Here is a 111,073-nt window from a genome sequence, read left to right as displayed (position 1 = left end):
GCCGGGTCGCCGGTGAATTCGCGGTCGGTGGTGCCGATCAGGCTGAAACGCTCCAGCCAGGGGATGACGAAGACGATGCGCTGGTCCTCGTTCTGCAGGATGTAGGCCTTGTCCTGATCGTGCAGGCGCGGCACCACGATGTGGCTGCCTTGGATCAGGCGGATGCCGTAGGGCGCCTTCTGCTTCAGGTCCGCGTCGAGGAAGCGCGCCACCCAGGGGCCGGCGGCGTTGACCAGGGCGCGCGCGCGGATCGAGAACAGGCTGCCGTCGGCGCGCTCCAAGTGCAGGTGCCACAGGCCCTTGCTGCGCCGGGCACTGACGCAGCGGGTGCGGGTGTGGATGTGGGCGCGCCGTTCGCGGGCGGCCATGGCGTTGAGCACCACCAGGCGGGCATCGTCCACCCAGCAGTCGGAATATTCGAAACCGCGCACCATCTCCGCGCGCAGCGGGCTGCTGGCGCCGAAGCGCACGCCGTGGGAGCCCGCCAGCTTCTCGCGCTTGCCCAGGTGGTCGTAGAGGAACAGGCCGGCGCGAATCATCCAGGCGGGGCGCAGGTGCGGGCGGTGCGGCAGGATGAAGCGCATCGGTTTGACGATGTGCGGCGCCTTGGCCAGCAGTACCTCGCGCTCGGCCAGCGCCTCGCGTACCAGGCGGAATTCGTGGTGTTCCAGGTAGCGCAGGCCGCCGTGGATCAGTTTGCTGCTGGCCGACGAGGTGTGGCTGGCCAGGTCGTCGCGTTCGCAGAGGAACACCGACAGGCCGCGCCCGGCCGCGTCGGCGGCGATGCCGGCGCCGTTGATGCCGCCGCCGACCACGGCAAGGTCGTAGATTTCGGCGATGGGGGGCGTCTGGCTGTGCGGCATGGCGAGGCACCTGTGTTTGAATTCGAAATTGAATGTTCGTTTACGAAAATAGCCTAGCCGAACCAGCGTGCTTGCGCCAGCCCGGACGTCGGCAAGTGGGAGTAGGGCGGGTGCAACCCGCGTGTGCATCGGAGGCAGGGACCGCGCGGGTTACACCCGCCCTGCGTTCAGACGATATGCAGGCGGATCTGCTGCTCGGCCAGCAGTTGGGCGATGGCGGGGGCGGGCGGGGCGTCGGTGTAGAGGTGGTCGACCAGGGTGATGGCGCCCAGGCGCACCACCGCGTTGCGCCCGAACTTGCTGGAGTCGGCGGCCAGCAGCACCTGCCGGGCGTTGTCGATGATCGCCTGGGAGACGCGCACTTCCTGGTAGTCGAAGTCCAGCAGGCTGCCGTCCTCGTCGATGCCGCTGATGCCGACCACGGCGAAGTCGACCTTGAACTGCTGGATGAAGTCCACCGCCGTCTGGCCCACCACGCCGCCGTCGGCGCGTACGCTGCCGCCGGCCACCAGTACCTCGAAGTCGGCCTTGTCGGCCAGGGTGGCGGCCACGTGCAGGTTGTTGGTGATCACCTTGAGGTGCTTGTGCCCGAGCAGCGCGCGGGCGATGGCCTCGGTGGTGGTGCCGATGTTGATGAACAGCGAGGCGTGGTCGGGAATGGCTGCGGCGACGGCCTCGGCGATGCGCTGCTTTTCGTCGCGCATCTGCCCGGCGCGCATGGCGTAGGCGGTGTTCTGGATGCTCGACGCCTCGCTCGCTGCGCCGCCGTGGGTGCGGCGCAGCAGCCCCTGCTCGGCGAGCTGGTTGATGTCGCGGCGAATGGTCTGCGGGGTCACGGCGAAGGCCTGGGCCAGCTCGTCGATGCTGACGTAGCCGCGCTCGCGGGCGCGTTCGAGGATGCTCTGCTGGCGGGGCGGGAGGCTCATGGGCTGTCCTTCGGCGTGGGTCGGGCGATTATAGCGAGCTGCCGGCCGCAGGCGACCGTCATGCCAGCCATCCATGGCGGCCACTCTTGCGGGCCGTCGCAGGGCGAGGTTAAAAACTGCTCCCGGCGGTTTTTTTCCGCTAAGGTACACGAATTCCGACTGGGATTTTCACATTCGAACATGACGCCCGCCATCGATCTGCTGAAAAAGGCCAAGGCCGAGCACAAGGTGCACAGCTATCACCACGACCCCAAGTCCGCCTCCTATGGCCTGGAGGCCGCCGAGAAGCTCGGCCTGGACCCGGCGCAGGTGTTCAAGACGCTGCTCGCCGCCACCGAGAAGGGCGAGTTGCTGGTGGCGGTGGTGCCGGTGGCCGGCAGCCTCGACCTCAAGGCCCTGGCCCACGCCGCCGGCGCCAAGAAGGCCGACATGGCCGACCCGCAGCAGGCCCAGCGCAGCACCGGCTACCTGGTGGGCGGCATCAGTCCGCTGGGGCAGAAGAAGCGCCTGCGCACCTTCATCGACGAGAGCGCCCGGCGCTACCCGACCATCCACGTCAGCGCCGGCCGGCGCGGCCTGGAGGTGGAGCTGGCGGCCGAGGTGCTGGCCCAGCATACCCAGGCGAGCTTCGCCGACATCGGCCGGCCCTGAGCGGCCGATCACCACCAGGGAAGGAGGACAGCATGGCGTACGACAGGATCGACTGGCATTCCGGCGGCGACTACCCCGCGGGCCTGCCGGAGGAGAACGGCGGCATCCATATCGGCATGTTCCTGGCCTGGGCCTTTGGCCAGGGCATGGCGGGGGAGGTTCACCGCGAGGACTCGGCGGACCTGCTGGCTGCGCTGCAGCGGCGCGAGATCACCGGCCTGGAGTTCCTGTTGCGGGCCTGTGACAGCAAGTTCTGGGACGAGGACCTGAACGAGGAAGGCAACGCCTTCGCCATCGACTACTACAGCACGGGCGACGAGTCGCCGTTCGCCCGCCAGCACGGCGATTACCTGGGCGATTACTGCGACCTGTTCAACCGCCACGCCGAGGCGCACGGCTTCGAGTACGAGAGCACCTACCACGTCGAGAACACCTGGGAGAACTTCGAGCGGGTGCGGGCGATGCTCGACCAGCGCCTCGCCCAGTGGCGCGCCTGGCGCGAGGACGATGCCAATCGCACGCTCGACCCGAAGGCGCAGTTCCTGCGTGCCTGCGCCGAGGTCGGCGACGTGCTGGCGGCGCAGGGCTTCAAGCCCAACAAGCACGGCACGCTGTGGAAGAAGACGGCGGCCGACCGCGACAAGCTGTTCGAGGTCGAGTTCGAGGCGGAGCGCTACAACACCCGCGCCAACGTGCAGATGACGGTGAACGTGCGCATCTCCAGCAAGCGGCTCAAGCCGTGGCTGCAGGAGATCACCGGCAACAGTCACTGCGACGGCTACCTGCTGTTCGGCTCGCTGCGCCGGCCGGAGAAGGCCGCCAGGGTCATCGTCTGGCAGATCTCCGGCGTCTCTCTGGCGCAATCGGTGCGGGAGATGCGCGAGGCAATCACGCAATACCTGCTGCCGCTGTTCGAGCTGCTCGGTGACCGAGAGCGTGCACTGGAGCATCTGGCCGCCCATGGTGCCGGTTTCACCGGCGTCTGCCAGCCCGAGGCCACGCCGATGGCCTTCATGTTGTGCTTCGGCACCCGGGAGCAGGCCCAGCGTTTCTTCGAGGGTTACTACGCGAGCCGTCCCGGGCCGTGGCGCGGCAACATCGCCAAGACCTTCGCCCGGCTCCAGGCGGGCGAGGAAATCCTCTGGAACATGTCCGCCTATTCCGACGAGCACCGCATCAAGCTGGCCTTCGCCCAGGGGCTGGCGCTGCCTGCCCGGACAGGCGAGAGCTGAGGCGGCCCGCCGTGCCGACAACCCGATTACAAGTAGAACAAGGAAGCAAGACGCCATGACCCAGTACCTCCTGGCCATCGACCAGGGCACCACCAGCTCCCGCGCCATCGTCTTCAGCGCCCAGGGCCTGCCGCTGGCCAGCGCGCAGCGCGAGTTCAAGCAGTACTTCCCGCAGGATGGCTGGGTCGAGCACGACGCCGAGGAAATCTGGCTGAGCACCCTGGAAGTGTGCCGCGAGGCGCTGGCCAGCAAGGGCCTGAAGGCCGAGGAGGTGCTGGCCATCGGCATCACCAACCAGCGCGAGACCACCCTGGTGTGGGACGCGGCCACCGGCACGCCGATCCACCCGGCCATCGTCTGGCAGGACCGGCGTACCGCCGACTACTGCGCCGGGCTCAAGGCGGCTGGCCACGAGGCGCGGGTGACGGACAAGACCGGCCTGCTGATCGACCCTTATTTTTCCGCCACCAAGCTGCGCTGGATTCTCGACCAGGTACCCGGTGCCCGCGAGCGCGCAGCGCGCGGCGAACTGCGCTTCGGTACCGTGGACAGCTTCCTGCTGTGGCGCCTGACCGGCGGCAAGGCGCACCGCACCGACGCCAGCAACGCCTCGCGTACCCTGCTGTTCAACATCCACGAGCAGCGCTGGGACGACGAGCTGCTGGCGCTGTTCGACATCCCGCGCAGCCTGCTGCCGGAGGTGCTCGACTGCGCCGCCGAATTCGGCACCACCGAGGCGGGCCTGCTCGGCGCCGCCATCCCGGTGCTGGGCATGGCCGGCGACCAGCAGGCGGCGCTGATCGGCCAGGCCTGCTTCCGCCCCGGCATGGTCAAGAGCACCTATGGCACCGGCTGCTTCATGATCCAGAATACCGGCGACACCCCGGTGCGCTCGCGCAACCGCCTGCTGACCACCGTCGGCTACCGGCTGAACGGCAAGGTCACCTACGCGGTGGAGGGCAGCATCTTCGTCGCTGGCGCCGCCGTGCAGTGGCTGCGCGACGGCATCAAGCTGATCGGCCACGCCCGCGACAGCGAGGCGCTGGCCGAGCAGACCGGCGACGCCTGCGGGGTGTACCTGGTGCCGGCCTTCACCGGCCTCGGCGCGCCGTACTGGGACCCCAAGGCACGCGGCGCCATCTTCGGCCTGACCCGCGACACCGGGATCAAGGAGATCGTCACCGCCGGCCTGCAGTCGGTGTGCTACCAGACCCGCGACCTGCTCGAGGCGATGCGCCAGGACGGCGCTGCCGAGCCCAGCGCGCTGCGCGTGGACGGCGGCATGGTGGTCAACAACTGGGTCATGCAGTTCCTCGCCGACATCCTCGGCGTGCCGGTGGAGCGCCCGGTGGTCACCGAGACCACCGCCCTCGGCGTGGCCTACCTGGCCGGCCTGCAGGCCGGGCTGTACCGCGACCTGGACGAGATCGCCGGCCACTGGCACCGCGAGCAGCCGTTCGCCCCGCGCATGGCCGGCGCCCACCGCGACCGCCTCTACGCCGGCTGGCTGGACGCGGTGAAGCGGGTGCGCAGCGAAGCCTGAGGGTGATACAAGTGCATCGGTTCCCTGCGCGAGGTCGTCGCATGCCTGGAAGTCGCCTGCCTGCCCTGATCGCCCTGCTGGCCAGCCTGAGCGCGCCCCTGGCGGCGCGCGGCGAGACGCTGGTGATCGCCGCCGATCCCTGGTGCCCGATCAACTGCGCGGCCGACGCCGAGCGGCCGGGCATCTTCGTCGAGCTGGCGCGGGACATCTTCGCCGAGGCCGGCATCGAGGTGCGCTACGAGACGCGCAACTGGGCGCGGGTGCTGCAACAGGTGCGCCGCGGCGAGATCAACGCCGCGGTCGGCGCCGGCCGCGAGGACGCCCCCGACTTCCTGTTCACCGACACGCCGGTGGCGCTGTCGCGCAACTGCTTCTATACGCTGCCGGCGTCGACCTGGCGCTACACCGGGGTCGATTCGCTGCCGGGCGTCCGCCTCGGCGTGATCAACGACTACAGCTACGGCGAGCTGATCAACGCCTACGTCGAAGCCCATCGCCGCGACGACCAGCACGTGCAGGTGGCCGCTGGCGACCGCGCGCTGGAGATCAACCTGAACAAGCTGCGCCTCGGCCGCCTCGATGTCGTGCTGGAGAACAGCTGGGTGCTGCAGGCGCACCTGGCCGCGCGGGGCCGCCCGGTCGAGGTGCGCGAGGCTGGCTGCCGTGAGCCGGACGTGCCGATCTACCTGGCCTTCTCCCCGGCGCGGGAGGACAGTGCGCGCTACGTCGAGCTGTTCGAGCAGGGCCTGCGGCGCTACCGCGCCGACGGCCGCCTGGAGGCCCTGCTGCGGGCCTACGGCGTGGACCTGTAACGGCGCAATCGTCGGCGACTGTATCGGGCGATACCGGCCCGTGCCCGGCATGCTGGAGGTTCACGCACAAGGAGCCTCGCATGTCCCTCGAATTCCACCAGATCGACGCCTTCACCGACCGGCCCTTCCAGGGCAACCCGGCCGTGGTCTACCGCTTGGATGCCTGGCTGGACGAGGCGCTGATGCAGCGCATCGCCGCCGAGCACAACCAGGCCGAGACCGCCTTCGTGGTGCGCGAGGGCGCCGCCTGGCGAATCCGCTGGTTCACCCCGGCCTGCGAGGTGCCACTGTGCGGCCACGCCACCCTGGCCAGCGCCCATGCGCTGTTCGCTCTGTATGGCGAGCCGGGCGAGCGGCTGGATTTCGTCTGCCAGTCCGGCGCGCTGGCGGTGACCCGCGAGGCCGGCCGGCTGGTGCTGGACTTCCCGGCCATGACGATGGAGCCGGCGGCCATGGAGAGCGAGCTGGCGACGATCCTCGGCCAGCCGGTGCAGGCCGTGCGCCTGGGCAAGGAGCTGCTGGCGGTGCTGGAGTCGGAGGCGGCGGTGCGCGCCTGCACCCCGGACCTGACGGCGCTGGCGCGATTGCCGGGGCTGGGCGTGATCGTCACCGCGCCGGGCGAGCGGCACGATTTCGTCTCGCGCTACTTCGCGCCGGGCATCGGCATCGACGAGGACCCGGTCACCGGCTCCACCCACTGCGGCCTCGCGCCCTACTGGGCCGGACGGCTCGGCAAGACGGAGCTGAGCGCCTTCCAGTGCTCGGCGCGGGGTGGCGAACTGCACTGCACATTGCAGGGCGAGCGGGTGAAGATTGCCGGCCACGCGGTGCTGGTCGCCAGCGGCAAGTTGTTCCTGTAGGGCGGGTGCAACCCGCGTGCACGATCTGCGCGGGTTGCACCCGCCCTACGGTCCTCAGTTGCCGCTGTAGCGGCGCACGCCGGATTCCGCCAGGTTGACCTGGGCCGCCACGCTGCCCTGGGCGGCGAACACCACCAGATGCTCGGCGGCGATGCGGATGCCCACCTGCTGGCCTGGCAGATGGTCGGCGTGGCTGGGGAAGATGGCTTCGAGCTGGGTGCCGGTGGGCAGCTGCAGGCGGTACAGGGTGGCGGCGCCGAGGAAGGTCTTGCCGACCACCTGGGCGTGCAGGCCGCTGTCCGCCGCCGGCACGATGTCGTCCGGGCGCAGCAGCACGTCCACCGCGCTGCCTTCCGGCCACTGGTAGGCGCGGTTGCCGCGGATCACGCCGAGTTCGGTCTGTACCGTGTCAGGGCTCTGCAACTGGCCGCGGATGAAGTAGCCCTGGCCGACGAAGCTGGCGACGAAGGGCGTGGCCGGCTCGTGGTAGAGGTTGAAGGGGGTGTCCCACTGCTCCAGGCGGCCCTTGTTGAACACGCCGACCTGGTCGCTGACGGCGAAGGCCTCTTCCTGGTCGTGGGTGACCAGGATGGCGCTGGTGCCGCGCGCCTTGAGGATGTCGCGCACCTCGTGACTGAGGCGCCGGCGCAGCTCGCCGTCGAGGTTGGAGAAGGGCTCGTCGAGCAGCAGCAGCTGCGGTTCCGGCGCCAGGGCGCGGGCCAGGGAGACGCGCTGCTGCTGGCCGCCGGACAGCTCGTGCGGGTAGCGCTTGCCCAGGGCGGTAAGCTTGACCAGCTCCAGCAGCTCGGCCACCACCGCCTCGCGCTGCGGGTGCTTGCGGATGCCGAAGGCCACGTTCTCCGCCACGGTCAGGTGGGGGAACAGGGCGTAGTCCTGGAACACCATGCCGATGCGGCGTTTCTCGGGGGCGAGGGTGAAGCCGGGGCGGGAGATCACCTCGCCGGCCAGCTCGATCTCGCCTTCCTGCACCGGCTCGAAGCCGGCGATGGCGCGCAGGGTGGTGGTCTTGCCGCAGCCCGAAGGGCCGAGCAGGCAGCCGATGTCGCCGGCGTTGAGGTGCAGGTTGAGGGTCTGCACCACGCGGTGGTCCTGATAGCCGCAGGCGAGGCCGCGCAGCGACAGCAGCACCTGGCTCATGGGCGGTATCCCGGGGCGACCAGCAGCTCCAGCAGCGCCTTCTGCGCGTGCAGGCGGTTCTCGGCCTGCTGCCAGGCCAGCGAGCGCGGGTCGTCCAGCAGGTCCTCGCTGATCTCCTCGCCGCGGTGGGCCGGCAGGCAGTGGAGGAAGATCACGTCGTCCGCTGCGGCGTCGAGCAGCGCGCGGTTGACCTGGTAGGGGGCGAACAGGCGCAGGCGCTTGGCGCTTTCCTCTTCCTGGCCCATGGAGGTCCACACGTCGGTGCTTACCAGATGGGCGCCGGCCACCGCCTCGCGCGGGTCACGCACGATGCTCGCGCGGTCGCCGGCCAGGGCGAGGAACTCGGCCTTGGGCTCGTAGCCCTCGGGGCAGGCGATGCGCAGCTGGAAGTCGAAGCGCACGGCCGCCTCCAGGTAGGTGTTGCACATGTTGTTGCCGTCGCCGACCCAGGCCACGGTCTTGCCGGCGATGGCGCCGCGCGCCTCCTCGAAGGTCTGCATATCGGCCAGCAACTGGCAGGGATGCAGGTCGTCGGACAGGCCGTTGATCACCGGCACCGTGCTGTGGGCGGCGAACTCGGTGAGGTTGCTGTGGGCGTAGGTACGGATCATCACCGCGTCGAGCATGCTCGACATGACGATGGCGGTGTCGCCGATCGGCTCGCCGCGACCGAGCTGGGTGTCGCGCGGGGACAGGAAGATGGCCTGGCCGCCGAGCTGGATCATGCCGGCCTCGAAGGACAGGCGGGTACGGGTGGAAGCCTTCTCGAAGATCATGCCCAGGATGCGGCCTTTCAGCGGCTCGTGGGCCACGCCTCGGCGGCGCAGGTCCTTCAGCTCGATGGCTCGACGGATCAGGCCGCTCAGTTCCTGCGGGCTGTAATCCATCAACGAGAGAAAGTGCCTGGCGCTCATCTGTTTCACTACCTTGGTTTCGAACAACGGTCGCGGCCCCGAATTTTCCGGGGAAAAACCATCCACACGGCGGCTGTAACCGCCCGGGCGCGACGAATGGGGGAGGCGGGATCTTATAAGGAAAGGACGCATTGGAGCAAATGAGCCCCGGCCGAGGGCTTTTCGCTGCGCTTGCGTGTGGCATCCGCTGGCCTGATGGCCGCCGATTCACGAAATCGAGTGCGCTGGTCAAGGCACGGCCCAGCGGCCATAGTCAGCGGGTGACGACTAGACCGGTCGTCTCGAACAGAACAATAGAGGCTAGGCCATGACCAAGACCCTCCATCACCGTGCCTGTCACCTGTGCGAGGCCATCTGCGGCCTGACCATCGAAACCGAAGACCAGGAAGACGGCAGCCGCCGGATTCTCTCCATCAAGGGCGATGCCCAGGATGCTTTCAGCCGTGGCCACATCTGCCCGAAGGCGGTGGCGCTGCAGGACATCCAGAACGACCCGGACCGGGTGCGCCAGCCGCTGCGCAAGGTCGACGGCCAGTGGCAGCCGGTCGGCTGGGACGAGGCCTTCGAGCTGGTCGCCGAGCGTCTGTTGGCGATCCAGACCGAGCACGGCAAGAACGCCGTGGCCGTGTACCAAGGCAACCCCAGCGTGCACAACTATGGGCTGATGACCCACAGCAACTACTTCCTCGGCCAGCTGAAGACGCGCAACCGCTTCTCCGCCACCTCAGTGGACCAGCTGCCGCACCACCTGACCAGCTACCTGATGTATGGCCACGGCCTGTTGCTGCCGATCCCGGACGTCGACCATACGCAGTTCATGCTGATCCTCGGCGGCAACCCGCTGGCCTCCAACGGCAGCATCATGACCGTGCCGGACGTAGAGAAGCGCCTCAAGGCGCTCAAGGCGCGTGGCGGCACGCTGGTGGTGGTCGACCCGCGGCGCAGCGAGACGGCGGCCATGGCCGACCGGCATATCTTCGTGCGCCCGGGCAACGACGCGGCGCTGCTGCTCGGCCTGCTCAACACCCTGTTCGAGGAGGGTCTGACCCGTGAGGGCGGGCTGCCGGTGAACGGCCTGGCGCAGGTGCGCGAGGCTGTGGCGCCGTTCAGCGCCGAGGCCATGAGCGCGCGCTGCGGCGTGCCGGCGCAGGACATCCGCCAACTGGCCCGCGACTTCGCCGCCGCCGAGTCGGCCGTGTGCTACGGGCGCATGGGCGTCTCCACCCAGGCCTTCGGCAGCCTCTGTCACTGGCTGATCCAGTTGATCAATCTGGTCACCGGCAACCTCGACCGGGTCGGCGGCGCGCTGTGCACCAGCCCCGCGCTGGACCTGGTGGCGACCACCTCGGGCGGCCACTTCGACCGCTGGAAGAGCCGCGTCTCCGGCCTGCCGGAATACGGCGGCGAGCTGCCGGTGGCGGCGCTGGCCGAGGAGATGCTCACCCCCGGCGATGGCCAGGTGCGCGCGCTGGTCACCGTGGCCGGCAACCCGGTGCTGTCCACGCCCAACGGCCGCCAGCTGGAGCAGGCGCTGGATGGGCTCGACTTCATGGTTTCGGTGGACCTCTACATCAACGAAACCACCCGCCACGCCGACCTGATCCTGCCGCCCACCGCGCCGCTGGAACACGACCACTACGACACCACCTTCAACGTATTCGCCGTGCGCAACGTCACTCGCTTCAACGAACCGGTGCTGGAGAAGCCCGCCGGCGCGCTGGACGACTGGGAAATCTTCGTCGGCCTGGCCCGGGCCTTCGCCGCCAGGCAGGGCACCGAACTCAAGCCGACCATGCCGCCGGCGCAGATGATCGACATGGGTCTGCGCTTCGGCCCCTACGGCGACAAGTCCGAACACCGGCTGAGCCTGGCGACGCTGCGCACAGCCCCCCACGGTATCGACCTGGGGCCGCTGCGGCCGAACCTGGCGGCGCGCCTGAAGACCGGTTCCGGTGCCGTCGAGGCCGCGCCGGAACTGCTGGTGGCGGACCTGGCGCGCTTCGCCGCCCAGCCCCTGCCGGCCGCGGGCGAACTGGTGCTGATCGGCCGCCGCCACGTGCGCAGCAACAACTCGTGGATGCACAACTACCAGCGCCTGGTGAAGGGCAAGCCGCGTCACCAGTTGCTGATGCATCCGCAGGACATGGCCGGGCGCGGCCTGGCCGACGGCCAGCGGGTACGGGTGCAATCGAGGGTCGGGACGATCGAGGTGGAGGCGGTGGCCAGCGAGGAGATGATGCCCGGCGTGGTCAGCCTGCCCCACGGCTGGGGCCATGCGCGCCCCGGCGTGCGCATGGAGATCGCCAGCGCCCAGCCGGGGGCCAGCGCCAACGACCTGACCGACGAGCGCCAGCTCGACGCGGTGTCCGGCAATGCCGCACTGAACGGCGTGCCGGTGCGGGTCGAGGCGGCGTAGTCGGAATCTGCTGGCCCGGATTGCATCCGGGCCGTGCCGAGTGCATCTCCGAGCCCGCCGCTGGGGCTTTCGTGTACAATCGGCCCACCGTGCCCGGCACAGGTCCGGGAAAGTTCAGACGAGGTGAGTCGTGGATATTATCGATACCATCAAAGAGCAGATCGCCAACAACACCATCCTGCTGTACATGAAGGGTTCGCCGAATGCGCCGCAGTGCGGCTTCTCCTCGCGCGCCGCGCAGGTGGTGATGGCCTGTGGCGAGAAGTTCGCCTACGTGGACATCCTGCAGAACCCGGAAATCCGCGCCAACCTGCCGAAGTACGCCAACTGGCCGACCTTCCCCCAGCTGTGGGTCGGCGGCGAACTGGTCGGCGGCAGCGACATCATGACCGAGATGTTCGAGAAGGGTGAGCTGCAGACCCTGATCAAGGACGCCGCCGAGAAGGCCAAGGCCGAGTAAGTCCCGGTGGTGTCCACGAAGAAGCCGATGCGATTGCATCGGCTTTTTTATGGCCGGTGCTTTCTGCCGGCCAGCGCGAGCCAGCCATGAGCAAGCCGGCAGAGCGCCTGGCGCACAGCTGGCAGCTCAACGCCGAGGGCTGGACCCGTGCGGTGCGCGAGGGGCGGATCGAGAGCCGACGCTTGGTCACGGACGCGGCGATCATCGAGGCCGCCCTGGCCCTGAAGCCGCGCCGGGCGCTGGACATCGGCTGTGGCGAGGGCTGGCTGTGCCGCGCCCTGGCCGAGCGGGGCGTGGCAATGTGTGGTGTGGACGCTTCGCCGGCGCTTATCGCCACGGCCCATGCGGCGGGCGGGGCGGGCTACCGTGTGTGCAGCCATGCCGATCTGTCCGGCGTGGAGCTGGGCCGCTTCGACCTGCTGCTGTGCAATTTCGCCCTGCTGGACGAGCACCTGCCGCTGCGCGACTGGCGCGAGCTGCTCGAACCCAGTGGCCGGCTGCTGATCCAGACCCTGCACCCGCGGATGGCCGGCGAACCCTACGCGGACGGCTGGCGCCTGGAGCGTTTCGAGGGCTTTGGCGAGGGCTTCGTCGAGCCGATGCCCTGGTACTTCCGCACCCTGGAGTCCTGGCTGGACCTGCTGGCCGATGCCGGCTGGACGCTGGAAAAACAGGTGGAGCCGCCGCATCCCCAGACCGGCAAGCCCGCGTCCCTGCTGTTGCAGGCGGTTTGAGCTTCATCGGTGCGCATGGCGCACCCTACGGTGTGGCACCGTCCCGTAGGGTGCGCCATGCGCACCATTGCCCCGCTGGTATGGGTTAACGGGCGCCGTAGACCAGCTGCGGCGGCGGGTCGAGCGGTGCCGGCTGGGTGCGGCGCTGGCCGACGTTCTTGATGAAGTCCAGCCAGACCGCCAGCGCCATCATCAGGCAGAGGCCGGCCATGGCCGTGGCGAAGCGCACCAGCCAGTGTTCGCCGAGCAGGTTGTTGGCAGCGTCGGCCAGTGGCGCCAGTACCACGCCGAGGCAGAACACTTCCAGCGAATACTGGCCCATGCGGCACATCTCCCGCGCCGGCCAGCGTCTGAGCCAGTCGCCGCTCGGCAGCACCACCGCGACGCAATAGGCCAGGGCGAGGAAGTGCAGCAGGCGCAGCGGCGACAGGTCGGTCTTGTCGATGGGGTAGATCAGGTCCGCCAGCGCCTGGGGCATCCACTGCGCGTGCAGCGGCGGGAATTTCCACGACAGCGCCAGCACGGCGCATAGCACCAGGTACGTCGCGCAGGCGACGAACAACGGATGGCCGACCCCGGGGCGCGGCGCGTCCGCCGGGCGACGCTGGGCGTACAGCGCCGCGCCGCCGCCGAGGAAGAACAGGAACTGCCAGGCCAGGGGGTTGAAGAACCACTCGCCACCCTGCGGCCCGGCCAGGTTCATGTCCGGCAGCGGCGCCAGCAGGTAGAGCACGAACGACGCCCCGAGCAGCGCCACCGGCCAGCGCAGCAGCAGCGGCAGGCATACCGGCAGGGCGGCCAGCAGCACGATATACAGCGGCAGCGGGTCCATCAGGTTGGGCTTGAAGCGCAGCAGCAGCTCGTCGGTAACGGCCTGCTGCGGGTGGCTGAGAAAATAGTCCAGCCCCATCGCCCCGACGAAGTCCTTCTGCTCCACATGATTGTTGGTGAAGAACACGATGCCCATCAGCACCGCCAGCAGGAAGATGTGCGCCACGTACAGCACCCATACCCGGCGCAGGATGCGCAGGCAGGCGACCAGGTAGCCGTCGCGCTGCAGCAGCTTGCCGTAGGCCAGCACGGCGGCGTAGCCGGCGAGGAACACGAAGATTTCCGCCGCGTCGCTGAGGCCGACGTTGCGCGGCGTGACCTGGGCCAGCGGGTTGCCCGGGATGTGGTCCCAGAAGATGAAGACCAGCGCCAACCCGCGGAACAGGTCGATGCGCAGGTCACGGCCGCTGTGCGTCATGATGCGTCCTCGCGTGGCACGGACGGACCCGTTCCGCCCGTAGGTCGATAACGCTGTGACTGCGGCCGGTGGCCGGTTGATGCGCCGGCATGACCAGCGGTCATGCCCGGCGATGCTCCTCAGCGGCGCGCGCGGTCCTCGGCGTAGCGGCGCAGCACCCACTGGCCGGCGGGGCGCGCGGCCAGTTCGTCGAGGAATGCCTGGATGCTGCTGTCGTGCCCGGCGATGTGTTCCCAGGGTGTGCCGGGTGGCGTGAACAGCGGGCCGTAGAGCGCGGCGGCGCTGACGTCGGCCAGGCTCAGCCGGTCGCCGACCAGGTAGCGCGCGGGATCGCCGCCGGTGAGCTGTTCGATCAGGTCGAGGCCGGCCAGCAGCTCGTCGCGGGACTTGGCCACCCGGTCCGGGCGGATGCCGTAGAGCTTCTTCACACCGTCGACCAGCAGCGGCTTCATCAGGTCGCGCAGGCCGAACCAGGGGCGGTAGACCTTGAGCATGGCGTGCATCACGCTGCTCCAGTCCTCGATCTGGCCGTACAGCCAGCGCCGCACGTGAACGCCGAGGCGGTCGAAGCGTTCCTCCAGCTCCAGGATGCGGGCGCGCTGCTCGGCGTCATCGGGCAGCAGGGGACGCTCGGGGTAGCGCTGTTCAAGATGCAGGGCGATGGCGGTGGAGTCGCCCACCACCTGCTCGCCGTCGCGCAGGATCGGCAGGGTGACGATACCGGCCAGGCGCCTGCTCTTCAGGCGATGGAAGCCGGGGAAGAGGTTGTCCACCCGGTAGTCGAGCCCCTTGTGGTCCAGATGCCAGCGGGTCTTCTCGCAATAGTGGGAGATCGGGAACTGGTAGAGGGTGCGCATCGGGCGGGCCTTCAACGGAGGGAAGGGCGGAGTGTACGGGCTGATGCAGCGACCAAGAAGTCGCGTCAGCCGCGCGCCGCGCTGACTCCCGACAGGGTGGCGAAGGAGGTGTCCTTGGCGGTGAGCAGGAAGTCGCGCATGAACGGCGCGTCGAGCATGTCGCTGCGGATGCCGGCCTGCAGGGTGGCGAACAGGCCGCGCTCGCCCAGGCGCTTGGCGGTCACGTAGCCGCGCGAGCTGTACTCATGCAGCGCCCAGTTGGGCAGGCTGCACACGCCGCGGCCGCTGGCCACCAGCTGCATCATCATCACCGTCAGCTCGGAGGTGCGCACCTGGGCCGGCTCCACGTCGGCCGGTTCGAGGAAGCGGGTGAAGATGTCCAGGCGGTCGCGTTCGATCGGGTAGGTGATCAGGGTCTCCCGCTCCAGGTCCTCCGGGGTCACGTAGGGGCGGCCGGCCAGCGGGTGCTGGTTGGCCACCGCCAGCAGCGCCTCGTAGGTGAACAGCGGCACGTAGGTGATGCCGGGCAGTTCGATCGGATCGGAGGTCACCACCAGGTCAAGGTCGCCGCGGGTCAGCGCCGGCAGCGGGGCGAAGGAGAAGCCCGAGGCCAGGTCCAGCTCCACTTCCGGCCAGGCGTCGCGGAACTGGTCGATGGTCGGCATCAGCCACTGGAAGCAGCTGTGGCACTCGATGGCCATGTGCAGCCGCCCGGCGGTGCCGCCGGCCAGGCGCGCCATGTCGCGCTCCGCCGCGCGCAGCTGCGGCAGCAGGCTGTCGGCCAGCTGCAGCAGGCGCAGGCCGGCGCTGGTGAAGCGCACCGGCTTGGTCTTGCGCACGAACAGCTGCATGCCCAGGCGTTCCTCCAGCTCCTTGAACTGGTGGGACAGGGCCGACTGGGTCAGGTGCAGGCGCTCGGCGGCTTCCACCAGGCTGTCGGTTTCGCGCAGGGCGTGCAGGGTCTTGAGGTGGCGCAGTTCCAACATGAGCGAATCTCAATGAATAAAACTTGTGATCATCACGAATATGTTGAGTTTGTCTCATGAGGTTCCGGGTGTCGAGAATGTGCGCCATTCACGAACACTGGAGACAGACAGATGGCATTGGCACACAACCTCGGCTTTCCCCGCATCGGCCGTGATCGCGAGCTGAAGAAGGCGCTGGAAGCCTACTGGAAGGGCGAACTGGACGAAGCCGGCCTGCGCGCCGTCGGCCGCGAGCTGCGCGCCGCCCACTGGCAGGTGCAGAAGGACGCCGGCATCGAGCTGCTGCCGGTCGGCGACTTCGCCTGGTACGACCAGGTGCTGACCCATTCGCTGACCTTCGGCGTGATTCCCGAGCGCTTCCACGCCCACGGCGGCAAACCGACCCTGGACACCCTGTTCGGCATGGCGCGGGGTGTTTCTGGAAGCAGCCAGAACACCTGCTGCGGCGGTGCCCACGCCCAGGAAATGACCAAGTGGTTCGATACCAACTACCACTACCTAGTCCCCGAATTCAGCGCCGACCAGCAGTTCGCCCTGAGCTGGGAGCAGCTGTTCGAGGAAGTCGACGAAGCCAAGGCCCTGGGCCACAACGTCAAGCCGGTCATCATCGGCCCGCTGACCTACCTCTGGCTGGGCAAGGAGAAGGGCAGAGACTTCGACCGCCTCGACCTGCTCGAACGCCTGCTGCCGGTCTACGGGGAAATCCTCCAGCGTCTCGCCGCTCAGGGCGCCGAGTGGGTGCAGATCGATGAGCCGATCCTCGCCCTCGACCTGCCGCAGGACTGGAAGAACGCCTTCGAGCGCGCCTACAACCTGCTGCAGAAGGAGCCGGGCAAGAAGCTGATCGCCACCTACTTCGCCGGCCTGGAAGACAACCTCGGCCTGGCCGCCGGCCTGCCGGTGGATGGCCTGCACATCGACCTGGTGCGCGCCCCGGAGCAGTTCCCCGGCATCCTCGACCGCCTGCCGGCCTACAAGGTGCTGTCGCTCGGCGTGGTCAACGGCCGCAACGTCTGGCGCGCCGACCTGGAGAAGGCTCTGGACATCCTGCGCGTGGCCCACGAGCGCCTGGGCGAGCGTCTGTGGGTGGCGCCGAGCTGCTCGCTGCTGCACAGCCCGGTCGACCTGGCCCGCGAAGACAAGCTGGACGCCGAGCTGAAGAGCTGGCTGGCCTTCGCCGTGCAGAAGTGCCGCGAAGTCGCCGTGCTGGCCCAGGCCCTGCGCGACCCGCAGAACGCCGACGTGCAGGCCGCCCTGGCCGAGAGCGGCAAGGTGCAGGCCAGCCGTGCCGCTTCGCCGCGCATCCACAAGCCGGCCGTGCAGGCCCGCCTGGCGGCCATCACCGCGCGTGACAGCCAGCGCCAGTCGCCGTTCGCCACCCGCATCGAGCTGCAGCGCGCCCGCCTGGACCTGCCGGCGTTCCCGACCACCACCATCGGCTCGTTCCCGCAGACCTCGGCGATCCGCCTGGCACGCCAGTCGTTCAAGGCCGGCAAGCTGTCCGCCGCCGAATACACCGAGGCCATGCACAGCGAGATCCGCCACGCGGTGGAAGTGCAGGAGCAGCTCGGCCTGGACGTGCTGGTGCACGGCGAGGCGGAGCGCAACGACATGGTCGAGTACTTCGCCGAACAGCTCGACGGCTACGCCTTCACCCGCTTCGGCTGGGTGCAGAGCTATGGTTCGCGCTGTGTGAAGCCGGCGGTGATCTACGGCGACCTGAGCCGTCCGCGGCCGATGACCGTGGAGTGGATCCAGTACGCCCAGAGCTGCACCGACAAGGTGATGAAGGGCATGCTGACCGGTCCGGTGACCATGCTGATGTGGTCCTTCCCGCGTGACGACATCTCCCGCGAGCAGCAGGCGCGCCAGCTGGCGCTGGCCATCCGCGATGAGGTGGTGGACCTGGAGGCCGCCGGCATCAAGGTCATCCAGATCGACGAGGCCGCGTTCCGCGAGGGCCTGCCGCTGCGCAAGGCGCAATGGCAGGCGTACCTGGACTGGGCGACCGAATCGTTCCGCCTGACCGCCTCCGGCGTGCGCGACGAGACCCAGATCCACACCCACATGTGCTACAGCGAGTTCAACGACGTGATCGAGTCCATCGCCGCCATGGATGCGGACGTGATCACCATCGAGACCTCGCGCTCGGACATGGAGCTGCTGGACGCCTTCGAGCGCTTCGAGTACCCCAACGAGATCGGCCCGGGCGTGTACGACATCCACTCGCCGCGCGTGCCGGACAGCGCCGAGATGGTCCGCCTGATGAAGAAGGCCGCCCAGCGGGTGCCGGCCGAGCGTCTGTGGGTCAACCCGGACTGCGGCCTGAAAACCCGCGGCTGGCCGGAGACCGAGGCGGCGCTGGTCAACATGGTGGCCGCGGCCAGGCAGCTGCGCGCCGAACTGGCCTGAGCCGGGCGCGTGTCACGGACGGAACGGAGCCTCGCGCTCCGTTTTTTCATTGCTGGAGAATGTCCATGTCCGAGTTCGTGAGACCCCGGCTGACCCTGCCGGGCGGCGCCGACAGGCTGCTGCTGCATTCCTGCTGCGCGCCCTGTTCCGGCGAGGTGATGGAAGCGATAGCCGCCTCCGGCATCGACTACACCATCTTCTTCTACAACCCCAACATCCACCCGACCCGCGAGTACCTGCTGCGCAAGGAAGAGAACATCCGCTTCGCCGAGCAGCAGGGCGTGCCCTTCATCGACGCGGATTACGACACCGACGACTGGTTCGCCCGGGCCAGGGGCATGGAGCATGAGCCGGAGCGCGGCATCCGCTGCACCATGTGCTTCGACATGCGCTTCGAGCGCACCGCGCTGTACGCCCATGAGCACGGCTTCCCGGTGATCTCCAGTTCGCTGGGCATCTCGCGCTGGAAGGACATGCAGCAGATCACCGCGAGCGGCGCGCGCTCGGCCGCCCGGTACCCCGGCATCACCTACTGGGACTACAACTGGCGCAAGGGCGGTGGCTCGGCGCGGATGATCGAGATCAGCAAGCGCGAGCGCTTCTACCAGCAGGAATACTGCGGCTGCATCTACTCGCTGCGCGACACCAACCACCAGCGCAAGGCGCAGGGGCGCGACATCATCCGCATCGGCGTGCAGTACTACGGCGACGACTGACGGCCGCGCCGGTCACGCGACCTGAACCGCAACGCCGCCAGCGCAGTCCGAACCCCTGAGGGGCATCGGCCCGGCCGACACGGGCGGGCCGCCCACCTGCAGGAGATTCGCGATGGTGATGCACTACAAGGTCTCCGGCCACCTCGCCTGTGGCTCCCACGGAGAAAAGCTGCCTTCCACGACCGAACTGGCTAGGGTGAAGTGCCGCAACTGCCGCAAGACCGAAGCCTTCACCGAGGCCCGGCGCAGCGCGCGCAACGCCGCGCGGCGGGCGTCGCGGCAGGAGAAGATCGCGCGGGCGGCCAGCGACTGGCGCGCTTCCTGGGAGACCCGTCTCAGCGGCCTGCCGGGCCGCCAGCGCCTGCCCCGGGGCTTCGGCCGGCAGGCGTTCGTCTAGCGCGGGGCAATGGCGACGACGCTGAGCAGGTAGTCGTCGTACTCGCGGTACTGCCCGCTCAGCCGGGTGCCTGGGCGCCACTCGGTGCCCAGGTCGATCAGCAGAACCAGCTCGGCATGGCCGTCCTCGTTCAGTTCGAGCAGTTCGGCGTCGTGGAAATAGAAGCGCTGCAGCACCAGCGGGTAGAGGGCCTTGAACAGGCTCTCCTTGAGCGAGAAGGTCAGCGTCACATGGCGGGCGAAGGCCTCGGGCGACAGCCCGGCGGCGCGCTCCATCTCGGCAGGCGTGAGGATTTCCCCCGCCAGCCTGGCTGCCCGCTCGGCGCCCAGGCGTTTCTCCAGGTCCAGCCCCAGCCCGCGCCAGCGCCTGCCGAAGGCGACCAGCGCCGCGGCTTGACCGGCGCCATGGGTAATGGAGCCGACCATGCCGGCCGGCCAGATCGGCACGCCTTCCTCGTCGCGTCCCGGCACCAGCGCCTGGCCGCACAGCCGGCGCAGCGCCTCGCGGGCACACAGCCGGCCGGCCAGGTACTCGCCCTGGCGCTTGGCCACTCCTCGTACCGGTTCGATGGCGCAGCGGCGGAAGTCGTCCGCCGCCAGCCGCGCGGGGTCGAAACTGGCGCACACCAGCTGGGTGTCGGGCAACGCGAACAGAGGCGGGGTGGCCAGCAACTGGCAGAAGGGCGGGATATGGGCGGTCATGGCCGCATTCTGCCGTGGCCGCCCGGAGCGGGCCAGCCGTTTACATTTCTTTGCAGGCTGGCTACGAAGTGATACGGAGCAAACGCTTGTTTTGTGCCAGATTGCAACCTGCGCCCCCAATGGGCGCTGGTGAGGTTGTAGCCGCGACAGGCGATGCCGTCGTGGTTTTACTCTACTGATCGAGTGCGGGAGCCCTTTGCGGCTCCCGTTTTTTTTGCCCCTTCCGTTGCATCTTTCGCCCAGGCCATCGACGAAAAAACCGGCCAGGTGGCCGGTTCTTCGCGTCTCGGAACAGCGATGAGGCTACTTCGCGCTGTCGCAGGCGCTCATGGCCGACAGGCGCAGCTGCTGGTCGGAGATCCTGAGCACGCGCCTGATGCAGTCGTCGTACTGGATACCTGGCTTCGCGGATGCGGTCGCCGGAGCCAGCGCTGTCGGCGCTGGTGCTGGAGAGACGAGCGGGGTTGGTGTGCTGCCCAGTGCCTTGACGATCTCATGATCCCCTAGCGCCTTATTGAGGACATCGGCGCCGGCGTTGAGGAAGTGGGTGATCGCGCCGCGACCTTTTGCAGTCTTGGTCGCCAGCACCAGGCCATGCTCGTCCTTGATCTCTGCCGTCACGTCGTAGTCGAACCGCACTCGCATGTAGGCGTCGGACTTCCATTCGCGCACGGTCAGCACCAGCAGGCGGGCGCCGGGAGCCGAGGCGTGATCCCGGTTCTGGGTTGCCCTCGCTTGCACCGAAGGGTCGCGGGCCAGCGCGGTGATCATCGCGCTCTGCAGGTCGGTGACCAGACCGAGCCCGCTCGCCGTGTTGATGTTGTAGGGGTTGTAGTACAACGCCCGCGATACACCCACGAACTGCGGCCGCTTATTACCGCTGAGGATATAAGGCCGCTGATCCACGGTTGCCACCTCGATGACACGCTTCTCGGTCGATGGCTCCAGCTGGACGTACGGCAACGCCATCCGATAGTCGACCTTGATTCCGAAGGCGCAGCCTGTGAGCAGTGCCAGGGTGGCGATTACAGCTATGCGCAGAAACTTCATGGGGAGTAGCTCCTTTACTTCACGCCATCACATAGCGACATGGATTCGAGTCTCAGCTGCGCATCCTGAATTCGAAGCACTCGCTCCATGCATTGGTCGTACGAGACCTGCGCGGGTTTGGCTTGGATGGAGGCGGGCGCAGCAACGGCGGCGGGCTGGGCCTTTGACACCGGTACTGACTCCAGGCGTTTGGGAGGAGAGCCGGTACCTTCATAGAGAAGGCCGCCATTGGCTACACAGTCGAAGGAGTCATGGTCCTTGAGCTGATAGGCGATTCCCTCACCAATCGGGCGAATGAAGAAAATGCCACGAAAGGCCAGGTCTTGACGCATTACCGTGTCTTCCAGCAGGTCTGCGCCTATGTTCCGTGCTTCCTCTACCATGACTCGTCGCACGGGTTCGAAAGCGCCGGGCGCCCCTCTGCGGCCTTTGAGTACGCCGATGTAGGTCTTCTCCACAGATGCTGGAGCTTTCCCCGGAAGCAGACAGACCGACCCTGAATGGCTACCAAGGCCCATCGCATAGCCTCTTCCCCCTTCGTTGAAGGTTCTGGCCTTCAGTCCGCATCCGGTCAGAAAAGCCAGCGCGAGCACCGCGACAACGGCCCTGGTAACGATCATGACAGCTCCTTTGATGTTAGCTGGCCATCATACCTAGCTGCTGTGCTTGCCACACCTCTCTTATGTGGTGCCCTGCCGCTAAGGGGACGGCAGAGAGTGCTTGGGGTGGGCGCGTAAGAGGCGCCAGAGTCTTGGCTAGGGGTAGTTTTGTTGGTGGAGAGAGAAAGCGAAAAGCCCGGTGAACTGCCGGGCTTTTCTGTTACTGCGCGAGAATTGCAGCGCGTCGCTTCATGTACTCCTCATAGCCGAGGCTGGAGTCCTGCATGAGATTCTGTAATTGCTGCTGCTTCCATTGCTCCTTGGTTGGTTCTATAGAGGAGGTATCAGATGGTATCACCGATGTTTTGGCCGGAGTCAGGGTGTAGGAAGAAGAGTTATTTGTCCCCTCACCGAGGCATTGATATTGAATCACTACTTGACCAGCGACACAGTTACCCCATCCATCTACTCGTGAACACTTAGTCGTCTGTCCACCAAATGGCTCTGCTCCTGAATAGCCCCACACCGCACATTTTGTCTTTGCTACAGCCTGGGCCTGCTGATGATTGATTATCGGCTGCTCGAATTGCTGAAAGTCATAGGCCATGTCTACCGTACCATCGGCGCGGCTGCCTCCCATGGCATAGAAATCCTTTTTGACGGCACATCCAGATAGAGCTGCTAAGGTACCGAGTGATAAGGCTATTAGGGTGGTGCGCATGGCAGCCTCCTTGCTAAATGATTTATGCCTCGATGTGTGGGCAATGCTAGCCATGCGTTTAAACCTTTCCTCTGCTAACCAATAATGAATGCAATGGAGTCGTTATTGGTTCTTAAAGGCTGCACCTGTCTGGCTAATACTTTTATTGAAAATGTTGAGCGCAGAGGTAATCTGATCATTACAAGTATTGGTGCAGGAGAACTCGGCTTGGGTGGCGGTTGCGCCATCGGGAGCAGGAATTTTTTGGATGGAGGCACCCATGCGCCCTGAAGTAGTGGGGTTGTAGGTCTGGGCAAAGTTTTCAGTTGCGATCTTAATACGCATTTGACTCAAAGCTTGTATTTGGATCATGGCTTCAGCCCACATGGCATCACACTGGTCATTTGAATAACACATAGGTGTTGAGGGCATGATTCTCTTTGTTTCTGGCTGCCTCTCGACCGGTATCTTTGCTGGCGATTGATGAAGAGCTGAAGGGGGGACAGCTTGCTTGACTTTGGACGCGGGAGGAGTACTGCCTTGACGGTTGTAGCTACTGACAGTGCCATCTGGGCCGAGGAATACGGCCATGCCCTGTTTATCAGTGGTTATTAGGAAGTCGACGCGAGCATAGCCCCACGCAAGAATTTTATTTCCATCGGCACCGACAGTTTCGCTGGTGGGAGGGCCGAAAATAGAAATCATCTCATCACGAGTTGTTTGCCCAGCGACGATTTTGTCCATCTGAGCTTGGCTAATCTTCAAGCCGCTGGTAGCACAACCAGTAGTAAGCAGTGCTGTCAAAAGTACTGTGACTATGCGCATACAAAATCCCTTGCTGAGTGGCCAGCATACATGCTGGCACACATGATGTGCAGAGCAGAAGGGAGTAGCAAGGTGGGCTGAAACGAAAAAACCGGCCATAGGGCCGGTTTTTCAAGATCTCCAAAATACCTTGAGTATTCTGGAGTCGGGAAGTGGTCGGAGCGACTGGATTCGAACCAGCGACCTTCTCGTCCCGAACGAGACGCGCTACCAAGCTGCGCTACGCTCCGAAGATGGCGCGCATTCTACCGAAAAAGTTTTATTGCACAAGGCGTTAGCTGAATTTTTTTGCGTGGCGCATTGTCGCGAGGTGGCGAGGGCCGGGTTGGCGGCCACGAGCCGCTTCCTCAGGAGGGAGCGCCAGGCGGGGTCTCGGCCAGCAGTTCCGGCGTGTTCAGGTTCGCCAGTCGCGGGTCGTGTTCCACGCAGGGCAGGGCGAGGATGCTCAGTGACAGCAGCGCGCGACGCGGGCTGCGTTCGCCGTCCTGCCAGGCTTGTTGCAGGGGGGGCAGGAATGTCTTGGGCAGCAGGCAGAAGAGGGGTTCCCACTGTTCTCCGCGGCGGATGAGCACCGCCTTGTCCGGCTCGTGCCGGGCGAGGGTGCGCATGTCTTCGATCAGGGCGAGGTCCGCTTGGGGCGCATCGCAGGGCAGCACGAGCAGGTGCGGATGGCGGGCGGCCGCCAGGCCGGCGAGGATGCCAGCGAGGGGGCCGGGGAAGTGTTCCTCGGCGTCTGCCACCAGTCGGTCGGCGTAGGGGGCGTAATGCTCGGCGTTGCGGTTGCAGGAGATGATCAGGTCGTCGGTCAGCGGTCGCGTCAGCGCGTGCAGGTGGGCGATCAGCGGCCGGCCCTGCCACTCCAGCAGGCCCTTGTCCCGCCCGCCCATGCGCTGGCCCCGGCCGCCGGCCAGGAGGAGGATGGAGCAGGGCAAGGGCTCGTCGACGGTCATCGGGGAATTCCAAGGAAGGCGCGTGATATAACACCGGCCTGACTTCATCACAACCGGATCACGCCATGAGCCACAAGGCCGAGGCGGCTTTCGTGCCGCTGAACATCGCCGTTCTCACCGTCAGCGATACCCGCTCCCTGGAGACCGATACGTCCGGCCAGCTGTTCGTCGACCGGCTCACCGAGGCCGGGCACCGGCTGGCCGCCCGGGTGCTGTTGAAGGACGATCTGTACCGCATCCGCGCCCAGGTGGCGCATTGGATCGCCGAGGATGAGGTGCAGGTGGTCTTGATTACCGGCGGCACCGGCTTCACCGGTCGCGACAGCACGCCCGAGGCGGTCGCCTGCCTGCTGGACAAGCATGTCGACGGCTTCGGCGAGCTGTTCCGGCACATTTCCCTGGCGGACATCGGCACGTCCACCATCCAGTCGCGGGCGCTGGCGGGGCTGGCCAACGGCACGCTGGTGTGCTGCCTGCCCGGCTCGACCAACGCCTGCCGCACCGCCTGGGACGGCATCCTCCGCGAGCAGCTGGACAGCCGCCACCGGCCGTGCAATTTCGTCCCCCATCTGAAGCAGGCGGACGCCTGCGAGAGCCGCGGATGAGCCTGATTCCGCTGGAAGAAGCCCTGCAGCGCCTGCTGGCGCTGGCGGAGCAGGCCGAGGCGCTGCCCTGTGAGGAGGTCCCGCTGGAGCAGGCCGACTGCCGGGTGCTGGCCGTGGACCTGGTGGCGTCCCTGGACCTGCCGCCCTGGCCCAACAGCGCGATGGACGGCTATGCGCTGCGCCATGCCGACTGGCGTGGAGAACCGCTGCCGGTCAGCCAGCGCATCCTCGCCGGCCAGGCGCCGGAGCCGCTGCAGCCCGGCACCTGCGCGCGCATCTTCACCGGTGCGCCGATGCCGGAGGGCGCCGACACCGTCGAGATGCAGGAGAACGCCGAGGAGGCGGAGGGTCGTGTGCGTTTCACCCAGCCGCTCCGGCCGGGCCAGCATGTGCGCCCGCAGGGGCAGGAGACGCGCTCCGGTGAGCGGGTGTTGCAGGCCGGGACCCGCCTGGGACCGGTGGAGCTGGGCCTGGCCGCCTCGCTCGGCCAGGCGCTGCTGACGGTGCGGCGCAAGGCGCGGGTGGCCGTCGTGTCCACCGGGGACGAACTGGTGGAGCCAGGCCGGCCGCTTGCCCCAGGGCAGATCTACAACAGCAATCGCAGCCTGCTGATCGCCTGGTTGCGGCGCCTGGGCTGCGAGGTGCGCGACGCCGGCATCCTGCCCGACGATCCCCGGCGGACCCGGGAAGTGCTGGCTGGGCAGGCGGACATGGACCTGATCCTGTCGACCGGCGGCGTCTCGGTGGGGGAGGCCGACTGCCTCGGCCAGGTGCTGCGTGAGGACGGCGAACTGACGCTGTGGAAGCTGGCGATCAAGCCCGGCAAGCCGCTGACCTGCGGCCACTTCCGCGGCGTGCCGGTGCTCGGCCTGCCGGGCAATCCGGCGTCGACGCTGGTCACCTTCGCGCTGCTGGCGCGCCCCTACCTGCTGCGGCGGATGGGCGTTCAGACGGTGGAGCCGCTCAGCGTCGAGGTGCCCGCCGGCTTCGCCTGGCCCAGGGCGGGCAACCGCCGCGAGTACCTGCGCGCCCGGCTGGAGGCGGGGCGGGCGGTGCTCTATGCGAACCAGAGTTCGGGGGTGCTGCGCAGCGCGGTGTGGGCCGACGGGCTGGTGGAGGTGCGCGAGGGACGCTGCCTGGAGGAGGGCGAGCCGGTGCGCTTCATCCCCCTGAGCGAGCTGCTGGGCTGAGCCGGCCGCTCAGCGACCTTCCTTGCTGTAGTGGGCGCCCCGGTCGTACAGCTCCAGGACCTTGCATTCGACCTTCGAGCTGAACTGCAGCTTGTTGTCGTCCGAATAGGGGATGTAGAACAGGATGGCGTTCTCGCTGTAGGCCGGCTCCAGGCACTGGTGGGTGCGGATGTAGAGCAGGTCGTCCATGGTCGAGTACAGGTCCCGGTCGTACTGCTTGATGATCATCCGTATCGGGTCGTCGTCGGCGGCCTGGGCCAGCGGGGCGACCGTCGCCGAACACAGCAGCAGGGACAGGGCGATGTTCCGGGTTGCAACTTGATGAGTCATGTGTGACTCCGCTTCTCCAACGGGTTCTTTCGGGGACGACAAAGGGTGGAAGAGTCAGGATTCCGCCGCCTCGGTCGAGGGGCGTCCATCGCGACAGCCGTGCCTTGCCAGGCTCCCGGGCATGATGGCATCCTGCCGCAAATTACGCACGTACGGCCTCCAGGCCCCTTCCTTTTCTCTTTCTGCCAGTTTATTGGCGCTATTTTCTGGCGCATTCCTGCGTTGCCGCGGGAGGCGTTGCAGTTCCGGAGCACGGCATGTCGAAGTTGAACAGCCTCCAGGCGTTTCGTTGTCTGGGCCTGACCGGGGTGGTCATCGGTCACATGACGTTCGCCGAGGAAAAGTATGCCGGGCTGTCGCTGCTGCCGGCCGCGATCAAGGACTTCAATCAGCTGTTCATCGACTGGTTCTTCGTGGTCAGCGGTTTCATCATGGTGATGGTGTCCCGCGGCCGCTTCCAGGTGCCGCGGGAGATCGTCAAGTTCGCTTACGCCCGCGTGGCGAGGATCTACCCGCCGTACTGGGTGTACTTCTTCATCACCCTGGCGGTGTTCCTGATCATGCCGGCCTGGGTCAACAGCGGGCATGACCAGCCGAACCTGTGGAAGTCGTTCTTCCTGATCCCGGACGAGAACCTGCCGCTGGTGATGGTCGCCTGGTCGCTGATCTTCGAGATGTGGTTCTACCTGGTCTTCACCTCCCTCATGCTCTGCCGCGAGCGCTACCTACCCTGGATTCTCGCCGGCTGGGCCGGCCTGATCATCTGCGCCAACCTGGTGCTCGACACCGCCAGCCTGAATCCCTTCCTGCGGCTGATCCTGCATCCCTACGCCGTCGAGTTCGTGCTCGGCAGCATGATCGCCCTGTTCTATTTCAGTCCGGCCAGCGAGCGGGTCTCCAGTCGCCTGGCCCTGGGCATGCTGCTGTTCGTTCCGCTGGTCGGAGTGCCTGTCGGCTACACCTACGGACTGTTCCGCGGCGAGGGGCTGGTCCGGGTGTTCAGCCTGGGCTGCCTGTTCGGGCTGCTGACCATGGGCGCTACCCTGCTCGAGCGTCGCGGCCTGCTGCGGGTGCCCGGCTTCATGGTGGCCATCGGCGACAGCTCCTACACCACCTACCTGTCGCACTTGCTGGTGCTGGGCGTGGTTGGCAAGTGCTGGGTGCTGTTCGGGCCGTCCTCGCCGAGCGTGCTCGGCAACGTCGTGTTGCTGGTGCTGATGTTCACGGCGGTGATGGTCTATGGTCTGGTCGGCTTCCGACTGATCGAGGAACCGTTGATGAACGGCGCCAATCGCCTGGGCAAGCGCTTGTTCAGCAGGAAGCCGGCCCAGGAGGACACCGCCAAGCTGTCGGTGAAGCCCGCCAAGTGACCGGGAAGGCCATGCGTATCGACAGCCCGCGCCTGCGGCAGAACAACTTCGACCTGATCCGCCTGCTGCTGGCGCTGGCGGTGTGCCTGCTGCACGCCCACGAGCTGTCGGCGGCGGGCGAGCTGTCGATCATCGACACGCTGCTCTCCGGCAAGATCGCCATCGAGTCGTTCTTCGTGATCAGCGGTTTCCTGATCTTCATGAGCTACGAGAAGTCCCGCTCGCTGGCCGACTACTTCGAGAAGCGCGGCCGGCGCATCTACCCGGCCTATTTCGTCTCGGTGACCCTGGCGGCGGTCCTGCTCTGCGGGGTCAGCGAGCTGCCGCTGGCGGACTACTTCCTGTCCAGCGGCTTCTTCCGCTACCTGGCCTTCAACCTGGGCTTCCTGAACTTCGTCCAGCCCGACCTGCCCGGGGTGTTCACCGACAACCGGCTGGCCTCGGTGAACGGCGCGCTGTGGACCATCAAGATCGAGGTGATGTTCTACCTGAGCGTACCGGCCATCGTCTGGCTATGCCGGCGCGCCGGTTACCTGCGGGTGATGCTGGCGCTGTTCGTGGCCTCGACGGTCTATTCGTTGGTCATGCTGCACCTGCTCGAAAGCACCGGGCGCGGCCTGTACGAGCTGCTGGAGAAGCAGCTGCCGGGGCAGTTGCGCTTCTTCATCGCCGGCGCGCTGCTCTATTACCTGCTGCCGCGTTTCGAGCAGCACCTGAAGTGGCTGGTGCTGGCCGCCGTGGCCTACTTCCTGCTGCGCCCCGTGGTCGAGATCGAGGCCCTGAGGCCCCTGGCGCTGGGCGTGCTGGTGATCTTCTTCGCGCTGTACAACTACGTCGGCAACTTCTGCAAGTTCGGCGACTTTTCCTATGGCGTGTACATCCTGCACTTTCCCATCGTGCAGACGCTGGTGCATTTCGGTGCCTTCGACGCCAACCCCTGGCTGGCCCTGGGTGTCGCGGTGGGCCTGACCCTATGCGGGGCGGCGTTGATGTGGCACGGCATCGAGAAGCGCTGGCTGCTGAAGAACAGCCACTACGTGCGGGCGGGGCAGGAAGGCGAGGCCCAGCAGGCGAGCGGGGAGAAGGCGCCGCGCTAGCGGACAGGCCTTTGGTTATGTCCGCGTTTGTGGGAGCGGCTGGGTGGCATTCCGAGTGGCCGCGACATTCGCGGATAAATCCGCTCCCACAAGGGTGCAGCAACTAATGGGGGCATAACCAGGCCTTACCCGTTGCGCGCGGCGCACCCTACTTCCAGGGTTTGAGCAGGACTGCCAGGGCGCCGAGCAGGGCCAGGCCGGCCAGGGTGGCGGCGCCGAGCTGCCACCAGCCGTGGGGCAGGGCCAGCGGGATGAGCAGGGCCAGGGCCGGCAGGGCCAGCGCCAGCGCCCACTGCCGTCGCCAGTCCAGCCGAGCCAGCAGGTGCTGCCTGCGCATCAGCAGCAGGCCGGTCAGCACCACGCCCAGCAACGCGGCCAGGGCGATGCCCTTCAAGCCCAGCCACCAGGGCAGGCTCAGCAACAGCACGGCATTCAGGGCGTTGCCGGCGAGTTCGCAGGACAGCGGCAGGCGGGTGTCGCCGACCGAGTAGGCGTAGCGCGCCAGCAGGGCGTTCCAGGCCGCGAACAGCAGCGTCAGGCTCAGCCAGCCGAGCAGGGCGGCCAGCACGCCGCCGCTGGCCTGGGCAGGCAGCAGCAGTTCGATCAGCGGCTCGGCTGCGCCGACCACGCCCACCGCGACCGGCAGGGTCAGCAGCGTCGCCAGGGCCGTGCCGCGGCGCAGCAGGGCCAGGCGCTCCTGCTCCGACTTGCCGCCCATCAGGCCGAGCAAGACCTGGTTCAGGCTCATCAGCGCGACCATCGGCAGGTTGATCAGCTTGCGGGCGAAGTTCAGCCAGGTGACCGCGCCTTCGCCCAGCAGCGAGGCGACCATCCGTTCCAGCAGCGCCAGCCCCTGGCTCGCCAGGGTGCTGGCCAGCAGCGGGCCGAGCCGGCCCAGTAGCTGCCGGCCGCAGTCGTCGTCCGCGCGGACGCGCCAGGGCCGCCAGCCCATGCCGCGCATCGCCGGCAGCAGCGCCAGGGGCATCAGCAGGCTGCCCACCACGCAGCTGGCGGCGAGCCCGGCCGGCTCGGCCTGCCCGCCCTGCAGCGCCAGGTAGACCACCGGCGGCAGGTTGAACAGCAGCGAGCCCATGCCCGCCAGGACGAAGCGGGCGTGGGCCTGTAGCGGAATGCACAGCAGGGCGTGGAGGAGGAAGCCGGGCACGCACCATGCCAGCAGTTGCAGGCTCTGCCCGGCCAAGGCCCGTCCGGTGTCGGACAGACCCGGGCCGATGAGCCAGACCCACAGGGGCGCGGCCAGGTAGAAGAGCCCGGCGATGGCGAAGCCGGTGCCGAGCACCCGCGCGGTCAGGGCCGACAGCCAGGCCGCCCGCCGTGCGGCGTCGCGCTCCTGATAGAGGGGCAGGGCGGCGGAGCTGAACAGGCCGGTGGCCATCGCCATGCGCACCGCCTCGGGCAGGAACAGCGCGACCAGGAAGGCGTCGCTGCGCAGGCTGGCGCCCCAGGCGTCGACCAGCAGCCACTCGCGGGCGAAGCCGGCCGCCAGGCCGACCAGGGTGGCTAGCGTCAGCCACAGCGTGGAGCCGAACATGCGGTCAGGCGCCGGCGGACGGAGTGGGATCGCCCGTGACGACCCGCTCCTCGGCCGCGCGCAGCCGGCGTGCCTCCTGCAGGCTCAGCCCGATCATCAGCCAGAACAGCCCGACCAGCACCGGCTGGAAGCCGAAGTAGTGGTCGAACAGGCCGCTGAACAGCGCCGCCAGCAGGCCGGCGGTGGTGCCCAGCCAGATGGCGTTGTTCGGGGTCAGGTCGATCCGCGCGGTGCGCGGGCGCGCTTCCTTCCACCAGCACCAGGTCGCGGCGATGAACAGCAGCATGCCGGGCAGGCCGAGCCGGTAGATGAAGTTCAGCCAGAGGTTGGAGATGCCCAGCAGGTCCGTGCCCGGCACCGGCGGCTCGACCTTGAAGCCGATGCCGAAGGGGTAGGCCGCCATCGCCCGGGGGAAGTTGGCGTACTCGTCGAAGCGCACTGAGGTACTGGCGTCGCCGCTGAACTCGAACATGGTCGAGATGCGTTCCTGCAGCGGTGGGTAGGACAGCACCAGCAGCAGGCCGAGGGCCGAGCCGGTGAGCAGCAGGCGCCCGGTGAAGGGCACCCGGCGGACCGCCATCCACACCAGCACCACCGCCAGGCTCAGCAGGGCGCCGCGCGAGCCGCTGAGCAGCAGGGCGACCACGCCCAGGCCGCCGACCGCGATGCCCAGGGCGCGGCGCCAGCCGTGGCGGGTGATGCCGTAGCAGAGGGCCAGCGGCAGCACCAGGGCCATGGCGCCGCCGAGGGTGTTGGGGTGGACCCAGGGCGAGCCCATGCGCAGGAACACGGCGCCGGAGGTGTCGCGGATCACCTCGTCCAGCATGGCGTAGCCGAGTTTGGTGAGCAGTGGGTTGATGGCCGCCGCCGAGCGCTCGACCAGGAAGATCGGCAGCGACAGCAGCAGCATCGCCAGGGTGCCGAACAGCAGTGCCTGGACTATCCGCTCGCGGGTCGGCTCGTTCTGCACCAGGCGCGCGACCAGGAACAGCAACGATACGTTGGCCAGCCAGCGTATCCAGTTGGCCACGCCGCCGCCCTCGGCGTTGACCGTGAGCTGGCCGACCACGAAGGGAAACGCGCTGAACAGGATCAGCGCCAGCACGTAGCGCTCGGTGCGGCCCTTGACCAGCGTGGGGCGCGAGTCCTCGAAGATGTTCTGGAACAGGATGCAGGCCCAGACCACCAGGATCAGCAGTTCGGACACCGTGGTACGGATGCCGACGTTGATAGTCGAGTAGGGCAGGAAGGTGGCGATGGCGGCGAACAGCAGCAGGCCGAGGAGGGGGCGGCGCAGCAGGTTGAGGCCGATCACCATGGCGACGATCAGCACCGCCACCTTCAGCGGCGAGAGGAACCACAGCAGGATGCCGAACACCAGGCCGACGGCGGCGGCGATGGGCATGCCGAAGGACGAGGTCATGCCTGCAGCTCCTGTAGCAGTTCGCTGACCCGGGCCCGGTAGGGCTGCTCGGCGTAGCGGCCGGCCCAGTCGCGCAGGGCCTGGCGATCCGGGGCCGCGGGGCGCGCCAGCTCGCGCATCAGGGCGCTTACTGCGGCGCCGTCGTGGGGGCTGAAGCGGGGCGTGCCCGGCGGCACGATCTCGTCGAGCGAGGTGCCGCTGGCCACGGCCACCGGCGTGCCCATGGCCATCGCCTCGATCACCGGCAGGCCGAAGCCCTCGGCGTAGGACGGCTGCCAGAGCCGCTCGGCGGCCTGGTAGAGCCATTGCAGTTCCGCGTCGCCGAGCGGCGGCATCAGGTGCAGGCCGGGCAGTGCGTGTTGCTGCGCCGGTACGAATTCGGCGCCGCCGACCAGCACCAGGTCCGGCACCGCCGGGTCGGCGACGCGGGCCTGGGCCCAGTGCTCGACGAACCAGGGAATGTTCTTGCGCGGCTCGCGGGTGCCGACCGCCAGCCAGAAGCGCTCCGGCAGGGCGATGGCCGGGCGCATCGGCGCCGGGGTGTGGGTGGGTACCAGGTTGGGCAGCACGCGGACCTTGCCGGCGGCCTTCGGGAAGGTGCGGGCGACCTCGTCCGCGCTGAATTGCGACGGCGTCCAGATACGGTCGGCGACGGCCACCGAGTAGCGGATCGAGAGGTTGTCGCTGATCCGGTACACCGTCTCGCGCAGCCAGGAGCTGTGGCGGTTCTTCAGGTGCAGCTGGAACAGGTCGTGCAGTTGCAGGACGTAGCGCAGGCCCGGCGGCCTGGGCGGCAGCGGCAGGCCCATGTTGAAGGTGCTGATGTGCACGTCGATGCCGGCGCGGCGCAGGGCGCCGGGCAGGTAGCCCAGCTCGAAGCTCAGGCGGCGCGGCAGGCGGTGCTGGCCGTCGACGCTGCTGTCCCAGGCCGGGCAGTGGGCCCGGGCCCTGAGCGGATGGTCCAGGGGCGCCGGGGTGAACAGGTGCAGCTCGACGCCGGGCAGCTCACCCAGCACCGAGGCCAGCGCCACGTTCTGGCGGCCTATGCCGTTGTTGGGGTTGCTGATCCCCGGGCGGTAATCCAGCCCTACGCGCATGGCTGAGCCTCCCGGCCACGGTGGGCGAGGCAGTCGGCGTAGACGGCATTCAGTTGTCCGGCCGCCGCCGCCCAGTCGTGGGCCCGGCGCACGTAGGCTCGGCCCGCCGCGCCGATGGCGGATGCGCCCGCCGGGTCCGCCAGCTGGCGCAACAGCGCGCCGGCCAGGGCCTCCGCGTCGTCGCCGCCGTCGTATTCCGCGCCGGCCGTGACGGCCAGGCCCGAGACGCCTTGCGAGGTGGTCACCACCGGTAACCCGGCGGCCATCGCTTCGAGCACCTTGAGCTTGGAGCCACCGCCCTGGCGCAGTGGGGCGAAGAACAGCGCGGCCCGTGACTGCAGCACGGTCAGGTCCGGCACGAAGCCGTGCCACTCGATGCGAGCGTCGGGCCAGCGCTGCGGCCAGTCCTGCGGCAGGGCGTGGCCGGCGATGGTGATGGTGGCCTCCGGGCATTGCCGCCAGACCTTCGGCATCACCTCGTCCAGCGCCCATTCCACCGCGTCGACGTTGGGCGGGTACTCGTAGTTGCCGATGAACAGCAGCCGGCGGCTGTCATGGGCCGGCGTCACCGAGGCGTAGCGCGCGCAGTCGACCCCGTTGACCACCACGGGCACCGGTCCGCCGACGATGCGGCCGAGCGCCACGGCGTCGCTCTCGGTCACCGCCACCACCCGCTCGGCCTGGCGCATGACGCGCCGTTCCCAGCGCCGGTAGCGCCACTGGTCGAGCAGCACCAGGGGCTTCAGCCAGGCGGGGAAACGGTCGTAGGTAGCGCCGCCGAGGGCGGACTCGACGTTGTGCTCGGTCAGGATGAATGGCTGGGCGGCCTGCCGCAGCGCCTGTTCGAACGGCTGGAAGCTGTAGCTGTGCTCGATCTGCACGATGTCCCAGGGCTCGTCCAGCAGTTCGGCGAAGCGTTTGCCCAGCGCCGGCGCGTAGCCGTTGATGCTGGCCAGCATCGGCAGCGGCGAGGCGGCCAGTGCCAGCAGGGTGGTGGCGCTGCGCAGCGGCCTGCGTGGCAGCACGATCAGGCGTTCCAGCAGGGGTTCGAGCGCCTGGCGGGCGTCCTCGTCCAGCGCGGTCTTGCTCTGCACCAGCAGAGTGATGCGGTGGCCGGCCCCGGCCAGCGTGCGCAGCAGGTGGTACTGGCGGGTCTTGCCGCCGCTGCTGGTCGGCCAGGGCAGGTAGGGGAGCACCCAGAGTATTTTCAGTGGCATCTATCAGTCCAGAACCAGTAACTGCAGGCTAGGCTTGAGCGAGACCGTGAGGGTGCCGCTGTCCGCCGCGAGGCTCTGCTCCTTGCCGCTCAGCGGGTCGTGCAGGGTCGCCTGGCGCACGCCGCGCAGGCCCAGCTTGCCCGCCGAGGCGCTCCACACCATCAGCAGGCGGCGGCCGTCGTTGCGCTTCCAGGCCACGCTGTAGAGGTCCCGCGGGGCATTGGCGAAGGCAGGCGGGTCGGCCGGCGCCAGCTTCGGCCCAGTGACCCGGAGGAAGTTCTTCAGGGCGGTGTACACGGGCTTAGGGTTGCCGTCGAGGTCGAGCAGGCCGTAGGACTGGTCGCGGACGCTGGCGCGAGCGTCCAGGTCGCTCAGGTTGAACAGGAAGATGCGGTCGAAGTCCAGCGCGCTCATCAGGGCGAGCCGGCGCAGGGTGTAGTCGGCCTGGCCGGAGACGCCGATGATGGCCTGCGCCTCTTCCGGCCCGGCGTAGCTGGACCAGCCCCACTCGGTGGCCCAGACCTGCTTGACGCCCGCGCCGCGCAGCCCGCCGTTGATGTAGCGCACGGTGTCCAGCAGCTCGTTCTTGCCGGCCGAGTTGCCTTCCGGGTATTCGGTGTAGGGGTGGTAGGAGACGATCAGGTTCTTGCTCGCCAGGCCCCGCTCCAGCAGCACCTTGAGCATCAGCTCCATGTTGCGCGACGGCATCTGGCTGAAATAGGCCATGCCGGCGGTGCCCAGGGGCGTGTCCGGGAAGCGCCGGCGCACGGTGTCGACCGCGTCCACCAGCAGCGCGGCGTAGGCGTCCGGGTCTTCCCGGGGGCGCCAGAAGGACGGCAGGTTCGGCTCGTTCCAGATCTGCCAGGCCTTGAAGCTCGGGTAGCGCTCGATGAAGCGCGTCAGGCTGTCGCTGTACAGGCGGTTGTTGGTCGGCGGGTAGGAGTCCTGGTAGGGCGAGTTGGCCGGCGCGCTGGTGGCGAACGGCGCGGAGCCGGCGAGGAAGCCGACGGGCTTCAGCTGGTTCTCGGCCATCGCCTGGGCGGCTTCGTCGAACGGCCGGTAGTACTGGCCGCGCTCGGGCTCCAGCACGGCCCAGTGCATGGCGATGCGCACCCATTCCAGGTCCAGCTCGCGCAGGCGGGTCATCTGCTTGCGGTAGGTGGCCTCCGGGAAGAAGTGGAACTGGGCGTTGACCCCCAGGTAGTCCTTCCACACCACGGTTCGGCTCGGTTTCAGGCTGGTCACCGCCTCGGCGTCGCGCACGCTGAACATGGCCACGCCGACGATCAGGCAGACGATGGGGATCATCAGCCAGAGAACGCGTCTATTCCACATGATGGTTTCCTCCGCTCAAGTCGGCGAACAGCGCCTTGAAACGCGTCGCGGTCAGCGGCCAGAGCCGCTCCCGTCCGATTTCGGCGGCCCGTTCGGCCCACTGCCGGCAACGCTCCGGTTGCTCCAACAGGTCTTGCAGGCGGGCGGCCAGTGCCTGGACGTCGCCCTGAGGAAAGGTAGTGCCATTGCCCGTCGAGACTTCCTCGGCGAAGGCCCGCGCGTCGGACGTGATCACGCCGCGCCCGCAGGCCGCCGCCCAGGACAGCGCGCCGCTGGTGCCTCGCTGGGCGCCCAGCAGCGCGAGCTTCTTCGACTCCCGATAAGGTAGCACCATCACGTGATGGGCCTGGATTTCACCCGCGATTTCCTGCGCGGGAATGTCCAGGCGCCACTCGATTTGCGACGCCAGTCCCTTTTCGACAATCCGCCGGCGCAACTGGTCGAGATAACTTTCGCCCGGCTCGAAGGCCGTTTCCGGGGCGCTGCCGCCGGCCAGGGTCAGGCGCAGGCGCTTGCCGGCATCCGGCTGGCGGGCGATGACCAGCGCCAGGGCGTCGACCAGGTCCTCGATGCCCTTGCCCCGGTAAATGAAGCCGAAGTAGAGCAGGCGCAGCGGCTCCAGGGGCGGCAGCGGCGCGGAAGCGATGGCCTGGTTGCCGTGGTGGATGACGTGGACCTTGCCCGGGGCGAGGCGCATGCGCCGGGCCAGGCAGTCGCGGCCGGTGGCGGTGAGAGTGATCAGGGCGTCCAGGCTGTGCGCCAGGCGCCGCTCCTCGTGCAGGCACAGCGGGTCGGCCAGCACCGTGGCGGCCTGGGGCCAGGGCGAGGGCAGGGTGCTGGCCAGCGACAGCGGCCAGGGCAGGCTGGCGCGGCGCCAGACCAGGCGCTCGGGGTCGTGCACCGTCGCGGTCAGCGGCAGGCGCGGGAAGCGCGCGCGCAGAGCGCGCAGCGCATGGAACTCGGCCAGGCGGCCGCCGCCCAGTTCGGCATGGACCAGGTCCACGCCGCTCCAGTCGAAGGCCGCCACCCTGGCCAGCGCGCGCTCTGGGTCGTTGCCGCAGCCCTCCAGGGGCGTGAGCACCTCGACGCCGACCGACTGCAGGGCGGCGCGCAACAGCGCCGCGTAGTCGGCGATGCCGGTCTGCTCGGGCGGCAACGGCGCCAGCAGCGCGATCCGCATCAGACCGCGCCCCGGGCCTTGGCCATCACCCGCAGCACGCGATCGGGCACCTCGAAGCGGCGCCGGTTGATGATCACCCCGTCGACCTTGTCGAAGGCGGTGTTGAGCACGTCGATGGCATGGGCCACGGTGGGCACGTTGCTCTGCTGGGCCTCGACCACCAGCGCGACCAGGTCGGCGCCGCGCAGGCTGACGATGGCCTGCGGGTTCGACAGCAGGGCGGAGGCGTCCACCAGCACGATTTCACCCGGCTGGGCCGGGCCTTCGCCGACGCGCACCCAGTGGCCGCGCTCGGTCAGCAGGCGCTGCAGGTGGTCGATGATGAAGCTGACGCCCTCGCCACGGCGCGCCGCGGTCAGGCCGAGCACCAGGCCGCGCTCCGCGATGCGCTCGAACGGCAGCAGCCCGTAGAGCCGGTACAGCGCGGCGACGAAACCGCTGTTGCGGTTCGGGTCGCCGGCCACTTCCGGCAGGGTGGTCCACAGCGGGATGCCGAACTTGCTGGCGAAGCGGCCGCCGTCGTGGATGCGCTGGTCCAGCAGGTAGCACAGGTACACCACCAGGAAGCCCACCAGCACGCTCAGCGGCACGGCCAGGAGGATCATCAGCAGGCTCTTGGGGAAGACCCGGCTGGGGTTGTAGGTGGCCTGCTCGATGATGGCGATGTTGCTGATGCGGCTGTTGTCCAGCTCGCGGTCGATGCGGGCCTTCTCCAGGCTCTCGTTGTACAGCGCGAAGTTCTTCTCGGCCGCGCTCAGCTCGCGCTGCATGCGCGCCAGCTCGGGCTCGATGGAGAGGGCCTTGGCGCGCTGTTCCTCGAGGGTCTTCAGCTCCTCGTCCTGGCGGATCAGCTGGGCCTTCAGGCGGGCGAGGTCGGACTGCTGGTCCATGAAGTTGCTGCGCAGGCGCTCCGCGATAGGGTTCGGCGCCTGGTTCTGCGACACCTGCACGGTGGCCTCGGCGGCCTTGGCCCGCTTCTCCAGGTTGGCGATGGTCTCGTCGATGCTCTTCACCGGCGGGGCGTTCTCGGTGAAGGTGCGCAGCAGGTCCTCGCGCTCGGCCAGCTTGGCGTTGAGGGTGCGCAGCAGGTCCTGGTGGATCGGGTTGAGGGCCATCTCGCGGACGGTGCGGACCTCGGACGGCAGGCTCTTGATCTGCCGGTCGAGGGTGGCCAGGCTGCCCTCGGTCGAGGAGATCAGGCGCCAGGTGTTGAAGCGGTCGCTGCGCAGCTGGTTGATGCGCTCGGAGAGGTTCTGCAGGTGCGCCTCGATGCCCACCGCGCCCAGATCGTTGAGGCGTTTGGCCAGCTCCTGCTTGTGCTGCAGGATGCTGGCGGTGCTGGCCTCGCTCTGGGCCAGGTAGAAGTCGTACAGGCTGCGCCGGCCGAGGGCGCGGGTGCGCTCTTCCATGTACAGGTCGACCCAGCTCTGCACCACCGACTGCGCCACCGCCGGGTCGCTCCAGCGGAAGCTGATCTCCATCACCGAGGAGCCCGGGGCGTGGGTGACGCTGAAGTTCTTCTTCAGCTTAGTGGCCAGGCGGTCGACGGGGGTCTGGTCCTCGGACAGGCCGAGCAGCTGGACGAAGTCGCGGGCCAGCTCGACCGTGCCGCTGACGGCCTTGCCGACGTAGTACTTGACGGTGGCGAAGAAGCCCTCGGGGCGCGGCGCGTTGGCCAGTTCCTCCAGATAGCGCTCGGCCACCTGGCGGCTGATCGGGCGGCCGGTGAGCATGCGCTCCTCGTCGAGGATCGGGTCGCGCTGGGTGGCCGGCATGACGATGGACGGGCGGTCCGCGACCTCGATGGGCAGGGTGTTGGTGTCGCGCCCCGGCTTCACCAGCAGGCGGGCGCTGGATTCGTAGGAAGTCGGCAACAGGAAGGCGCCAAGCATCACCACGGCGAAGGTGGCGATGACCGCCAGCCTGAACTCCCGGAAGAAGATGAAGAACAGGCGCAGCAGATCACGGAAAGTGCGGATTTCGATCATGAGCTGGTCCCTTAATTGTTGTTGCCGCGGAGGTCATAGTTGGCCCCGATGCCGATTGACTTGGTGAAGGGGATCAGCTGGTTGAGGTACAGGTCGACGCCGTCGATGCGGTCGCCCACGCCGGACTTGGGCACGAACACCACGTCGCCGCGCTGCAGGGCGGTGGACTGGCGGCCTTCGTCGCCGCCGTGGAGCAGCTGGCTGAAGTCGACGAAGTAGGTCTTGTAGCGTCCCTTGTCGTCCGAGCGCAGCAGCGCCACGTGGCGGCTGTCGGCGTTCGGCATCACCCCGCCGGCGGCCATGATGGCCCGCTCCAGGGTGTTGGCGACGCTGGTCGAGTAGGGCTGCGGGTTGCGCACCGAGCCACCGACGAAGACGGTGTTGCCCGGCGCCTGGTTGATGTTCACGGTGACCCCGGGCTCCCGGTAGTAGGGCGCCATGCGCTCGCGCAGCTCGGCGCTGAGCTGCTCGGGGGTCTTGCCCGCCGTTTCCACCCGGCCGATGAAGGGGTAGGCGAAGCTGCCGTCGTTCATCACCGTGTACAGCGTCAGCTCGTAGATCGAGTTGGCGGTGAAGGCGGAGATGGTGGGCGTCTCGCCGCTCTCGCGGACGATGCGCAGCACGTCACCGGGATAGATGCGCTCCTGTACGGGTGGCAGGTCGGCGAGAGTCAGCACGGCGGCCTGGCCGGCCTCGACGGTATCCGAGTCGGGCAGGCCGACCCGGGCCGGGGTGGTGCAGGCGGCCAGGCCCAACGTCAGAACAAGCAGCAGAAACGCTCTCATGATGGTGACTTTCCTTTGAAAACCCATATTCACTTCCAGTAACCCGGGAACATGCTGAGGCGGCGCTTCAGCCCGACGCCGAGCAGGTGTTCGCGCTGGCCGAGGTGGTAGCCCAGCAGTTTCATGGCGGTACGCAGCAGCACTTCCGGCGCCCGCCACAGGGCGCCGGCGGCGCGCAGCGCTTGCAACTCCGCCTTCACGTAGCGCAGGCCCTCGCCGCCGGCGGAGCCGAACGCCTGGCGAATCCACTCCTCGCGCCCGTAGAACACACCGATGTCGAAGTAGCGGCGAAACTCCTCCAGCACCCGGTAGTCGTGCGAGTGGTAGACCTCGGCGTCGGCGGCGTAGCGCACCGCGAAGCCGGCCAGCAGCATGCGCGCGGCGACGTAGGCGTCCTCGCTGCCGATCACGTCTTCGGGGAAGCCGTCCACGGCCTCCAGCGCGTCGCGCCGGTAGGCGGAGAAGGAGTCCGAGCTGAAGCAGGTCTTGATGCCCAGTTCGGCGGCGTCGCGCTGGCGCTTGGTGCGACTGCGCTCGGGGTAGTTGAAGCGCCGCGACTGGGCGCCGAGCAGGCCGGCGCCCGGGTGCGGGAGCTGGCGCCCGTAGGCGACGCCGATGTCGTGTTCGCTGCCCAGGCCGGCGACCAGGCGGGCGAAGCTGTGCCGGTTGGCCGGGATGGCGTCCTGGGTCAGGTAGATCAGCACGTCGGCGTCGACCATCTGGCTGGCCAGGCGCCGGGTGCCGCCGTGGTTGAAGTGCTCGGGCGCGATTGTCTCGACCCGGGCGCCGGCCGCGCGCAGGCGCGCCGCCGTGTCGTCGCGGGAGGCGCTGTCGACCACCAGGAACTCGTCGGGCCGCAGCGTCTGCGCGGCGAGGGCCGGCAGCAGGCGGTCGAGGTGGGCGCCCGCGTTGCGGGTCGGGATGATCAGGGCGGTGCGCATCAGGCTTTGTTCTCGGTACTCGCGATGCGGCCGTAGACGTCCTCGAAGCGCACGATGTCGTCTTCGCCCAGGTATTCGCCGCTCTGCACCTCGATCATCACCAGGTCGATGATGCCCGGGTTGCTCAGGCGGTGGCTGTGGCCCGCCGGGATGAAGGTGGACTGGTTGGTGTCGAGCAGGAAGTCGCGTTCGCCGTTGACCACCCGGGCCATGCCGCTGACCACGATCCAGTGCTCGCTGCGGTGGTGGTGCATCTGCAGCGACAGGGCGGCGCCGGGGCGCACCACGATGCGCTTGATCTTGAAGTTCGAACCTTCCTCGATGACGCTGTAGGTGCCCCAGGGCCGGTTCACCGTGCGGTGCAGGCGGTAGGCCTCGTGGCCGCGCCGCTTGAGTTCCTGGGCGACGTACTTGACGTCCTGGCTGCGTCGGGCATCGGCGATCAGCAGCGCGTCGGGGGTGTCGACCACGATCAGGTCGTGCACGCCCACCGCGCCGACCAGCCGGTCGGGGCTGTCGATGAAGCAGTTGCTGACCTCGTGCAGGATCGCCTCGCCGTTGACCTGGTTGCCCGCCTCGTCGCTTGGCGACAGGTCGCGCATGGCGTGCCACGAGCCAATGTCGCTCCAGCCCAGGTCGCACGGCACCACGGCGACCTTGTCGGAGCGCTCCATCAGGGCGTAATCGATGGAGATGTCGGGGGTCAGGGCGAAGGCTTCCTGCGGCAGTTCGCACTGCACGCAGCCGTCGCCGCGCAGCGGCGTGGCGGCATCCAGGCTGGCGCGGGCGGTTTCCAGCACGTCCGGGGCGCAGCGCTGCAGCTCGCCCAGCAGGCTGTCCACCTGCAGGCAGAACATGCCGGCGTTCCACAGGTGGCGGCCGCCGTCGACGTAGGCCTGGGCGGTGGTGGCGTCGGGCTTCTCGACGAAGCGCTGGGCGCGGCGCCCGCCCTCGGCCAGCGCCTCGCCCGCCTCGATGTAGCCGTAGCCGGTCTCCGCCTGGGTCGGGCGGATGCCGAAGGTCGCCAGGTAGCCGGCTGCGGCCAGGGCGCGGGCCTGCTCCACGGCGGCGGCGAAGGCGGCTTCGTCGCCGATCAGGTGGTCGGCCGGCAGGATCAGCAGCTGGGCGTCGTCGCCGTACTCGCGCTGCGCGTGCAGGGCGGCGACGGCGATGGCCGGCGCGGTGTTGCGGCCGCAGGGTTCGAGCAGGAAGTCCAGCGGCAGGTGGCGCGGGTTGACTTCCCGGTAGTCGTCCCGGGTGCCGAACACCAGTTCGCGGTTGGTCACCGTCAGCACCCGCTCCACGCCGGGCAGGCGGCTGGCGCGCAGGAAGGTCTTCTGCAGCAGGCTCTCGCCGTCGGGCAGGCGCATGAACGGCTTCGGCCGCGCCTCCCGCGACACCGGCCAGAGGCGCGTTCCGGAGCCGCCGGCGACGATGCAGGGAATCAGGGCGCTCATCAGTAGGCCTCCTTGGTGATGACGATGGCCGGCAGGGTGCGGAACAGGATGTAGAGGTCGAACCACACCGACCAGTGCTCGATGTATTCGAGGTCGAACTCGACCCGCTTCTCGATCTTCTCGAGGGTGTCCGTCTCGCCGCGATAGCCGTTGATCTGCGCCCAGCCGGTGATGCCCGGCTTGACCCGGTGACGGGCGCTGTAGGTCTCCACCGCGTCCTCGAAGAGGATACCGGCGGCCTTGGTGGCCGTGGCGTGGGGGCGCGGGCCGACCATCGACATGCTGCCGAGCAGGACGTTGAACAGCTGCGGCAGCTCGTCCAGGCTGGTGCGCCGGATGAAGGCGCCGACCCGGGTCACGCGGGCGTCGCCGCGGGTGGTCTGGCGCTCGGCGTTGGCGTCGGCCATCTGGTGGTACATGGAGCGGAACTTGTAGACCTCGATCAGCCGGTTGTTGTAGCCGTAGCGCTTCTGGCGGAACAGCACGGGGCCGGGCGAGTCGAGCTTGATAGCGATGGCCAGCAGCGCCATCAGCGGGGAGATCAGGATCAGCGCCAGGCTGGCCAGCAGCAGGTCCTCGATCCGCTTGATCAGCGGCGACCAGCCGCGCAGCGGCAGCTCGGAGGCGTTGAACATCGGCAGCCCGGACACTTCCGTGATGCGGTTGTGGGCGTGCCGCAGGGCCAGCATGTCCGGCGCCAGCAGCACCGTGACCGGCAGCTTGCGCAGGCGGGCGACGATGTGGCCGATGCGGGTCTCGGCGCTCCAGGGCAGGGCTACCAGTACCTGCTGGACGCGGTCCTCGCGAATCATCTGTTCGAGCAGCTTGGTGTCGCCGAGCACCGGCAGGTCGGCGAGGGTGTCCTCGATGCGGGTGTTGCGGTCGTCGATGAAGCCGATCACGCCGAGGCGGATGTCGCCGTTGCGCTGCATGTACTCGGCGATGCGCACGCCGTTGTCGGTGCCGCCGAGGATCACCGCGTTCTGCAGGTGCCGGCCGTGGCGCATCAGCCGGTGCAGCACGCCCAGCAGGAGCAGGCGTTCCGCCCCGAGCAAAAGGAGCACGGCGACGAACCAGACGAGCAGCTGTTGCAGGGGGATCAGCGGGAAGAGGCCCAGCGCCTGATGCATGAACGCCAGCAGGGAGAAGGCCGCCAGCCAGCTGAGGAACATCAGGCGGAAGCGCAGCATGTTGCTGAACAGCTCGTCGTCGTAGACGCCGGTGGCCTGGAAGATGAGCACGGTGATCAGACCGAAGAACATCAGCAGGGCGGCGTAGTGCTGGTTCAGCGCACTTTCGCCGTTCAGCGCCCAGAGCAGCAGCAGGCCGGGCAGCACGGCGGTGAACCCGTGCAGCAGCCGCGTGAAGGCAACGAAGTACTGAACGAAGCCCACCTTCGAGATGGGCTGCTTTTCAATCGACTGCGGGCGCAAAAAAACTCCCTCCCGGGAAGGCCTTGGTGTCCTTTGGGGGCCAGCGAAACTGGGTGCAATTGACAGGCTTGGTCAATTAATTGGCGGGCGTATTTTTGACTTTCTTATGGGTGCCGGCTTTCTGTCGATTTGATCACAGAGTATCCCGTATAGGCAAACTGCTAGTAATGGCCTTTTGATGTTGCTCACGGTACATCCCTGGGGTCAGGCCGGTCCATGTCTTGAAGCTGCGGTGGAAGGAGCGCGACTCCGTAAAACCAAGGTAGCTGGCGATGTCCTGGATCGCCAGATCGCTGCGCAGCAGGTAGTGCTCGGCCAGTTCCTGGCGCAGCTGGTCGAGGATTTCCTGGTAGCTGGTGCCGGACTGCTGCAGGTGGCGCTGCAGGGTGCGTACGGTCATGTGGAATTTCTCGGCGACCTTCTCCTTGCGCGGCAGGCCGTCCTTGAGCAGCAGGCGCAGGGCGTTCTTGACCCGTTGCGGCAGCGGCTCGTTGTCGTCCAGGCCGGCCATCATGGTCAGCGCGTGTTCCTCCAGGGTGCGCAGCAGGTTGGCGTCGGCCTGGCGCAGCGGGATGCCCAGGTAGTCCAGCGGCACCAGCAGGGCGTTGCACGGCTGGCCGAACAGCACCGGGCAGCCGAACACCTCCTCGTAGTCCGCCTGGGGCGCGTCGGCCGGGCGGTCGTGCTCGAACCACACCTCACGCGGCGAGCGGTCCATGTCGGCGATCCAGCGCGCGTAGAGCAGCCAGGAGGCGAGGACGTTCTCGATCATGTGGCGGCGGATCTGCGGGTGTTCGTGGCGGCAGTTCCAGATCAGCCGCACGTGGTCGCCGGCCATCTCCACGCTGCTGGTGCCCATGTCGCCGACCAGCTTCTCGTACGGCACGATGCGGCCCATGGCCTCGCCGAGGGTGGCGCAGTTCATGGTGATGTAGCCGAGCACGCTCCACGAGCCGGGCTGCACGTAGCGCGCCGAGCGCAGCCCGAACAGCGGGTCGCCGGAGACGCGCAGCAGGTGTTCCAGCAGGCGTTCGTGGACTTCGCTGGGCAGGCGCCTGCCGTTGTCAGCCAGGTCGTCGGGGCTGATGCCGGCGGCGTCGCGGGCGGCTTCCACGTCCAGGCCGAGCTGTTCGGCGTGGCGCAGATACTTGATCAGGGCGGGGACCGAGGTATAGCCGAGGGTGAGCATGGTTTTCTTGTTGTTCTGCTTGGCTTGATTGGCGACAGCCGCTGGCCCGATTCGACAGTGACCGGGCCGGGCGGCTGGCTAGTATAGGCAGCCATCGGACAACAGCGGAACAGGTGGGAGAGGGCGGATGCGACGTTGGAACGGATGGGGCGACGAAGCCACTGTGGTGGAGCTGCCGGCGCACGGCGCGGCCTTTCTCGAAGGGCTGGTCGGCGCGGGCCGCCGCCTGCCGGACGCGAGCCTGGAGCAGGTGCTGGCGCGGGTGCCGGCGTCGCGCCTGGGCAGCCGCCACCCGCTGGTCAGCCTGGATGCCGAAGTGCGCGTGCGCCACGCCCGCGGCCAGAGCCTGCCGGACTGGCTGGCCATGCGCTCCGGCGAGTTCGGCGCCTTCCCCGACGGCGTGGCCCTGCCGGAGACCGCCGCGCAGATCCGCGAGCTGCTCGCCTGGGCGCGGCAGCAGGACGCCATCGTCATTCCCTACGGCGGCGGCACCTCGGTGGCTGGCCACATCAACCCGGCGGCCGGCGACAGGCCGGTGCTGACCCTGTCGCTGGAGCGCATGACCCAGCTGCTCGACCTCGACGAGCAGAGCCAGGTCGCCACCTTCGGTCCCGGCGCCACCGGCCCGCAGGTGGAGGCCCAGCTACGGGCGCGCGGCTACACCCTCGGCCATTTCCCGCAGTCCTGGGAGCTGTCCACCCTCGGCGGCTGGGTGGCCAGCCGCTCCAGCGGCCAGCAGTCGCTGCGCTACGGGCGCATCGAGCAACTGTTCGCCGGCGGCAAGGTGGAAACCTTCGCCGGCACCCTGGACATCCCGACCTTCCCGGCCTCGGCCGCCGGCCCGGACCTGCGCGAGCTGATCCTCGGCAGCGAAGGCCGTTTCGGGGTGATCTCCGAGGTGCGCGTGCGGGTCACCCGGCTGGCCGAGCAGGAGAAGTTCTTCGCCGTGTTCCTGCCCAGCTGGCAGCAGGCCCTGGCCGGCATCCGCGCCCTGGCCCAGGCGCGGGTGCCGCTGTCCATGCTGCGCCTGTCCAACGCCGTCGAGACCGAGACTCAGCTGGCCCTGGCCGGCCACCCGGAGCAGATCGCCCTGCTCGAACGCTACCTGGCCCTGCGTGGCGCGCGGGCCGGCAAGTGCATGCTGACCTTCGGCGTCACCGGCAACCGGGCGCAGAACGCCCTGTCGGTGAAGCAGGCCAAGCGCCTGCTCAAGGGCTTCGGCGGGGTGTTCACCGGCACCCTGCTGGGCAAGAAGTGGGCGGAGAACCGCTTCCGCTTCCCCTACCTGCGCCACGGCCTGTGGGAGGCCGGCTACGCGGTGGATACCCTGGAGACCGCCACCGACTGGAGCAACGTCGACACCCTGCTGAACCGGGTCGAGGACAGCCTGCGCCAGGGCCTGGCGGACGAGGGCGAGCGGGTGCACGTGTTCACCCACCTGTCCCACGTCTATGGCGAGGGCTCGAGCATCTACACCACCTACGTGTTCCGCCCGGGCGACAGCTACGAGGCGACCCAGGCACGCTGGGCGAAACTCAAGCACGCCGCCAGCCGGACCATCGCCGACAACCGCGGCACCATCAGCCACCAGCACGGCGTCGGCCGCGACCACGCGCCGTACCTGGCGGTGGAGAAGGGCGAGCTGGGCATGGCGGCGCTGCAGGCCATGGCCCGGCATTTCGACCCGGAGCAGCGGCTGGCCCCCGGCGTCCTGTTGGAAGACTGAGATGAGCTGGAACGCCACCTGGCGTGAAGCCGCGCTGCCCGAACTGGCGGCGCGCGACTGGGACCTGATCGTGGTCGGCGGCGGCATCAGCGGTGCCGGCATCCTGCGCGAGGCGGCCCGGCGCGGCTGGCGCTGCCTGCTGCTGGAGCAGCGCGACTTCGCCTGGGGCACCTCCAGCCGCTCGTCGAAGATGGTCCACGGCGGCCTGCGCTACATCGCCAAGGGCCAGCTGGGCCTGACCCGCGACTCGGTGCGCGAGCGCCAGCGTCTGCTCGGCGAGGCGCCCGGGCTGGTCGATCCGCTGGGCTTCCTGTTTCCCCATTATCGCGGCCGGTTCCCCAGCCCGCGGGTGTTCGGCGGCCTGCTCAAGGTATACGACGCCCTGGCCGGCCAGCGCCTGCACCGCTACTACCCGGTTGGCGAGCTGCGCTACCTGGCGCCCGGGATGCGCGAGCAGGCGCTGCTCGGCGCCACCCGCTTCAGCGACGCGGTGACCGACGACGCCCGCCTGGTCATGCGCGTGCTGGACGAGGCGCGGGCGGACGGCGGCGAGGCGCTCAACGGCCTGCGCGTGGTCGAGCTGAGCCGCGACGGTGGGCGGGTGGTCGGGCTGGTCGCCGAGGACGCCGACAGCGGCCGCCGCTTCGCCTTTCGCGCCCGCGTCGTGGCCCAGGCCACCGGCGCCTGGGCCGACGAACTACGGCAGAAGAGCGGCCTGGAGCACATCCGCCCGTTGCGCGGCAGCCATCTGCTGCTGCCGGCCTGGCGCCTGCCGGTGGCCCAGGCGATCAGCTTCATGCACGCCGAGGACCAGCGCCCGGTATTCGTCTTCCCCTGGGAGGGCGCCACGGTGGTCGGCACCACCGACCTGGACCATGACGAGCCGCTGAGCCGCGATGCGCGGATCACGGCGCAGGAGGTGGACTACCTGCTGGCGGCCTGCGCCCAGGTCTTCCCTGGCGCCGGCATCGGCCGGGCCGACGTGCTGTCCACCTGGGCGGGTGTGCGTCCGGTGGTCAGCGAAGAGGAGAGCGCCGCTCGCAGACCGTCCGACGAGAAGCGCGAACACGCGCTGTGGACCGAGACCGGCTGCGTGACCCTGGCCGGCGGCAAGCTCACCACCTTCCGCCTGCTGGCCCTGGAAGTGCTGCGGGCCTGTGCGCCAATGCTCGGCCGGGAGGTGGCGGATGCCGGCCAGCCGGTGTTCCGGGCGGCCGATCCGACGCTGCTGGCGAACCTGGGCACGGCCCAGCGGCGGCGCCTGGCCGGCCGCCACGGCGCCGCGCTGCCGCGCCTGGCCCGGCTGGTCGAAACCCTCGGCGACGGCTGCGTCGGCGCCAGCAATACCCTGTGGGCCGAACTGGCGCTGGCCTGCGACGATGAGCTGGTGCTGCACCTGGACGACCTGCTGCTGCGACGCACGCGCATCGGCCTGCTGCTGGCGGGTGGCGCCGTGGCCGAGCTGCCGCGCATCCGCGAGCTGTGTCAGCTACGCCTGGGCTGGAGCGACGCGCGCTGGGAACAAGAACAACAACGCTATCTGGCGCTGTGGCGCCAGTGCTACAGCCTGCCGGAGTAGGAGCGGGCTCCGCCTCGCGAACCGGAATCCATTCGCGAGCAGAGCTCGCTCCTACGGGATCAGAAAGGTCATCTTCGTGAACGACAAGAACTACCTGCTGGCCATCGACAACGGCACCCAGAGCGTGCGCGCGCTGCTCTTCGATCTGGCCGGCAACCTGGTCGGCAAGGGCAAGGTGGAACTGGAGCCCTATTACTCCGAGCACCCCGGCTGGGCCGAGCAGGACCCGGAATACTACTGGGCCAGCCTCGGAGAGGCCTGTCGCCGACTGTGGGCCAGCGTCGACGTCGACAAGCGCCTGATCGCCGGCGTCTCGGTCACCACCCAGCGCGGCACCCTGATCAACGTGGACCAGACCGGCAAGCCGCTGCGCCCGGCCATCCTCTGGCTGGACCAGCGCCGGGCCGAGGTTCACGGGCGGATCAAGGGCCCCTGGGGCTGGCTGTTCCGCCTGCTGCGCGAAGAGGCGACGGTGGACTACTTCCGCACCCAGGCCGAGGCCAGCTGGATCGCCCAGCAGCAGCCGGAGGTCTGGGCGCGCACCCACAAGTTCCTGCTGCTGTCCGGTTTCCTCACCCACCGCCTGACCGGCCGCTTCGTCGACTCGGTGGGCAGCTGCGTGGCCTACCTGCCGTTCGACTACAAGCGCCTGCGCTGGGCCAAGCCAGGCGACTGGAAGTGGCAGGCCCTGCCGGTACGCCCGGAGATGCTGCCGGAGCTGGTCAAGCCGGGCGAGCGCATCGGCGCCATCACCGCCGAGGCCAGCGCCCACACCGGCATCCCCGAGGGCCTGCCGGTGATCGCCGCGGCCTCGGACAAGGCCTGCGAGGTGATCGGCGCCGGCGGCGTGGAGCCGAGCACGGCGTGCCTGTCCTACGGCACCACGGCGACCATCAACACCACCCGCGCCAAGTACCTGGAAACCATCCCGCTGATCCCGCCCTATCCGGCGGCGATTCCCGACCACTTCAACACCGAGGTGATGATCTTCCGCGGCTTCTGGATGGTCAGCTGGTTCAAGGAGCAGTTCGGCCACGCCGAACGCCAGCGCGGCCTGGAGCTGGGGGTGGAGGCCGAGACTCTGTTCGACGAGCTGGTCGACAAGGTGCCGCCGGGCTCCATGGGCCTGATGCTGCAGCCGTTCTGGTCGCCGGGCATCCGCGAGCCGGGGCTGGAGGCCAAGGGCTCGATCATCGGCTTCGGCGACGTGCACACCCGCGCCCACCTGTACCGGGCCATCCTCGAGGGCCTGGCCTACGCCCTGCGCCAGGGCCGGGAGCGCATCGAGAAGCGCTCGGGCACCCCGATCGAGCGCTTGCGCATTTCCGGCGGCGGCTCGCAGAGCGACGCGGCGATGCAGCTGACCGCCGACATCTTCAACCTGCCGGCCGAGCGCCCGCACCTGTACGAGACCTCCGGCCTCGGCGCGGCCATCGACTGCGCTGTCGGCCTCGGCCTGCACCCGGACTTCCCCACCGCCATCGCCGCCATGACCCGGGTCGGCAAGGTGTTCCAGCCCAATCCCCAGGCGGTGGCGGTGTACGAGCGGCTTTACCGCGAGGTCTACCTGCGCATGTACAAGCAGCTGCGGCCGTTGTACGGCAGCATCCGCGAGATCACCGGGTACCCGGCGTAGCCATTGCCTAACCTGGGCCCGGCGATGGAAACTGCCGCAGCATTGTAACGACAGGGATGTTCATGAAGATCGCATGGGGAATGGTGATCGGGATTTCGATCCTGCATTACTCGGTGATGGGGTATTGGGGGGATTACCCTTCGCGCGAAGCGGAAACACTGATGAGCTGGGCCTTTGCGCTGATGCTGGCCTGCTGGTGCCTGGCTGATGCGAAACGGCGTGGCTACCACCGCCCCTACGAATTCGGCGCCTTCCTGTTCTTTCTCTGGCCGGTAGTTCTGCCTGCTTACCTGGTGCATACCCGTGGCTGGCGAGGCCTGCTGCTATGTGCCGGACTGTTCTTGCTGGCTCTCGTTCCCTGGCTGAGCGGTACCGTCGCGTACTACGTCAGTTGATCTCCGCTGGGCTGCTCTAACGAGGGCACTTTCAGCCATCGGCGGCGGTCTGCTGTACTCGGTCGGTCGATGGGCGAGGGTTTGGCATGAGCGAACGCAAGGCACTGCTGATCCTGCATGGCAAGCAGGCGCAGAACGAAGAGGTGCGCGCCGCCGTGATGGCGCTGCGTGAGAACGGCTGGGAGCTGGCCGTGCGCCTCACCTGGGAGGGCGGCGACGCCGCGCGGCTGGTGGACGAGGCGCTGGCCGCCGGTTACCCCACGCTGATCGCCGGGGGCGGCGACGGCACCCTGCGCGAGGTGGCCGAGGCCATGGCCCTGGCCAACGCCGAGGCGTCCCTGGCGCTGCTGCCGCTGGGCACGGCCAACGACTTTTCCCGCGCCGCCGGCATCCCGCTGCTCCCGGCCGAGGCGCTGTCCCTGCTGGAGTTCGAGCCCCACGCGATCGACCTGGGCGAGGTGGACGGCCAGCTGTTCCTCAACATGGCCACCGGCGGCTTCGGCTCCAAGGTCACCGCCAACACCTCGGAAGACCTGAAGAAGCTGCTCGGCGGCGCCGCCTACCTGCTCACCGGGCTGAGCCGCTTCACCGAGGTGCGCTCGGCGTTCGGTCGCTTCCACGGCCCGGACTTCGCCTGGGAGGGCGACTTCCTCGCCCTCGGCATCGGCAACGGCCGCCAGGCCGGCGGCGGCCACGTGCTGTGCCCGCAGGCGAGCGTCGACGATGGCCTGCTGGACATCTGCATCGTGCCGGCCGCCCAGGACGTGGTCGGCACCCTGGGCACGCTGCTCTCCGGCGGCATCCTCGGCCTGGAGGCGGTGTCGGTGACGGCGCGCCTGCCGTGGCTGGAAGTGGAGGCGCCGGAAGGGCTGGACATCAACCTCGACGGCGAGCCGCTGACCGGCAACCGCCTGCGCTTCGCCGCACGGCCCGGGGCGCTGCGCCTGCACCTGCCGGATATCTCGCCGCTGCTGTCCACGTCCTAGTCGTCGGCGTGGATGATTCCCTCGCGCAGGGCGTAGAGCACCAGGCCAGGCACGTCGTGGATGTCCAGCCGCTTCATGATCTGCGCGCGGTGCGCCTCGACCGTCTTCACGCTGAGGCCGAGGCCCTCGGCGATGGCCCGGGTGGGCGTGCCACGGGTGATCAGCCGGAGAATCTCGATCTGCCGCTGGGTCAGCCCGTGGTCGGCGGGCGGCGGCTCGCGGGCTAGCGCCTGCTCGATCACCGGCTGGGCGATGGCCGAGCTGAGGTAGCGCTCGCCACGGCCGATGGCGCGTAGCGCCAGGTGCAGCTCGGCCATGGCGGCGTCCTTCAGCAGATAGCCGTGGGCACCCCGGCGCAGGGCGTCGAGGACCACGCCCGCCTCGCTGTGCATGGACAGCATCAGCACCTTGCTGGCCGGGGCCACCTGGGCCAGCGGCTGCAGGGCCTCGAGGCCGCTGACGTCCTTCATGGAAATGTCGAGCAGGATGATGTCGGGCTTGAGCTGGCGAGCCTGCTCGACCACTTCCTGGCCGTCCTCCGCCTCGCCGACGATCTCGAAGCCCGGCAGTTCGTCGACCATGGCGCGCACACCGACCCGGATCAGAGCGTGGTCGTCCGCTAGCAGGAGACGGCAGTTCATCGCCGCCCTCCGGTGCCTGCTCTATGGCAGGTTGCGCAAGGCGCAACAGGGGAAAGCATCGTCCGGTTCCCTCCCGTTCTGCCCCGTATCCGACAGGGCGTCGACCGGCGGTCGACGTCGGGGCCAGGTGGTATCACTCTAGCTAAGGATTCGTCCGAGCGGTCAAGGTTCGCCCGAAAGGACCTGCGGTCGTATGCGACCGTACTGGACGATCAGCTGGGGCAGGCTCTGCAGCGCTTCGCTGCTCTGCGCCGCGCCCAGGCGCAGGGCTTCCTTGGGCATGCCGAAGACCACGCAGCTGGCCTCGTCCTGGGCCACGGTGCGGGCGCCGGCCTCGCGCATGGCCAGCAGGCCGCGGGCGCCGTCGTCGCCCATGCCGGTCATGATCACGCCCAGGGCGTTGGGCCCGGCGTGGCGGGCCACCGAGCGGAACAGCACGTCCACCGAGGGCTTGTGGCGGTTGACCGGCGGGCCGTCGAGCACCTCGACGAAATACTGCGCGCCGCTGCGCTTGAGCTGCATGTGCCGGCCGCCGGGGGCGACCAGGGCCAGGCCGCTGCGCACCCGGTCCATGTGCCTGGCCTCGCGCACCTCGATGCGGCACAGGCCGTCCAGGCGCTGGGCGAAGGCGGCGGTGAACTTCTCCGGCATGTGCTGGACGATGACGATGCCCGGGCAGTCCACCGGCAACTGGCGCAGTAGCACTTCGAGGGCCTGGGTACCTCCGGTGGAGGTACCCAGGGCCACCACCCGGTCGGTGGTGGCGAAGCCGACCGCGCCGTTCCGCTCGACGCGGTGCGGAACGGGAGCGGCCGGCGCCGGCGGGGTGCGCGGCATGGCGTGCGGCTGGCTGCGGGCGGCGGTCTCGATCTGCCGGATCAGGTCGCCGGCGATCTGCTGCAGGCTGTCCTTCAGGCCCAGGCGGGCCTTGGTGAACACTCCCACCGCGCCGGCGGCCAGGGCTTCCAGGGTGATGTCGGCGCCGGCCTCGGTGAGGGTCGAGCAGATGATCGCCGGAGTGGGGCGCTCGGCCATGATCTTGCGCAGGAAGGTGATGCCGTCCATGCGCGGCATCTCCACGTCCAGCACCAGCACGTCGGGCCATTGCCGGTGCATCTTCTCCAGGGCGAACAGCGGGTCGGCGGCCTGGCCGATCACCTGGATGCCGGGGTGGTTGTCCAGGCAGGCGGTCAGCACCTGGCGGACCAGGGCCGAGTCGTCGACGATGAAGACCTTGATCATGGCGGCCTCAGATTCGCTCGAACACGGAAGGGCGCAACGTGCGCAGTGGCAGCGCGAAGCCGTGCAGGCTCTCGGCGTGGCCGATGAACAGCAGTCCGCCGGGGCGCAGCCGCTCCACCAGGCGCTCGACGATGGCGCGCTTGTCCGGGTTGCTGAAGTAGATCAGCACGTTGCGCAGGAAGATCACGTTGAACGGCCCGACCTCCGCCGGCAGTTCGCGCATCAGGTTGAGTTCGGCGAAGGCCACCCGATGGCGCAACTGCTGGCCGATGCGGAAGCTGCCCTCGTGGTCATTGACCCCGCGCAGGCAGTGGCGCTGCAGCCAGCCGGCGGGGAACTGTGCGGCCTGTTCCAGCGGGTAGATGCCCTGGCGCGCGCGCTCCAGCACGCGCAGGCTGAGGTCGCTGGCGAACACCGACCAATGTGGTGTGCGGGCGTGCTCGGCGAGGGTCATGGCGATGCTGTAGGCCTCCTCGCCGGAGGAACTGGCGGCGCTCCACAGGTGCAGCGGGCCGCGTTGGGCGGCAGCCCACTGGCCGAGGAACTCGAAGTGCCGGGGCTCGCGGAAGAAGTAGGTCTCGTTGGTGGTCAGCAGGTCGATCACCAGGCGCCGCTCGTCCTGGTTGGCCGGCTGGCGCAGGAAGTCGACGTACTGGCGGAAGTCACCTTGCTCCAGCGCCCGCAGCCGCGACATCAGCCGGCCGGCCACCAGCATGCGCTTGCTGTCGGCCATGTGGATGCCGGACACCTCCGCCATCATCTGCTGCAGGTAGCGGAACTCGCCGTCGGACAGCTTGGGCAGGTGCCGGTGGGCCATCACACCGCCTGTTGCGCCAGGCTCAGCTGGCGTATGTCGTCCAGCGACAGCACCCGTCGCACGTCCAGGATGATGGTGAAACCGCGTTCGTCGCGGGCCATGCCGGCGATGAAGTCGGTGCGGATGCCGGTGCCGAACGGCGGCGCCTGCTCCACGTCGCGCGGGTCGATGTCGAGCACCGCGTCCACCGCGTCGACCACCAGGCCGATGCGCTGGGCCTGGCCGTTGCCGTCCAGCTCCAGTTCGATGATGACGATGCAGGTGCGCTTGCCTGGCTCGGTCAGCTCGAAGCCGAAGCGCGCCGCCAGGTCGAGCACCGGCACCACGTTGCCGCGCAGGTTGATCACGCCGTGGATGAAGGTGGGCATCATCGGCACGGCGGTGACCTGGCCGTACTCGATGATCTCGCGCACCAGCTCGATCGGCAGGGCGTAGCGCGCCTGGCGCACGCGAAAGGACAGGTGCTGCACGCTGTCGTCCAGCGCCTCGCTGTTGTGGGGGGCGGTGATGGCGTTCATGCGGCCCCCTCAGTTGAAGCTGACGAACTGGCCTTCGTCGGACAGCGGCTGCGGCCGCCGTTCCGGGCGGCGCAGCTCGCGCAGGTTGCTCGGCCGCGGCGGCTCGGGGCGGCGCTGGGCGCTGCCGGCGTGCTGGCTGTCGAGGCGGAAGTAGCCGATCAGCTCCAGCAGCTGGCCGGCCTGGGCGTTCATCTCCTCGGCAGTGGCCGCCAGCTCCTCGGAGGCCGAGGCGTTCTGCTGGGTGATCTGGTTCATCTGGCCCATGGCGATGTTGATCTGCGCCGCACCGCTGCTCTGCTCCTGGGAGGCGGCGGTGATTTCCTGGACCAAGTCCGAGGTCTTCTGGATGTTCGGCACGATCTCGTCGAGCAGATGCCCGGCCTGCTCGGCCAGGTGCACGCTGCTGCCGGCCACGCCGCCGATTTCCTGGGCGGCGACCTGGCTACGCTCGGCCAGCTTGCGCACCTCGGCGGCGACCACCGCGAAGCCCTTGCCGTGGTCGCCGGCGCGGGCGGCCTCGATGGCGGCGTTGAGCGCCAGCAGGTTGGTCTGGTAGGCGATGTCGTCGATGATGCCGATCTTGTCGGCGATCTGCTTCATCGCCTGGACCATCTCGCGCACGGCGCGGCCGCCGTCCACGGCGTCGTTGGCCGCCTTGCCGGCGATGCCGTCGGTGACCCGCGCGCTGTCGGTGTTCTGGGCGATGGAGGCGGACATCTGCTCGACCGAGGCGGTGGTCTCCTCGACGCTGGCGGCCTGCTCGGTGGCTGCCTGGCTCAGCGACTGGGAGGTGGCGCTGACTTCCTCGGAGGCCGAAGACAGCGAGTCGGCGGCGCTGCGCACGTCGGCCATGACGCTGCGCAGGCGCTCGGTCATGTGCTTCATCGAGGCCAGCAGGCGGCCGGTCTCGTCGCGGCTGTCGGCCTCCACGGTCACGCTCAGGTCGCCCTCGGCCAGGCTATCGGCCACGCCCACCGCGCGGTTCAGCGGGCGGGTGATGGAGCGGGTGACGAAGATGCCGATGGCGAAGCCGATCAGCGCGGCGACCACCACCAGCACCAGCATCTGCGCGCGGGCGCCGGTGTAGATCTCGGTGATGCCGTCGTTGGCTTCCTTGGCGCGGGTCTTCTTCTGCGCCACCAGCTCGGAGATGGTGGCGTCGGCGCCATTGCCATGGGCGCGCAGCTGGGGCATCAGCGCGCTGAGTTCGCTGGTCTGGGCCAGGTCGCTGTTCCTGCTGGTCTCGAGCATCTGCAGGGCGGTCTTCTCGTACTCGGCGAGCTGCGCGTCGAGTTCCGCCAGGCGGGCGATCGACTGCTCACTGTCGAAGCTGGCGCGGGCCTTGTCGAGGTTCTGGTGCAGCGCCTTGATCGCCTCGTGCACCTGGGCGGCGGTGCTCTCGCGCTCCGCCAGCGAGGTGGCGAGCATGTTGCTGCGCAGGTGGCGGCCCAGGTAGATGAGGTCCATGTTGGCGTTCATCATGTTTTCCAGGGCCTGCATCTCGCGGTTGTACATCTGGTCCGACAGGTCGTTGACCCGGGCCAGGTTGGCGATGCCCAGGGCGCCGACCAGGGCGGTGAGGAGCACCACCAGGGTGAACCCGGCGATCAGGCGCACGCCGATCTTCATGTTGCGGATGAATTGCATGGTGGACTCCTACGACCCGGTCAGGTCGGGTCGCGGTTGGGGGGAACGGAATTCGCTTTCGATGTGCTGCTGCAGCTGGCGCAGCAGGGCGGCGATGTCGAGGATCAGGGCGATCTGCCCGGAGCCGAGGATGGTCGAGCCGCTGATGCCCTGCAGGTGCTGGAACAGCAGGCCGAGCGGCTTGATCACGGTCTGCAGCTCGCCGTGCAGGCGGTCGACGATCAGCCCCGCCTGCTGGCGGCCCAGGCTCACTACCAGGATGTTGCGCCGGCCGCGCGGGCGCGACGGCAGCTCGAAGTGGGCGGCCAGGTCGATGCACGGCAGCGGCTTGCCGCGCAGGTTGAGGTAGCCGTAGCGGCCGTCCAGGCCGGCGTCCAGCTCCAGGCATTCGGTGACCAGCTCCAGCGGGATGACGAAGTGCTCGTCGCCGATGCCGACCAGGAAGCCGTCGATGATTGCCAGGGTCAGTGGCAGGCGGATGCGGAAGGTGCAGCCCAGGCCGGGGCGCGACTCGATCTCGATGCTGCCGCGCAGGGCGTCGATGGCGCTGCGCACCACGTCCATGCCGACGCCGCGGCCGGACAGGTCGGACACCGCGTCGGCGGTGGAGAAGCCGGCGGCGAAGATCAGCATGTGGGTGTCCGCCTCGGCCAGGCTGGCCTGCGGGTCGAGCAGGCCGCGCTCGATGGCCTTCTCGCGGATGCGCGCGGTGTTCAGGCCGCGGCCGTCGTCCTCCACCTCGATCACGATCATGCCGGAGTCGTGGTAGGCGTTCAGGCTCAGGCGGCCCTCGGCCGGCTTGCCGGCGGCCAGGCGCTGCTCGGCGGACTCGATGCCATGGTCGATGGCGTTGCGCACCAGGTGGGTGAGCGGGTCGGCCAGCTTGTCGATCACCGAGCGGTCCAGTTCGGTGTCGGCGCCGTGGATGTCCAGGCGGATCTGCTTGCCGAGCTGCTGGCTGACGTCGCGCACCACCCGGTGGAAGCGGTTGAAGGTGTCCCCGATCTCGATCATGCGCAGCTTCAGCGCGGCCTCGCGGATGGCCTCCACGTGCTTGTTGACCGTCTGGCTGCTTTCCACGCAATCGGCGCTGCCCTGCAGCTGTGCCTGGAGCTGGGCACCGGCGGCGCTGATCACCAGTTCGCCGACCAGGTTGATCAGCTCGTCCAGCTTGTTGGCCGCGACGCGGATGTGGCTGCTCTCGCGCGGCGCCCGCTCGCGGGCCGACTGCTGCTTGGCCAGGGCGGCGTTGACCGCCTGCGGCGGTACCATGCCGGCCTCGACCAGCACCGAGCCGAGCGGCGCCTTGAGGCCGTCGCTCCCGGCCTGCAGGGCGAGGCCCTGGTTCAGCTCGTGCTCGGTGAGCAGGCCGCTGGCGATGAGAATGCGGCCGATGCGTTCGTCGGTCTCGGGCAGGTCCTGGATCAGCCGCAGGTAGTCGTCCAGCTCGCTGTCCGGCGGCAGGATGCGCAGGGTGCAGAAGTCGTGGATGAACTCGAAGACGTCCTCGATCTCGGCCTTGCCGGCCGAGCTGCAGAGGGCGATCTCCAGGCCCAGGTAGCAGCTTTCCGGGTCCATCTCGGCGAGGTCGGGCATCTGCTCGGCGAGAGTCTCCAAGTGCAGGATCTGGCCCAGGCGGCCCAGGTAGCGGACGAAGGAGGCCGGGTCGAAGCCGTTGCGCAGCAGGTCCGGGTGGAAGCGCAGGGAGATGTGCCAGGCGCCGGCCGCATCGCAGCTGGTGCAGCGCTCCAGGGCGCCGCGGCGGGCGCAGTCGTCGCCGTCCTGGCTGGCGATCAGGCGCGGCGCGCCGCTCTGCTCGGCCAGGGCGTCCAGCAGCTGGGCCTGGTGCGCCTCGTCCACCGGCAGCTCGCCGCTGTCCGGGTCGATCAGTTCGAGCATCGAGGCGATCTCGTCGAGGCAGCGCAGCATCAGCGAGACCAGCGTCGGTGTCAGCTGGCGCTCGCCGTCGCGCACTGCCATCAGCAGGTTTTCCAGGTGGTGGGTGAAGTTCACCAGCGGGGTGAGGGTGAACAGCCCGGCCGAGCCCTTGAGGGTGTGCATGGCGCGGAACAGGCCGTTGACCGCCTGCGGGTCGTCCGGCGCCTGGTCGAGCGCCAGCAGGTATTCCTCGGCCTGCTTGGCGAGGTCGCGGCCTTCCTCGATGAAGCCGCGCAGCAGCTGGCTCCACTGGTCTTCATCGAGCATGGTCGTCTCCGTGCAGCAGCGCATCCAGGCGCAGCAGTTCGAGCAGTTCGCGCACGGCCTCGCCGGGCGCGACCAGCCGCAGCCCGCCGCCGGCGCCGTCGAGATGGCGCCGGGCCGCCAGCAGCAGCTGGGCGCCGGCGCTGTCGAGTTCCTCCAGGGCGGCCAGGTCCAGCTCCCAGACGGCCTCGCGCCCGGCGGCGAAGGCGGCGAGCAGGGCGTCGCGCGCTTCGGCCACCTCGTAGATGGTCAGGCTGCCGCCGAGGCTCAGGCGGGCGGGGGCGGGCTGGGCGAGCGCGAACATCTCAGCTGGCCAGCTTGTCGACCGCCGACAGCAGCTGCTGGGGCTGGAACGGCTTGACGATCCAGGCCTTGGCGCCGGCCGCCTGGCCTTCGGCCTTCTTGCCCTGTTCGCTCTCGGTGGTGAGCATGACGATGGGGGTGAAGCGGTACTCGTTGCGCGCCTTGATCTCCTTGACCAGGCCGATGCCGTCGAGGTTGGGCATGTTCACGTCGCTGATGATCAGGTTGATCTTCTGGCCGTTGAGCTTGCTCAGGGCGTCGCGGCCGTCCACCGCCTCGATGACCTGGTGGCCCGCACCGGTGAGGGTCATCTTCACCAGCTGGCGCATGGAGAGGGAGTCGTCGACGATCAGGATGGTCTTGCTCATGGCGTGCTCTCAGAAAAAGGTGATGTCGTCTTGCCGGGGCGCTGCCGCCGGGGCGCGGCGCCCATGGCGTTCCTCGGCGGTGGTGAACTGGCGGCGCAGGTCGGCCAGCCAGCGCTCCGGCTGCAGGTCCGGCTGCGTCTCGTGGGCGGTGCGCTGCAGGCGGTCGAGATCGGCCTGCAGGTGGTCGAGCATCTGGTCGGCGCGGTCCTGGAACTGCAGGCTGACGACGATTTCCTGGATGTCGGCCTGGGTCACCCGCACGTCGTGCTGCAGCTGGCGGGTGGTCTCGGTGAGTTCGTCGAGGCTGCCGGTCAGCCCCTGCATCAGTTCGCCGGTGACCTGGTCGAGGTAGCGCAGGTTGCTTTCCTCGCTGCCGGACATCTCCTCGGCGGCGGTGACGGTGCCGCGGATGGCGCCGTTGATCTCGCCGACCTTCTCGACCATGCGCTGGCCGGTCTCGGCCGACAGGCTGGACAGCTTGCGCACTTCGTCGGCCACCACCGAGAAGCCGCGGCCGTACTCGCCGGCGCGGGCCGCCTCGATGGCCGCGTTGAGCGCCAGCAGGTTGGTCTGGCTGGCGATGTCCTGCACGTGCTTGGACATGCCCTGCAGCTCGCTGGCGTACTGGTTGAGGCTGCCGATGGTGCCGAGCAGCTGGCGCTTGCGTTCGCCGGCGGCGTGGAAGGCGGCGGACACCTCGTCGAGCCGCTGGTTGGCGTGGCGCAGCCCTTCGGTGACGCCGCCGCCACCGATCACGCTCTCGGAGTGGCCGAGGGTCTGTTCCAGGCGCTGGGCCAGGCTGGAGAAGCGCTCGAACAGCCGGCCGATGTTGTCCTGCAGCACATGGCGGATCTGGCCGAGGTTCTCGCCCCAGGCCGGCAGCACCGTCTGCAGCAGCGGTGCGTAGGCCGGCGGCGCCGGCTCGGTGGGCGGGGCCTCGGCTGTGGCGGCGGGTGTCGGGGCGGCGGGTCGCAGCGGCAGCGCAGCACCGGCGCCGAGCAGCAATCCGGCGCCGGCCAGCCATGGCTGGAACAGCAGGGTGCCGGCGGCGGCGAGCGCCAGGCCGAGCCAGAGAAGGCAGTAGGCGAGCACGGGGCGGGGCCTCGGAGGGTCGGATGGATGTTGCGAACGGTAGGCCCGCATGCCCGGCGGCGAAATCGGGGAGACCCCTAGGGCCCCTAGGGGCGCCACCGATGCCTGCCGGTGGCGTGGCTGGTCGGGCGCTGGCATGATGGCATTCGGCCGCCTTCAGTCCCGGGGCGGCTGGCCGATATCTGGCACAGGCTCTGCGCGGGGCTCGGCTAGACTGATGGGACACGAAAGGAGTAGGCGATGGCCGGCATTCTCGATACGGTTGATCAACGCACCCAGCTGGTGGGCGAGAACCGCCTGGAAATCCTCATGTTCCGGCTGGCGGGGCGACAGCTGTTCGCCATCAACGTGTTCAAGGTGCAGGAGGTCCTGCAACTGCCCAAGCTGACGCTGATGCCGCACCGCCATCCCTACGTCTGCGGCGTGGTCAACCTGCGCGGCCAGACCCTGCCGGTGATCGACCTGTCCCAGGCCATCGGCATGCGCCCGCTGACCCCCAACGAGAACAGCACCATCATCGTCACCGAGTACAACCGTTCGGTGCAGGCCTTTCTGGTCGGCGGGGTGGACCGCATCCTCAACCTCAACTGGGAATCGATCCTGCCGCCGCCGGGCGGGGCGGGGCGCCAGCACTACCTGACCGCCATCACCAAGGTGGACGACCAGATCGTCGAGGTGATCGACGTGGAGAAGGTGCTGGCCGAGATCGCGCCGATGAGCACCAAGGTCTCCGACGAGAAGCTGGCCGAACCGCTGCTTGCCAAGGCGGTGGGCCGCGAGGTGCTGCTGGTGGACGACTCCGGCGTGGCCCTCACCCAGCTGCGCGGCACCCTCGGCCAGCTCGGCCTGCGCACCCATTCCGCCAGCGACGGCCTCAAGGGCCTGCAACTGCTGAAGAAGTGGGCCGACAGCGGCGAGGTGATGACCGACAAGTTGCTGATGGTGATCACCGACGCCGAGATGCCGGAGATGGACGGCTACCGCCTGACCACCGAGATCCGCAACGACCCACGCCTGCGCGACCTCTACGTGGTGCTGCACACCTCGCTGTCCGGCAGTTTCAACGAGGCGATGGTGAAGAAGGTCGGCTGCGACAGCTTCCTCTCCAAGTTCCAGCCGGACAAGCTGGTCGACGTCATCGTCGACCGTCTGCGCCGCGATACTTGACCGCCGGGCTTGAGCGCCTGGCATGCTCCCCGTATAACCGCCGTCTAATTTCGCAGGGCCGCCGGCGTCTTCCATGTCGGCGGCCCGGCCAGGCCCAATCGCCCAGGATGTCGGTTCATGCAGCTTTCCGCCCTCTATCGCTACCCCCTCAAGTCCGCCCGGGGCGAAAGCCTCGCCAGTTCGCCGCTGGAGGCGCTGGGCCTGCAGGGCGACCGCCGCTGGATGCTGGTGGAGCCGGAGAGCGGCCGCTTCCTGACCCAGCGCCTGCTGCCGCAGATGAGCCAGCTCACCGCCCTGTACAACGCCGATGGCGGCCTGAGCCTCAGCGCGCCGGGGTTCGGCAGCCTGGAGGTGGCGCTGCCGCACCCCGACGAGGGGTTGCGCGGGGTCACCATCTGGCGCGACAGCCTGCGCGTGCCGGATGCCGGCGACGCTGCGGCGGAGTGGCTGAGCGCCTTCATCGGTCGGCCCTGCCGCCTGGTGCAGGCGCCCGAGTCGCGTACCCGCCAGGTCGACACCGCCTACGCCCAGCCGGGCGACCGGGTGGCCTTTCCCGACGGCTTTCCGCTGCTGCTGATCGGCCAGGCGTCGCTGGACGACCTGTCCGCCCGGGTCGGCCGCCCGCTGGAGATGCTGCGCTTCCGTCCCAACCTGGTGGTGGAGGGCAGTGCGCCCTATGCCGAAGACGAGTGGAAGCGCATCCGCATCGGCGATCTGGAGTTCGAGGTGGCCAAGGGCTGCAGCCGCTGCATCCTCACCACCATCGATCCCGGCACCGGCGTGCGCAACGCCGACCGCGAGCCGCTGACCACCCTCAAGACCTACCGTGAACGCAATGGCGAGGTCTATTTCGGCCAGAACCTGCTGCCGCGCGGCACCGGCGAGCTGCGCGTGGGGATGTCGGTAAAAGTGCTGGAGTGACCCCGTAGCCCGGATTGCATTCGGGTTATAGGGCTTGGCTTGGTAGGGTGCGCCGTGCGCACCTCAATGGGCACGGCGTCCGCATCCGGTGCGCACGTCGCACCCTACCTAAAGGCGCCCGTCGTGCTCACTGGTCGTCGAAGAAGCGTTCGTGCCAGTCCACCAGCGGCTGCGGCACGCCGAGCTTCTGGCCGTAGATCACCGAGTAGGACAGCACGTTCTGCACGTACTGGCGGGTCTCGTCGAATGGGATGTTCTCCACCCACACGTCGAAGGCCAGGTGGTCTGCGCCCCTCAGCCACTGGCGCACGCGGCCCGGGCCGGCGTTGTAGGCGGCGGAGGCGAGCACCCGGTTGCCGTTGAACTGGCCGTGCACCTGGCTCAGGTAGGCGGCGCCGAGCTGGATGTTCTTCTCCGGCACCAGCGCCTGCTGCGGATCGGCCAGCGGGATGCCGAACTTGCGCGCGGTCTCCTTGGCGGTGCCTGGCATCAGCTGCATCAGGCCCATGGCGCCGACCGGCGAGCGGGCGTCGGCCATGAACGCGCTTTCCTGGCGGGTGATGGCGAACACCCAGCTGGAGTTCAGGCCGCGCAGCTTGGCCTGCTGGGTGAGGCTGGACTTGTGCGCCATGGGGAAGCGGATATCCAGGTCATCCCAGTACTGGGCCTGGCTGATGGTGCGGATCGCCGGGAAGTACCACTCCTTGTCGTAGGCCAGCCTGGCCTGGGCCACCAGTTCCTCGCGGCTGAAGAGGCGGCTGACGTGATACCACTCGCGGCGGCCGTCGACGATCTGGCCGCGGTCGTGGAATTCCAGGGCGCGGCGGATGCCGGCGGTGCTGCGCACCTTCTGCATCAGTTGCGGGTCGATGGCCATCGGCCGGTTGTTCAGGCTGTAGGGCGCCTGGATGCGGTCGGCGGCGAGGAAACCGTAGAAGTCGCGCTCCTTGGCCAACTGGCCGTACAGGGCCATCGCCTGCTGGTCCTGGGGCTTGGCCAGTTGCAGGCTGCGCGCATGCCAGTAGCGCCAGCGGCTGGTGGTGGCCAGGTCCGCCGGCAGGCGGCTGGTCAACTGGTAGGCGTCTTCCCACTGGCCATGACGCAGCAGCAGGCGGGCACGCCATTCGGACACGGTGTTGTCGCGCAGTTCCGGGTCGTACTGGGCCATGACCCGCAGGGCGCGGATGTCGAAGCGCTTGGCCAGGGTCAGGCCGATCTCGCGGGCGATGGCGACCTTCTCGTCGCTGGAGAACGGCAGCTTGCCCGCATAGACCTCGAGCAGGCTCAGGGCCTTTTCCGGGTCCTGGCGGGCCAGGCGGCGCAGGCCGAGGCCGGCGGCGTCGGCCATGTAGTGGTCGGCGGGGGCGAAGCGGGCGGTCTGGCTCATGATCTGCGGCTTCTGCGCCGCCTCGATCATCAGCTCGCCCTGCTTGCCTTGGCTCGGCAGGCCTTTCACCAGGTAGCTGGCGAGGCCGTAGTTGCGCGCCTCGGCCGCCAGCTTGGCGCGCTTCCAGCGCCGTTCCTCGGTGAGCTGGCCGTCGGCGCGCCAGGTGCCGAACAGGGTGTCGCAGGCCTCGGGCTGGGACTTGCCGACCAGCCACAGCTTCTCCGCCGCGGCGCGCGCTTCGGCTTGCATGCCGTGCTTGTACAGGTACTGGCCGTAGAGGCAGTCCAGTTCGGTGAAGTTGAGCTTGGGGTCGTAATGGTTGGCGAAGATCTGCCATTCGCCGCGCTCGGCCAGCCAGCGCAGCCAGCGCAGCTTCATCCAGCCCGCCTGGGGCAGGTCGCCGTGCTCGGTGAGGAAGGCCTCGATCTCGTCGTTGCTCGCCCACTTCAGGCGCGCGGTCAGCTCGTCATAGGCGAGGTAGGGCTCCAGCGGGTAGTCGCGCAGGGCGCTGGCGTAGCGCTGGTAGGGGCCCTTGTCGCCCTTGGCCAGGGCGCGCTTGGCCTCGTCGTACATCTGCCGCTGCTGGGACAGGCTGGCGGCCTGCACGGCGGACAGGCCGAGGGTGCAGGAGAGGAAGGTGGAAAGCAGACAGAATAGAGGGCGGCGCATGACACATCCGGGCAGATAAAGGCGAAACGAAGCGGCGAGCTTCCTGAAATGCGCCTAGCTTAGCCTGTTGCTCCCTGCGCGAGAATGCCGCAGGACGCTCCAGCAAAGGCGCCAGCATTGGGCCAGCCTAACTGGGCTAGAATGCGCGCCTGTTTTTTTAGGTGGCCCGATATGACCCTGCTCAAGTTCTCCGACGTTTCCCTGGCCTATGGCGCCATGCCCCTGCTGGACCAGGTGTCCTGGCAGATCGCCCGGGGCGAGCGGGTGTGCATCATCGGCCGCAACGGTACCGGTAAGTCGAGCATGCTGCGCCTGGTCAAGGGCGGCCAGATGCCCGACGACGGCGAAATCTGGCGCGCGCCGGCCCTGAAGATCGGCGAGCTGCCGCAGGAACTGCCACGGGCCGACGAACGGACCGTATTCGACGTGGTGGCCGAGGGCCTGGCCGGTGTCGGCGAGCTGCTTGCCCGCTATCACCACCTCAGCCAGAACATCCACGGCGAGGAAGACCTCAACCAGCTGATGCACGTGCAGCAGGAGCTGGAGGCGAAGGACGGCTGGCGCCTGCAGCAGCTGGTCGACAGCACCCTGAGCCGCCTCCAGTTGCCGGCGGACAAGACCCTGGCCGAACTGTCCGGCGGCTGGCGTCGCCGCGTGCTGCTGGCCCAGGCGCTGGTCTCCGAGCCGGACCTGCTGCTGCTGGACGAGCCGACCAACCACCTGGACATCGGCGCCATCGCCTGGCTGGAAGAGGCGCTGAAGGACTTCGGTGGCGCCGTGCTGTTCATCACCCACGACCGTTCCTTCCTGCAGAACCTGGCCACCCGCATCCTCGAACTGGATCGCGGCGGGCTGATCGACTGGAACGGCGACTACGCCAGCTTCCTCGTGCACAAGGAGCAGCAACTGGCCGCCGAGGAAACCGCCAACGCGCTGTTCGACAAGCGCCTGGCCCAGGAGGAGGTGTGGATTCGCCAGGGCATCAAGGCCCGCCGTACCCGTAACGAGGGCCGCGTGCGCGCGCTCAAGGCCATGCGCCAGGAGCGCAGCGAGCGCCGCGAACGCCAGGGCAAGGCGAACATCCAGCTGGAGTCGGGGGAAAAATCCGGCAAGCAGGTGATAGTGGCGGAAAATGTCAGTTTTGCGCACGCAGGGGGAGCACCGCTGGTGAGCGATTTCTCCCTGGTGCTGCAGCGCGGCGACCGCATCGGCCTGCTCGGGGCCAACGGAACCGGGAAGACCACCCTGCTGAAACTGCTGCTCGGCGACCTGCAGCCAAATGCTGGCACGATAGTGGCAGGTACCCGGCTGGAAGTGGCGTACTTCGACCAGTTGCGCCATCAGCTGGAGCCGGAAAAGACGGTGATCGACAACGTCGCGGAGGGGCGCGACTTCATCAGCATCGACGGCCAGAACCGTCACGTGCTGAGTTATCTGGGGGATTTCCTGTTCAGTCCGCAGCGTGCGCGCACGCCGGTCAAGGCGTTGTCCGGGGGCGAGCGCGCGCGCCTTTTGCTGGCCAAACTGTTCAGCAAGCCCGCCAACCTGCTGGTGCTGGACGAGCCGACCAACGACCTGGACGTGGAAACCCTCGAACTGCTCGAAGAAGTCCTGCTGAATTTCCCCGGCACCGTGCTGATGGTCAGCCACGACCGGGCCTTCCTCGACAACGTCGTGACCAGCACCCTGGTCTTCGAAGGCGAGGGCAGGGTGCGCGAATACGTCGGCGGCTACCAGGACTGGCTGCGCCAGGGCGGTTCGCCCCGGTTGCTGGGTGTCGGCGAATCCAGGCCGGCCAAGGCCGAAACCGCCCGCGTTCCGGAACCGGAGCCGGCGGCAGTTGCCACAAGTGTTAGCGCGGCTCCGGCCGTGAAGAAGCTCAGCTACAAGCTGCAGCGAGAGCTGGAGGCCATCCCCGGGCAGATCGACGCCCTGGAGGCCCAGCTCGCGGAACTGCAAGGGCAGATCGCCGATCCGGCCTTCTACCAGCAGGCCCCGGCCATCACCGGGCCCGCGCTGGAGCGCCTGCAGCGCCTACAAGAAGAACTGGACCAGCTACTGGAGCGTTGGGCCGAACTGGAAGACTGAAGCCTGCTGGAGACCTGCATGGCGATCGAGTACCGCATCACCCTGGACGACAACCATCAGTTCAGCTACAGGATCGAGCTGGACCGTCAGTATGATGCCCAGCATGCCGAGACGACCCCGAAGTGGACGCGTCTGGAACACAATCAGTGCAGCAACTGCCCGCTGAGGAAAGAAGAATTCAGCCGCTGCCCGGCGGCGGTCGACCTGCACCGGGTGATCGAGGATTTCCACGGCCTGCCGGCCGTCAAGCGGGCGCATGTCTGGGTGCGAACCCCGGAGCGCGAATACACCAAGCAGGTCGGGCTGGAAGAGGGGCTGCGCTCGCTGCTCGGGGTGATCATGGCCACCAGCGCCTGCCCGGTGCTGGGCAAGCTGCGGCCGATGGCGCACAACCACCTGCCGTTCGCCAGCAGCCAGGAATTCATCCTGCGCACCATCTCGCAGTACCTGACCCGGCAGTACTTCAACTTCCGCGAGGGGCGTCGTCCGGACTGGGAGCTGAAGGGCCTGGTCAAGCAGTTCCAGCAGCTGCAGCTGGTCAACCAGGCCTTCTGGCAGCGCATTCTCGACGTGTGCGAGGGCGACTCCAACCTGAAGGCGTTCCTCACCTTCTTCTCCATGTCGTCGAGCCTCACGGTGTCCATGGAGACGCAGCTGCTGAAGATCCGCCCACTGGTTATGAGCGCCGGCGACGGCGGCGAATAGCCGGGCGCGCCCGCGACCCGGAGCGGGCCGCGGGCAAACGTTTCTATTCCTTGGGCTTCTTCAGGCGTACCGCCAGCACGTCGCACGGCGCGCTGTGCAGCACGTCGTTGGCGGTGGAGCCGAGCAGCAGGGCCAGGCCGTGGCGGCCGTGGCTGCCCACCACGATCAGATCGCAGCCTTGTTCCTCGGCCAATCGGTGGATTTCCTGGCGCGGCTGGCCATAGGCCAGGTGGCGCTGGTCCGCGCCCAGCTGCGGATAGCGGCCGGCGAAGGTCTCCAGGTGTTCGCGGGCCTGGTCGAACTGCTGTTGCTGCAGCATCGACAGGTCCATCGGTACGTCGCCGCCGAAGGCCATGGCCATCGGTTCGACGATGTGGACCAGCGAGACCTTGGCGCCGTTGCTGGCGGCGATGGCCAGCGCGCGCTCGGCCACCGGATGGCATTCGTCGGTGAGGTCCACGGCAATCAGGATGTGCTGATAGGGCATCTGGGTTCTCCTCCACTGAGTGGGCATGCTTGCAGTATGGTGCTGCTCCCTTCATAACACAGGCTTTTGCTTCTCGTGACAGATATGACCTGGTGGATCGTGCTTTTGCTGGTGGGTGCGGCGCTCAGCCCGCTGGTCTGGCTGCGCCCCTCGCCGCGCCAGCGCGGGCAGATGGCGCTGCGCCTGGCCGCGCGGCGCCTGGGGCTGGGCATGCAGCTGAGCCAGCAGGAATGGCCGCACTGGCTGGCTGGCTCGCCGCCGGCCAGCTGCGCCCAGTACCATCGGGGGCGCCGCCCGGGCAGGTCCGACAGCTGGACCTACTGGCAGGTCGCTCCGGGCCAGTGGTGCAACCAGTGGCGCGAGCCCTGCGCCGATGCGCCGATGCTGGAGCGCCTGCTGGGCCTGCCCGCCGACGTCTACAAGGTCGAGGCCGGGCCGCAGATGGTGGCGCTCTACTGGGGCGAGCGGGGCGGGGAGGACGAACTGCGCAGGATCGCCGAGCTGCTGGCCGCCGTCGCCTGAAAGTTCGTGCGGCGTCGAGGGCGAGCCTTTCCGCGCAAGTCGTGGCTTTGCGACGGTATTCGGTCATTCTGTGACGCCTGGCTCATTCGGGGCACCTGCGACGGGCAATTGACAATTGCCTGGTTTTCACTGAATGTACCTCCACCCAAATCAAACGGGCGTATGAATCGAGCGTTGGGCCGCATCAGGCCGCGCCGTTCCAGCCCGATTATCGCGTCGGCGGGTGTGTCGGATCGATTGGGACTATGCTCGACGGCCTATGCCTAGAGCGGCCCCGGCCGGTTGGCTCCGATGTGTACAGTTCAGCTTCCATACCGTGGAGATCAGTTGATGATTTACGAAGGTAAAGCCATCACGGTTAAGGCTCTTGAGGGCGGCATCGTCGAATTGAATTTCGACCTCAAGGGTGAGTCCGTTAACAAGTTCAACCGTCTCACCCTGACTGACCTGCGTCAGGCCGTGGATGCCATCAAGGCAGACGGTTCGATCAAGGGCGTCATCGTCACCAGCGGCAAAGACGTGTTCATCGTCGGCGCGGACATCACCGAGTTCGTCGACAACTTCAAGCTGCCCGACGAAGAACTGGTGGCCGGCAACCTCGAAGCCAACAAGATCTTCAGCGATTTCGAAGACCTGCCGGTTCCGACCGTGGTCGCCATCAACGGCATCGCCCTGGGCGGTGGTTTCGAGATGTGCCTGGCCGGTGACTACCGCGTCGCCTCCGACGCCGCCAAGATCGGTCTGCCGGAAGTCAAGCTGGGCATCTACCCGGGCTTCGGCGGCACCGTGCGCCTGCCGCGCGTGATCGGTACCGACAACGCCATCGAGTGGATCGCCTCCGGCAAGGAGAACCGGGCCGCAGACGCGCTGAAAGTGGGCGCCGTCGACGCCGTGGTCACCGCGGACAAGCTCAAGGATGCCGCCCTGGACCTGGTCAAGCGCGCCATCTCCGGCGAGCTGGACTACAAGGCCAAGCGTCAGCCCAAGCTGGAAAAGATCAAGCTCAACGCCATCGAGCAGATGATGGCCTTCGAGACCGCCAAGGGCTTCGTCGCCGGCCAGGCCGGTCCGAACTACCCGGCTCCGGTCGAAGCCATCAAGACCATCCAGAAAGCCGCCAACTTCGGTCGTGACAAGGCCCTGGAAGTCGAGGCCGCCGGCTTCGTCAAGCTGGCCAAGACCTCGGTCGCCGAAAGCCTGATCGGTCTGTTCCTGAATGACCAGGAACTGAAGAAGAAGGCCAAGAAGCACGACGAGATCGCCCGCGACGTGAAACTGGCCGCTGTGCTCGGCGCCGGCATCATGGGTGGCGGTATCGCCTACCAGTCCGCGTCCAAGGGCACTCCGATCCTGATGAAGGATATCCGCGAAGAGGGTATCCAGATGGGTCTGGACGAGGCCTCCAAGCTGCTCGGCAAGCGCGTCGAGAAGGGCCGCATGACCCCGGCCAAGATGGCCGAGGCGCTCAACGCCATCCGTCCGACCATGTCCTATGGCGACTTCAAGGAAGTCGACATCGTGGTCGAGGCCGTGGTCGAGAACCCGAAGGTCAAGCACGCCGTGCTGGCCGAGGTGGAAGGCCAGGTGAAGGAAGACGCGATCATCGCCTCCAACACCTCGACCATCTCCATCAGCTTCCTGGCCCAGGCCCTGAAGCGTCCGGAGAACTTCGTCGGCATGCACTTCTTCAACCCGGTGCACATGATGCCGCTGGTGGAAGTGATCCGTGGCGAGAAGTCCAGCGAAGTGGCCGTGGCCACCACCGTGGCCTACGCCAAGAAGATGGGCAAGAACCCGATCGTGGTCAACGACTGCCCCGGCTTCCTGGTCAACCGCGTGCTGTTCCCGTACTTCGGCGGCTTCGCCAAGCTGCTGGAATTCGGCGTCGACTTCGTGCGCATCGATAAGATCATGGAGAAGTTCGGCTGGCCCATGGGCCCGGCCTACCTGTCCGACGTGGTCGGCATCGATACCGGTCACCACGGCCGTGACGTGATGGCCGAAGGCTTCCCGGACCGCATGGCCGTGGAAGGCAAGACCGCCGTCGACGTGATGTACGACGCCAACCGCTTGGGCCAGAAGAACGGCAAGGGTTTCTACTCCTACGAAATGGACAAGCGCGGCAAGCCGAAGAAAGTCCAGGACCCGGAGGCCTACGAGATCCTCAAGCCGATCGTCAAGGAGCAGCGCGAGCTGACCGACGAGGACATCATCAACTTCATGATGATCCCGCTGTGCCTGGAAACCGTTCGTTGCCTGGAAGACGGCATCGTCGAGACCGCAGCCGAGGCCGACATGGGCCTGATCTACGGCATCGGCTTCCCGCCCTTCCGTGGTGGTGCCCTGCGTTACATCGATTCCATCGGTGTAGCCGAGTTCGTCGCCCTGGCCGACAAGTACGCCGACCTGGGCGCCCTGTACCACCCGACCGCCAAGCTTCGTGAAATGGCCGCCAAGGGCCAGAAGTTCTTCGGTTAATCGCGCAGCGAACAGAGCGAGAGAGAAATATGAGCCTGAATCCGAGAGACGCGGTCATTGTCGACTTCGGCCGCACCCCGATGGGTCGTTCCAAGGGTGGCATGCACCGCAACACCCGTGCCGAGGACATGTCGGCCCATCTGATCAGCAAGGTCCTGGAGCGCAACACCAAGGTCGATCCGGCCGAAGTGGAAGACGTGATCTGGGGCTGCGTCAACCAGACCCTGGAGCAGGGCTGGAACATCGCGCGCATGGCGTCGCTGATGACCCAGATCCCGCACACCAGCGCCGGCCAGACCGTCAGCCGCCTGTGTGGTTCCTCCATGAGCGCCCTGCACACTGCCGTGCAGGCCATCCAGACCGGCAACGGTGACGTATTTGTCGTCGGCGGCGTGGAGCACATGGGCCACGTCGGCATGATGCACGGTGTCGACCCGAACCCGCACATGTCCCTGTACGCCGCCAAGGCGTCCGGCATGATGGGCCTGACCGCCGAAATGCTGGGCAAGATGCACGGCATCAGCCGTGAAGCCCAGGACCAGTTCGGTGAGCGTTCCCACCGCCTGGCCCACAAGGCCACCGTCGAAGGCAAGTTCAAGGATGAAATCATCCCGATGCAAGGCTACGACGAGAACGGCTTCCTGAAGGTGTTCGACTTCGACGAAACCATTCGTCCGGAGACCACCGTCGAGAGCCTGGCCGCGCTGAAGCCGGCGTTCAACCCGAAAGGTGGCACCGTGACCGCGGGTACTTCCTCGCAGATCACCGACGGCGCCTCCTGCATGATCGTCATGAGCGCCCAGCGCGCCCAGGACCTGGGCATCCAGCCGCTGGCCGTGGTTCGCGCCATGGCCGTGGCCGGTGTCGATCCGGCGATCATGGGCTACGGTCCCGTTCCGTCGACCAACAAGGCGCTCAAGCGTGCCGGTCTGACCATCGACGACATCGACTTCGTCGAGCTGAACGAAGCCTTCGCCGCCCAGGCCCTGCCGGTGCTGAAAGACCTGAAACTCCTCGACAAGATGGAGCAGAAGGTCAACCTGCACGGCGGCGCCATCGCCCTGGGTCACCCGTTCGGTTGCTCCGGTGCGCGTATCTCCGGCACCCTGCTGAACGTGATGAAGCAGAACGGCGGTACTCTGGGCGTGTCCACCATGTGCGTGGGCCTCGGCCAGGGCATCACCACCATCTTCGAACGCGTCTAAGCACGTTCGCAGATGCGAAGACCGGGGCCTCGTGCCCCGGTTTTTGCTTTTTCGGGGAGAATCTCATGCAACTGCAACCCGGTCTTTACCGTCACTACAAGGGGCCGCACTATCGCGTGTTCGGCACCGCTCGGCATTCCGAGACCGAGGAGTGGCTGGTGGTCTACCAGGCGCTCTACGGCGAGTTCGGGATGTGGGTGCGGCCGCTGGAAATGTTCCGCGGCACGGTGGAACTGGACGGCGAGACGGTCCCGCGTTTCGCCTTGGTGGAAGCCGAAGCGGGCCTGCTCGAGCAGGTGGCGGCAGGCAATCGTCCTTGACCTCGGCTCGACGGCCACTATATATAGCGGTGCCTTTATAGGCTCCTGCCGCTTATTTCTTCTTTTTCGTATTCAGGAATTCTCCAGTCCATGGGCAAATCGCTGGTCATCGTGGAATCCCCGGCCAAGGCCAAGACCATCAACAAGTACCTGGGCAACCAGTTTGTGGTGAAGTCGAGCATCGGCCATATTCGTGACCTGCCCACCAGCGGTTCCGCCAGTGCCAGCAAGGAGCCGGTCAAGCGCGGCAAGGCCGCGGCCGCCGAGGCGCCTGCGCTGTCGCCCAAGGAGAAGGCCAAGCGTCAGCTGTTCACCCGCATGGGTGTCGATCCCGAGCACGGCTGGAAGGCCAAGTACGAGATTCTGCCCGGCAAGGAAAAGGTGATCGAGGAACTGCGCCGCCTGGCCAAGGATGCCGACACCATCTACCTCGCAACCGACTTGGACCGCGAAGGGGAGGCCATCGCCTGGCACCTGCGCGAGGCCATCGGCGGCGACGACAGCCGCTACAAGCGGGTGGTGTTCAACGAGATCACCAAGAAGGCCATCCAGGAGGCCTTCTCCCAGCCCGGCGAGCTGGACATCAACCGGGTCAACGCCCAGCAGGCGCGCCGCTTCCTCGATCGCGTGGTGGGCTACATGGTCTCGCCGCTGCTGTGGGCCAAGATCGCCCGTGGCCTGTCCGCCGGCCGCGTGCAGTCGGTGGCGGTGAAGCTGGTGGTGGAGCGCGAGAAGGAAATCCGCGCCTTCGTGCCGGAAGAATACTGGGAAGTGCACGCCGACCTCGGCACCGGCAAGGGTGACAAGGTGCGCTTCGAGGTCACTCGCGAGAACGGCGAGGCCTTCAAGCCGCTCAACGAGGCCCAGGCCATGGCGGCCCTGGACAAGCTCAAGGCCTCCGCCTACAGCGTGGTCAAGCGCGAGGACAAGCCGACCTCGAGCAAGCCCTCCGCCCCGTTCATCACCTCCACCCTGCAGCAGGCGGCAAGCAACCGCCTCGGTTTCGGCGTGAAGAAGACCATGATGATGGCGCAGCGTCTCTACGAGGCGGGCTACATCACCTATATGCGTACCGACTCGACCAACCTGTCCGCCGATGCCATCGACATGGTGCGCGGCTTCATCGATGACGAGTTCGGCAAGAAATACCTGCCGGCCAAGCCGAATTTCTATTCGAGTAAGGAGGGCGCCCAGGAGGCGCACGAGGCCATTCGTCCGTCCGACGTCAACCTGCGCCCGACCCAGCTGTCCGGCATGGAGCGCGATGCCGAGCGCCTGTACGAGCTGATCTGGCGCCAGTTCGTGGCTTGCCAGATGCCGCCGGCAGAATACCTGTCCACCAGCGTCAGCGTGGGCGCCGGCACCTTCGAGCTGCGTGCCCGGGGCCGCATCCTCAAGTTCGACGGCTACACCCGCGTGCTGCCCCAGCAGGGCAAGCCGGGCGACGACGACGTGTTGCCGGAGATGAAAGAAGGCGATGCGCTCAAGCTGATCAAGCTCGACCCCAGCCAGCACTTCACCAAGCCGCCGGCACGCTATTCCGAGGCCAGCCTGGTCAAGGAGCTGGAGAAGCGCGGTATCGGCCGCCCGTCCACCTACGCGGCGATCATCTCCACCATCCAGGAGCGCGGCTACGTCACCACGCACAACCGCCGCTTCTACGCCGAGAAAATGGGTGACATCGTCACCGAGCGTCTCAACGAGAGCTTCGCCAACCTCATGGACTACGGCTTCACTGCCGGCATGGAGGAGCATCTCGACGACGTGGCCCAGGGCGAGCGCGACTGGAAACATCTGCTCGACGAGTTCTACGGCGACTTCAAGAAGAAGCTGGAAGTGGCCGGAGAAGCCGACAAGGGCATGCGTGCCAACCAGCCGACCCTGACCGACATCCCGTGCCGCGAGTGCGGCCGACCGATGATGATCCGTACCGCGTCCACCGGCGTGTTCCTCGGCTGTTCCGGCTACGCGCTGCCGCCGAAGGAACGCTGCAAGGCCACCATCAACCTGATCCCGGGCGACGAGATCGCCGCGGACGACGAGGGCGAGTCCGAGTCCCGCGTGCTGCGTAGCAAGCACCGCTGCCCGATCTGCAGCACGGCGATGGACGCCTACCTGCTGGACGAGACGCGCAAGCTGCACATCTGTGGCAACAACCCGGACTGCGCCGGCTACGAGATCGAGCAGGGCCAGTACCGCATCAAGGGCTACGAGGGGCCGAGCCTGGAATGCGACAAGTGCGGCAGCGAGATGCAGCTCAAGACCGGCCGTTTCGGCAAGTTCTTCGGCTGCACCAACCCGGCCTGCAAGAACACCCGCAAGCTGCTCAAGAACGGCGAGGCGGCGCCGCCGAAGATGGACGCGGTGAAGATGCCCGAGCTGAAGTGCGAGAAGGTCGACGACACCTACGTCCTGCGCGATGGCGCCTCCGGACTGTTCCTCGCCGCCAGCGGCTTCCCGAGGAACCGCGAGACGCGTGCGCCGCTGGTCCTGGAACTGGTGCCGCACAAGCAGGAGATCGATCCGAAGTACCACTTCCTGCTCGACGCGCCGCAGAAGGACCCGGAAGGCCGTCCGGCGGTGATCCGTTTCAGCCGCAAGACCAAGGAGCAGTATGTGCAGAGCGAGGTGGACGGCAAGCCCACCGGCTGGCGCGCCTTCTTCGACGGCGGCAAGTGGAAGGTGGAAGACAAGCGCTGAGCGTCCGCGCCTCGCCCGCGGCCGGGTGGGGCGCCTCCCTGATCATCCGCACGGCGGCTAGCGAGGCAGTCCATGGCCCACGAACTCTATACCCGCACCAACCAGAAGATCTTCTTCTCCGGGCTGGCCCTGGAAAGCCTGCGCAAGGCCGAGGCCGGCGAGGCGGTAAACGCCCAGGCGCTGGTACAGGCCGAGCGCGAAGCCGCGCTGTTCCACCTGTACGGTGCGGTGCTCGGTCTCTGCCACGAGATCGCCGGCTACTACAAGACTGCCGAGGCCAACGCTCCACGGGTCGAGCTGCTGCTCAACCCTGAGACGCTGCAGGCCTCGCCGAGCCCCGAGCTGTCCGAATTGCTGGAGATCGCCCAGCAGCCGGAAAGCTGGCTGGCCCGCCTGCTGGCCGCCCACGCCGAACTGTTCCAGCCACCCCAGGCGCCGAAGACCGCAAAGGTCGATCCGACCCTGCCGCTGATCACTGCGGTCAGCGTCCAGGAAGAGCCGCAACCGTTGAGTCGCGAAGAACTGGAAAGCTGGCGCCAGCAGTTGAAGCAACTGGTGCTGCGTTACCGTGGCTCGCTGAGCGAGTGCTGAGCGGGGCCGCCCATCGCCTGCCGACAGGCGCTTTCTGTGATGCGCATCCATGATGCCCTACCGCTGGACTAGGGCGTTCGCGTGGGGACTGTTACACTGGCGGCCTATCAGGAGACCCCGACATGTCCACTTCCTTTCTCGAAATCGTCGAACTGCCCGACGGCCGCATCATTCTGCGCCGCGCCGAGGATGAGGAAGTGCTGGTGACCCTGGACTTCTCGGCGGACGCCAAGGCCTTCCTCCAGGGGCATCACGTCGAGGTGGCCAAGGCCATGCTCAACGTCGGCGTGCAGATGGCCGGCCGGCTGGCCGAAGGCGAGATCGAGCAGGAAGAGCAGCCGCGCGTGCTGCACTGAGTCCTCAAGCGGGCTCTTATCGAAGCATCACCCCATCAATCCAGACGAATATTCAGACTCTGCGCACTGCCCAGGCGCGCGGCGCTGGTCAGGCTCGCCCGCTGGCCAGGCTGCAGGTCGATCCAGCTCACCACGGTATGGCTACGGCCGAGGCGCAATGCCTCGCGCGTGAGATCGAGCACGTCCTGGCCGGCACGTGGTTGCAGTACCAGCAGGCGACCCAGGTCGAGGCCGGCACCACGTAGCCAGGCATTGGTGATGGAGGAGGGTGGGGCGACCAGGGTGAGCCAGCGTTCGTCCTGATTGCGGCTGAGCTCGCGCAGTACCGGCCCCAGCAGGTGCCGGCAATGACCGAGGGAGCCTGACAGGCGCAGTTCGCTGAAAGGCTCCGGCTCGTCGAGCCAGGGCGCCTCCACGGGCTCTTCGAGCAGCGGCAGGGTGTTGCCGATGAAGGCCTGGAACAGCGGGAGTTGCGAAGTATTCAGCGACTGCGGGAACTGCATGAAGCTCTCCTTGGTTCTCAGCGGCGGATCACGCCTACGCTCAGGCCTTCGATCACCAGGTCCTGTTCTTCGAGATTGACTTCGATGGGGGCGAACTCGGGGTTCTCGGCGATCAGCAGGACCTTGTTGCCGGTGCGCTGGAAGCGCTTGACCGTGACCTCGTCGTCGATGCGCGCCACCACGACCTGGCCGTTGCGGGCCTCGCGGGTGGTGTGCACGGCCAGCAGGTCGCCGTCGAGGATGCCGATGTCCTTCATGCTCATGCCACGCACGCGCAACAGGTAGTCGGCCTTGGGATGGAAGAACTCCGGATTGATCTTGCAGGAATCTTCCACGTTCTGCTGGGCGAGGATGGGGGCGCCGGCTGCGACCCGGCCGATCACCGGCAGGCCTTCCTCTTCCGCGGCGGCCGGCTCGAAGCCGGGGATGCGGATGCCGCGCGAGGCGCCGGGCGTCATCTCGATCGCGCCCTTGCGGGCCAGCGCCTTGAGGTGCTCCTCGGCGGCGTTGGGGGACTTGAAGCCCAGTTCCTGCGCGATCTCGGCCCGGGTCGGCGGGTAGCCGTTGTCTTCCAGGCAGCGCTTGATGAAGGCGAGGATTTCGGATTGTCGCGGCGTCAGTTTGAGCATGCGGGCGGTCTGTCTGTTTATACAGTTGCTGTGATTATATACAGTGATTCGGCGCTGGCAATCTTTCTTTGCGTTGCGGTTGGAGGGTCATTCATGCCGCCTGGCGGAGCGCGCCGACATTTACCTTCATTCGGCTATGGTTAAATGCCTGACCGATCAGCCATGAAAGTCACCGTCCCGCTTGACAGGCCCACAAGCTGAAACGTATGTTTCAAACAAGTGTTTGTCAGGTGTATATCTCATGGCTCAATCGGAAACTGTCGAGCGCATACTGGATGCCGCGGAACAGCTGTTCGCGGAGAAGGGCTTCGCCGAGACCTCGCTACGTCTGATCACCAGCAAGGCCGGAGTCAACCTGGCTGCTGTGAACTATCACTTCGGCTCCAAGAAGGCGCTGATCCAGGCGGTGTTCTCCCGCTTCCTCGGGCCGTTCTGCATCAGCCTGGAGCGCGAACTGGACCGCCGCCTCGCCAAGCCGGACGCCAAGGCCAGTCTCGAAGATCTGCTGGAAATGCTCGTGGAGCAGGCCCTGGCGGTGAAGCCGCGCAGCGGTAACGACCTCTCCATCTTCATGCGTCTGCTCGGCCTGGCCTTCAGCCAGAGCCAGGGTCATCTGCGCAAGTATCTGGAGGAGGTGTACGGCAAGGTGTTTCGCCGCTACATGCTGCTGCTCAACGAGGCCGCGCCCAGGCTGCCGCCGCTGGAAATCTTCTGGCGCGTGCACTTCATGCTGGGTGCCGCGGCGTTCAGCATGTCCGGGATCAAGGCGCTGCGCGCCATCGCCGAGAACGATTTTGGCGTGGATACCTCCATCGAGCAGGTGATGCGCCTGATGGTCCCGTTCCTCGCCGCCGGCATGCGTGCCGAGAGTGGGGTCAGCGACGACGTGCTCGCCACCGCCCAGTTCAAGCCGCGGACCAAGTCGCAGGTCGCCGCCAAGGCGCTCTGACGCTGTGCCCGAGCGGAGCGATGGGCTAAGCTAGCGGCCCATGCGCCCGCTCGACTTCCTGCATATCTCCATCGCCGACCAGCGCCTGTACGGCTTTGCCGACGGGCAACTGGTCGTGCGCCTGCCCGTCTCCACCGCCCTCAACGGGCCCGGCGAACTCGGCGGTTCCAACTGCACGCCCCGTGGCCGGCATCAGGTGCGGGCGAAGATCGGCGACGGCCTGCCCCTGGGCGCGGTGCTGCGCGGGCGGCGCTGGACCGGCGAAGTCTGGTCCGAGGCATTGGATGTGCAATTCCCCGGCCGCGACTGGATTCTCACCCGCATCCTCTGGCTCAGCGGCTGCGAGCGCGGTATCAACCGCCTGGGCCAGGTCGACACCTTCCGCCGCTACATTTACCTGCACGGCACGCCGGACACCCAGCCCATGGGCGTGCCGCTCTCCCACGGCTGTGTGCGCCTGCGCAACGCCGACCTGCTGGACCTATACCTCCACGTACCGCCGCATTGCGCGGTGATGATCGACGAGGCGCCGTGCCCGCAGTGGGCGACGACCGATCTCGCTTGAGGATTCCCTTGTGACGACCCTGTTTGGTTCCCTGATGCTGGACATCCAAGGCACCTGGCTGACCGCCGAGGACCGCCGGATTCTGCGCCAGCCCGAGGTGGGCGGCCTGATCCTGTTCGCCCGCAACATCGAAGACCCGCGCCAGGTACGCGAGCTGTGCGCTTCCATCCGCGCCGTGCGCCCGGACCTGCTGCTGGCGGTGGACCAGGAAGGCGGCCGCGTGCAGCGCCTGCGCAACGGTTTCGTGCGCCTGCCGGCCATGCGTGCCCTGGCCGACAACGACAATGCCGAGCAACTGGCCGAGCACTGCGGCTGGCTGATGGCGACCGAAGTGCTGGCCGTGGGCCTGGACCTGAGCTTCGCCCCGGTGCTGGACCTGGACCATCAGCGCAGCGCGGTGGTCGGCAGCCGCAGCTTCGAGGGCGATGCCGAGCTGGCGACCCGTCTGGCCGGTGCCTTCATCCGCGGGATGGACGCCGCGGGCATGTCTGCCACCGGCAAGCATTTCCCCGGCCACGGCTGGGCCGAGGCCGACTCCCACGTGGCCATCCCGGTGGATGAGCGCAGCCTGGAAGAAATCCGCGCCAAGGATCTGATCCCGTTCCAGCGCCTGGGCCGACAGCTGGCGGCAGTGATGCCGGCCCATGTCATCTACCCGCAGGTGGACGCCGGCCCGGCCGGTTTCTCGAGGCGCTGGCTGCAGGACATCCTGCGCGGCGAGCTGGGCTTCGACGGGGTGATCTTCAGCGACGACCTGTCCATGGCCGGCGCCCATGTGGTGGGTGACGCCGCCAGCCGTATCGAGGCGGCGCTGAGCGCCGGCTGCGACATGGGTCTGGTGTGCAACGACCGCGCCTCCGCCGAGCTGGCCCTGGGCGCTTTGCAGCGGCTCAAGGTACAGCCGCCGAAGGGGCTGGCGCGCATGCGTGGTCGTGGTTTCGCCCGCACTGACTATCGCGAGCAGCCGCGCTGGCTGCAGGCCATCGCGGCCCTGCGCGCGGCGCAGCTGATCGATTGATGGAGCAGGCCACATGACCACCTACGCCATCATCGGCGGCACCGGCCTGACCCAGCTGGAAGGCCTGGTTCTCAGACAGGTGCAGAACTTCGACACGCCTTATGGCGCGCCCTCCGCTCCGGTGCTGTGCGGCGAGTACGCTGGTCGCGAGGTGCTGTTCCTTGCCCGCCATGGCCACCCGCACCGCATTCCGCCGCACCAGGTGAACTACCGCGCCAACCTCTGGGCGCTCAAGCAGGCCGGCGCCGAGGTCATTCTCGCGGTGAACGCGGTGGGCGGCATCCACGCGGCCATGGGCAGCGGCCACCTGTGCGTGGCTCATCAGGTGATCGATTACACATGGGGCAGGGCGCACACCTTCTTCGAGGGCGACATCGAGCATGTCACCCATATCGATTTCAGCCACCCCTACGACGAGGCGCTGCGTGGCCGCTTGATCGCCGCGCTGCAGGCGCTCGGCTACCCGCACAGCAGCTACGGTGTGTATGGTGCCACCCAGGGGCCGCGCCTGGAGACGGCGGCGGAGATCGCCCGCATGGAGCGCGACGGCTGCGACATCGTTGGTATGACCGGCATGCCCGAGGCGGCGCTGGCACGGGAACTGGAGCTGCCCTACGCCTGCCTGGCGCTGGTGGTCAACCCGGCGGCCGGCAAGTCCAGCGGCGTCATCACCATGGCCAGGATCGAGGCGGAGCTGGCACGCGGTATCGACAAGGTGCGCGCGGTGTTGGGCAGGGTCCTCGGCGCCTGATTCCCCTCAGTGCGCGGCCTTCCTGGCCGCCATGTGCGACAGGTAGCTGATCAGCGCCTGCAGCTGCGCGTCGCTCAGGGCGTCTTCGCCGAACCCCGGCATCCGTCCCTGGGGCCAATGCCTCAGGCTCTGGGGATCGCGGATGTAGCGCCGCAGGAAGTCCCCGCTGAAATATTCGGTCGGGTTGTGCGGCAGGTTCAGGTCGGGCCCGAACTGAGAGTCCCCGGCGCCGTTCAGGCGATGGCAGGCCAGGCAGTTCTTCTGGAACTGGGCGAAGCCCTCCCGCACCTCGGCGCTGGCATCGGCGGCCGGCAGCAGGGCGGGGAAGCGCTGCGCCACCGGCGCCAGCAGGCGCAGGCGGACGACCTGGAAGGGCCACTGCTCGGGGCCGATCTGTGCCGCTTCCGGTTGCTGCCACACCAGATAGAAGGGACCGGCGCTGGGCTTGTTTCGGGACAGCCCAGGCCAGGGACGGGTCGGGTCTTCCACGGCCAGCCAGGCGCGGGCGCCCTGGCGCGACAGCAGCGGGGCGGCGGGTAGTTCGGCGGCGAAGCCGTCCAGGGCCACGGCCTGCAGGTGGTCGCCGGGTTGCACGCCCTGCAGCAGTTCGGCCAAGGGAACCGCGCGGTAGCGCATGGTGCGCTTGTAGGCCACGTCGGCCTCGATCTCGATGTCCTGTGCTTCGGGATGGGCGAGCAGCTGTTCGCTGTTCCAGCTACGGCTGCCCTGGGGCAATTCCAGGGTGAGTTCGGCGGCGCCTGCGGTACCGGTCAGCAATGCGGCGAGCAGGGCGGCGATGTGGCGCATCGCCTCAATCCCCGCCGAGCGCGGGTTGCAGCGAGTCGTAGCCGCCGGCGTTGATCACCTGGCGATAGCCGAGCGCCTGCAGCTGGTCCTGGGCGATGCCGGAACGGCGGCCGCTGCGGCAGTAGAGCACCACGGGGGTGTCCTTGTCTGGCACGAGCTGGGCGATGCGCGCGCCGATCTGGTCATGGGGGATCAGGGTGGCTCCGGGCAGCGCGCCAGTGGCGAATTCTTCCTGGGTACGCACATCGATCAGCACGGCATCGGGCCGCTCCAGGGCCTGCAGGGCGGCGGCCCGGTCGATCTCGCCGGCCTGGGCGGCGAGCGGAAGGCAAAGGCTCAATACGAGCAGCAGGTGGCGCATGGCGTGGCCTCGATAGTACGGGCCTCCACGCTAGCACAGCACGGCGGGAGAGGGTTGTTCCACGCCCCGGGCGCTACGGCACCGGGGCGCGGCGTGGAAGAGACGATCAACTGACCAGGCGGGTAACGTTGGGCAGGATCAGGATGACGGTAGTGGCCAGGACGATGAGGCTCGCCTGCCGGTACTTGGCGTGTTTGAACATGACGCGACTGCCTTTCTTCTTGTTGGCGTCGTGGCCGGTCAGCTTTCCGCAGCGCTTCGCGGAGCCGGCCCGCGCCGTGGCACGGATGGAAAAGCCGCCCCGGCAAATACCCCGGAAGCGACACCTTGCATGCTTAATCCTAGGGGCCGGGTCACCGGCTTCTTAGATCGGTTGGTTTCTAGAGCCATCATGCTTGAAGACCCGAGGTTATCGGTCGGGATTGGTGGGCGGCGCGGTGCCCCGTGCCAGACAGGTCGAGACGGCCCACAGTCGCTACGACGGTGGGGCGACCATTCGTCTGAGCCCAATGGTCAACGGCCCTGAGCGCATCGGTCATTGAGTCTGACCGGCGCGGATTTATGGTAGGGCGACCCGGCAACCGCCGCTGCCATGAACCGAGGACGTCATGACCGAAGCATTCATTTTCGACGCCGTGCGCACCCCGCGCGGCAAGGGCAAGAAGGACGGCGCGCTGTACAGCGTCAAACCCGTCAGCCTGGTGGCCGGCCTGCTGCGGGCGCTGCAGGAGCGCAACGGCCTGGACACCCGCCAGGTCGATGACATCGTGCTCGGCTGCGTGACCCCGGTGGGCGACCAGGGCGCCGACATTGCCAAGACCGCGGCCATGGTCGCCGACTGGGACGTGAGCGTCGCCGGCGTGCAGCTCAACCGCTTCTGCGCCTCGGGCCTGGAAGCGGTCAACATGGGCGCGATGAAGGTGCGCTCCGGTTTCGAGGATCTGGTGGTGGTTGGCGGCGTGGAATCCATGTCCCGCGTGCCCATGGGCTCCGACGGCGGCGCCTGGGTGATGGACCCGGAAACCAACATCCACTCCAACTTCGTGCCCCAGGGCATCGGCGCCGACCTGATCGCCACCCTGGAAGGCTTCTCGCGCGCAGACGTCGACAGTTTCGCCTTGCGCTCCCAGCAGAAGGCCGCGCGTGCCAGCGCCGACGGCTCGTTCGGGAAATCCCTGGTGCCGGTGACCGACCAGAACGGCATCGTCATCCTCGACCATGACGAATTCATCCGTGGCGACTCCACCCTGGAAGGCCTGGGCAAGCTCAAGCCGAGCTTCGAGATGATGGGCCAGATGGGCTTCGATGCCACCGCGCTGCGCGTATACAGTCACGTCGAGCGCATCGAGCATGTGCACACCCCTGGCAACAGCTCCGGCATCGTCGACGGCGCGGCGCTGATGCTGATCGGCTCCGAAGCCAAGGGCAAGGAGCTGGGTCTCAAGCCCCGCGCGCGCATCGTCGCCACGGCGGTGACCAGCACCGACCCGACCATCATGCTCACCGGCCCGGCGCCGGCCACCCGCAAGGCCCTGGCCAAGGCCGGCCTGTCGGTGGAGGACATCGACCTGTTCGAGGTCAACGAGGCCTTCGCCTCTGTCGTCATGAAGTTCATGAAGGACATGGGCGTCTCCGAGGACAAGGTCAACGTCAATGGCGGCTCCATCGCCATGGGCCACCCGCTGGGCGCCACCGGCTGCGCCATCCTAGGCACCCTGCTCGACGAGCTGGAGAAGCGCGGGCTGCGTTACGGCCTAGCCACCCTCTGCGTGGGCGGCGGCATGGGTATAGCCACCATCATCGAACGCATTTGACCGGTAGGGCGGGCGCAACCCGCGCACATCAAGCAGACGCGGGTTCCACCCGCCCTACGCAGCAAGGAATCAGAAAATGACTGACGCCATCCGTTACGAAAAGGGTTCGGACAACATCGTCGTCCTGACCATGGACATGCCCGGCCAGAGTGCCAATACCATGAACGGTGTGTATCGCGAGGCCATGGCCGCCACCATCGACCGCCTGGAGGCCGAGAAGGACTCCATCGCCGGGGTGATCGTCGCCTCGGCGAAGAAGACCTTCTTCGCCGGCGGCGATCTCAACGAGCTGATCAAGGTCACCAGGGCCGAGGCGCAGCAGTTCTACGAAGGCATCCTGGTGCTCAAGGGCCAGCTGCGCCGGCTGGAGACCCTGGGCAAGCCGGTGGTGGCCGCCATCAACGGTGCCGCCCTGGGCGGCGGCTGGGAAATCTGCCTGGCCTGCCACCACCGCATCGCCATCGACGAAAGCCACGTGCAGCTGGGCCTGCCGGAGGTCACCCTCGGCCTGCTGCCGGGTGGTGGCGGGGTGGTGCGCATGGTGCGCCTGCTCGGCCTGGAGAAGGCGCTGCCGTACCTGGCCGAAGGCAAGAAGGTGCGCCCGGACGCCGCGCTCAAGGCCGGCCTGATCCACCAGCTGGCCGATAGACGCGAGGACATGCTGGCCAAGGCCCGCGCCTGGATTCTCGCCAACCCGGCTGCCGTGCAGCCGTGGGACGTGAAGGGCTACAAGATTCCCGGCGGCACGCCGAGCACGCCGGCCGTGGCGCAGATGCTGGCCATCGCGCCGAGCGTGCTGCGCGACAAGACCAAGGGCTGCTTCCCGGCGCCGGAGAAGATCATGTGCGCCGCCGTCGAGGGTGCCCAGGTCGACTTCGACACCGCGCAATTGATCGAGGCGCGCTACTTCACCGAGCTGACCACCGGCCAGGTGGCGAAGAACATGATCGGCACCTTCTGGTTCCAGCTCAACGAGATCAACGCCGGCAAGTCGCGCCCGCAGGGCGTGCCGCGCTACGTGACCCGGAAGGTCGGCGTGCTCGGCGCCGGCATGATGGGCGCGGGCATCGCCTACGTCTCGGCGGCGGCCGGCATCGAGGTGGTGCTCAAGGACGTGTCCATCGAAGCGGCGGAGAAGGGCAAGGCCTACTCGGCCAACCTGCTGGAGAAGAAGGTCGCCCGCGGCCAGATGACGGCCGAGAAGCGCGACGCCTTCCTCGCCCGCATCACGCCGTCCGCCAGCGAGGCGGACTTCGACGGCTGCGACCTGATCATCGAGGCGGTGTTCGAGGACCGTGCGCTGAAGGGCAAGGTCACCGCCGCCGCCGAGACCGCGGCGCTGCCCGACGCGGTGATCGCCTCCAACACCTCGACCCTGCCCATCACCGGCCTGGCCAGCGCGGTGCAGAAGCAGGACAGGTTCATCGGCCTGCACTTCTTCAGCCCGGTGGACAAGATGCCGCTGGTGGAGATCATCCGCGGCGAGAAGACCAGCGACGAGACCCTGGCGCGCGGCTTCGACTATGTGCTGCAGATCAAGAAGACCCCGATCGTGGTCGAGGACAGCCGTGGCTTCTTCACCTCGCGGGTGTTCGGCACCTTCACCAACGAGGGCATCGCCATGCTCGGCGAAGGCGTGAGCGCGGCGATGATCGAGAACGAGGCGCGCAAGGCCGGCATGCCGGTGGGGCCGCTGGCGATCAGCGACGAAGTGTCGATGAGCCTGATGGAGCACATCCGCAAGCAGACCGTGGCCGATCTCGCCGCCGAAGGCCGCAGCCTGCCCGAGCACCCGGCGTTCAGGGTGATCGAACTGATGCTCCACGAGTACAAGCGCCCGGGCAAGGCGGCCGGCGGCGGCTTCTACGACTACCCGCAGGGTGGCAAGAAGCACCTGTGGCCGGAACTCAAGGCGCACTTCGAGAAGGCGGATGCGCAGATCTCCCAGGAGGACGTGCGCGACCGCATCCTGTTCATCCAGGCCATCGAGACCGTGCGTTGCCTGGAGGAGGGCGTGCTGAAGTCGGTGGCCGACGCCAACGTCGGTTCGATCTTCGGCATTGGTTTCGCCGCCTGGACCGGCGGGGCGCTGCAGTTCATCAATCAGTACGGCGTGCGCGACTTCGTCGCCCGCGCCCAGTACCTGGCCGAGCAGTACGGCGAGCGCTTCCTGCCGCCGGCCCTGCTGCTGGAGAAGGCGGCCACGGGCGAGCGCTTCTGATCGCACCTGGCAACGAGCGAACCGGCCCACGTGGCCGGTTTTGCTTTTCGGGGGCTTTCTGTCATCGTGCCGGCAAGCGTCGGTGGGAGTGCAGCAGCGCGTGAGCACGCGAAAGGCGATCAGAACGGTGTTGCTGGCAGGCCTGCTGGCATCCGCCACCTTTGCCGCGGCCGACGAAGCGCTCAATGTCTATATCGGCCAGGGGCAGATGCCCTTCGCCGATGACGATCCCGCCGACCGTGGCGTGTACGGCGACCTGATGAGCGAGCTGTGCCGGCGTCTGCAGCGCGAATGCCGCTTCCATTGCGTGCCCTGGAAGCGGGTGCAGCTGGCGGTGGCCAACGATCCGCGCGGCATCGTGCTCAACCTGGGGCGCACGGCGGAGCGTGAAGCGGGCTTCGTCTGGCTGCTGGGCGTGCTGCCCACGTCCTACGTGCTGGCGAGCAAGCGCCAGCGCTTCGATACCCTTGCCGAGGCACTGGAAGCGGGTCCGCTGGTGGTGATGGGCGGCACGCCCAGGGCCCAGGAAGCATTGTCCCTGCGACAAGAAGGGCAGTCGGTGGTGGAAGTGACGGACCCCGAGCAGGCCGCGCGCATGCTGCACGGCGGCCGGGTGCTGGCCTGGTACGAGATAGACCTGCGCGTGCGCTACCTGTGGCGGCAGCTCGGCTACGACGAGCGCGCGCTGATCTCCGGCTTGCCGGTGAGCACGAACCGCAGCTTCATCGCCGGCAGCCCGGTGCTCAGGGACGCCCCATCGCTGGCCGGGCAGATGCAGCAGGCATTCGCGGACATGCAGGCGGACGGCTCTTGGCGGCGAATCCTGGTCCGCCATCTCGGTGACGAGCTGGCGGGCCGACTCCTGGCGCCGTGATGGGCAAGCCCGTTCAAGCCGCCAGGCACAGACCCTTCTGCAGGCAGATCACGTCGTGAATAGCCATTTTCTCATGCTGCCGGGTGGGCATGTGCAGGGTCAGCAGGCTGCCATCTTCCAGGTGGATGGTGGCTTCGGACTCGAACTGCAGGCCGGTGTCGCCGAGGCTGACGTAGGTGACGCCGTAGCTGCTGGTGTTCGCGAAGGCTTCGGTGATGGACATGACGGTTCCTCCCTAGGGCTAATCGCCAGTGACTTGTTGGCGGGGATGGGCCTGTTGTGGCTGTTGTGGGGTAACCGGCACGCTGCGGAAGGCGGAGGCGGCGATCAGGCTGGCGATGGCGGCGAAGCTGCTCATGAATCTCTCCTGTTGAGGTGATCGGGAACGCTTGCATCTTTGCCGAGCCGTTTCATCGACAGAAGTGAATGGTGGGCATGGTAGGTATCGAGGACGGTGATGTTGCCGGTCCGGCGAGGCCCCGTGGCTGTTGCGTTCCAGGGGCGCTTCGATGCACGCTAGCCGCTTCCTTCTCCCTCCCTGCCGTCTCAGGTGATCCGCTCCATGTCACTGCGTATCTGCATTCTGGAAACCGATGTACTCCGCCCCGAACTGATCGACCAATACCAGGGCTACGGCCGCATGTTCGAGCGGTTGTTCGCCAAGCAGCCGCTGGCGGCGTCCTTCGAGGTGTTCAACGTGGTGCAGGGCGACTACCCGGCCGACGGGGAGCGCTACGACGCCTATCTGGTGACCGGCAGCAAGGCGGATTCGTTCGGCAGCGATCCGTGGATAGGCGTCCTCAAGACCTACCTGCTGCAGCGCTACGAGAGCGGCGACAAGCTGCTCGGCATCTGCTTCGGCCACCAGTTGCTGGCGCTGCTGCTGGGCGGCCGCGCCGAGCGGGCGACCCAGGGTTGGGGCGTGGGCATCCACCATTACGAACTGAAGCAGCAGGTGCCGTGGATGAGTCCCGCTCTTGAGCAGTTGACTCTGCTCATCAGCCACCAGGACCAGGTCACCGCGCTGCCGGAAAAGGCGACGCTGCTGGCCTCCAGCGAGTTCTGCCCGGTGGCCGCCTATTGCATTGAGGACCAGGTGCTGTGCTTCCAGGGCCATCCGGAGTTCATCCACGACTACTCCCGCGCGCTGCTGGACATCCGCCAGCACTGCATCGGCGAGCCGGCCTACCGCAAGGCGGTGGAGAGCCTGGCCCACGACCACCAGGGCACCGCCGTGGCCGAGTGGATGATGCGCTTCGTCGCCCAGGGAAAGGCGGCCGGGGCCGCCTGACTGCTACAGCCAGCCCATCCGCTTGAAATTGGCGAACAGGCCGGCGCAGCCGAGGCCGACGAAGCCGAGCACGCCGAAGTAGCCGTAGTGCCAGGTCAGCTCCGGCATGTACTGGAAGTTCATGCCGTAGATGCCCGCCACCGCCGTCGGGAACGCCAGGATCGCCGCCCAGGCGGCGAACTTGCGCTGGGTCAGGCTCTGCCGCGAGGACTCCAGTAGCAGGCCGATCTCAATGGCGTGGTCGGCCATCTCGCGCAGGCCGGTGAGGTCTTCCATCAGCCGATTGACGTGAATCGCGATGTCGCGGAAGTACGGCCGCATGTGCTTGTCGATGAAAGGGAAGTCGAGCTGCTGCAGCTCCTGGCAGATCTCCGACAGCGGCGCCACCTGGCGGCGCAGGCGCAGCAGGTTGCGCCGCAGGCCGTGGATGCGCTCCACGTCGGCCTGCTCCAGCGGGCAGTTCAGCACCGTCTGCTCGATGTCTTCCAGCTCCGCGTGGGCGCTGTCGAGCAGGGGACGGTAGTTCTCGATCACGAAGCTGAGCAGGGCGTAGAGTACGAAGTCCTCGCCATGCTCCAGCAGCAGCGGGCGCGCTTCGCAGCGCTGGCGCACGGTGGAGTAGGGCGCGGAGTCGCCGTAGCGGGCGCTGATCACATAGCCCTTGCCGGCGAACAGCTGGGTCTCGACGAACTCGATGCGGCCTTCGCGCTGGATCGGCGAGTAGAGCACCATGAACAGCGCGTCGCCGAAGGTCTCCAGCTTGGGCCGGGTGTGCTGGGCGAGGGCGTCCTCCATGGCCAGTTCGTGCAGGTCGAACTGCTGCTGGAGTGCGGTGAGCTGGGTGCTGTCGGGGTCGCGTAGGCCGATCCAGACGAAATGGCCAGGTTTGGAGGCCCACTGGCGGCCTTCCTCAATGGCGATATCGGCGACTTTCTTGCCCTTGGTGTAGGCGGCTGCGGCAACGACCTGACCCATGGATAGTCCTCTGCATGGCGATGAGGCAGCTTAACCCAGCCGCCCGGTCGCTGCAGGGGCGCGGTCAGGCGCGGGCCAGTTGCTGGTCCAGTTGCTCGATGCACTCGCGCATCAGTTGCTGGCAGCGCTCCATCAGGTTCGGCAGATCCTCCAGGGTCAGGCCCAGGGTGGGAATGGCCGGCAGTGAGCGGATCAGCACCTTGCCGCTGCTCCAGTTGTTGAGCTTCAGGCGGCCGGCGTAGGTGCTGACGCACACCGGAATGATCGGTACCCCGGCGGCGATGGCCATCTGGAAGGCACCTTTCTTAAACGGCAACAGGCCATCGCCCTGGTTGCGGGTGCCCTCGGGAAAGACCCAGATGGAGGTGTCGTGCTTCTGTAGCGTCTCGGTGGTTTCCATCATGGCCCGCTTGGCCTTGCGGCCGTTGCCCCGGTCGATCAGCACGTTGCCGGCGAGCCAGTAGAGTTGGCCGAAGAACGGGATCCACTTCAGGCTCTTCTTGCCAATGCTGACGGTGCGCGGCGGCACGACGCGGCCGAGGACGTAGAGGTCGTAGTTGGACTGGTGGTTGGCGATCACCACGCATGGGCGGTCCTGGCCGAACAGGCTTTTCACTTCCGTCTTGAGCTTGAGTCGCAGCATGCACAGGGCCGGCAGTGAATACAGGCGCGCGCAGAGACGGCTGTTGTCCGGGTTGAACGGTCGGCACAAGCCGAGCAGCAGGCCCAGTACGCCGGCCAACACGAAGTGCAGCCCCATCAACAACATGCGAGCGAGGAAAAGCATCGAGACAGCCACCGGGAGGAAGAGGGTGGCGAAGTGTACGGACGTGCACTGTTTTCGACAATTGACGCCGATCAGAGGTTATTGCCGGGTATTTCGCGAGCTGATGCCCGGGAAGTTTGCGAAGGAGGGGAGATATCGGCGCCGGAGGCCATGTCGCTGTGTTGCCAGGGCGCAACAGGAAGACGGGGGCGTTGTGCAGGGGCCCGAAACCCCATCGCTGGCCGGCGATGGGGCTGGGCGGTCGCCTTGTTTCAGGCTTCTACCGGGGTGCTTTGCGGCGCGCTGACGGTGGCCGGGGATTCACCGGGCGCCAGAATCGAGCTGATATTCACGGCATGCAGCCCCTTCGGGCCCTGCAGAATATCGAACTTGACCGCCTGGCCGGCCTTGAGCGTCTTGTAGCCGTCCATCTGGATAGCCGAATAATGGGCGAACAGGTCCTCATCTCGGCCGTCGGCCACGATAAACCCGTAGCCCTTGGCGTTGTTGAACCACTTGACCTTACCGCTGAGCATGCTGACATCCCTCTGCAAAGGACTCCATCACTGGAGTATCATCCACTTCAGCTCCACGTCCGACTTCAGCCGTTTGGGCGCTAGCCGCGGAACCCCGATACCCGCATGGGTATTGACTGTTTGTAACACCGTTTTGCCTTTAGTCAAGGTGCCAGGTCGGCCGGCTGAGAAGCCGGTCATACTCCCCCTGGCTCCACTCTCCGACCGGTCGCGACACCTTTAGTTCAGCATGCATCCACGCAGCCAGATTCAACTAACATCCCATCAGGATCGACCCGACGAATACGAGGACGATTCGAACGGCCTGGCCGTGCAGGAGTCGAAACCGGCGCTGCAGGCCCCACCCATGTACAAGGTGCTGATGTTCAACGACGATTACACTCCGATGGATTTCGTTGTCGAAGTACTGGAAGTGTTCTTCGGTATGAACCGAGAGATGGCCACCAAGGTCATGCTTACTGTCCATACCGAAGGAAAGGCAGTATGCGGGTTGTTCACCCGCGATATCGCGGAGACCAAGGCGATGCAGGTCAACCAGTACGCCCGGGAAAGCCAGCATCCGCTACTCTGTGAGATAGAAAAGGACGGTTGACGCCGTCCCGCTTGGGGAAGAGGTGAAGCTATGTTGAATCGAGAGCTGGAAGTCACCCTCAATCTGGCCTTCAAGGAGGCACGTGCCAAGCGCCATGAATTCATGACGGTCGAGCACCTCCTTCTTGCCCTGCTGGACAACGAGGCGGCCGCCACCGTGCTGCGCGCCTGCGGCGCCAATCTGGACAAGCTCCGGCATGATCTGCAGGAGTTCATCGACTCCACCACGCCTCTGATCCCGCAGCACGACGAAGAGCGCGAGACCCAGCCGACCCTGGGCTTCCAGCGCGTGCTGCAGCGTGCGGTGTTCCACGTGCAGAGTTCGGGCAAGCGCGAAGTCACCGGTGCCAACGTGCTGGTGGCCATCTTCAGCGAGCAGGAGAGCCAGGCGGTGTTCCTGCTCAAGCAGCAGAGCGTCGCCCGCATCGACGTGGTCAACTACATCGCCCACGGCATCTCCAAGGTGCCGGGCCATGCCGATCACCACGAAAACGAGCAGGAGATGCAGGACGACGAAGGCGGCGAGTCTTCGGCCTCGAGCAATCCGCTCGATGCCTATGCCAGCAACCTCAACGAACTGTCCCGTCTCGGTCGGATCGACCCGCTGGTCGGTCGCGAGCACGAGGTCGAGCGCGTGGCGCAGATCCTGGCGCGCCGCCGCAAGAACAACCCATTGCTGGTGGGCGAGGCCGGTGTCGGCAAGACCGCCATCGCCGAAGGGCTGGCCAAGCGCATTGTCGACGGTCAGGTCCCCGATCTGCTTTCCGAGAGCGTGGTGTATTCCCTCGACCTCGGCGCTCTGCTGGCGGGCACCAAGTACCGCGGCGATTTCGAGAAGCGCTTCAAGGCATTGCTCAACGAGCTGCGCAAGCGCCCGCACGCCATCCTGTTCATCGACGAGATCCACACCATCATCGGTGCCGGCGCGGCCTCGGGTGGCGTGATGGATGCCTCCAACCTGCTCAAGCCGCTGTTGTCTTCGGGCGAGATCCGCTGCATCGGCTCCACCACCTTCCAGGAGTTCCGCGGTATCTTCGAGAAGGATCGTGCCCTGGCAAGGCGTTTCCAGAAGGTGGACGTCACCGAACCGTCCGTCGAGGACACGGTGGGCATCCTCAAGGGACTCAAGACCCGCTTCGAACAGCACCACCACATCGAATACAGCGACGAGGCCTTGCGCGCCGCTGCGGAACTGGCGGCGCGCTACATCAACGACCGCCATATGCCGGACAAGGCCATCGACGTGATCGACGAGGCGGGTGCCTATCAGCGCCTGCAGCCGGAAGACAAACGGGCCAAGCGCATCGACGTGGCTCAGGTCGAGGACATCGTCGCCAAGATCGCGCGGATTCCACCGAAGCACGTCAGCAGCTCGGACAAGGAGCTGCTGCGCAATCTGGAGCGCGACCTCAAGCTGACGGTGTTCGGTCAGGATGCGGCGATCGACTCGCTCTCCACCGCCATCAAACTATCCCGCGCCGGCCTCAAGGCGCCGGACAAGCCGGTGGGCTCCTTCCTCTTCGCCGGGCCGACCGGCGTCGGCAAGACCGAGGCGGCGCGCCAGCTGGCCAAGGCCATGGGCATCGAACTGGTGCGCTTCGACATGTCCGAGTACATGGAGCGCCATACCGTCTCGCGCCTGATCGGTGCGCCTCCCGGCTACGTCGGCTTCGACCAGGGCGGCCTGCTGACCGAGGCGATCACCAAGCAACCGCATTGCGTGCTGCTGCTCGACGAGATCGAGAAGGCCCACCCGGAAGTGTTCAACCTGCTGCTGCAGGTGATGGACCACGGCACCCTGACCGACAACAACGGGCGCAAGGCGGATTTCCGCAACGTGATCCTGATCATGACCACCAACGCGGGTGCCGAAACCGCCGCGCGGGCGTCGATCGGCTTCACCCAGCAGGACCACTCGTCCGACGCCATGGAAGTCATCAGGAAGAGCTTCACGCCGGAATTCCGCAACCGCCTGGATACCATCATCCAGTTCGGCCGCCTGACCCACGAAGTCATCAAGAGCATCGTCGACAAGTTCCTCACGGAGCTGCAGGCGCAGCTGGAGGACAAGCGTGTGCAACTGCTTGTCAGCGACGAGGCGCGTGGCTGGCTGGCGGAGCGTGGCTACGACGTGCAGATGGGCGCGCGGCCGATGGCGCGGCTGATCCAGGACAAGATCAAGCGGCCGCTGGCCGAGGAGATCCTGTTCGGCGAGCTGGCCGAGCACGGTGGTGTGGTGCACATCGAGCTGGAGGGCGGCGAGCTGCGCTTCGAGTTCGAGACCACTGCCGACGCCGAACCCGCCTGAGCGGCAAGCAGGCAAACGAAAACGCCCGGCAATGCCGGGCGTTCTGCATTCTGACCTGTCTGGCGGACCTTCTATCGGGTCCGCCTGGCGGAATCAGCGGGCGCGGTAGGTGATGCGGCCCTTGCTCAGGTCGTACGGCGTCAGTTCGACGCGGACCTTGTCGCCAGTCAGAATGCGGATGTAGTTCTTGCGCATCTTGCCGGAGATGTGCGCGGTAACGACGTGCCCGTTTTCCAACTCCACACGGAACATGGTGTTGGGCAGGGTGTCGACGACAGTACCTTCCAGTTCGAAGCTGTCTTCTTTCGACATGCAGTAAAGCCCTCGGTATCCAAAGAATGGCCCGGCGCGATGGGCGCCCAGGCAAAAGCGGCGTGCATTGTGCCCGAAAAGAGTAAGGACCGCCAAGTGGCTGGAAAGTCGGGAAATGGGCAGAGGCGCCGTATTCAGGTCAGTACGACCCAGCGCTGATTGACGAAAAGCTCGATGGGGCGGTACTGGGTCTTGTAGCTCATCTTCCGGCAGTTCTTGATCCAGTAACCGAGATAGACCGCCTGCAGGCCCAAACGTGCGGTTTCTCCGATCTGCCAGAGAATGGCGTAGCGGCCCAGGCTGCGGCGTTCCTCGTCCGGGTCGTAGAAGGTGTACACGGCCGACAGTCCGTTGGGCAGCACGTCGGCCACCGCCACCGCGACCAGCCGTTCGGCCAGGCGGAACTCGTAGAAGCGGGCGAAGGGCAGGTCGCGGACCAGAAAGGTGCTGAACTGGTCGCGGCTCGGCGGGTACATGTCGCCGTCCGCGTGGCGCTGCTCGATATAGCGTACGTAGAGCGCGTAATACTCCTCGTTGAACGCCGGACGAACGGCCTGGACCCGAATGTCGGCGTTGCGTTTGAGGATGCGCTTCTGCTGGCGGTTGGGGATGAACTGGTCGGCGGGTATGCGCGCCGGTACGCAGGCGGTGCAGCGCTGGCAGTGCGGGCGGTAGAGATGGTCGCCGCTGCGGCGGAAGCCCATTTCCGAGAGTTCGGCGTAGACCTGCACGTCCATGGGCTGGCTGGGATCGAGGAACAGGGTGGTCGCCTGTTCTTCGGGCAGGTAGCTGCACGGGTGTGGCTGGGTGGCGTAGAACTTGAGGCGAGCCAGTTCGGTCATGGTCGATCCTCGGGAAGATCCCAGGGGACAGTGTATGTCAGGCCAATGGTGCCTACCACAGCCCCCGGCTCAGTGCTGCCAGTGGCTCGCGCCGGGCTGGCCCAGGTAGCGTTCCAGATAGGCGGCGAAATCCCGGCGGGCGATGGGGCGCGCGCCGAAGCTGTGCAGGTGCCGGGTCGGCATCTGGCAGTCGATCAGCACGAAACCCCAGTCGCGCAACTGGCCGACCAGAGTGGCGAAGCCGACCTTGGAGGCGTTGTCGGCGCGGCTGAACATGGACTCGCCGAAGAACAGCCTGCCCATGGCCAGACCGTAGAGGCCGCCGACCAGTTCCTCTCCCAGCCAGACCTCGACCGAATGGGCGAGGCCCCGTTCATGCAGGTTCAGGTAGGCGTCGCGCATCGACGTGGTGATCCAGGTACCGTCCGCGTAGTCGCGTGGCCCGGCGCAGCCCGCGATGACGGCGGCGAAATCCTGGTCGAACGTCACCCTATAGCGCTGCTGGCGGATCAGCTTGGCCAGGCTGCGGGACAGGTGGAATTCCTCGGGGAACAGCACGGTGCGCGGGTCCGGCGACCACCAGAGCAGGGGTTGGCCCTCGGAGAACCAGGGGAAGCAGCCGTGCCGGTAGGCGGCGATCAGGCGTTCCGCGGACAGGTCACCGCCGGCCGCCAGCAGGCCGTCGGGCTCGCGCAGGGCCTTTTCCAGCGGCGGGAAGTCCAGCGAGTCTCGCTGCAGCCAGGTCAGCATCGGGCAGGGGAGGGCGGGTGTTGGCCGCCCTCCCGGTGGACTCAGGCGTCGAGGTACTTCTCGGCATCCAGCGCGGCCATGCAGCCGGCGCCGGCCGAGGTGATGGCCTGGCGGTACACGTGGTCGGCCACGTCACCGGCGGCGAACACGCCCTCGATGCTGGTGGCGGTGGCATTGCCTTCGCCGCCGCCCTGGACGATCAGGTAGCCGTCGCGCATTTCCAGCTGGCCCTTGAACAGGTCGGTGTTCGGCTTGTGGCCGATGGCGATGAACACGCCGGCCAGCTGCAGTTCGCTGGTGCTGCCGTCGAGGGTGCTCTTCAGGCGCACGCCGGTGACGCCGGTGTTGTCGCCCAGCACTTCGTCCAGGGTGTTGTTCCAGTGCAGGCGGATGTTGCCGTTGGCGGCCTTCTCGAACAGCTTGTCCTGTAGGATCTTCTCCGAGCGCAGCTTGTCGCGGCGATGGATCAGGTGCACTTCCTTGGCGATGTTGGACAGGTACAGGGCTTCCTCGACGGCAGTGTTGCCGCCGCCGACCACGCAGACCACCTGGTTGCGGTAGAAGAAACCGTCGCAGGTGGCGCAGGCGGAGACGCCCTTGCCGGCGAAGGCCTCCTCGGAGGGTAGGCCGATGTACTGGGCGCTGGCGCCGGTGGCGATGATCAGTGCGTCGCAGGTGTAGGTGCCGCTGTCACCCTTGAGGGTGAAGGGCTTGCTCTGCAGCTCGGCGGTGTGGATGTGGTCGAAGACGATCTCGGTCTCGAAGCGCTCGGCATGCTCCTGCATGCGCTGCATCAGCGCCGGGCCGGTCAGGCCATGGACGTCACCCGGCCAGTTGTCGACCTCGGTGGTGGTAGTCAGCTGGCCACCGGGCTGGATGCCAGTGATGACGACGGGCTTGAGGTTGGCGCGGGCGGCATAGACGGCGGCGGTATAGCCGGCCGGGCCAGAGCCCAGGATGATCAGGCGTGAATGCTTGACTTCGCTCATAAAAAGACCCCATAAGCCTTTGTCACGAAAGAGAATGCATGCTCCAATTGAGCCGCACGTGAGGGATAGCCGGGTATGCTACACCGAAGCAGGATGAGCCGGCAAAACGGCCCGGTGGCCTGGCGCGATACCTGTAAATTTGTACAATGGTCGCTGCTTTGTGTGCCCATCGATCCGTCAGTCGCGCCTCGAGCGCAGGAATGACAGCGTTTTGAAGAATTCCAGTACAGCAGCCCAGGCGCCGGCCTGGCGTCAGCAATTGCAATACCGCCTCAAGGAAGGGGCGCTGATCGCGCTCGGCGCGCTCTGCCTGATTCTCTGGATGGCGTTACTGACCTACAACCAGAACGACCCGGGCTGGAGTCACACCAGCAGCACCCAGCAGGTGCAGAACGCCGCCGGCCGTGCTGGCGCCTGGTTCGCCGACATCCTGTTCATGGCCCTGGGCTATTTCGCCTACCTGTTCCCCCTGTTGCTGGCGGTGAAGACCTGGCAGGTGTTCCGCAACCGCCACCAGCCCTGGCAATGGAGCGGCTGGCTGTTCTCCTGGCGGTTGATCGGTCTGGTATTCCTGATCCTGTCCGGTGCCGTGCTGGCCTACATCCACTTCCATTCCGCAGCCGGCATGCCCGCCTCGGCCGGCGGTGCGCTGGGCGAGAGCCTCGGCCAGCTGGCCCTGGGCGCGCTCAACGTGCAGGGCAGCACGTTGCTGTTCCTGGCGCTGTTCCTGTTCGGCCTGACGGTGTTCGCCGACCTGTCCTGGTTCAAGGTGATGGACCTGACCGGCAAGATCACCCTCGACCTGATCGAGCTGGTGCACAGCCTGATCACCCGCTGGTGGGAGGCCCGCCTGCAGCGCAAGCAGCTGGTCGCCCAGTTGCGCGAGGTGGACGAGCGGGTCGCCGAGGTGGCCGCGCCGGTGGTGCCGGATCGCCGCGAGCAGGCCAAGGTCAAGGAACGCCTGATCGAGCGCGAGGAGACCCTGACCAAGCACATGGTCGAGCGCGAGACCCGCACCGCACCGGTCATCGCGCCGCCTCCGCCGCCCAAGGCCGCCGAGCCGAGCAAGCGCGTGCTCAAGGAAAAACAGGTGCAGCTGTTCGAGGAGGGCAGTGCGCTGGCCGGAACCCTGCCGCCGATTTCCATCCTCGACGTGGCCGAGAAGAAGCAGAAGAGCTTCTCGCCCGAGTCCCTGGAGGCCATGTCGCGCCTGCTGGAGATCAAGCTCAAGGAGTTCGGCGTCGAGGTGGTGGTCGAGTCCGTGCACCCGGGCCCGGTGATCACCCGTTTCGAGATCCAGCCGGGCATCGGCGTCAAGGTCAGCCGCATCTCCAACCTGGCCAAGGACCTGGCTCGCTCGCTGGCGGTGATCAGCGTGCGCGTGGTCGAGGTGATCCCGGGCAAGACCACGGTCGGCATCGAGATTCCCAACGAGGACCGGCAGATCGTGCGTTTCTCCGAGGTACTGTCCTCGCCGGAATACGATGACGCCAAGTCGCCGGTGACCCTGGCGCTCGGCCACGACATCGGCGGCAAGCCGGTGATCACCGACCTGGCCAAGATGCCGCACCTGCTGGTGGCCGGTACCACCGGCTCCGGTAAGTCGGTGGGCGTGAATGCCATGATCCTGTCGATCCTGTTCAAGTCCACGCCGGAAGAGGCGCGGATGATCATGATCGACCCGAAGATGCTCGAACTCTCCATCTACGAGGGCATCCCGCACCTGCTGTGTCCGGTGGTGACCGACATGAAGGAGGCCGCCAACGCCCTGCGCTGGTCGGTGGCCGAGATGGAGCGCCGCTACAAGCTGATGGCGGCCATGGGCGTGCGTAACCTGGCTGGTTTCAACCGCAAGGTGAAGGATGCCGAGGAAGCCGGTACGCCGCTCTCCGACCCGCTGTACAAGCGTCAGTCGATGGAGGACGAGGCACCGCTGCTGAAGACCCTGCCGACCATCGTCGTAGTGGTCGACGAATTCGCCGACATGATGATGATCGTCGGCAAGAAGGTCGAAGAACTGATCGCGCGTATCGCGCAGAAGGCGCGGGCCGCCGGCATCCACCTGATCCTCGCCACCCAGCGCCCGTCGGTGGACGTGATCACCGGCCTGATCAAGGCCAACATTCCGACCCGCATGGCCTTCCAGGTATCGAGCAAGATCGACTCGCGCACCATCCTCGACCAGGGCGGCGCCGAGCAGCTGCTAGGCCACGGTGACATGCTCTACCTGCCGCCCGGCACCGGTCTGCCGATCCGCGTGCACGGCGCCTTCGTCTCCGACGATGAGGTGCACCGCGTCGTCGAGGCCTGGAAGCAGCGTGGCGCGCCGGACTACATCGAGGACATCCTGGCCGGCGTCGAAGAGGCCGGCAGCGGCTTCGAGGGCGGCGGCGGTGGCGAAGGCGGCGAGGGCAGCGAGGAAGACCCGCTGTACGACGAGGCTGTCAACTTCGTCCTGGAAAGCCGCCGTGCTTCGATTTCCGCCGTGCAGCGCAAGCTGAAGATCGGCTACAACCGCGCCGCGCGGATGATCGAGGCCATGGAAATGGCCGGCGTGGTCACGCCGATGAACACCAATGGCTCGCGCGAGGTCATAGCGCCGGGACCTTCCCGAGACTGACGAAGAGGATTTCCATGCGCCTGATCCGCATGCTGCTGCTGGCCGCGCTGGCCTGCAGCCCCGTTCTAGCCCATGCCGACGACGAGGCCGCGGTCAAGCGCCTGACCGGCCTGCTCGACCGCGCCCAGACCCTGACCGGGCGCTTCTCCCAGCTGACCCTGGATGGCTCCGGCACCCAGCTGCAGGAGACCTCCGGCCAGCTGGCGCTGCAGCGCCCGGGCCTGTTCCGCTGGCACACCGACGCGCCGCAGGAGCAACTGCTGGTGTCCAACGGCCAGAAGGTCTGGCTGTACGACCCGGACCTGATGCAGGTGACCATCCAGACCCTCGACCAGCGCCTGACCCACACGCCGGCGCTGCTGTTGTCCGGTGACGTGTCGAAGATCCGCGAGAACTTCGACATCACCTTCAAGGAAGGCGGCGACGTGGTCGACTTCATCCTCAAGCCCAAGGCCAAGGACACGCTGTTCGACAACCTGCGCCTGTCCTTCCGCAAGGGTGTGATCAACGACATGCAGCTGATCGACAGCATCGGCCAGCGCACCAACATCCTGTTTCTCGGCATCAAGATGAACGAGAAGCTGGATGCCGCCCAATTCGACTTCCAGGTGCCGGAAGGCGCCGACGTCATCCAGGAATAACGAGGCCGCCGCACACCGTGGATCTGTTCCGCTCCGCCCCCGTCGTCCAGCCCCTGGCGGCGCGCCTGCGCGCCACCAGCCTGGACGAGTACGCCGGGCAGGAACATGTGCTGGGCCCGGGCAAGCCGCTGCGCGAGGCGCTGGAGCAGGGTGCCCTGCACTCGATGATCTTCTGGGGCCCGCCCGGGGTCGGCAAGACCACCCTGGCGAGGCTGCTGGCGCAGGTCTCCGACGCGCACTTCGAGACGATCTCCGCCGTACTCTCCGGGGTGAAGGAAATCCGCCAGGCGGTGGAGATGGCCAAGCAGCAGGCCGCGCAGTACGGTCGCCGCACCATCCTCTTCGTCGACGAGGTGCACCGCTTCAACAAGAGTCAGCAGGACGCATTCCTGCCCTATGTGGAAGACGGCACGCTGATCTTCATCGGCGCCACTACCGAGAATCCTTCGTTCGAGCTGAACAACGCGCTCCTGTCGCGGGCCCGCGTCTATGTGCTCAAGAGCCTGGACGAGGCGGCCATGCGCAAGCTGGTGGCGCGTGCCCTGGGCGAGGAGAAGGGCCTGGGCAAGCACAACCTGAGCCTGCCCGAGGAGAGCTTCCAGATCCTCCTGGCCGCCGCCGACGGTGACGGCCGGCGCCTGCTCAACCTGCTGGAGAACGCCGCCGACCTGGTGGAGGACGGCGGCGAGATCGGCATCGAGCTGCTGCAGAACCTGCTGGGCGACAGCCGCCGTCGCTTCGACAAGGGCGGCGAAGCCTTCTACGACCAGATTTCCGCGCTGCACAAGTCGGTGCGTGGCTCCAACCCGGACGCCGCGCTGTACTGGTACGCGCGCATGCTCGACGGCGGTTGCGATCCGCTGTACCTGGCCCGGCGCGTGGTGCGCATGGCCAGCGAGGACATCGGCAACGCCGACCCGCGTGCCCTGACCTTGTGCCTCAACGCCTGGGACGTGCAGGAGCGCCTGGGCAGCCCCGAGGGCGAGCTGGCGGTGGCCCAGGCCATCGTCTACCTGGCCTGCGCGCCGAAGAGCAATGCGGTGTACATGGGCTTCAAGGCGGCCATGCGCGACGCCGCCGAGCACGGTTCGCTGGAGGTGCCGCTGCACCTGCGCAACGCGCCGACCAAGCTGATGAAGCAGCTCGGCTACGGCGACGAGTACCGCTACGCCCACGACGAGCCGGATGCCTACGCCGCCGGCGAGGATTACTTCCCCGAGGAGCTGGAGCCGCGCCGCTACTACGAGCCAGTGCCGCGTGGCCTCGAGCTGAAGATTCGCGACAAGCTGAACCACCTGGCCGCGCTCGACGCCGCCAGCCCCCGCAGGAGACGCCCCTGATGCTCAACGTGGTGATCGCCGTCGCTATCGGCGGCATGGCCGGAACCCTGCTGCGCTTCGCCACCGGCAACTGGGTGTCCGCGCACTGGCCGCAGCACTTCTACGGCGCTACTCTGGCGGTCAACCTGATCGGTTGCCTGCTGATCGGCTTCCTCTACGGCCTGTTCCTGCTGCGCCCGGAAGTGCCACTGGAGCTGCGCGCGGGGCTGATCGTCGGTTTCCTCGGCGGATTGACCACCTTTTCCTCCTTTTCCATGGATACGCTGCGCCTGCTGGAAAGCGGTCAGCTGCCGCTGGCCATCGGCTATGCGGGGCTCAGCGTGGTGGGCGGCCTGCTCGCCACCTGGGCCGGCCTGACATTAACCAAGCTCTGAACGAGAACCTCCCATGCTCGACTCCAAACTGGTCCGTACCCAACTGCAGGACATCGCGGACCGCCTGGCAACCCGTGGCTTCCAACTGGACGTGGCGCGCTTCGAAGCGCTCGAGTCCCAGCGCAAGTCGGTGCAGACCCGCACCGAACAGCTGCAGGCCGAGCGCAACGCCCGTTCCAAGTCCATCGGCCAGGCCAAGGCCCGTGGCGAGGACATCGCCCCGCTGCTGGCGGAAGTCGACAAGATGGGCAGCGATCTGGAAGAGGGCAAGCGCGAGCTGGACACCATCCAGACCGAGCTGGACAACCTGCTGCTGAACATCCCCAACCTGCCGCACGAGTCCGTGCCGGTCGGTGCCGACGAAGATGGCAACGTCGAAGTGGCGCGCTGGGGCACTCCGCGTAGCTTCGATTTCGAGGTCAAGGACCACGTCGCCCTCGGCGAACAGCACGGCTGGCTGGACTTCGAGACCGCCGCCAAGCTGTCCGGAGCGCGCTTCGCCCTGCTGCGCGGCCCCATCGCTCGCCTGCACCGCGCCCTGGCCCAGTTCATGATCAACCTGCACACCGGCGAGCACGGCTACGAGGAGGCCTACACCCCGTACCTGGTGCAGGCCCCGGCCCTGCAGGGCACCGGCCAGTTGCCGAAGTTCGAGGAAGACCTGTTCAAGATCGCCCGCGAAGGCGAGGCGGACTTCTACCTGATCCCGACCGCCGAGGTGTCGCTGACCAACATCGTCGCCGGCGAGATCCTCGACGCCAAGCAGCTACCGCTGAAGTTCGTCGCCCACACCCCCTGCTTCCGTAGCGAGGCGGGTGCCTCCGGCCGCGACACCCGCGGCATGATCCGTCAGCACCAGTTCGACAAGGTCGAGATGGTGCAGATCGTCGAGCCGGGCAAGTCCTTCGAGGCGCTGGAGAGCATGACCGCCAACGCCGAGCGCGTGCTGCAGCTGCTTGAGCTGCCGTACCGCAAGCTGGCCCTGTGCACTGGCGACATGGGCTTCTCCGCGGTGAAGACCTATGACCTGGAGGTCTGGGTGCCGAGCCAGGACAAGTACCGGGAGATTTCCTCCTGCTCCAACTGCGGCGACTTCCAGGCCCGCCGCATGCAGGCGCGCTACCGCAACCCGGAAACCGGCAAGCCCGAGCTGCTGCACACCCTCAACGGCTCCGGCCTGGCGGTGGGCCGCACCCTGGTGGCGGTGCTGGAGAACTACCAGCAGGCCGACGGCAGCATCCGCGTACCGGACGTGCTGAAGCCCTATATGGGTGGTATCGAAGTCATCTGAAACAGTTGCAAGCTGCAAGCCACAAGCTGCAAGTAAAAGCAGCTCCGCTTGCGGCTTGAAGCTTGCCGCTTGGAGCTGCTTCTATGGATTTCCTTCCGCTGTTCCACAAACTTCAGGGCCGCCCGGTGCTGGTCGTCGGCGGTGGCGAGGTGGCGCTGCGCAAGGCGCGCCTGCTGAGCGACGCCGGTGGCCGGCTGCGCGTGGTGGCGCCGGAGATTCGCGGTGACCTGCGCGAACTGGTCGGCGCGGAGGGCGTGTTCCAGCGCGGCTACGAGTCGGCAGACCTGCAGGGTGTGGCCCTGGTGATCGCCGCCACCGACGACGAGCCGCTCAACGCGCGTATCTCCCATGAGGCCCAGGCTCTGGGTATCCCGGTCAACGTGGTGGACGCGCCGGCCCTGTGTAGCGTGATCTTCCCGGCCATCGTCGACCGCTCGCCACTGGTGGTGGCGGTGACCAGCGGCGGCGATGCGCCGGTGCTGGCGCGGCTGATCCGCGCCAAGATAGAAACCTGGATTCCCGCCACCTACGGCCAGTTGGCCGGCCTGGCGAAGCAGTTCCGCGAGCGGGTCAAGCAGCTGTTCCCCGACGTACAGCAGCGCCGTGTGTTCTGGGAGGACGTGTTCCAGGGCCAGATCGCCGAGAGCGTGTTCGCCGGCAAGCTGGGCGAGGGCAAGCGCCTCCTAGAAGCGAAGATCGCCGGTGCCGCGCCGCGTGCCCTGGGCGAGGTCTATCTGGTTGGCGCCGGCCCGGGCGATCCTGACCTGCTGACCTTCCGCGCCCTGCGCCTGATGCAGCAGGCCGATGTGGTGCTCTACGACCGCCTGGTGGCGCCGGCCATCATCGAGCTGTGCCGGCGCGATGCCGAGCGCATCTACGTGGGCAAGCGCCGTTCCGAGCATGCGGTGCCCCAGGACGAGATTAACCAACTGCTGGTGGACCTGGCCAAGCAGGGCAAGCGGGTGCTGCGCCTGAAGGGCGGCGACCCGTTCATCTTCGGTCGCGGCGGCGAGGAGATCGAACAACTGGCCGCCGAAGGCATCCAGTTCCAGGTGGTGCCGGGCATCACCGCGGCCTCCGGCTGCGCGGCCTATGCCGGCATTCCGCTGACCCACCGCGACCATGCCCAGTCGGTGCGCTTCGTTACCGGTCACCTCAAGGACGGCAGCTCCGACCTGCCCTGGGCCGATCTGGTGGCGCCGGGACAGACCCTGGTGTTCTACATGGGCCTGGTCGGCTTGCCGACCATCTGCCAGGAGCTGATCGCCCACGGCCGTGCCGCCGACACGCCGGCTGCTCTTGTGCAGCAGGGCACCACGCAGAACCAGCGGGTGTTCACCGGAACCCTGGCCAACCTGCCGCAGCTGGTGGCCGAGCACGAAGTGCACGCGCCGACCCTGGTGATCGTCGGCGAGGTGGTGACGCTGCGCGACAAGCTGGCCTGGTTCGATCAGGCCAAGTGATGCGTCAACGTGCCTGGCGGGCGATGCCGCGTCCCGTCAGGTGCTCGCGGCCATGGGGCAGATCGAAGCGCTGCTCCGGACCCAGCGGCACGATGCCGGTCGGGTTGATGGTCCGGTGGCTGCCGTAGTAGTGGTGCTTGATGTGCTGGAAGTCCACGGTCTGTGCCACGCCCGGCAGCTGGTACAGCTCGCGTAGCCAGCCGGACAGGTTCGGATAATCCGCCAGGCGTCGCCGGTTGCACTTGAAGTGGCCGTGGTACACCGCGTCGAAGCGGATGGCCGTGGTAAACAGGCGGATGTCGGCCTCGGTCAGATGTTCGCCGGTCAGATAGCGGCGCTTCTCCAGCAGGGCTTCCAGCCGATCCAGTTCGTCGAACAGCGTGGCGAAGGCTTCCTCGTAGGCTTCCTGGGTGGTGGCGAAACCGGCGCGATAGACGCCGTTGTTCACCGCCAGGTAGATGCGCGCGTTGAGGGCGTCGATCTCCTCGCGCAGCGGCGCGGGGTAGAGGTCCAGATCGTTGCCGGTGAGCCCGTCGAAGGCCGAGTTGAACATGCGGATGATCTCCGCCGACTCGTTGCTGACGATGCATTGCCGCTGCCTGTCCCACAGGGTCGGCACCGTGACCCGGCCGGTGTAGCGCGGGTCGTCGCGGGTGTAGCGTTGGTGGAGGAACTGCAGGCCGTCCAGGGCGTCGCCCGTGGAGCCGGTCGCGGTGTCGAAGGTCCAGCCGTGCTCGCGCATCAGCCAGCTGACCACGGAGACGTCGATCAGCCCGTCCAGGCCCTTGAGCTGGCGATAGATCAGGGTGCGATGGGCCCAGGGGCAGGCCAGTGAGATATACAGGTGATAGCGGCCGGCCTCGGCGCGGAAGCCGCCTTCGCCGCTCGGCCCGGGCGAGCCGTCGGCGGTGATCCAGTTGCGGCGCTGGGCGTCCTCGCGCTGGAAACGGCCGTCCTTGCCGGTGTCGTACCACTGGTCGTGCCAACGGCCTTCGATGAGCTGTCCCATGACGGGCTCCCTTCATGAATGAACAGGGGGCCAGTCTATGGATTCGCGCTCATCGGATAAGTGCAAAAACAGGGTTGGAACTATCGATGGAGTCGATCAGCGGCGCGCATCCCAGCGCGTGCGGGCCTCGGCGAAGGCCGCCTCGCGGTCGTGGCCCAGCGCACGCAGGGCCAGCGCCAGTGTCCCCAGCACCGCCAGTTCGCCGTAGGCGTCGTGCTCCTCGCCGCGCCAGAAGGCCAGCAGCCGTTCCGGCTCCAGGCGCTCCGGCTTGACGTGGCGCTGGGCGGAGAGGGCGGGCCATTCCTCGTCCCAGTCGATGCCGCCCTCGGTGCCGTACAGGTGACACGTACCGTCCGGGTTGACCTCGATCTCGCCGCCTTCGCCCTTGATCACCACGGCCCGATCGCCCAGCAGCCGGCTGGCCTCGCGGTGCACCGCCTGGTAGCCGGGGTGGAAGATGCTCTGCAGGCCGATCTTTGCTCCCAGCGGGTTGAGGATGCGCGCCAGCGAGTGGATGGGCGAGCGCAGGCCCAGGGTGTTGCGCAGGTCGATCATCCGCTGCAGCCGCGGCGCCCAGGCGCCCAGCGGGAGGAAGGCCAGGTTGTGGCGTTCCAGCGCCGCACCGGCTTCGTCCCAGTTTGCGCACAGGGGAATGTCCAGCGCCTGCAGCAGCTGTTCGGTGTACAGGCGCCCGGCGGTGTGGGCGCCGCCGCCGTGGACCAGCACGCGCACGCCGCTGCTCGCCAGCGCCTTGATCGCCAGCAGATACCAGGGCAGGTGGCGCTTCTTGCCGGCATAGGTCGGCCAGTCGATGTCCACGGCGATCCTCGGCGCATCCAGGCGCTCGCGGATGGCCTCGGTGAAGCCGGCCAGCTCCTCGGCGCTTTCCTCCTTGTGCCGCAGCAGCATGAGGAAGGCACCCAGTTGGGTGTCCTCGACCTTGCCGTCGAGCAGCATGCCCATGGCCTTGCGCGCTTCCTCGCGGGTCAGGCCGCGCGCGCCGCGCTTGCCCTTGCCGAGGATGCGGACGAACTGGGCGAAGGGGTGTTCCGGTGGGGTGACGAGGTTCATGGCATTCACAGGCAGTTCGTGGGTTTCGGCAGGCCTGCCAGCTTGGCCGCCAGCTTGGCCGGCGTGCCCTTGAACAGGCGGTTGAGGTGCTGGCTGTTGCCTTTTTCCAGCCCGAGCCTGAGGGCCGCGTACTTGACCAGCGGCCGGGTAGCCGGTGACAGCTGGAATTCGGCGTAGAAGGCGCGCAGCAGCTCGATGATCTCCCAGTGTTCGGCGGTCAGCTGCATGTCTTCGCGTGCGGCCAGCACCTCGGCTGTGGCGGGTGACCAGTCGGCCAGCTCGACCAGAAAGCCGTCCTTGTCCAGCGCGATCTCGCGGTCGTCGATCCGCAGGGTGTTCATAGCCAGCTGTTGACCTTGGCGTACTGGCCGCACAGCTCGACGAAGGCGGGGTAGTCGATGGCTTGGGCCCGTGGCGGAGCGACCAGCGCGCGGGCCTGCAGGTCTTCTTCCAGGGCATAGAGGGCGATGCCCGCGGGCATCAGCTCCAGCGCCTGCAATTGGGCTGTGCCGGGTTGCAGCGCATAGACAGCGTCGCCTGTCAGCAGCAGGCCGTCGTCGGGGCCGAGCAGGCGCAGGCAGCTGGCCAGGCGGCTATCGCTGAAGGGCGAATGGGAGAGCAGGTGCAGCGTGGCCATCAGATCGTTACCACTTGGTCGAAACGGTCGAGCAACTGGCTGAGTTCGCCATCGTCCAGGCACCTGGCCGGCAGGATCAGGGAGGCATCGGTCAGGCCACGCTCGGCCAGGCTGCGGCTGGCAACGAACAGCTCTTCCACGCCGAACATGGGCAGGGCCTGCAGGTTGGCGCCCAGGTCCTTCTGCTGCACGGCGCCAGGCTGCTGGCCGGCGACCAGCTGGAACACGCCGTCGTCGAGAAACAGCAGGCCCAGCGGCAGGTCGAAGGCGCCGCCGGCCAGGGTGATGTCCAGCGCCTCGCGGGCGGCGGGACCGGCCCAGGGCGCCTGGCGGCTGATGATCAGCATGGATTTGCCCATCACTGGCCTCCGAAGCAGACCAGACGGTCTGCCATCTGCGCCGCCTCGTGGAACTGGCCGAGGCCGGACAGCTCCCACGGCGTTTCAAGATTGGCGGCCGGCCGGCCGTAGCGTTGCGCTTCCTCGGCATTAAGCACGCCACGGCGCAGGGCGGCGGCGATGCAGACGATGGCGTCGAGCTGGCGCTGCTGCACGAAGTCGCGCCATTCGCCAGCGAGATCGGCTTCGTCCTGCGGGCTGACCGCGTTGGCGGACGCGCTGTGCACACCGTCCTGATAGAAGAACAAGCGGACGATCTCATGGCCACCATCGAGCGCCGCCTGGGCGAAGCGCAGGGCACGGCGCGAGGAGGGCGCGTGGCCGGGGGCGAACAGGGCGATGGCGAACTTCATGGCATGTCCGGGCTGCTGGGTGCCGCAATGATAAACGCCGAGGCATGAAAAAGCCCGCCGAAGCGGGCTCTCTCGATGGTGCGGTGGATCAGTCGTCGCTGCCCATGATGCCGAAGATCTGCAGCAGGCTGACGAACAGGTTGTAGATCGACACGTACAGGCTGATGGTGGCCATCACGTAGTTGCGCTCGCCACCGTGGATGATCGCGCTGGTCTGGAACAGGATGCAGGCCGAGGCGAACAGCACGAAGCCGGCGCTGATGGCCAGCTGCAGGCCGCTGATCTGGAAGAAGAAGCCGGCGACCATAGCGCCCAGCAGCACAAAGAAGCCCGCGGTGATGAAGCCGCCGAGGAAGCTCATGTCCTTGCGGGTGGTCAGCACGTAGGCGGACAGGCCGAAGAACACCAGGGCGGTCATGCCCAGGGCGCTGGCGATCAGTTCGCCACCGTTGGCCATGCCCAGGTACATGTTGAGGATCGGACCGAGGACGTAGCCCATGAAGCCGGTGAGGGCGAAGGTGCTGACCAGGCCCCAGCCGCTGTTGCGCAGCTTGGCGGTGAGGAAGAACAGGCCGTAGAAGCCGACCAGGGTGATGATGAAGCCGGGATGCGGCAGGTTCAGTTGGGCGCTGAAGAAGGCACAGAGCGCGCTGAACACCAGGGTCATGGCCAACAGGCCGTAGGTGTTGCGCAGGACCTTGCTGGTTTCCAGCTGGTCCGCCTGCGCGTGGGCGAGTGCGTAGTCTTGTTCGTGCATGGCGTCCCTCCTGAGGGCGTGAAAACGGTTCCGTGACAGAGTCTTGCCGATCATATCAGAGCCCGTGGGGCTGCCAATTGCGAGAGTTTGACAGTGTGTTGCGTTCGGGTAGTATGGCGGCCCGTGAAACGGAAGTGTGGCCGAGTGGTTTAAGGCAGCGGTCTTGAAAACCGCCGGGTGTAACAGCCCCCAGAGTTCGAATCTCTGCGCTTCCGCCATCCCTTTCAACGAAACTAGGCGCTTTTCTCTGGTTTCGTCCCGTATGAACCCCCACGACTAAGCGCGTGCCGGGTCGTTCAACACCTCAATCGATCTGATTTCCGCCTGTTCCGTCCGCCGCTGCCTGGCGGCGATATTCGCCGGGCGTCTGTGCCGTCATTTCCCGGAACCAGCGGCTGAAAGAGGCCGCCTCCTTGAAGTTGAGGCGCCGGCTGATGATGTCCAGGGTCAGCCCGTTGTCCTGCAGCAGGTTCTTGGCCAGTTCGATGCGGATGTCGTCCACCAGCTCCCGGTAGCTGCTGCCCGCCCGCTGCAGTTGCCGGTGCAGGTGGCGGCTGCTGATACCCAGTTCCTCGGCCAGGTGGTCGCGCGAGATCTTGCCCTCCATCAGTAGAACGCGCAGGCGCGAGCGTATCTGGTTGATCAGCGATGGTGCGCTGTCGCGCTCGCTGAGCAGCAGGTGGGCATGGCGCTCCAGCGTTTCCTGCAGCGCGGGGTTGGGGCTGCGCAGGCGCAGCGTCATGACGGTCGCCGGCACGACCAGCGCCGACTCGGCCTGATCGAAATGGACGGGGCAGGCGAAAATGGATTCGTACTCCTTCAGGAGGTTCGAGTCCTCCGGAGCGGAGTGGCGGAAGTGCACGCGCAACAGCACGTCTTCCTTCTTCTCCCGGATCGAGCGGATATGGCGCAACCACTGCCCGATCAGGAATTCGGTGGCATGCCTCTTGAAGAGCGGGTCGCGGATATTGCAGTCCCAGCAGCAGAGCACTACGCCGGGCTCCTGGCGCAGGGAGGTGGAGCCCATGTCGCTCACCAGCCGTTCATAGCGGGCCTTGGCGGCGAAGACTTCCTGCAGGGTGGCGCAAGTCTGGTTGAGGTAGCCGAGCACGCCGAACGCGGCGTCGCGCTCCGACTGGGAGGCGTGCAGGCCCATGAGCGGGTCGGGGAAGAGCACCAGGGCCTGGCGCAGCATGGCTACCAGCACGCGAATCGGCACCCAACCGTTGGGATCGGCGAGCAGGCTGTCCAGATCCAGGCCGAGCACCTGGCCGATGGACTCCGCGTCGATGCCTCGCGGGCGGAGGGTTTCCAGCACGTCGAGCAGGATGCTGGCCAGGAAATAGCCTTCGGTTTCGGCCTCGTCGGCCGCGTCCTTCGCGGGGGGCGTCCTTTGCATGGTGTCCTTCCTCGACTCCAGCGGCCTGGTGGCTGTCTTGTTATGAGTCCCTTTGTATAGCGGCGGTCCGGCGAGCGCAACGCCGGGGCTGGCGGACGGCTGCGGTCGCACCCCATGTCCCAGCTCGACAGGACAAATGTCCGCTTTCCTCATTTTCCCGTAATGCGGCTTCCGTGAAGCTGGGCGGGGCCTTCGGGCCTATGACAAGAAACTGCCAATGGGACGTCCCGTCCCGCTGACCGGTGACCCCAAGAACAAGCATAACGAGGTCTCTCATGAAGATGCTGACTGCTCCCCTGCTGCTGGCCGCCGCCGCGTTGGCCGCGGCTCCCGTATACGCCGCTTCCGATTACGCCAGGACCAAGTACCCCATCGTGTTCTCCCACGGCCTCTTCGGCTTCGGAGAAATAGGCCCGGTGAACTACTGGCATGGCATTCCCTCCGATCTCCAGGCCAATGGCGCCAGGGTCTTCGTCACCGCTCAGACCACCGCCGGCAGCAGCGAGCTGCGCGGCGAGCAGCTGCTGGCCCAGATCAAGGAAATCCAGGCCATCACCGGCGCGAGCAAGGTCAACCTGATCGGCCACAGCCACGGCGGCCAGAGCGTGCGCTACGTGGCCGGCGTGGCCCCGGAGCGCGTGGCCTCGGTAACGGCGGTCAGCACCGCCAACAAGGGCAGTCCCGTGGCCGATGTCGTCGAGGGCATAGCCGAGTTCGTCGGGCCGGGCGGCGCGAGCGTCATCGCCGGGGCGGTCAACGCCATCGCCTGGCTGATCGACATGGGGGACGGCACGGCCGGACCGCAGGACTCCCTGGCGGCGATGAACTCCCTGACCACAACCGGCGCAGCGGCCTTCAACCGGACCTTCCCGGCTGGCGTCCCGACGACGGCCTGCGGTTCGGGAGACGCGGTGTCCAACGGTGTCCGCTACTACTCCTGGAGCGGCACCAGCCACCTGACCAGCGTCGTGGACCCCAGCGACTGGTCCATGGCCCTGCTCGGCGTGCTGGTCCCCGGCCCCAATGACGGCCTGGTGCCGCAGTGCTCCAGCCACCTGGGCACGGTGATCCGCGACAACTACAAGATGAACCACCTCGACGCGGTGAACCAGGTGCTGGGCCTGGTCAGCATCTTCGAGACCAATCCCAAGACTACCTATCGTCAGCATGCCAACCGCCTGAAGCTGGCCGGCCTTTGACAAGGATCGACGCGACAGGCCGTACACCGAGGGCCGGGCGAGCGGCCCTCGGTTCCACTTCTGCGGTGGCAGGTACCGGAGCTCGTATGAGAAACATGACGTTGATGGTCCTGGCCTACTGCCTGCTGGTGGCGGCGGTGGCCGGACTGCCCTGGTGGCTTTACGAACAGAGCGATGCCACGGAGCCGCCTGAGCTGGCGTCGCCGCCGGCCTCCGAGGCGGCAGCGACGACGCTGACGGCGAGCAGGTCGGCGCCGGCTGTCGCCACCGGCCTGGAGGAGCTGCCGAAATCGCTGGCCGGCACCGAGGTGAGCTGCGCAGTGGAAACCACCGCCGATGGCCATCTCCTGATCAGCATCGGTCTTCGTTATTGCTTCGACTATTTCCTGTCGGCGGTGGGAGAGGAAAGCCTCCAGTCGCTGACAGCACGTATTCGCGCGCAGTTGCGCCATCGCCTGCGAGAGCCGGCTCTGGGAGAGGCGGAGCAGGTGCTGGATGGGTATCTGGCTTATCTGCTGGGCGTGGCCGATATCGAGAAGCGTCTGGTAGCGCCGCAACCTGGGCGGATCGAACTGGAGAGCATCCGCCAGCAGCGGGAGCAGATCCTGGCCCTGCGCGCTCAGCATCTTTCGCCGGAGGTGATCACGGTTTTCTTCGGTGACGACGATGCCTACGACGGCTACGCGCTGGCGCGTCTGGAACTGATGCAGGACAAGGGCCTCTCGCCCCAGGAACGGGCCCGGCAACTGGCGGCACTGGAACAGCAGCTGCCGGAAGCCATCAGGGCCTCGCTCGAAGTCACCAACCGCTATCTGGACCTGCGGACGCTGACGGACGACTGGCAGCACCGCTCCGGTTCGGCGGAGGAGTTGCGCCAGATTCGCACGAGCCTGGTGGGCGAGGAGGCCACCGCACGGCTCGAAGCGCTGGACCAGGAGAATGCGGCCTGGAATGAGCGCATGAGCGCCTGGTACGAGCAGCGTGCTGCGGTGCTGGGTAACGTTGGCCTGAGCCAAGAAGATCGTGATCGGCAGCTGGACGAGCTACGCAAGAGTCGCTTCGGCAACGAGGCCGAGCGGCGGCGTGTGGATGCGCTGGAGCGTATCCATGACCGAACCTCGCGGCTCGCCATGTAGGGAACGGTGCCCGCTGCGTTTGGGGCAGGAGTGCCTGGTAATGCGGCTCACATAAGGAATGATCGGGCGTGATCAGTTAGCCCAGTAGGAGCGGACTTGTCCGCGAAGAGGGCTACAACAAAACTTCGCGGCCAAGGCCGCTCCCACAGAGGCAGCTCACGGCGCTCAGTTGGGGGACATTGGCCGATCTGCCGCACATCAGGAAAAGCACCTGTACGGCCCGATAAGCGCCGTTGTAGGAGCGGACTTGTCCGCGAACGGAACAAACTTCGTGGTCAAGTCCGCTCCTGCAAGGGGCACATGGGCGCGTACAGGTTGTGGGTCAGATGAGGCTTACCTCGGCTGAATATCGCCTGCCTGCCATCTGCTCTCACTGTCGCTGATGGCCTGTGCGATGTCGCTGAGCTGATAGGAGGGCAGTTCCTTGGGCAGCGGGTCGAGCCCGACGCTGGCGAACAGCTGGCCGTAGCTGTTGCGCAGCTCGGCGTAGGCCAGGTCGCGGCGCAGGTCCGCCTGCAGGGTGTTGAGCTCGGCCTGGATCAGCTCCAGCTCGCCGATGCTCTGGGCCTTGTGGCGGTTGCGCAG

The 111,073-nt window shown here is 67.3% G+C and carries 107 protein-coding genes, 2 tRNA genes and 1 pseudogene (1 of these 110 cut by a window edge); 50 read left to right on the top strand and 60 right to left on the bottom strand.

Annotation, left to right across the window (positions count from 1 at the left end):
* Together glpD and N5D30_RS00545 are read right to left on the bottom strand one after the other, a co-directional pair.
* Positions 1 to 863, bottom strand: the 5' portion of a protein-coding gene (glpD, locus tag N5D30_RS00550) for a glycerol-3-phosphate dehydrogenase (RefSeq protein ID WP_279907208.1). The gene continues 679 nt to the left of window position 1, outside the view; 863 of the gene's 1,542 nt are visible here — the first part of the coding sequence; the start codon lies at positions 861 to 863; its stop codon lies beyond the left edge, outside the window.
* Positions 864 to 1,030: 167 nt separating this feature from the next.
* On the bottom strand, positions 1,031 to 1,789 hold the full coding sequence (locus N5D30_RS00545; RefSeq protein WP_220815007.1) for a DeoR family transcriptional regulator: 759 nt from the start codon (positions 1,787 to 1,789) through the stop codon (positions 1,031 to 1,033).
* Positions 1,790 to 1,969: 180 nt separating this feature from the next.
* On the opposite strand from N5D30_RS00545, the gene ybaK reads away from it, so the two are divergent.
* The 5 genes from ybaK to N5D30_RS00520 all read left to right on the top strand — a co-directional run bounded on the left by ybaK (position 1,970) and on the right by N5D30_RS00520 (position 6,887).
* Entirely contained in the window at positions 1,970 to 2,440 is a 471-nt protein-coding gene (ybaK, locus tag N5D30_RS00540) for a Cys-tRNA(Pro) deacylase (protein ID WP_220815006.1), read from the top strand.
* 32 nt (positions 2,441 to 2,472) lie between these two features.
* Complete coding sequence (locus tag N5D30_RS00535; protein ID WP_279907207.1) at positions 2,473 to 3,672, top strand: hypothetical protein; 1,200 nt, start codon at positions 2,473 to 2,475, stop codon at positions 3,670 to 3,672.
* 55 nt (positions 3,673 to 3,727) lie between these two features.
* A complete protein-coding gene (gene glpK / locus N5D30_RS00530) occupies positions 3,728 to 5,215 on the top strand; it encodes a glycerol kinase GlpK (protein WP_279907206.1) in 1,488 nt (495 codons plus the stop codon).
* Positions 5,216 to 5,256: 41 nt separating this feature from the next.
* On the top strand, positions 5,257 to 6,027 hold the full coding sequence (locus tag N5D30_RS00525) for a transporter substrate-binding domain-containing protein (RefSeq protein WP_279907205.1): 771 nt from the start codon (positions 5,257 to 5,259) through the stop codon (positions 6,025 to 6,027).
* A gap of 80 nt (positions 6,028 to 6,107) precedes the next feature.
* Complete coding sequence (locus N5D30_RS00520) at positions 6,108 to 6,887, top strand: PhzF family phenazine biosynthesis protein (RefSeq protein WP_279907204.1); 780 nt, start codon at positions 6,108 to 6,110, stop codon at positions 6,885 to 6,887.
* A gap of 54 nt (positions 6,888 to 6,941) precedes the next feature.
* Here N5D30_RS00520 and N5D30_RS00515 read toward each other — a convergent pair whose 3' ends face one another.
* Together N5D30_RS00515 and argF are read right to left on the bottom strand one after the other, a co-directional pair.
* Entirely contained in the window at positions 6,942 to 8,045 is a 1,104-nt protein-coding gene (locus N5D30_RS00515) for an ABC transporter ATP-binding protein (RefSeq protein WP_279907203.1), read from the bottom strand.
* On the bottom strand, positions 8,042 to 8,959 hold the full coding sequence (gene argF / locus N5D30_RS00510; RefSeq protein WP_279907202.1) for an ornithine carbamoyltransferase: 918 nt from the start codon (positions 8,957 to 8,959) through the stop codon (positions 8,042 to 8,044). Before argF ends, N5D30_RS00515 begins: the two co-directional genes overlap by 4 nt.
* 307 nt (positions 8,960 to 9,266) lie before the next feature.
* Between argF and N5D30_RS00505 the strand changes: the two genes are divergently transcribed.
* The 3 genes from N5D30_RS00505 to N5D30_RS00495 all read left to right on the top strand — a co-directional run bounded on the left by N5D30_RS00505 (position 9,267) and on the right by N5D30_RS00495 (position 12,569).
* A complete protein-coding gene (locus N5D30_RS00505) occupies positions 9,267 to 11,375 on the top strand; it encodes a molybdopterin oxidoreductase family protein (RefSeq protein ID WP_279907201.1) in 2,109 nt (702 codons plus the stop codon).
* Between the two features lie 130 nt (positions 11,376 to 11,505).
* A complete protein-coding gene (gene grxD / locus N5D30_RS00500; RefSeq protein WP_043309270.1) occupies positions 11,506 to 11,835 on the top strand; it encodes a Grx4 family monothiol glutaredoxin in 330 nt (109 codons plus the stop codon).
* Between the two features lie 86 nt (positions 11,836 to 11,921).
* Positions 11,922 to 12,569, top strand: coding sequence for a class I SAM-dependent methyltransferase (locus N5D30_RS00495; protein WP_279907200.1), 648 nt, complete (start codon positions 11,922 to 11,924; stop codon positions 12,567 to 12,569).
* An 85-nt stretch (positions 12,570 to 12,654) separates the two neighbouring features.
* Here N5D30_RS00495 and N5D30_RS00490 read toward each other — a convergent pair whose 3' ends face one another.
* The 3 genes from N5D30_RS00490 to metR form a co-directional block, all read right to left on the bottom strand.
* A complete protein-coding gene (locus N5D30_RS00490; protein ID WP_279907199.1) occupies positions 12,655 to 13,818 on the bottom strand; it encodes an OpgC domain-containing protein in 1,164 nt (387 codons plus the stop codon).
* A 119-nt stretch (positions 13,819 to 13,937) separates the two neighbouring features.
* Positions 13,938 to 14,675, bottom strand: coding sequence for a glutathione S-transferase family protein (locus tag N5D30_RS00485; protein ID WP_279907198.1), 738 nt, complete (start codon positions 14,673 to 14,675; stop codon positions 13,938 to 13,940).
* A 65-nt stretch (positions 14,676 to 14,740) separates the two neighbouring features.
* Positions 14,741 to 15,661: a transcriptional regulator MetR gene (metR, locus tag N5D30_RS00480; protein WP_279907197.1), complete on the bottom strand. Its 921-nt coding sequence runs from the start codon at positions 15,659 to 15,661 to the stop codon at positions 14,741 to 14,743.
* A 111-nt stretch (positions 15,662 to 15,772) separates the two neighbouring features.
* On the opposite strand from metR, the gene metE reads away from it, so the two are divergent.
* The 3 genes from metE to N5D30_RS00465 all read left to right on the top strand — a co-directional run bounded on the left by metE (position 15,773) and on the right by N5D30_RS00465 (position 19,186).
* Entirely contained in the window at positions 15,773 to 18,073 is a 2,301-nt protein-coding gene (gene metE / locus N5D30_RS00475) for a 5-methyltetrahydropteroyltriglutamate--homocysteine S-methyltransferase (protein WP_279907196.1), read from the top strand.
* A gap of 65 nt (positions 18,074 to 18,138) precedes the next feature.
* Positions 18,139 to 18,789, top strand: a complete 651-nt coding sequence (locus N5D30_RS00470) for an epoxyqueuosine reductase QueH (protein WP_279907195.1) — start codon at positions 18,139 to 18,141, stop codon at positions 18,787 to 18,789.
* Between the two features lie 112 nt (positions 18,790 to 18,901).
* Positions 18,902 to 19,186, top strand: a complete 285-nt coding sequence (locus tag N5D30_RS00465) for a hypothetical protein (protein WP_279907194.1) — start codon at positions 18,902 to 18,904, stop codon at positions 19,184 to 19,186.
* Here the strand turns inward: N5D30_RS00465 and N5D30_RS00460 are convergent.
* The 7 genes from N5D30_RS00460 to mobA form a co-directional block, all read right to left on the bottom strand.
* Positions 19,183 to 19,887, bottom strand: coding sequence for a 4'-phosphopantetheinyl transferase superfamily protein (locus tag N5D30_RS00460; RefSeq protein ID WP_279907193.1), 705 nt, complete (start codon positions 19,885 to 19,887; stop codon positions 19,183 to 19,185). The two genes, N5D30_RS00465 and N5D30_RS00460, sit on opposite strands and share 4 nt — an antisense overlap.
* Positions 19,888 to 20,190: 303 nt before the next feature.
* Positions 20,191 to 20,937: a hypothetical protein gene (locus tag N5D30_RS00455; protein WP_279907192.1), complete on the bottom strand. Its 747-nt coding sequence runs from the start codon at positions 20,935 to 20,937 to the stop codon at positions 20,191 to 20,193.
* Between the two features lie 14 nt (positions 20,938 to 20,951).
* A complete protein-coding gene (locus N5D30_RS00450) occupies positions 20,952 to 21,557 on the bottom strand; it encodes a hypothetical protein (RefSeq protein ID WP_279907191.1) in 606 nt (201 codons plus the stop codon).
* Between the two features lie 199 nt (positions 21,558 to 21,756).
* Entirely contained in the window at positions 21,757 to 22,257 is a 501-nt protein-coding gene (gene yecR / locus N5D30_RS00445) for a YecR family lipoprotein (RefSeq protein ID WP_279907190.1), read from the bottom strand.
* 102 nt (positions 22,258 to 22,359) lie between these two features.
* Positions 22,360 to 23,061 (bottom strand): hypothetical protein, encoded by a 702-nt coding sequence (locus N5D30_RS00440; protein WP_279907189.1) that lies wholly within the window; start codon positions 23,059 to 23,061, stop codon positions 22,360 to 22,362.
* Between the two features lie 153 nt (positions 23,062 to 23,214).
* A tRNA-Pro gene (locus tag N5D30_RS00435) sits at positions 23,215 to 23,291 on the bottom strand.
* 117 nt (positions 23,292 to 23,408) lie between these two features.
* The gene (gene mobA, locus N5D30_RS00430) at positions 23,409 to 24,011 is read right to left on the bottom strand and encodes a molybdenum cofactor guanylyltransferase MobA (protein WP_279907188.1); all 603 of its coding nucleotides are present in this window, start codon (positions 24,009 to 24,011) and stop codon (positions 23,409 to 23,411) included.
* Positions 24,012 to 24,076: 65 nt separating this feature from the next.
* Here mobA and moaB point away from each other — a divergent pair, with 65 nt between their 5' ends.
* Both moaB and glp read left to right on the top strand, forming a co-directional pair.
* Complete coding sequence (gene moaB / locus N5D30_RS00425) at positions 24,077 to 24,616, top strand: molybdenum cofactor biosynthesis protein B (RefSeq protein ID WP_279907187.1); 540 nt, start codon at positions 24,077 to 24,079, stop codon at positions 24,614 to 24,616.
* On the top strand, positions 24,613 to 25,806 hold the full coding sequence (glp, locus tag N5D30_RS00420; protein WP_279907186.1) for a gephyrin-like molybdotransferase Glp: 1,194 nt from the start codon (positions 24,613 to 24,615) through the stop codon (positions 25,804 to 25,806). The genes moaB and glp overlap by 4 nt, the downstream gene beginning before the upstream one ends.
* Positions 25,807 to 25,815: 9 nt before the next feature.
* Here the strand turns inward: glp and N5D30_RS00415 are convergent, their stop codons facing one another.
* Positions 25,816 to 26,136 carry a hypothetical protein gene (locus N5D30_RS00415; RefSeq protein WP_279907185.1) on the bottom strand — a complete coding sequence of 107 codons (321 nt, stop codon included), beginning with the start codon at positions 26,134 to 26,136 and terminating at the stop codon, positions 25,816 to 25,818.
* Between the two features lie 257 nt (positions 26,137 to 26,393).
* Here N5D30_RS00415 and N5D30_RS00410 point away from each other — a divergent pair, with 257 nt between their 5' ends.
* Both N5D30_RS00410 and N5D30_RS00405 read left to right on the top strand, forming a co-directional pair.
* A complete protein-coding gene (locus N5D30_RS00410; RefSeq protein WP_279907184.1) occupies positions 26,394 to 27,506 on the top strand; it encodes an acyltransferase in 1,113 nt (370 codons plus the stop codon).
* A gap of 11 nt (positions 27,507 to 27,517) precedes the next feature.
* Complete coding sequence (locus N5D30_RS00405) at positions 27,518 to 28,603, top strand: acyltransferase (protein WP_279907183.1); 1,086 nt, start codon at positions 27,518 to 27,520, stop codon at positions 28,601 to 28,603.
* A gap of 148 nt (positions 28,604 to 28,751) precedes the next feature.
* On the opposite strand, the gene N5D30_RS00400 is transcribed toward N5D30_RS00405, so the two are convergent.
* The 12 genes from N5D30_RS00400 to N5D30_RS00345 form a co-directional block, all read right to left on the bottom strand.
* Entirely contained in the window at positions 28,752 to 30,155 is a 1,404-nt protein-coding gene (locus N5D30_RS00400; RefSeq protein WP_279907182.1) for a lipid II flippase MurJ, read from the bottom strand.
* 4 nt (positions 30,156 to 30,159) lie between these two features.
* Entirely contained in the window at positions 30,160 to 31,578 is a 1,419-nt protein-coding gene (locus tag N5D30_RS00395) for an O-antigen ligase family protein (RefSeq protein WP_279907181.1), read from the bottom strand.
* A complete protein-coding gene (locus N5D30_RS00390; protein ID WP_279907180.1) occupies positions 31,575 to 32,675 on the bottom strand; it encodes a glycosyltransferase family 1 protein in 1,101 nt (366 codons plus the stop codon). Before N5D30_RS00390 ends, N5D30_RS00395 begins: the two co-directional genes overlap by 4 nt.
* On the bottom strand, positions 32,666 to 33,886 hold the full coding sequence (locus N5D30_RS00385; protein ID WP_279907349.1) for a glycosyltransferase family 4 protein: 1,221 nt from the start codon (positions 33,884 to 33,886) through the stop codon (positions 32,666 to 32,668). Before N5D30_RS00385 ends, N5D30_RS00390 begins: the two co-directional genes overlap by 10 nt.
* A 9-nt stretch (positions 33,887 to 33,895) precedes the next feature.
* Entirely contained in the window at positions 33,896 to 35,227 is a 1,332-nt protein-coding gene (locus N5D30_RS00380) for a beta-xylosidase (RefSeq protein ID WP_262880262.1), read from the bottom strand.
* Positions 35,217 to 36,407, bottom strand: coding sequence for a glycosyltransferase (locus N5D30_RS00375; protein WP_279907179.1), 1,191 nt, complete (start codon positions 36,405 to 36,407; stop codon positions 35,217 to 35,219). The genes N5D30_RS00380 and N5D30_RS00375 overlap by 11 nt, the downstream gene beginning before the upstream one ends.
* Positions 36,407 to 38,395 carry an exopolysaccharide transport family protein gene (locus N5D30_RS00370; RefSeq protein WP_279904787.1) on the bottom strand — a complete coding sequence of 663 codons (1,989 nt, stop codon included), beginning with the start codon at positions 38,393 to 38,395 and terminating at the stop codon, positions 36,407 to 36,409. Before N5D30_RS00370 ends, N5D30_RS00375 begins: the two co-directional genes overlap by 1 nt.
* 11 nt (positions 38,396 to 38,406) lie before the next feature.
* A complete protein-coding gene (locus N5D30_RS00365; RefSeq protein ID WP_220814962.1) occupies positions 38,407 to 39,180 on the bottom strand; it encodes a polysaccharide biosynthesis/export family protein in 774 nt (257 codons plus the stop codon).
* A gap of 29 nt (positions 39,181 to 39,209) precedes the next feature.
* A complete protein-coding gene (locus tag N5D30_RS00360; RefSeq protein WP_279907178.1) occupies positions 39,210 to 40,121 on the bottom strand; it encodes a glycosyltransferase in 912 nt (303 codons plus the stop codon).
* A complete protein-coding gene (locus tag N5D30_RS00355) occupies positions 40,121 to 41,578 on the bottom strand; it encodes a mannose-1-phosphate guanylyltransferase/mannose-6-phosphate isomerase (protein WP_279907177.1) in 1,458 nt (485 codons plus the stop codon). The genes N5D30_RS00360 and N5D30_RS00355 overlap by 1 nt, the downstream gene beginning before the upstream one ends.
* A complete protein-coding gene (locus tag N5D30_RS00350; protein WP_279907176.1) occupies positions 41,578 to 43,011 on the bottom strand; it encodes an undecaprenyl-phosphate glucose phosphotransferase in 1,434 nt (477 codons plus the stop codon). The genes N5D30_RS00355 and N5D30_RS00350 overlap by 1 nt, the downstream gene beginning before the upstream one ends.
* A gap of 133 nt (positions 43,012 to 43,144) precedes the next feature.
* On the bottom strand, positions 43,145 to 44,200 hold the full coding sequence (locus tag N5D30_RS00345) for an AraC family transcriptional regulator (protein ID WP_279904784.1): 1,056 nt from the start codon (positions 44,198 to 44,200) through the stop codon (positions 43,145 to 43,147).
* A gap of 127 nt (positions 44,201 to 44,327) precedes the next feature.
* Here N5D30_RS00345 and N5D30_RS00340 point away from each other — a divergent pair, with 127 nt between their 5' ends.
* From N5D30_RS00340 to yegS, 5 genes are all read left to right on the top strand, one after another.
* Positions 44,328 to 45,926, top strand: a complete 1,599-nt coding sequence (locus N5D30_RS00340; RefSeq protein WP_279907175.1) for an FAD-binding oxidoreductase — start codon at positions 44,328 to 44,330, stop codon at positions 45,924 to 45,926.
* A 1-nt stretch (position 45,927) separates the two neighbouring features.
* Positions 45,928 to 47,505, top strand: coding sequence for a glycerol-3-phosphate dehydrogenase/oxidase (locus N5D30_RS00335; RefSeq protein ID WP_279907173.1), 1,578 nt, complete (start codon positions 45,928 to 45,930; stop codon positions 47,503 to 47,505).
* Positions 47,506 to 47,581: 76 nt separating this feature from the next.
* Positions 47,582 to 49,141 carry an FGGY-family carbohydrate kinase gene (locus tag N5D30_RS00330; RefSeq protein ID WP_279907172.1) on the top strand — a complete coding sequence of 520 codons (1,560 nt, stop codon included), beginning with the start codon at positions 47,582 to 47,584 and terminating at the stop codon, positions 49,139 to 49,141.
* A gap of 62 nt (positions 49,142 to 49,203) precedes the next feature.
* Positions 49,204 to 49,536 carry a hypothetical protein gene (locus N5D30_RS00325; protein ID WP_279907170.1) on the top strand — a complete coding sequence of 111 codons (333 nt, stop codon included), beginning with the start codon at positions 49,204 to 49,206 and terminating at the stop codon, positions 49,534 to 49,536.
* Positions 49,537 to 49,622: 86 nt separating this feature from the next.
* Positions 49,623 to 50,522, top strand: a complete 900-nt coding sequence (gene yegS / locus N5D30_RS00320; protein ID WP_279907169.1) for a lipid kinase YegS — start codon at positions 49,623 to 49,625, stop codon at positions 50,520 to 50,522.
* Here yegS and N5D30_RS00315 read toward each other — a convergent pair.
* The 9 genes from N5D30_RS00315 to N5D30_RS00275 form a co-directional block, all read right to left on the bottom strand.
* Positions 50,519 to 51,163, bottom strand: coding sequence for a response regulator transcription factor (locus tag N5D30_RS00315; protein ID WP_279907168.1), 645 nt, complete (start codon positions 51,161 to 51,163; stop codon positions 50,519 to 50,521). The genes yegS and N5D30_RS00315 overlap by 4 nt on opposite strands.
* Positions 51,164 to 51,325: 162 nt before the next feature.
* Positions 51,326 to 52,405: a chemotaxis response regulator protein-glutamate methylesterase gene (locus tag N5D30_RS00310; protein WP_279907167.1), complete on the bottom strand. Its 1,080-nt coding sequence runs from the start codon at positions 52,403 to 52,405 to the stop codon at positions 51,326 to 51,328.
* Positions 52,406 to 52,412: 7 nt separating this feature from the next.
* Positions 52,413 to 53,222, bottom strand: a complete 810-nt coding sequence (locus N5D30_RS00305) for a CheR family methyltransferase (RefSeq protein WP_279907166.1) — start codon at positions 53,220 to 53,222, stop codon at positions 52,413 to 52,415.
* On the bottom strand, positions 53,222 to 53,740 hold the full coding sequence (locus tag N5D30_RS00300; protein ID WP_279907165.1) for a chemotaxis protein CheW: 519 nt from the start codon (positions 53,738 to 53,740) through the stop codon (positions 53,222 to 53,224). The genes N5D30_RS00305 and N5D30_RS00300 overlap by 1 nt, the downstream gene beginning before the upstream one ends.
* Before the next feature lie 9 nt (positions 53,741 to 53,749).
* Positions 53,750 to 55,387, bottom strand: coding sequence for a methyl-accepting chemotaxis protein (locus tag N5D30_RS00295; protein ID WP_279907164.1), 1,638 nt, complete (start codon positions 55,385 to 55,387; stop codon positions 53,750 to 53,752).
* A gap of 9 nt (positions 55,388 to 55,396) precedes the next feature.
* Positions 55,397 to 57,592 (bottom strand): chemotaxis protein CheA, encoded by a 2,196-nt coding sequence (locus tag N5D30_RS00290; RefSeq protein ID WP_279907163.1) that lies wholly within the window; start codon positions 57,590 to 57,592, stop codon positions 55,397 to 55,399.
* Positions 57,582 to 57,893, bottom strand: a complete 312-nt coding sequence (locus tag N5D30_RS00285; protein ID WP_279907162.1) for an STAS domain-containing protein — start codon at positions 57,891 to 57,893, stop codon at positions 57,582 to 57,584. The genes N5D30_RS00290 and N5D30_RS00285 overlap by 11 nt, the downstream gene beginning before the upstream one ends.
* A 1-nt stretch (position 57,894) precedes the next feature.
* Positions 57,895 to 58,260 (bottom strand): response regulator, encoded by a 366-nt coding sequence (locus N5D30_RS00280; RefSeq protein ID WP_220814946.1) that lies wholly within the window; start codon positions 58,258 to 58,260, stop codon positions 57,895 to 57,897.
* A 9-nt stretch (positions 58,261 to 58,269) separates the two neighbouring features.
* Positions 58,270 to 59,403, bottom strand: coding sequence for a methyl-accepting chemotaxis protein (locus N5D30_RS00275; protein WP_279907161.1), 1,134 nt, complete (start codon positions 59,401 to 59,403; stop codon positions 58,270 to 58,272).
* A 189-nt stretch (positions 59,404 to 59,592) separates the two neighbouring features.
* On the opposite strand from N5D30_RS00275, the gene N5D30_RS00270 reads away from it, so the two are divergent.
* On the top strand, positions 59,593 to 60,519 hold the full coding sequence (locus N5D30_RS00270) for a chemotaxis protein CheV (protein ID WP_220814944.1): 927 nt from the start codon (positions 59,593 to 59,595) through the stop codon (positions 60,517 to 60,519).
* Between the two features lie 117 nt (positions 60,520 to 60,636).
* Entirely contained in the window at positions 60,637 to 61,440 is an 804-nt protein-coding gene (locus N5D30_RS00265; RefSeq protein WP_279907159.1) for an MOSC domain-containing protein, read from the top strand.
* A gap of 127 nt (positions 61,441 to 61,567) precedes the next feature.
* On the opposite strand, the gene N5D30_RS00260 is transcribed toward N5D30_RS00265, so the two are convergent.
* Positions 61,568 to 63,496 (bottom strand): transglycosylase SLT domain-containing protein, encoded by a 1,929-nt coding sequence (locus N5D30_RS00260; RefSeq protein WP_279907158.1) that lies wholly within the window; start codon positions 63,494 to 63,496, stop codon positions 61,568 to 61,570.
* A 171-nt stretch (positions 63,497 to 63,667) separates the two neighbouring features.
* Here N5D30_RS00260 and N5D30_RS00255 point away from each other — a divergent pair, with 171 nt between their 5' ends.
* Together N5D30_RS00255 and N5D30_RS00250 are read left to right on the top strand one after the other, a co-directional pair.
* Entirely contained in the window at positions 63,668 to 65,584 is a 1,917-nt protein-coding gene (locus tag N5D30_RS00255) for an ATP-binding cassette domain-containing protein (RefSeq protein WP_279907157.1), read from the top strand.
* Between the two features lie 18 nt (positions 65,585 to 65,602).
* Positions 65,603 to 66,289, top strand: a complete 687-nt coding sequence (locus N5D30_RS00250) for a hypothetical protein (protein ID WP_220814940.1) — start codon at positions 65,603 to 65,605, stop codon at positions 66,287 to 66,289.
* Positions 66,290 to 66,332: 43 nt separating this feature from the next.
* Here N5D30_RS00250 and N5D30_RS00245 read toward each other — a convergent pair whose 3' ends face one another.
* Entirely contained in the window at positions 66,333 to 66,776 is a 444-nt protein-coding gene (locus N5D30_RS00245; protein ID WP_279904766.1) for a universal stress protein, read from the bottom strand.
* Positions 66,777 to 66,860: 84 nt separating this feature from the next.
* Between N5D30_RS00245 and N5D30_RS00240 the strand changes: the two genes are divergently transcribed.
* From N5D30_RS00240 to N5D30_RS00210, 7 genes are all read left to right on the top strand, one after another.
* The gene (locus N5D30_RS00240; protein ID WP_220814938.1) at positions 66,861 to 67,298 is read left to right on the top strand and encodes a hypothetical protein; all 438 of its coding nucleotides are present in this window, start codon (positions 66,861 to 66,863) and stop codon (positions 67,296 to 67,298) included.
* 330 nt (positions 67,299 to 67,628) lie between these two features.
* Positions 67,629 to 69,776: a fatty acid oxidation complex subunit alpha FadB gene (gene fadB, locus N5D30_RS00235; RefSeq protein ID WP_279904764.1), complete on the top strand. Its 2,148-nt coding sequence runs from the start codon at positions 67,629 to 67,631 to the stop codon at positions 69,774 to 69,776.
* A gap of 29 nt (positions 69,777 to 69,805) precedes the next feature.
* On the top strand, positions 69,806 to 70,981 hold the full coding sequence (gene fadA / locus N5D30_RS00230; RefSeq protein ID WP_220814937.1) for an acetyl-CoA C-acyltransferase FadA: 1,176 nt from the start codon (positions 69,806 to 69,808) through the stop codon (positions 70,979 to 70,981).
* A gap of 65 nt (positions 70,982 to 71,046) precedes the next feature.
* Entirely contained in the window at positions 71,047 to 71,301 is a 255-nt protein-coding gene (locus tag N5D30_RS00225) for a DUF1653 domain-containing protein (protein ID WP_220814936.1), read from the top strand.
* Positions 71,302 to 71,391: 90 nt separating this feature from the next.
* On the top strand, positions 71,392 to 74,001 hold the full coding sequence (gene topA, locus N5D30_RS00220) for a type I DNA topoisomerase (RefSeq protein WP_279904763.1): 2,610 nt from the start codon (positions 71,392 to 71,394) through the stop codon (positions 73,999 to 74,001).
* Positions 74,002 to 74,073: 72 nt separating this feature from the next.
* Positions 74,074 to 74,592 carry a DUF6586 family protein gene (locus tag N5D30_RS00215; RefSeq protein WP_279907156.1) on the top strand — a complete coding sequence of 173 codons (519 nt, stop codon included), beginning with the start codon at positions 74,074 to 74,076 and terminating at the stop codon, positions 74,590 to 74,592.
* Positions 74,593 to 74,714: 122 nt separating this feature from the next.
* Positions 74,715 to 74,948 (top strand): hypothetical protein, encoded by a 234-nt coding sequence (locus N5D30_RS00210; RefSeq protein ID WP_220814933.1) that lies wholly within the window; start codon positions 74,715 to 74,717, stop codon positions 74,946 to 74,948.
* Positions 74,949 to 74,983: 35 nt separating this feature from the next.
* Here N5D30_RS00210 and sulA read toward each other — a convergent pair whose 3' ends face one another.
* Positions 74,984 to 75,451 (bottom strand): SOS-induced cell division inhibitor SulA, encoded by a 468-nt coding sequence (sulA, locus tag N5D30_RS00205; RefSeq protein WP_279907155.1) that lies wholly within the window; start codon positions 75,449 to 75,451, stop codon positions 74,984 to 74,986.
* A 17-nt stretch (positions 75,452 to 75,468) separates the two neighbouring features.
* Positions 75,469 to 76,080, bottom strand: a complete 612-nt coding sequence (gene lexA, locus N5D30_RS00200) for a transcriptional repressor LexA (protein ID WP_279904761.1) — start codon at positions 76,078 to 76,080, stop codon at positions 75,469 to 75,471.
* Positions 76,081 to 76,321: 241 nt separating this feature from the next.
* On the opposite strand from lexA, the gene N5D30_RS00195 reads away from it, so the two are divergent.
* From N5D30_RS00195 to N5D30_RS00180, 4 genes are read left to right on the top strand one after another with little or no spacing between them, the layout of a single operon-like run.
* The gene (locus tag N5D30_RS00195) at positions 76,322 to 77,029 is read left to right on the top strand and encodes a TetR/AcrR family transcriptional regulator (protein ID WP_279907154.1); all 708 of its coding nucleotides are present in this window, start codon (positions 76,322 to 76,324) and stop codon (positions 77,027 to 77,029) included.
* Between the two features lie 40 nt (positions 77,030 to 77,069).
* Positions 77,070 to 77,594 (top strand): L,D-transpeptidase, encoded by a 525-nt coding sequence (locus N5D30_RS00190; RefSeq protein WP_279907153.1) that lies wholly within the window; start codon positions 77,070 to 77,072, stop codon positions 77,592 to 77,594.
* A 19-nt stretch (positions 77,595 to 77,613) separates the two neighbouring features.
* On the top strand, positions 77,614 to 78,612 hold the full coding sequence (gene nagZ, locus N5D30_RS00185; RefSeq protein WP_279907348.1) for a beta-N-acetylhexosaminidase: 999 nt from the start codon (positions 77,614 to 77,616) through the stop codon (positions 78,610 to 78,612).
* Between the two features lie 13 nt (positions 78,613 to 78,625).
* The gene (locus N5D30_RS00180) at positions 78,626 to 79,363 is read left to right on the top strand and encodes an S-methyl-5'-thioinosine phosphorylase (RefSeq protein ID WP_279907152.1); all 738 of its coding nucleotides are present in this window, start codon (positions 78,626 to 78,628) and stop codon (positions 79,361 to 79,363) included.
* 6 nt (positions 79,364 to 79,369) lie between these two features.
* Here N5D30_RS00180 and N5D30_RS00175 read toward each other — a convergent pair whose 3' ends face one another.
* Complete coding sequence (locus N5D30_RS00175) at positions 79,370 to 80,170, bottom strand: cytochrome c (RefSeq protein ID WP_279907151.1); 801 nt, start codon at positions 80,168 to 80,170, stop codon at positions 79,370 to 79,372.
* A gap of 4 nt (positions 80,171 to 80,174) precedes the next feature.
* Complete coding sequence (locus tag N5D30_RS00170; protein WP_279907149.1) at positions 80,175 to 80,531, bottom strand: rhodanese-like domain-containing protein; 357 nt, start codon at positions 80,529 to 80,531, stop codon at positions 80,175 to 80,177.
* A gap of 608 nt (positions 80,532 to 81,139) precedes the next feature.
* Here N5D30_RS00170 and N5D30_RS00165 point away from each other — a divergent pair.
* The 3 genes from N5D30_RS00165 to N5D30_RS00155 all read left to right on the top strand — a co-directional run bounded on the left by N5D30_RS00165 (position 81,140) and on the right by N5D30_RS00155 (position 85,440).
* On the top strand, positions 81,140 to 82,345 hold the full coding sequence (locus N5D30_RS00165) for an acetyl-CoA C-acetyltransferase (protein ID WP_279907148.1): 1,206 nt from the start codon (positions 81,140 to 81,142) through the stop codon (positions 82,343 to 82,345).
* 76 nt (positions 82,346 to 82,421) lie between these two features.
* On the top strand, positions 82,422 to 84,566 hold the full coding sequence (locus tag N5D30_RS00160; protein ID WP_279907147.1) for a 3-hydroxyacyl-CoA dehydrogenase NAD-binding domain-containing protein: 2,145 nt from the start codon (positions 82,422 to 82,424) through the stop codon (positions 84,564 to 84,566).
* A 100-nt stretch (positions 84,567 to 84,666) separates the two neighbouring features.
* Complete coding sequence (locus tag N5D30_RS00155) at positions 84,667 to 85,440, top strand: transporter substrate-binding domain-containing protein (RefSeq protein ID WP_279907146.1); 774 nt, start codon at positions 84,667 to 84,669, stop codon at positions 85,438 to 85,440.
* Positions 85,441 to 85,453: 13 nt separating this feature from the next.
* On the opposite strand, the gene ptrC is transcribed toward N5D30_RS00155, so the two are convergent.
* Together ptrC and N5D30_RS00145 are read right to left on the bottom strand one after the other, a co-directional pair.
* Positions 85,454 to 85,663: a type III secretion system co-regulatory protein PtrC gene (ptrC, locus tag N5D30_RS00150; protein WP_279907145.1), complete on the bottom strand. Its 210-nt coding sequence runs from the start codon at positions 85,661 to 85,663 to the stop codon at positions 85,454 to 85,456.
* A gap of 18 nt (positions 85,664 to 85,681) precedes the next feature.
* Positions 85,682 to 85,798, bottom strand: a complete 117-nt coding sequence (locus tag N5D30_RS00145) for a PA2485 family small membrane protein (RefSeq protein WP_279907144.1) — start codon at positions 85,796 to 85,798, stop codon at positions 85,682 to 85,684.
* A 204-nt stretch (positions 85,799 to 86,002) separates the two neighbouring features.
* Between N5D30_RS00145 and N5D30_RS00140 the strand changes: the two genes are divergently transcribed.
* Positions 86,003 to 86,731 (top strand): amidotransferase, encoded by a 729-nt coding sequence (locus N5D30_RS00140; RefSeq protein WP_279907143.1) that lies wholly within the window; start codon positions 86,003 to 86,005, stop codon positions 86,729 to 86,731.
* A gap of 3 nt (positions 86,732 to 86,734) precedes the next feature.
* Here N5D30_RS00140 and N5D30_RS00135 read toward each other — a convergent pair whose 3' ends face one another.
* The 3 genes from N5D30_RS00135 to cspD form a co-directional block, all read right to left on the bottom strand.
* Complete coding sequence (locus tag N5D30_RS00135) at positions 86,735 to 87,706, bottom strand: magnesium and cobalt transport protein CorA (protein WP_279907142.1); 972 nt, start codon at positions 87,704 to 87,706, stop codon at positions 86,735 to 86,737.
* Between the two features lie 64 nt (positions 87,707 to 87,770).
* Positions 87,771 to 88,493, bottom strand: coding sequence for a 1-acylglycerol-3-phosphate O-acyltransferase (locus tag N5D30_RS00130; RefSeq protein ID WP_279907141.1), 723 nt, complete (start codon positions 88,491 to 88,493; stop codon positions 87,771 to 87,773).
* A 251-nt stretch (positions 88,494 to 88,744) separates the two neighbouring features.
* Positions 88,745 to 89,008: a cold shock domain-containing protein CspD gene (cspD, locus tag N5D30_RS00125; protein WP_279907140.1), complete on the bottom strand. Its 264-nt coding sequence runs from the start codon at positions 89,006 to 89,008 to the stop codon at positions 88,745 to 88,747.
* A 229-nt stretch (positions 89,009 to 89,237) separates the two neighbouring features.
* Between cspD and clpS the strand changes: the two genes are divergently transcribed.
* Together clpS and clpA are read left to right on the top strand one after the other, a co-directional pair.
* Positions 89,238 to 89,600: an ATP-dependent Clp protease adapter ClpS gene (gene clpS / locus N5D30_RS00120; protein ID WP_220814917.1), complete on the top strand. Its 363-nt coding sequence runs from the start codon at positions 89,238 to 89,240 to the stop codon at positions 89,598 to 89,600.
* Positions 89,601 to 89,630: 30 nt separating this feature from the next.
* Positions 89,631 to 91,907: an ATP-dependent Clp protease ATP-binding subunit ClpA gene (gene clpA, locus N5D30_RS00115; RefSeq protein ID WP_220814916.1), complete on the top strand. Its 2,277-nt coding sequence runs from the start codon at positions 89,631 to 89,633 to the stop codon at positions 91,905 to 91,907.
* Positions 91,908 to 92,000: 93 nt separating this feature from the next.
* Here clpA and infA read toward each other — a convergent pair whose 3' ends face one another.
* From infA to trxB, 4 genes are all read right to left on the bottom strand, one after another.
* Positions 92,001 to 92,219: a translation initiation factor IF-1 gene (gene infA, locus N5D30_RS00110; RefSeq protein WP_137973350.1), complete on the bottom strand. Its 219-nt coding sequence runs from the start codon at positions 92,217 to 92,219 to the stop codon at positions 92,001 to 92,003.
* A gap of 134 nt (positions 92,220 to 92,353) precedes the next feature.
* Positions 92,354 to 93,061 carry an arginyltransferase gene (locus N5D30_RS00105; protein WP_279907139.1) on the bottom strand — a complete coding sequence of 236 codons (708 nt, stop codon included), beginning with the start codon at positions 93,059 to 93,061 and terminating at the stop codon, positions 92,354 to 92,356.
* 69 nt (positions 93,062 to 93,130) lie between these two features.
* Positions 93,131 to 93,811 carry a leucyl/phenylalanyl-tRNA--protein transferase gene (gene aat, locus N5D30_RS00100; RefSeq protein WP_279907138.1) on the bottom strand — a complete coding sequence of 227 codons (681 nt, stop codon included), beginning with the start codon at positions 93,809 to 93,811 and terminating at the stop codon, positions 93,131 to 93,133.
* 41 nt (positions 93,812 to 93,852) lie between these two features.
* Entirely contained in the window at positions 93,853 to 94,800 is a 948-nt protein-coding gene (gene trxB, locus N5D30_RS00095; RefSeq protein ID WP_279907137.1) for a thioredoxin-disulfide reductase, read from the bottom strand.
* 172 nt (positions 94,801 to 94,972) lie between these two features.
* Here trxB and ftsK point away from each other — a divergent pair, with 172 nt between their 5' ends.
* From ftsK to cysG, 6 genes are all read left to right on the top strand, one after another.
* A complete protein-coding gene (ftsK, locus tag N5D30_RS00090; RefSeq protein ID WP_220815039.1) occupies positions 94,973 to 97,420 on the top strand; it encodes a DNA translocase FtsK in 2,448 nt (815 codons plus the stop codon).
* 14 nt (positions 97,421 to 97,434) lie between these two features.
* Positions 97,435 to 98,061 (top strand): outer membrane lipoprotein chaperone LolA, encoded by a 627-nt coding sequence (lolA, locus tag N5D30_RS00085; protein ID WP_220814912.1) that lies wholly within the window; start codon positions 97,435 to 97,437, stop codon positions 98,059 to 98,061.
* Between the two features lie 17 nt (positions 98,062 to 98,078).
* On the top strand, positions 98,079 to 99,401 hold the full coding sequence (locus N5D30_RS00080) for a replication-associated recombination protein A (protein ID WP_279907136.1): 1,323 nt from the start codon (positions 98,079 to 98,081) through the stop codon (positions 99,399 to 99,401).
* Positions 99,401 to 99,775 (top strand): fluoride efflux transporter CrcB, encoded by a 375-nt coding sequence (crcB, locus tag N5D30_RS00075; RefSeq protein ID WP_220814910.1) that lies wholly within the window; start codon positions 99,401 to 99,403, stop codon positions 99,773 to 99,775. Before N5D30_RS00080 ends, crcB begins: the two co-directional genes overlap by 1 nt.
* Before the next feature lie 13 nt (positions 99,776 to 99,788).
* Positions 99,789 to 101,066 carry a serine--tRNA ligase gene (gene serS, locus N5D30_RS00070; RefSeq protein ID WP_279907135.1) on the top strand — a complete coding sequence of 426 codons (1,278 nt, stop codon included), beginning with the start codon at positions 99,789 to 99,791 and terminating at the stop codon, positions 101,064 to 101,066.
* Between the two features lie 83 nt (positions 101,067 to 101,149).
* Complete coding sequence (cysG, locus tag N5D30_RS00065) at positions 101,150 to 102,529, top strand: siroheme synthase CysG (RefSeq protein ID WP_279907134.1); 1,380 nt, start codon at positions 101,150 to 101,152, stop codon at positions 102,527 to 102,529.
* Between the two features lie 4 nt (positions 102,530 to 102,533).
* Here cysG and N5D30_RS00060 read toward each other — a convergent pair whose 3' ends face one another.
* From N5D30_RS00060 to N5D30_RS00030, 7 genes are all read right to left on the bottom strand, one after another.
* Entirely contained in the window at positions 102,534 to 103,538 is a 1,005-nt protein-coding gene (locus tag N5D30_RS00060) for a glutathione S-transferase family protein (protein WP_279907133.1), read from the bottom strand.
* A 96-nt stretch (positions 103,539 to 103,634) separates the two neighbouring features.
* Positions 103,635 to 104,609 (bottom strand): glycosyl transferase family protein, encoded by a 975-nt coding sequence (locus N5D30_RS00055; RefSeq protein ID WP_279907132.1) that lies wholly within the window; start codon positions 104,607 to 104,609, stop codon positions 103,635 to 103,637.
* A gap of 5 nt (positions 104,610 to 104,614) precedes the next feature.
* On the bottom strand, positions 104,615 to 104,950 hold the full coding sequence (locus N5D30_RS00050; protein ID WP_279907131.1) for a TusE/DsrC/DsvC family sulfur relay protein: 336 nt from the start codon (positions 104,948 to 104,950) through the stop codon (positions 104,615 to 104,617).
* On the bottom strand, positions 104,947 to 105,246 hold the full coding sequence (gene tusB, locus N5D30_RS00045) for a sulfurtransferase complex subunit TusB (protein WP_279907130.1): 300 nt from the start codon (positions 105,244 to 105,246) through the stop codon (positions 104,947 to 104,949). The genes N5D30_RS00050 and tusB overlap by 4 nt, the downstream gene beginning before the upstream one ends.
* Positions 105,246 to 105,605 carry a sulfurtransferase complex subunit TusC gene (gene tusC / locus N5D30_RS00040; protein ID WP_279907129.1) on the bottom strand — a complete coding sequence of 120 codons (360 nt, stop codon included), beginning with the start codon at positions 105,603 to 105,605 and terminating at the stop codon, positions 105,246 to 105,248. Before tusC ends, tusB begins: the two co-directional genes overlap by 1 nt.
* Complete coding sequence (tusD, locus tag N5D30_RS00035; protein WP_279907128.1) at positions 105,605 to 105,997, bottom strand: sulfurtransferase complex subunit TusD; 393 nt, start codon at positions 105,995 to 105,997, stop codon at positions 105,605 to 105,607. The genes tusC and tusD overlap by 1 nt, the downstream gene beginning before the upstream one ends.
* An 88-nt stretch (positions 105,998 to 106,085) precedes the next feature.
* The gene (locus N5D30_RS00030) at positions 106,086 to 106,754 is read right to left on the bottom strand and encodes a Bax inhibitor-1/YccA family protein (RefSeq protein ID WP_279905916.1); all 669 of its coding nucleotides are present in this window, start codon (positions 106,752 to 106,754) and stop codon (positions 106,086 to 106,088) included.
* 130 nt (positions 106,755 to 106,884) lie between these two features.
* Here N5D30_RS00030 and N5D30_RS00025 point away from each other — a divergent pair.
* Positions 106,885 to 106,972, top strand: a tRNA-Ser gene (locus N5D30_RS00025).
* 86 nt (positions 106,973 to 107,058) lie between these two features.
* On the opposite strand, the gene N5D30_RS00020 is transcribed toward N5D30_RS00025, so the two are convergent.
* Positions 107,059 to 108,153, bottom strand: a complete 1,095-nt coding sequence (locus N5D30_RS00020) for an AraC family transcriptional regulator (protein WP_279907127.1) — start codon at positions 108,151 to 108,153, stop codon at positions 107,059 to 107,061.
* A 275-nt stretch (positions 108,154 to 108,428) separates the two neighbouring features.
* On the opposite strand from N5D30_RS00020, the gene N5D30_RS00015 reads away from it, so the two are divergent.
* A complete protein-coding gene (locus N5D30_RS00015) occupies positions 108,429 to 109,352 on the top strand; it encodes a triacylglycerol lipase (protein ID WP_279907126.1) in 924 nt (307 codons plus the stop codon).
* An 86-nt stretch (positions 109,353 to 109,438) separates the two neighbouring features.
* A complete protein-coding gene (locus N5D30_RS00010) occupies positions 109,439 to 110,488 on the top strand; it encodes a lipase secretion chaperone (RefSeq protein WP_279907125.1) in 1,050 nt (349 codons plus the stop codon).
* A gap of 333 nt (positions 110,489 to 110,821) precedes the next feature.
* On the opposite strand, the pseudogene N5D30_RS00005 reads toward N5D30_RS00010, so the two are convergent.
* A pseudogene (locus N5D30_RS00005) lies at positions 110,822 to 111,073 on the bottom strand (transporter); the annotation flags it as partial.

The organism is Pseudomonas sp. GD03875, from assembly GCF_029840585.1.
Taxonomy (GTDB): domain Bacteria; phylum Pseudomonadota; class Gammaproteobacteria; order Pseudomonadales; family Pseudomonadaceae; genus Aquipseudomonas; species Aquipseudomonas paralcaligenes.
This window is presented reverse-complemented; position numbering and strand designations above follow the sequence as displayed.

Coding starts and splice junctions, on each gene's coding strand:
- N5D30_RS00365 (WP_220814962.1), bottom strand. CDS start 39,180: ATGAGAGCGTTTCTGCTGCTTGTTCTGACGTTGGGCCTGGCCGCCTGC.
- N5D30_RS00010 (WP_279907125.1), top strand. CDS start 109,439: ATGAGAAACATGACGTTGATGGTCCTGGCCTACTGCCTGCTGGTGGCG.
- N5D30_RS00270 (WP_220814944.1), top strand. CDS start 59,593: ATGGCCGGCATTCTCGATACGGTTGATCAACGCACCCAGCTGGTGGGC.
- N5D30_RS00240 (WP_220814938.1), top strand. CDS start 66,861: ATGACCTGGTGGATCGTGCTTTTGCTGGTGGGTGCGGCGCTCAGCCCG.
- N5D30_RS00300 (WP_279907165.1), bottom strand. CDS start 53,740: ATGAACGCCATCACCGCCCCCCACAACAGCGAGGCGCTGGACGACAGC.
- N5D30_RS00470 (WP_279907195.1), top strand. CDS start 18,139: ATGTCCGAGTTCGTGAGACCCCGGCTGACCCTGCCGGGCGGCGCCGAC.
- N5D30_RS00375 (WP_279907179.1), bottom strand. CDS start 36,407: ATGCGGATCGCGCTGCTGGCGCCGTTGCCGCCCGAGCAGACCGGCATC.
- lolA (WP_220814912.1), top strand. CDS start 97,435: ATGCGCCTGATCCGCATGCTGCTGCTGGCCGCGCTGGCCTGCAGCCCC.
- aat (WP_279907138.1), bottom strand. CDS start 93,811: ATGCTGACCTGGCTGCAGCGAGACTCGCTGGACTTCCCGCCGCTGGAA.
- lexA (WP_279904761.1), bottom strand. CDS start 76,080: ATGCTCAAACTGACGCCGCGACAATCCGAAATCCTCGCCTTCATCAAG.
- N5D30_RS00395 (WP_279907181.1), bottom strand. CDS start 31,578: ATGACCTCGTCCTTCGGCATGCCCATCGCCGCCGCCGTCGGCCTGGTG.
- N5D30_RS00050 (WP_279907131.1), bottom strand. CDS start 104,950: ATGAACACCCTGCGGATCGACGACCGCGAGATCGCGCTGGACAAGGAC.
- N5D30_RS00020 (WP_279907127.1), bottom strand. CDS start 108,153: ATGCAAAGGACGCCCCCCGCGAAGGACGCGGCCGACGAGGCCGAAACC.
- N5D30_RS00170 (WP_279907149.1), bottom strand. CDS start 80,531: ATGCGCCACCTGCTGCTCGTATTGAGCCTTTGCCTTCCGCTCGCCGCC.
- N5D30_RS00450 (WP_279907191.1), bottom strand. CDS start 21,557: ATGATCGTTACCAGGGCCGTTGTCGCGGTGCTCGCGCTGGCTTTTCTG.
- N5D30_RS00130 (WP_279907141.1), bottom strand. CDS start 88,493: ATGCTTTTCCTCGCTCGCATGTTGTTGATGGGGCTGCACTTCGTGTTG.
- yegS (WP_279907169.1), top strand. CDS start 49,623: ATGAGCGAACGCAAGGCACTGCTGATCCTGCATGGCAAGCAGGCGCAG.
- N5D30_RS00495 (WP_279907200.1), top strand. CDS start 11,922: ATGAGCAAGCCGGCAGAGCGCCTGGCGCACAGCTGGCAGCTCAACGCC.
- N5D30_RS00415 (WP_279907185.1), bottom strand. CDS start 26,136: ATGACTCATCAAGTTGCAACCCGGAACATCGCCCTGTCCCTGCTGCTG.
- N5D30_RS00135 (WP_279907142.1), bottom strand. CDS start 87,706: ATGGGTCAGGTCGTTGCCGCAGCCGCCTACACCAAGGGCAAGAAAGTC.
- N5D30_RS00345 (WP_279904784.1), bottom strand. CDS start 44,200: ATGCTCACCCTCGGCTATACCTCGGTCCCCGCCCTGATCAAGTATCTG.
- cspD (WP_279907140.1), bottom strand. CDS start 89,008: ATGCTCAGCGGTAAGGTCAAGTGGTTCAACAACGCCAAGGGCTACGGG.
- N5D30_RS00030 (WP_279905916.1), bottom strand. CDS start 106,754: ATGCACGAACAAGACTACGCACTCGCCCACGCGCAGGCGGACCAGCTG.
- N5D30_RS00310 (WP_279907167.1), bottom strand. CDS start 52,405: ATGATCAAGGTCTTCATCGTCGACGACTCGGCCCTGGTCCGCCAGGTG.
- N5D30_RS00055 (WP_279907132.1), bottom strand. CDS start 104,609: ATGAACCTCGTCACCCCACCGGAACACCCCTTCGCCCAGTTCGTCCGC.
- moaB (WP_279907187.1), top strand. CDS start 24,077: ATGAGCCACAAGGCCGAGGCGGCTTTCGTGCCGCTGAACATCGCCGTT.
- N5D30_RS00285 (WP_279907162.1), bottom strand. CDS start 57,893: ATGTTCGCGCTCGCCCAGCCCGCCCCCGCCCGCCTGAGCCTCGGCGGC.
- N5D30_RS00175 (WP_279907151.1), bottom strand. CDS start 80,170: ATGCGCCACATCGCCGCCCTGCTCGCCGCATTGCTGACCGGTACCGCA.
- N5D30_RS00190 (WP_279907153.1), top strand. CDS start 77,070: ATGCGCCCGCTCGACTTCCTGCATATCTCCATCGCCGACCAGCGCCTG.
- N5D30_RS00305 (WP_279907166.1), bottom strand. CDS start 53,222: ATGGCCCACCGGCACCTGCCCAAGCTGTCCGACGGCGAGTTCCGCTAC.
- N5D30_RS00245 (WP_279904766.1), bottom strand. CDS start 66,776: ATGCCCTATCAGCACATCCTGATTGCCGTGGACCTCACCGACGAATGC.
- ptrC (WP_279907145.1), bottom strand. CDS start 85,663: ATGTCCATCACCGAAGCCTTCGCGAACACCAGCAGCTACGGCGTCACC.
- sulA (WP_279907155.1), bottom strand. CDS start 75,451: ATGCAGTTCCCGCAGTCGCTGAATACTTCGCAACTCCCGCTGTTCCAG.
- N5D30_RS00140 (WP_279907143.1), top strand. CDS start 86,003: ATGTCACTGCGTATCTGCATTCTGGAAACCGATGTACTCCGCCCCGAA.
- N5D30_RS00315 (WP_279907168.1), bottom strand. CDS start 51,163: ATGAACTGCCGTCTCCTGCTAGCGGACGACCACGCTCTGATCCGGGTC.
- N5D30_RS00290 (WP_279907163.1), bottom strand. CDS start 57,592: ATGCTCGATGAAGACCAGTGGAGCCAGCTGCTGCGCGGCTTCATCGAG.
- N5D30_RS00535 (WP_279907207.1), top strand. CDS start 2,473: ATGGCGTACGACAGGATCGACTGGCATTCCGGCGGCGACTACCCCGCG.
- clpA (WP_220814916.1), top strand. CDS start 89,631: ATGTTGAATCGAGAGCTGGAAGTCACCCTCAATCTGGCCTTCAAGGAG.
- N5D30_RS00485 (WP_279907198.1), bottom strand. CDS start 14,675: ATGCGCACCCTCTACCAGTTCCCGATCTCCCACTATTGCGAGAAGACC.
- N5D30_RS00265 (WP_279907159.1), top strand. CDS start 60,637: ATGCAGCTTTCCGCCCTCTATCGCTACCCCCTCAAGTCCGCCCGGGGC.
- N5D30_RS00225 (WP_220814936.1), top strand. CDS start 71,047: ATGCAACTGCAACCCGGTCTTTACCGTCACTACAAGGGGCCGCACTAT.
- N5D30_RS00380 (WP_262880262.1), bottom strand. CDS start 35,227: ATGTGGAATAGACGCGTTCTCTGGCTGATGATCCCCATCGTCTGCCTG.
- N5D30_RS00015 (WP_279907126.1), top strand. CDS start 108,429: ATGAAGATGCTGACTGCTCCCCTGCTGCTGGCCGCCGCCGCGTTGGCC.
- N5D30_RS00505 (WP_279907201.1), top strand. CDS start 9,267: ATGACCAAGACCCTCCATCACCGTGCCTGTCACCTGTGCGAGGCCATC.
- N5D30_RS00400 (WP_279907182.1), bottom strand. CDS start 30,155: ATGTTCGGCTCCACGCTGTGGCTGACGCTAGCCACCCTGGTCGGCCTG.
- N5D30_RS00335 (WP_279907173.1), top strand. CDS start 45,928: ATGAGCTGGAACGCCACCTGGCGTGAAGCCGCGCTGCCCGAACTGGCG.
- N5D30_RS00370 (WP_279904787.1), bottom strand. CDS start 38,395: ATGATCGAAATCCGCACTTTCCGTGATCTGCTGCGCCTGTTCTTCATC.
- N5D30_RS00545 (WP_220815007.1), bottom strand. CDS start 1,789: ATGAGCCTCCCGCCCCGCCAGCAGAGCATCCTCGAACGCGCCCGCGAG.
- N5D30_RS00525 (WP_279907205.1), top strand. CDS start 5,257: ATGCCTGGAAGTCGCCTGCCTGCCCTGATCGCCCTGCTGGCCAGCCTG.
- argF (WP_279907202.1), bottom strand. CDS start 8,959: ATGAGCGCCAGGCACTTTCTCTCGTTGATGGATTACAGCCCGCAGGAA.
- topA (WP_279904763.1), top strand. CDS start 71,392: ATGGGCAAATCGCTGGTCATCGTGGAATCCCCGGCCAAGGCCAAGACC.
- mobA (WP_279907188.1), bottom strand. CDS start 24,011: ATGACCGTCGACGAGCCCTTGCCCTGCTCCATCCTCCTCCTGGCCGGC.
- N5D30_RS00440 (WP_279907189.1), bottom strand. CDS start 23,061: ATGCGCATAGTCACAGTACTTTTGACAGCACTGCTTACTACTGGTTGT.
- N5D30_RS00275 (WP_279907161.1), bottom strand. CDS start 59,403: ATGCGGGCCTACCGTTCGCAACATCCATCCGACCCTCCGAGGCCCCGC.
- serS (WP_279907135.1), top strand. CDS start 99,789: ATGCTCGACTCCAAACTGGTCCGTACCCAACTGCAGGACATCGCGGAC.
- N5D30_RS00165 (WP_279907148.1), top strand. CDS start 81,140: ATGACCGAAGCATTCATTTTCGACGCCGTGCGCACCCCGCGCGGCAAG.
- N5D30_RS00340 (WP_279907175.1), top strand. CDS start 44,328: ATGCGACGTTGGAACGGATGGGGCGACGAAGCCACTGTGGTGGAGCTG.
- tusB (WP_279907130.1), bottom strand. CDS start 105,246: ATGGCCACGCTGCACCTGCTCTCCCATTCGCCCTTCAGCGATAGCCGC.
- tusD (WP_279907128.1), bottom strand. CDS start 105,997: ATGAAGTTCGCCATCGCCCTGTTCGCCCCCGGCCACGCGCCCTCCTCG.
- N5D30_RS00260 (WP_279907158.1), bottom strand. CDS start 63,496: ATGCGCCGCCCTCTATTCTGTCTGCTTTCCACCTTCCTCTCCTGCACC.
- N5D30_RS00210 (WP_220814933.1), top strand. CDS start 74,715: ATGTCCACTTCCTTTCTCGAAATCGTCGAACTGCCCGACGGCCGCATC.
- N5D30_RS00325 (WP_279907170.1), top strand. CDS start 49,204: ATGAAGATCGCATGGGGAATGGTGATCGGGATTTCGATCCTGCATTAC.
- crcB (WP_220814910.1), top strand. CDS start 99,401: ATGCTCAACGTGGTGATCGCCGTCGCTATCGGCGGCATGGCCGGAACC.
- metE (WP_279907196.1), top strand. CDS start 15,773: ATGGCATTGGCACACAACCTCGGCTTTCCCCGCATCGGCCGTGATCGC.
- tusC (WP_279907129.1), bottom strand. CDS start 105,605: ATGGGCAAATCCATGCTGATCATCAGCCGCCAGGCGCCCTGGGCCGGT.
- fadA (WP_220814937.1), top strand. CDS start 69,806: ATGAGCCTGAATCCGAGAGACGCGGTCATTGTCGACTTCGGCCGCACC.
- N5D30_RS00520 (WP_279907204.1), top strand. CDS start 6,108: ATGTCCCTCGAATTCCACCAGATCGACGCCTTCACCGACCGGCCCTTC.
- metR (WP_279907197.1), bottom strand. CDS start 15,661: ATGTTGGAACTGCGCCACCTCAAGACCCTGCACGCCCTGCGCGAAACC.
- glpK (WP_279907206.1), top strand. CDS start 3,728: ATGACCCAGTACCTCCTGGCCATCGACCAGGGCACCACCAGCTCCCGC.
- cysG (WP_279907134.1), top strand. CDS start 101,150: ATGGATTTCCTTCCGCTGTTCCACAAACTTCAGGGCCGCCCGGTGCTG.
- N5D30_RS00180 (WP_279907152.1), top strand. CDS start 78,626: ATGACCACCTACGCCATCATCGGCGGCACCGGCCTGACCCAGCTGGAA.
- N5D30_RS00145 (WP_279907144.1), bottom strand. CDS start 85,798: ATGAGCAGCTTCGCCGCCATCGCCAGCCTGATCGCCGCCTCCGCCTTC.
- infA (WP_137973350.1), bottom strand. CDS start 92,219: ATGTCGAAAGAAGACAGCTTCGAACTGGAAGGTACTGTCGTCGACACC.
- N5D30_RS00280 (WP_220814946.1), bottom strand. CDS start 58,260: ATGAGCAAGACCATCCTGATCGTCGACGACTCCCTCTCCATGCGCCAG.
- N5D30_RS00360 (WP_279907178.1), bottom strand. CDS start 40,121: ATGCGCACCGCCCTGATCATCCCGACCCGCAACGCGGGCGCCCACCTC.
- N5D30_RS00410 (WP_279907184.1), top strand. CDS start 26,394: ATGTCGAAGTTGAACAGCCTCCAGGCGTTTCGTTGTCTGGGCCTGACC.
- trxB (WP_279907137.1), bottom strand. CDS start 94,800: ATGAGCGAAGTCAAGCATTCACGCCTGATCATCCTGGGCTCTGGCCCG.
- glp (WP_279907186.1), top strand. CDS start 24,613: ATGAGCCTGATTCCGCTGGAAGAAGCCCTGCAGCGCCTGCTGGCGCTG.
- N5D30_RS00515 (WP_279907203.1), bottom strand. CDS start 8,045: ATGAGCCAGGTGCTGCTGTCGCTGCGCGGCCTCGCCTGCGGCTATCAG.
- N5D30_RS00195 (WP_279907154.1), top strand. CDS start 76,322: ATGGCTCAATCGGAAACTGTCGAGCGCATACTGGATGCCGCGGAACAG.
- N5D30_RS00390 (WP_279907180.1), bottom strand. CDS start 32,675: ATGCGCGTAGGGCTGGATTACCGCCCGGGGATCAGCAACCCCAACAAC.
- N5D30_RS00465 (WP_279907194.1), top strand. CDS start 18,902: ATGGTGATGCACTACAAGGTCTCCGGCCACCTCGCCTGTGGCTCCCAC.
- N5D30_RS00355 (WP_279907177.1), bottom strand. CDS start 41,578: ATGAGCGCCCTGATTCCCTGCATCGTCGCCGGCGGCTCCGGAACGCGC.
- N5D30_RS00250 (WP_220814940.1), top strand. CDS start 65,603: ATGGCGATCGAGTACCGCATCACCCTGGACGACAACCATCAGTTCAGC.
- N5D30_RS00060 (WP_279907133.1), bottom strand. CDS start 103,538: ATGGGACAGCTCATCGAAGGCCGTTGGCACGACCAGTGGTACGACACC.
- N5D30_RS00460 (WP_279907193.1), bottom strand. CDS start 19,887: ATGACCGCCCATATCCCGCCCTTCTGCCAGTTGCTGGCCACCCCGCCT.
- N5D30_RS00160 (WP_279907147.1), top strand. CDS start 82,422: ATGACTGACGCCATCCGTTACGAAAAGGGTTCGGACAACATCGTCGTC.
- N5D30_RS00255 (WP_279907157.1), top strand. CDS start 63,668: ATGACCCTGCTCAAGTTCTCCGACGTTTCCCTGGCCTATGGCGCCATG.
- N5D30_RS00490 (WP_279907199.1), bottom strand. CDS start 13,818: ATGACGCACAGCGGCCGTGACCTGCGCATCGACCTGTTCCGCGGGTTG.
- clpS (WP_220814917.1), top strand. CDS start 89,238: ATGCATCCACGCAGCCAGATTCAACTAACATCCCATCAGGATCGACCC.
- N5D30_RS00215 (WP_279907156.1), top strand. CDS start 74,074: ATGGCCCACGAACTCTATACCCGCACCAACCAGAAGATCTTCTTCTCC.
- N5D30_RS00405 (WP_279907183.1), top strand. CDS start 27,518: ATGCGTATCGACAGCCCGCGCCTGCGGCAGAACAACTTCGACCTGATC.
- N5D30_RS00295 (WP_279907164.1), bottom strand. CDS start 55,387: ATGCAATTCATCCGCAACATGAAGATCGGCGTGCGCCTGATCGCCGGG.
- N5D30_RS00455 (WP_279907192.1), bottom strand. CDS start 20,937: ATGAAGTTTCTGCGCATAGCTGTAATCGCCACCCTGGCACTGCTCACA.
- yecR (WP_279907190.1), bottom strand. CDS start 22,257: ATGCGCACCACCCTAATAGCCTTATCACTCGGTACCTTAGCAGCTCTA.
- fadB (WP_279904764.1), top strand. CDS start 67,629: ATGATTTACGAAGGTAAAGCCATCACGGTTAAGGCTCTTGAGGGCGGC.
- ybaK (WP_220815006.1), top strand. CDS start 1,970: ATGACGCCCGCCATCGATCTGCTGAAAAAGGCCAAGGCCGAGCACAAG.
- N5D30_RS00105 (WP_279907139.1), bottom strand. CDS start 93,061: ATGACCGAACTGGCTCGCCTCAAGTTCTACGCCACCCAGCCACACCCG.